Genomic DNA, 114818 nt, shown 5'->3' with positions numbered 1-114818 from the left:
GAAATGTACTGTGCGTCGCGCGATCCGTCCGGCGAGATCATGTTGATGACCATCAGGAAGTCGGGCGAGGCCTTGCGGACCTGGATGCCGAGCGCACGCACGTCTTGCGGCAGGCGCGCCTCGGCCTGCGAGACGCGGTTCTGAACCAGCACCTGCGCCTGGTCGATGTCGGTGCCGCCCTTGAAGACGACGTTGATGGTCACCCGCCCGTCGCCGGTCGACTGCGAGGTGATGTAGAGCATGTCGTCGACGCCGTTCACCTCCTGCTCGATCGGCGTCGCCACGGTGGCGGCGACCGTCTCGGCCGAGGCGCCGGGATAGGTGGCTGTGATCGAGACCGTGGGCGGCGCGATCTCTGGATATTCGGCGATCGGCAGCGAGCGCTGCGCGATGGCGCCGGCGATCGTCAGCAGCACCGAGAGAACGGTGGCGAAGATCGGCCGGTCGATGAAGAAATGGGCGAAGCGGAACATGGGGATGTCCTGGCCGTAATAAGGCGGGCGGGCGCGCGGTGGCGTCCGTGATTCAGTGCGGGGCCTGGCATGGCCCGAAAGGCGAGCGCCGGCTCTTGCGGAAAGCCGGCGCGGCAGGCGCTCAGTTCGTCGCGGCCATCTTGATCTCGCCGGGCTGCGGCGAGACGGCGACGCCCGGGCGGACCATCGGATTGGCGTTGCCGCCGACGATCACCTTGTCCTGCGCCGTGAGGCCGGAGCGGATCACCCGCAGGCCCTCGCTGAGCGGCCCGAGCACGACCGGCTTCGGAACAACCTTGTTCTCGGGGCCGACCGTCAGCACGATCTTGTTGGCCTGGTCCGAGGCGATGACCGTGTCCGGCACCAGCAATGCGTCGGACTCGCCGGCGAAGAAGCGCAGGCGGCCGAACACGCCTGGCGTCAGGAACTGGTCCTTGTTCTCGAACACGGCCCGGCCGCGGATCGTGGCGGAACGGGAGTTCAGCGCGTTGTCGAAGAAGTTGACCTTGCCGCTGCGGCCCCATTTCGGCTCGTCGGAGAGACGCACCTCGACCACCGCGCCGCTGTCCTTGGCGGCTTGCTCGCGCGGATTGCTCATCCGGGTATAGCGCAGGAAGTCGGCCTCAGAGATGTCGAAGGTGAAGTAGATCGGCGCCACCGCGACGATGGTCGTCAGCAGCGAGGCGCCCGACTGGCCGCCGGCGATCAGGTTGCCCGGATCGACGCGGCGGTTCGAGATGCGCCCGGCGAGCGGAGCGCGCACCTCGGTCCATTCGAGATTGAGCTCGGCGTTCTTCAGGTTGGCCTCGGCGCCCTGCAGGGAGCCGATCGCGCTGTTCAGGTTGGCGCGGCGCTGGTCGACGTCGCGGGCCGTGATCGTGCGGTTCTGGGTCAGGCCCTCGGCGCGCTCGACCTCGTTCTGGGCGAGCTCGACCTGGGCCTTGGCGCGGGCGACCTCGGCGCGGGCCACGTCGACGGCCAGTTTGTAAGGCCGCTGATCGATGGTAAAGAGCAGGTCGCCCTTCTGGACGAGGGAGCCGTCACGGAAGTGCACCTTGTCGATGAAGCCGGAGACGCGGGCGCGCACGTCGACCTGTTCGCTGGCCTCGAAGCGGCCGGTGAACTCGTCCCAGTTGGTGATGCGCTTGGCGAGCGGGTTGGCGACCTGCACCGGAGGGGCCGGCGGAGCTCCCTGCGCGGCAGCGTCGAAAGCCGTCAGGGCGGTCGACGAGAAGGCGGCGGTGAGCACCAGACCGATGAAACGGCTGCGTGACATGACGGAACTCCGGGGTAACGAGCCGGCACAACCAATGGGGGTTTCCGGCATTTTGCGCAAGAAGGGTTGGCGAGTGACGAATGTCAAGAACCATCACCCGTCAAATCGTGCAATATTGCGCCACATAAGCCACATTCCCGCCATCTGGTTGCAGGAGCGCAACGCGGCGGGATGTCTCGAGGGCTCGTGAAGGCGGCTGCGGCGCAACGGAAGCTTGCCGCCCGCCCGCCGACATCGTAACGCGTAGGCAAATAGTGAAGCCGGAAGAGTCCAGATGAACGCGCATGCCCGCCCCGCCGACCCGAAGAAGCTGATCAAGGGTGCGACCGGCGATTGGGAAATCGTGATCGGCATGGAGATCCATGCGCAGGTCACTTCCAATGCGAAGCTGTTCTCCGGCGCCTCGACGGGTTTCGGCGCGGAGCCGAACGAGCATGTCAGCCTCGTCGATGCCGCCATGCCGGGCATGTTGCCGGTGATCAACGCCGAATGCGTCAGGCAGGCGGTGCGCACCGGTCTCGGCCTCAACGCGCAGATCAACAACCGCTCGGTCTTCGACCGCAAGAACTATTTCTACCCGGACCTGCCGCAGGGTTACCAGATCAGCCAGTACAAGAGCCCGATCGTGGGCGAGGGCGAGATTACCGTCGATCTCTCGCCGACCGAGCAGATCACGGTCGGCATCGAGCGGCTGCATCTGGAACAGGATGCCGGCAAGTCGATCCATGACCAGCACCCGACGATGAGCTTCGTCGACCTCAATCGCTCGGGCGTCGCGCTGATGGAGATCGTCTCCAAGCCGGACCTGCGCTCGGCGGACGAGGCGAAGGCCTATGTCTCCAAACTGCGCACCATCCTGCGCTATCTCGGCACCTGCGACGGCGACATGGAGAAAGGCAATCTCCGCGCCGACGTGAACGTCTCCGTGCGCAAGCCGGGCGATCCGCTGGGCACGCGTTGCGAAATCAAGAACGTCAACTCGATCCGCTTCATCGGCCAGGCGGTCGAGACCGAGGCGCGCCGCCAGATCGGCATCATCGAGGATGGCGGCACGATCGACCAGGAAACCCGCCTCTACGATCCCGGCAAGGGCGAGACCCGTTCGATGCGCTCGAAGGAAGAAGCGCATGACTACCGCTACTTCCCGGACCCGGACCTGCTGCCGCTCGAATTCGACGATGCCTTCGTCGAGAGCCTGAAGGGCGCTCTGCCGGAATTGCCGGACGCCAAGAAGGCCCGCTTCATCGCGACCTACGGGCTCTCGCCCTATGACGCCTCGGTGCTGGTCGCCGAGCGCGATCAGGCCGACTATTTCGAGGAAGTCGCCAAGGGGCGCGACGGCAAGGCCGCAGCGAACTGGGTCATCAACGAATTGTTCGGCCGCCTCAACAAGGAAGGCAAGGACGTCACCGCCTCGCCGGTCTCGGCCGTGCAGCTGGGCGGTCTCGTCGACCTGATCGGCGAGGGTGTGATCTCCGGCCGCATCGCCAAGGATCTGTTCGAGATCCTCTGGACCGAAGGTGGCGACCCCCGCCAGATCGTCGACGCCCGCGGCATGAAGCAGGTCACCGATACCGGCGCCATCGAGAAGGCGGTCGACGAGCTGATCGCCGCCAATCCCGACAAGGTCGAGCAGGTCAAGGCCAAGCCGACCATGCTCGGCTGGTTCGTCGGCCAGGCGATGAAGGCCTCGGGCGGCAAGGCCAACCCGCAGGCCCTGAACGAGATCCTTAAAGCAAAGCTCGGCATCGAGTGATCATGTGACGCCCGCCGATCTCGTCATCCGCGACGCCCAAGCCGCCGATCTCCCGGCGGTCAGGGCTCTGTTGGTCGAGACCTGGCACGCCACCTATGACGGCATCTATGGCTGGCAGCGCGTCGCCGAGATCACCAATGCCTGGCACTCCCTTGAGAACCTGAAGGCGCAGCTCGGCCGCGACGAGGGCGTCTTCCTCGTCGCGCTGGTCGGCGAGGAGATCGTCGCCACGGCATCGGCCCGGCAAGAGCGCGACGGCGCGGCGCTGCTGACGCGGCTCTACGTCCTGCCGACCCGGCAGGGTGTCGGCATCGGCCGCACCTTGTTGCAGGTTGCGCTCGCCTGCTTTCCCGAGGCGCCGGTGGCGCGGCTCGAAGTCGAGAGCCAGAACGAGCCGGCTATCGCCTTCTACGAGCGCATGGGCTTTTTCCTGCAGAGGCAGGCCCGTTTCGACGGGCGCGACGACACGCCCAACACCCTGCTGATGGCGAAGCGCCTCTTCGTCGCCTGAGCAGGCGCATAACGGACGAGACAGGCCTATGACGAAGACCGACGCTTCCGAAATCCGCATGCGCGAGGCGGTCAAGGCCGATGTGCCGCGCGTCGCGGAGCTGATCATGCATGGCGCCTCGGTCCAGAAGCGCACGCCGGATGAGATCGCCGCCGAGGCGCAGGACCCGGTCTATCTCAAGGCCTTCGAGGCGGTCTCCGCCAATCCCTACAACACGCTCTTCGTCGCCGAATTGGAGGGCAGGGTGGTCGGCACCTACCAGATCACCGTCCTGCCGGGCATGGCCGAGCGCGGGCGCATCCGCGCCAAGATCGAGAGCGTCCATGTCGCGCCGGAGACCCGTGGGCGGGGCATCGGCGCGATCATGATGCGCCACGCGATTGCCTTCGCGGCCGAGAAGGGCGTCGGCCTCGTCGAATTGACCTCGCACAAGGCCAGGCCCGTCGCGCATCGCTTCTACTCTGGCCTCGGTTTCGTGCAGAGCCACGAGGGCTTCAAGATGGCGCTCTCGCCCTGAGCGAGCCCGCCCTCAGGGCATGGCGCGACCGCGCCGGAAGCGGGCCGCAACCCCTTCCGGGGCCTTCGCACGCTTCCTAGGTTTCGGAACGAGGCCTACCGCCTGAAAGGAAGCGACCGATGTCCGAAGCCCCCGCCAAGCCGATCGACCTCTATTACTGGCCGACGCCGAACGGCTTCAAGATCACCATCATGCTCGAAGAAGCCGGGCTGCCCTACACCATCGTCCCGGTGAACATCGGCAAGGGCGACCAGTTCAAGCCGGACTTCCTCGCGATCTCCCCGAACAACCGCATGCCGGCGATCGTCGATCCCGACGGGCCGGACGGCAAGCCGATCTCGGTCTTCGAATCCGGCGCGATCCTGCAATATCTCGGCCGCAAGACGGGCAAGTTCTATCCGCAGGACGAACGCGGCCGTGTCGAGGTCGATGAGTGGCTGTTCTGGCAGATGGGCGGCTTCGGCCCGATGCTCGGCCAGACCCACCATTTCCGCCTCTACGCGCCCGAGCCCGTGCCCTACGCGATCGACCGCTACACCAACGAGGCCAACCGGCTTTACGGCGTGCTGAACAAGCGCCTCGAAGGCCGCGACTATATCTGTGGCGACTATTCCATCGCCGACATGGCCTGCATCGGCTGGGCCCGTGGCTGGGAAAAGCAGGGCCAGGACCTCAAGCAGTTCCCGAATGTTGCGCGCTGGCTGGAGACGATGCTGGCGCGGCCCGCCGTACAGCGCGGCATCAAGGTCGGCGAGGAACTGCGCAACCCGGCGGGCATCAGCACGCCCCAGGAAAAGGCGATCCTCTTCGGCCAGAAGGCGCGTTGAGCCCAAGCCGTCATGCCCGGGCTTGACCCGGGCATCTCTGGACGAGAGATCCTCGGGTCTGCGCTTCGCTTCGCCCGAGGATGACGTTTCCCCGCCTATGGCGTGAAAACGTCAGTTCGAGCGGTTCCACTTCACCGAGCGGCAGATCAGCCCGCCCATGACGCAGCCGGCCGTGGTCAGCGTGCTGCCCGAGAGCGTCATCGTGCCCGAATAGGTCTTGCCGTCTTCGGGGTTGAAGGCGCTGCCGCTCCACTTGTTCGCGCCGTTCGGCTTCATGTCGTAGAAGATGCGCTGGCCGACCTTGGCCGGCCCATTCTCGTCCTTGAGCCAGGAGAGCGAGCCGCAAAGCGCTTCGCCGCATTTGGTGAAGCGCACGCGTGAGGCGCCGGTATCGCGCTCCCAGGTGCCGACGACTTCCTGAGACGCCGCAGCCGTGACGCTCGCCAGCAGGCCGAGCGCGGCGAAGGCCGCGAGCTTCGATCCGGTTCCGTGATGCATCCGATCCTCCCGTGTTCGACCAGCTATGTCTGCATGGTTCAGATGTGAACCATATCGCGGATCCGGCCGGCCTCCAAGCTGCCGCTACGGAAGAGGTTTCCCCGGCTTCCGCTACGCAAGGTGAATCCATCCTCAACGGGCGCGGAAGTGACGTAAGATCACGGTATTGAAATCATTCGACTTCTTGCGATTCCGAAATGAATCCTTCGTTGATTTAACCGCCTGATTACGTCTCGTTGAGACTCGATTCATCGCGAAATTTAGGGCGCATTTTAAAGATCGGACCCACTCTCGCACTCATCAGCCGGGGCCTTTGGACGGGTGGCCGGCGCAAAGACAAGAGGGTGGTTGTCATGGCTCGCATGGAGATGAACGCGGTTCCCGCTTCGCTGGTGATCCCGGCGGAGGTGTCGGCGGAAGCCTATTACGAACTCGGCCTGATGCATGCCTCCGGGCGCGCCGGCGCCATCGACCTGGTCAAGGCGCAGATGTGGTTCAACGTCGCCTTCGCCCGTGGCTGTGACCGAGCGGCGGCGCATCGCCAGGAGCTTGCGCTCGAGATGGATCGCGATCAGATCGCCTCGGCGCTGCGCGAGGCCCGCGCTTTCCTGACGCGGCACTGAGGCCACGTTCGGTATCCGGCAGGATGGCGCCTTGCGGCGCCGTTCAGAACGCCGCGACGCCGCCCGAGGGCGGGGGCTGGTTGCCCCTGCGATCCCTGGTGATGGAATCGGGCGTTACGGACAGGATTTCACAAAGCAGCGCCAGGCAGCTGGCGAAGGCGAGACCAATGAGCAGCATAGGCAGGCTCCTTGTCGTCAACGCCTCAATCTAACACCGAATTGATCTGCCGGCTCATGGATTTCCGGCATGGCGGTCCTGCGCACGAGCCTTGTGGGGTGCGAAGGCGGCAGCTATAAGCGCGCCGCATTTCCTTTTTCCGTACCCGTTCCAAGGATCGATCGATGGCTGTCCAGCGTACCTTCTCCATTCTCAAGCCCGATGCGACGAAGCGCAATCTCACCGGCGCGGTCAACGCGGTCTTCGAGAAGGCTGGCCTGCGCATCGTCGCGCAGAAGCGCATCCAGATGACCAAGGCCCAGGCCGAGACCTTCTACGCCGTCCATGCGGCTCGTCCGTTCTTCGGCGAGCTCGTCGAGTTCATGACCTCCGGTCCGGTCGTCGTGCAGGTCCTGGAAGGCGAGGACGCCATCGCCAAGCACCGTGAAGTGATGGGCGCCACCAATCCGGCGAACGCCGCCGAGGGCACCGTCCGCAAGCTCTTCGCCCTCTCGGTCGGCGAGAACACCGTGCACGGTTCGGACGCGCCGGAGACGGCCGCGATCGAGATCGCCCAGTTCTTCTCGGGCAACGAGATCGTCGGCTGATTTCAGCTACCGCTGAAAAGCAGAAAGGCGGGCCGGTTTCCGGCCCGCCTTTTTTGTTGAGATCGACCTTTGTCATTCCGGGGCTTCGCGTGAGCGAAGAGCCCGGAACCCACGACCGGGCGAGCCGCTTGCAACCGAACACCTGATGTCTCACCCGGTCGTGGGTTCCAGGGCCGCGCCTGCGGCGCGCCCCGGAATGACACAGGTGTGCTTCTAAACCCCTGGCGACCAGATGCGGCGGCTCCTCAGAGCCCGAAGGAGTAGTTCGTTCCGGTGTCGAACGAATAGCTCGCCGACAGGCCGAAGGTGAGCGAATCGCGCGAGCCGAACGGCCTGACGATCGGGGAGCGCGTGGCGTCGCCGACTAGGCGCTTGTACTCGACATAGGCCGTGGTCTTGAGCTGGTCGGACCAGTGATAGGTCACCTGCGCCAGCGCGCCGACCGAATGGACGCCGGCATTGTAGCGTTGCAGCAGGCCGCCGGTGCCGGGCATCGCGCCGCCGGTGCCGAAATAGGTCCGGACATAATCGGCCGAGGCGATCCGCATGCGCGGGCCGACGCCCAGCGTCCAGGTCCCGACGGTGGAGAAGGCGTCGAGCTTGAAGTCGGCGACGACGCCGTCATGCGCGGCGATACCGCGGCGCAGGTCGACGCGGCCGCGCAGCCAGGAGGTCGGGTAGAATTCGGCGAAGCCGCCGAGCTCGGCTCCGAACTTGGTGGCGGGGATGGCGACGAGGGCCGGATTGACCTTGGCCGAGCGCTTCCAGAGCAGGTCGCCCGAGAAGCCGATGCGCCAGCCCTGGCCGGAGAAGACCCCGATGCTCAGCATCGCGTCGTCCTCTGCGCTCCACCAGGTGCTCTTCAGGCCCTTGCCCAGCGAGATGATCGGGCGAGCCCGGAAGACATAATCGTCCGAGCCTGTGTAGTCGGGCTGGTAGCGCACGCCGGCGCCCAGCGTGATGTACCAGTTCTGCGCCGACTGGGGCGAAGTCAGGGTCGAGTAGTCCCTCGACTGGGCCTGGGCCTGGCCCGGCAGCGACAGGGTGAGGCAGGCCGAAAGACCCGCCAGATACGCAACGCAACGCATAATCCAGAACTCCGACGCTATGGCGTCTCCGATAGGCGATGCCGGCAATCTGGCGGACGAGGTTTAATGCGCGGTTAAGGTTCCCGATTCGTTATCTTAAGGGATATCAATGGATTGGGTCTGCGGTTCCGTGGGCAGGGGCTTTCGTACCGCTTCGCTTCGCGGTGTCTCACGGTTTTTGCCGCGGACTGCGGCGGAACGCGGCCGCGCGGAACAACATCGTTCTGCGCATGTTCCAGGGGCGTGAAGCGGGCAGGGGTCGGCGAACGGACATGGGCCCGCCGGCGGCGCGATTACCGCGCGTTAATCGATGATGGAGAGAATGGACCGCGAGGCCGGAGATGTCGGTCGAAAGGCACTCTAGGAGGACCGGCGATGATGGAAGTGGCGATCCTCTGGCTGCTCTGCGCAGCGGTGTTCCTCGAATTGGCCGAGCGTGCGCCCGAGATCGACTAGCCGTCGCCGAGGATCGACCGCGCCGCCCAGCCCAGGAAGATGATCCAGGCCGCCATCGTCACGGTGATGGCGCTCATGAGCAACAGGCTCATGATCTTGCTTCCGGCTTTCGCCTCGTCTCGCGGGAGATCGGAGGCAGACCGCTGCCGCTCGGGATCGTCCATCACATGGCACCACAAATCAGGTGACCGCAGCCTTGCTGGGCGTAGCGGCGGTTTGTCAGGCTGGATTCGACTCAGGGGCGGGCCGTCTCCGCTTTCCTAGCTTCGCATTGGCGATGTCGCTGGTCGGCGCGGCAACCCCCAAATGGGTGCCGAAACTCGCTCCGGCTGGCCGGGTTGCGATCTGCCGGTCGCATGGACGAAAGGCATGGAGGCTTATCCTGCCTGCAGGCGCGTCGAACGGGGCGCACAGCCGATGAAATCGGCATTCCTGTCCCAATCCGCCTCTTGACCTCGGCGCCGCTCTATGACCATGCCGGAGTACGAGCTCGGCATCGTGGTCTTCGCTGCGCTCCGTTCTCGAAGGGCAGGCGGAATCATGAAGATGCGGCGGATGGGTGCGGTCGTTCTGGCCGGTGGATTGTCGATTCTGGCGAGCGTTTCGGCCTATGCCGCAAGCAGCTCGACGACCTTGCCGCCGCCCGATCCGACGGCGAAGAACCTCACCCCCTACATGATCCAGCTGCGCGCCTTCGACGCCTGCCTGGTCACGCAGTCGCAGCTCATGGGCACGACGCGCGAGGCTGTCCACACCCCTTGCAGCTGCTACGCCAAGGGCACGGTCGCGGCGATGACCAAGGACGAGATCCAGGCTTTCCGCGACACCGGCTATTTCAACGACACGGCCCGCCAGAAGGGCCTGCAGTTCATCGACCAGTGCAAGCTGAAGCGGCCGTTCTAAGCTGAACGGTGAGTCGAGGAGGCTGCGCATGCTTCTCGACAAGTGCGCCTTGCTGCTGACAGACTGCTGACAGAAGCTGTCAGCGCGGCTGAGCCATTCTGCCGCAGGTCCACATCGTGATCCGCTCGATCCCAACGATCGAGCGGCATGGCTGTTGGGCCGGGAGACGAGTGGGGAGACGCCGCCGTGCAGCGCGCTGAACGATTGCTCGACATGATTCAGAGCCTGCGTCGTCGCAGGCGCCCCGTGACCGCCGAGACGCTGGCCTCCGAGCTCGATGTCTCCGTGCGCACGGTCTATCGCGATATCGGTGCACTGGTGCGCCAGGGCGTGCCTGTGCGCGGCGAGGCCGGCATCGGCTATGTGCTCGATGCGGGCTTCGACCTGCCGCCCTTGATGCTGTCGCCCGACGAGATCGAGGCCGTTCTGGTCGGCATGCGTTGGCTGAGCGAGCGGGCTGACCCGGTGCTGGCGCGCGCTGCCGAGGATGTCGTCAGCAAGGTCGCGGCAGTGCTGCCGCCGCATCTGCGGCCGATCCTGCTCGATGGTGCCTTGTTCGCGGCGTCCCATCCCGGCGATGTGCCGACCGATCAGGTCGATGTCGCGGCGGTCCGTGCCGCCATCCGCAACGGCCGCAAGCTCTCGATCCACTATAGCGACGAGAGCGGGCATGCGACGCAGCGCATGATCTGGCCGATCGGCATGACCTTCTACGAGCGTGTCCGCATCGTCATCGCCTGGTGCGAACTTCGGCAGGCCTTCCGCCATTTCCGCACCGACCGCCTGACTGGCCTCGTTGCGCTGGAGGAGCGCTATCCCGCCCGACGGGCCGATCTCTTCCGTCGCTGGCAGAAGGAAGAGGAGCGCACGAAGGAGGAATGGGAGCGCTGCAAGCGCGAGGGGAGCGGAATGCAGGCGAACGCCGAGGGCAGCGTCGCGGCCTAAAGCATTTTCGAGCGAAATGGATACCGGTTCGCGTGAAGAACCAAAGGTCCGCGCTAGCGAATGTGCGACAAAGCAAAGGCTTAGAGCAATTCTGTAATTCGGAGAATTGCTGAGTTGCTCTAACCGCGGATGACCGCGCCGCCTTCGAGCTTCGCGCGGCCGGAGGCGACTTCCGCCAGTGCCTCCGGATAGAGCTTGTGCTCTTCGACGAGGACGCGCTTTGCCAGCGTCTCCTCGTCGTCGCCGGGCAGGACCGGCACCTTCGCCTGCAGAATAACCGGCCCGGCATCGAGCTCCGGCACGACGAAATGTGCCGAGCAGCCATGTTCGGTGACGCCGGCTTCCAGCGCCTGCCGATGCGTATGCGTGCCCTTGAACAGCGGCAGCAGCGACGGGTGGATGTTGATCATCCGGCCTTCCCAGCGCGCCACGAACCAGGGCGTCAGGATGCGCATGAAGCCGGCGAGCACGATGAGCTCGATCTGGTTGACCCGCAGCACTTCATCCACCGCGCGCTCGAACGCTTCGCGGTCCTTGCCGAAGGAGCGGTGGTCGACGGTCGCTGTGGCGATGCCGAAATCACGCGCCCGCTCGAGCCCGGCGACGTCGGGGATGTTGGAGATGACGAGCGCGATCTCGGCCGGATAGCCCGGCGCCTGCGCCGCTTCCGCCAGCGAGACCATGTTGGAGCCGCGCCCGGAGATCAGCACCCCGACGCGCTTGCGGGGAAAGGTGGCGCTCACAGCGAGAGCTTGCCGCGATAGCCGACCTGCTCCTCGCCGGCCGCGACCGGCACGATCTCGCCGAGCTTCACCGGCGCCTCGCCGGCCGCCTTCAGGGTGGCGAGAACCTCGTCCGCCTTGCCGGCCTCGGCCGCGACGATCATGCCGATGCCGCAGTTGAAGGTGCGCAGCATTTCGCGCTCGGCGACGCCGCCGACCTTGGCGAGCCAGCCGAACACGGCCGGAACCGGGATCGCGGGCAGGTCGAGCGCGACGCCAAGCCCGTCGGGCAGCACGCGCGGAATATTATCGGGGAAGCCGCCGCCGGTGATATGCGCCAGCGCCTTGATGCCGTCGGTCGCCTTCAGCGCCTGCAACAGTGGTTTCACATAGATCCGGGTCGGCTCCAGCAGCGCCTGTGCAAGGCTCTTTTCGGGCGCGAAGGGAGCGGGCGCGTCCCAGCCGAGGCCGCTGACTTCGACGATACGGCGCACCAGCGAATAGCCGTTGGAGTGCACGCCGGAGGAGGGCAGGCCGAACACCACGTCGCCGGGCTTCAGGTCAGCGCGCGGCAGCAGCGTGCCGCGTTCGGCGGCGCCGACGGCGAAGCCGGCGAGGTCGTAATCCTTCTCTGCGTACATACCCGGCATCTCGGCGGTCTCGCCGCCGATCAGTGCGCAGCCGGCCTGGCGGCAGCCATCGGCGATGCCGCGCACGATCTCGACGCCGACCTTCGGGTCGAGCTTGCCGGTGGCGTAATAGTCGAGGAAGAGCAGGGGCTCGGCGCCCTGCACGATCAGGTCGTTGACGCACATCGCGACGAGGTCGATGCCGATCGTCGAATGCAGCCCGCTTTCGATCGCGATCTTGACCTTGGTGCCGACGCCGTCATTGGCTGCGACCAGGATCGGGTCGTTGAAACCGGCCGCTTTCAGGTCGAAGAGCCCGCCGAAGCCGCCGATCTCCGCGTCGGCGCCCGGCCGGCGCGTCGCACGCACCAGCGGCTTGATCTCGTCGACCATGGCATTGCCGGCGTCGATATCGACACCTGCCTGCGCATAGGTCAGTCCGTTTGCGCCGGGCTTGCTCATTGCGTTTCGCCTTCCTTGCGTGCTCGCGGGAGCGATAGGCAAGCATGCCCGCCATGGCAAGGCATATGCGGGCGCTTTGTTGGTTTCTCACAGACCAACTCGTGTCATCCCGGGCGACCGGAGGGAGACCCGGGATCCATGCCGGAGCATTTCCGATGAAGGGTCAGGCATGGATCCCGGATCGACGCCGCCATAGGCGGCTTGTCCGGGATGACCGCGCGGAAAAGTGACATGACGCGCACGAGCCTCTGGCGTCGTACCCTGCATTGGGCAAAGCTCTCCGCCATGACGATCCCCAACCTGATCACGATCGGTCGCCTGTTCCTGGTGCCGCTGGTCATCGTCATGATCATCAACGCGAACTGGGATGCGGCCTTCATCCTTTTCGTCGTCGCCGGCATCTCGGATGCGGTCGACGGCTTCCTCGCCAAACGCTGCGGCATGGCGAGCGAGCTGGGGGCATGGCTCGATCCGGTCGCCGACAAGGCGCTGATCGTCTCGATCTACATCACGCTCGCCGTCGTCGGCGCGGTCCCGGTCTGGCTCGTCGTGCTCGTCGTCGCGAGGGACCTGATGATCGTGGCGGCGGTGATCCTGTCCTGGCTGCTCGACAAGCCGCTGACGATTGCGCCCATCGTCGTCAGCAAGCTCAACACTGCCGCGCAGATCGGCTTCGCCGCGCTCGCTTTGGGCTCGCGGGCCTTCGGCATCGAGCTCGGCGCGCTGGCGCTGGCCTGTGAACTCCTCGTCGCTCTGTTGACGGTCGCCTCGATGACGGCCTATCTCGCCTTCTGGCTGCGCCACATGGCAGGTTGACGGGGCTTTATCCGCCTGAACGGCTTGGAACCGCAGGCCCCGATGCACATCTGACATGTCCTGCCGGCCGTGAGACGCGAGAGAGGCTGATCGATGACGTTGCAACGCCAGATCGGCTTCTGGGTCGGCTCCCTTGTCGTCTTCGTCCTGTTCCTGGTGGTGCTGCGCGATGTGCTGCTGCCCTTCATCGCGGCGCTGACGCTGGCCTATCTGCTCGATCCGCTCGCCGACCGGTTGGAGCGCATGGGCATGAATCGGCTGGCGGCGACGATCGTCATCCTCGTCGTCTTCCTGCTCATCTTCGTGCTGGCGCTGGTGCTGCTCGCGCCGTTGCTCGGCCAGCAGCTCGCCGGCCTCGTCGCCCGTTTGCCCGGCGATGCCGCCAAGCTCCAGGCTCTGGTGCTGGAGAAGAGCGCGCCCTGGCTCGAGCGTTTCGGGGGCGCGGAACTGACCAAGGAGGCGCAGAGTTCGCTCGGCAATCTCGTCGGCGACGGCATGAAATGGGTCGGCGGCCTGCTCCAATCGCTCTGGAGCGGCGGCACCGCCATCGTTGGCGTGTTCTCGCTCCTGGTGCTGACACCGGTCATCGCCTTCTACCTGCTGGCCGACTGGGACCGCATGGTCGCGACCGTCGACAGCTGGCTGCCGCTCGAGCATCGCGACACCATCCGCGGCCTGCTGCACGAGATGGACATGGCGATCGCGGGATTCCTGCGCGGGCAGGCGCTGGTCTGCGTGCTGCTCGGCGGCTTCTATGCCATTGGCCTCAGCATCATCGGGGTCAATTTCGGCGCGCTGATCGGCATCATCTCGGGTTTCCTCTCCTTCATCCCCTATGTCGGCTCGCTGACCGGACTCGTGCTCTCGGTCGGTGTCGCGACGGTGCAGTTCTGGCCGGACTGGACCTGGCCCTTGGCGACGCTCGGCGTCTTCTTTGCCGGGCAGTTCCTCGAAGGGAACATCCTCCAGCCCAAGTTGGTCGGCAATTCCATCGGCGTTCACCCGGTCTGGCTGATGTTCGCGCTGCTTGCCTTCGGCTCGCTGTTCGGCTTCGTCGGCCTGTTGCTGGCGGTGCCGCTCGCGGCCGTCATCGGCGTGCTCTGCCGCTTCGCCTTGCGGCAATACCTCGCCAGCAACCTTTATCACGGTGGTGATGCCACCCGCGCTGCGGCGGCCAAGGCGCGCATCGACGCCGACGCCTGAGTTGTCCATGTCCGAAATTCCCCCGCGTCCGCGCCAGCTCGCCTTCGACCTGCCGGTCGACAGCCGTCATGGCGTCGAGGATTTTCTGGTCGGCGCCTCCAACGAGGCCGCCTATGGCCTGATCGAGCGCTGGCCGGCCTGGCCGGAAGCCTGGCTGCGCCTGACCGGGCCGGAAGGCGCCGGCAAGACCCATCTCGCCGCGATCTGGGCGCGCGCGGCCCATGCCTGGACGATTTCCGCCAGGGAGCTGGACGAGGCGCAGGTGCCGCATTTCGTCTCCGGCGGCGCGCTGGTGATCGAGGATTGCGATTCAGGCTCCCTCGACGAGCCCGCCCTGTTCCATCTGATGAATGCGATCAAGGCGCGCGGCGGCTCGTTGCTGCTGACGGCGCGGCGCTCGCCCGACCTCTGGGGGCTGACGGTACCGGACCTGCTCTCGCGCCTGAGGCTGGCTCCTGCCGCAACGATCGAGCCACCGGATGACGGGTTGCTGCGGGCATTGCTGGTCAAGCTCTTCATCGACCGCCAGCTCGTCGTCGATATCGCCGTGATCGACGCCCTCGCCATGCGGATGGAGCGTTCCTTCGCCGCCGCGCGGCAGGTTGTCGACCGGCTCGACCGGCTTGCGCTCGAACGCGGCCGCAGGGTGACGCGCCCCTTGGTGCAGGAGGCTTTGGCGGAACTCTTCCCGCAGGATGCGGGTTGAACCGGGCCGCGTCTCCTCGAGCCGGCATTCCTCAAATCATGTCGCTTGTCATCGAACCGTCACGCTAGGATGGCTTCAAGATCGGCGACAGGTGAGGGGCCGATCGGGGCACGGATGAAGCGCATGACGACTGATACTGTGATGATCCAGGCCGAGACTACCGGTGAGGAGGCCGCGCTGTCGCTGCGCCAGCAACCGGAGCGCTTCATGAACCGTGAGCTCTCCTGGCTCCAGTTCAACCGCCGCGTCATGGAGGAAGCCTCGAATCGCAGTCACCCGCTGCTGGAGCAACTGCGCTTCCTCTCGATCTCCGCGAACAATCTCGACGAGTTCTTCATGGTCCGCGTCTCCGGCCTGCGCGAGCAGCTCAAGGCCGGCGTCATCACGCGCAGCCAGGACGGCCTGACGCCGGCCGGCCAGCTCGTCGCCATCGGCGAAGCCGTCGCGGCCTTGACCGCCGACCAGCAGGCGCGCTGGGCCGAGCTGCGCCACGATCTGCACGAGAACCGCATCCACCTGCTCCAGCCCGGCGATATCGGATCGCAGGACCGGATCTGGCTGGAGGATTACTTCCTCAACTACATCTTCCCGGTGCTGACGCCGCTGGCGATCGACCCGGCGCATCCCTTCCCCTTCATCCCCAATCTCGGCTTCACCATCGCGCTGGCGCTGGAGCGCAAGCATGACGGGCGCCAGCTCGACGCGCTGATCCGCGTGCCCACGAAGATCGACCGCTTCATCGAGTTGCCGGACCTGGCGCGCGAAGGGCTGCACCGCTTCATCGCGCTCGACGACGCGGTCTCGCTGTTCATCAGCAAGCTCTTCCCGGGTTACGAGGTGAAGGGTGCCGGCTCGTTCCGCATCATCCGCGATTCCGATCTCGACATCGAGGAGGAGGCGGAGGACCTCGTCCGCGTCTTCGAGACCATGCTGAAGCAGCGCCGCCTCGGCGTCGTCATCCGGCTCGAACTCTCGACCGGCATGCCGGACCATCTGCGCCGGCTGATCGTGCGCGAGCTCAAGGTCGACAACGACGAGGTCGTCGAGGTCAACGGCATGATCGGCCTGACCGAGCTCTCGCAGCTCGTCGGCGTCGACCGGCCGGACCTGAAGTTCAAGCCCTACAACGCTCGCTTCCCGGAGCGCATCCGCGAGCATGGCGGCGATTGCTTCGCGGCGATCCGGCAGAAGGACCTGCTGGTCCATCATCCCTATGAGAGCTTCGACGTCGTCGTGCAGTTCCTGCAGCAGGCGGCGCGCGACCCCAATGTCGTCGCGATCAAGCAGACGCTCTACCGCACCTCCGCGAACTCGCCGATCGTCAAGGCGCTCACCGAAGCGGCCGAGGCCGGCAAGTCGGTGACGGCGCTGGTCGAGCTCAAGGCCCGCTTCGACGAGGAAGCCAATATCCGCTGGGCCAAGGAGATGGAGCGCGCCGGCGTCCAGGTCGTCTACGGCTTCATCGAGCTCAAGACCCACGCCAAGCTGTCATTGGTCGTGCGCCGCGAGGCGGGGCAGCTCGTCAGCTACTGCCACATCGCGACCGGCAACTACCACCCGATCACGGCGCGCATCTATACCGACGTCTCCTTCTTCACCGCCGATCCGGTGATCGCGCAGGACGTCGCCCGCATCTTCAACTTCATCACCGGCTATGCCGAGCCCGCTGGTCTCGAGCGGATGGCCGTCTCGCCGACCAGCCTGAAGCAGCGCCTGCTCGCCGACATCGCCGAGGAGATCGCCCATGTGAAGGCCGGCCGCAAGGGCGCGATCTGGGGCAAGTGCAATTCGCTGGTCGATCCCGAGATTATCGACGCGCTCTATGACGCCAGCCAGGCCGGCGTCGAGATCGACTTCGTCGTGCGCGGCATCTGCTGCCTGAGGCCCGGCGTGCCCGGTCTATCCGAGAATATCCGGGTCAAGTCGATTATCGGCCGCTTCCTGGAGCATACCCGCATCTACGCCTTCGGCGCCGGTCACGGCATGCCGTCGCCCAAGGCCAAGATCTACATTTCCTCGGCCGACCTGATGCCGCGCAATCTCGACCGCCGCGTCGAGGCGCTGACGCCGATCCTCAATCCGACTGTGCATCAGCAGTTGCTGGATCAGATCATGTTGGCCAATCTGCTCGACAACGAGCAGAGCTGGACGATATTGCCCGATGGCGGCTCGCGCCGCATTGTCCCCGCGCCGAACGAAGAGCCGTTCAACGCGCATAAGTACTTCATGACGAACCCGAGTCTGTCCGGACGTGGAAAATCGCTCTCCAATTCAAGTCCCCGCTCCCTCTCGCGCCGAGGGGGACGCAAGGCCTGAGCTCAGGCATGCGCCGGGGCGGCTCGCGTTGTCCCATACGATCGCCATCGTCGATATCGGCTCGAACTCGGTCCGTCTCGTCGTCTACGAGATGCTGGCCCGCGCGCCGTCGCAGGTCTTCAACGAGAAGGAGATGGCCGGTCTCGGCCGGCAGGTCGCCTCGACCGGCCGTCTTGCCGACGATGCCATCGCCAAGGCGATCAATGCGCTGGTGCGCTTCCGCATCCTCTGCGAAGCCATGCATGTCGGCGAGATCCGCGTCATCGCGACGGCTGCGGCGCGCTATGCCAGCAACGGCCCGGAATTCATCGCCCGCGCCGAGGCGGCGATCGGGCAGCCGATCGAGTTGATCTCGGGCGGTCGCGAGGCCGTGCTCTCCGGCCTCGGCGTGATCTCGGGCTTCGACAACCCGGACGGCGTCGTCGGCGACCTCGGCGGCGGCAGCCTGGAGCTGATCTCGGTCAAGGACGGCGCGGTGGGGCAGGGTGCCAGCGTCCCGCTCGGCGGTCTCGCCCTGCTCGACCGATCGAAGGGCTCGCTCAAGGCGGCCGAGAAGATCGTCAAGGACGAGCTCGACAAGCTGCCGCAGCTCGCCGCCATGAAGGGCCGCGACTTCTACGCCGTCGGCGGCACCTGGCGCGCGCTCGCCACCCTCCACCAGCATCGCGCGGCCTATCCGCTGAACGTGATGCACGGCTACTCCGTCCCGACGCGCGACGTCGCCGATTTCGTCAAGCTGGTCGAACGGGCCGATATCTCGGTGCTCGACGCGATCGATTCCGTGTCCTCGGCCCGCCGTCCGCTGCTGGCCTATGGTGCGCTGGTGCTCGACGAGCTGATCAAGCGTGGCAAGCCGCGCGAGATCATCATCTCGGCGCAGGGCGTGCGCGAGGGCCTGCTGCACGAGCAGCTCTCGCCGGAGGAGCAGAGCGCCGATCCGCTCATGCAGGCCGCGCGCGATTACAATCTGCTGCGCGCCCGCGACCCGCGTCATGCGGCCGAGCTGATCAACTGGACCCGCGGCATCCTGGAGACGGCCGGCCTGCCGCAGGACGAGCCCTCCGGCCGGATGGTCGAGACCGTCTGCCTGCTCTCCGATATCGGCTGGCGCGCCCATCCCGACTATCGCGGCGAGCAGAGCATGAACGTGATCGCCCATGCCTATTTCACCGGCCTCGACCATGTCGGCCGGGCCTTCCTGGCGCTGACGATCTTCCATCGCTATGCCGGGATGAAGGCGAGTTCACCGGCTGCAGCAGGGTTGAAGACGCTGTTGCCGCCGGCGATCCTGACACGGGCGATGCTGATCGCGGCGATTTTCCGCGTCGCCTATCTGCTCTCGGCCGGCATGTCCGGCATCCTGCCGCGCATTCCGGCTTCCTGCGTCGACAATCGGCTGCTCCTGCGCTTCCCTGATGACCTCGCGGCGCTGGCGAGCGAGCGCGTCGAGGGGCGGCTCAAGCAGCTCGCGAAGCTGCTCGGCCGCGATTTCGAGATCGGGCGGCTCTGAGGTCTGTCGGCATTCGATCACCCAACCCTTGTCATTCCGGGGCGCGCTGCAGGCGCGAACCCGGAACCCACGACGGGGTGAGACATTCGGTGTGCGGTTGTCAGTGGAGTGCCTGATCGTGGGTTCCGGGTTCTTCGCTACGCGAAGCCCCGGAATGACAAAGGGCTGGCTCACCCCACCGCGCGCAGCCTTGCGAAGCCGGCATCGAGATCGGCCTTGAGGTCCTCGATGTCCTCGAGCCCGATATGGATGCGGACCGTCGGCCCCTTGAAGTCCGGCTTCGTCGCCGTGCGGTAGTCCTTGCAGTCGAAGGGCAGGACGAGGCTCTCATAGCCGCCCCAGGAGGCGCCGATCCCGAACAGGGCGAGCCCGTCCAGCATCGCGCCGACGGCCTTCATCGAAACGGGCTTCAGTTCGAAGGTGAAGAGCGAGGAAGCGCCGGTGAAGTCGCGCTTCCAGATCTCGTGGCCCGGCGCGCCCGGCAGGGCAGGGTGGAGGACACGGGCGACCTCGGGCCGTCCCTGCAGCCATTCGGCTACCGCGATACCGGCCGGCATCTGTTCCTTCAGGCGGATCGCCATCGTGCGCATGCCGCGCAGGGTCAGGAACGCGTCTTCCGGGGCAATGATGAGGCCGAGCTGGTTCCAGGCTGCGCGCAGCTTCTTGAACTGCTCCGGCGTGCGGGCCGAAACGGTGCCGATCAGCACGTCCGAATGGGCGGCGTAGTATTTGGTGCCGGCTTGCACCGAGAGATCGACGCCGAAGGCATGGGCATCGAAGAACAGCGGCGTCGCCCAGGTATTGTCCATCGCGACCGGGATGTCGCGCGCATGCGCTGCCGCCACGATGGCCGGGATGTCCTGCATCTCGAAGGTCTGCGAGCCCGGCGCTTCGGTCCAGACGGCCCTGGTGTTCGGCTTGAACAGCTCCGCGATGTCGGCGCCGACCAGCGGGTCGTAATAGGTCACCTCGACGCCCATCCGCTTGAGGAAGGTGTCGCAGAAGATGCGCGTCGGCCGGTAGACGCTGTCCGTCACCAGAACGTGATCGCCGGACGATAGCAGGGTCAGGAAGGCGAGCGTGCAGGCCATCAGCCCCGATGGCGTCACGACGACGCCGGCGCCGCCCTCGATCGTATTGGCGGCGGCCAACAGCGCGTCGATCGTCGGGTTGCCGTCGGTGCCGTAGGTGTAGCGCGCTTTGCGCACCAGGAAGTCCTCGGTGTTCGGATAGACGACTGTCGAGCCTCGTACGATAGGCGCATTGACAAAGCCGTAGCTGTCGGCCGGGTCGCGCCCTGCCAGCACGAGGCGCGTGCGCTCGCCGAGGCGCGCGAATTCAGGCGAAGTCAGCTTTTTCATGGAAAGGCACGGCCAGAAAAGGGGGAAATCATGGTCAGGCTTGACCACTCCCCACAAACTCGCATGTGATGTATGCAGGGAACAAGGGGCGGTTCATGCGTATGGCGGTTGCTTGACGCTCATGAATCGCTCTGGCAATCGACTCGAGGATATGGGGACGCCGCGCGAAAGCGGGATCAACCGAGCGGCGAAAAAGCCGCCGGCGGCGGGACCAGAAATATCTTCCGGCATCAGCCGGACAAGGGGTTCCAACGGGAGAGTACCGATGAAAAAGTTTGTTGCAGCCGCCCTCGCAGCAGGGATCGGCATGGCGCTGTCCGCGACCGGGGCCTCGGCCCAGGGCACGCTCGCGCAGGTCAAGCAGCGCGGCATCCTGAATTGCGGCTCGAATACCGGCCTTGCCGGCTTCGGCGTGCCGGACGCGCAGGGCAACTGGAAGGGGCTCGACGTCGACCTCTGCCGCGCTATCTCGGCGACGATCTTCAACGATCCCAACAAGGTGAAGTTCATCCCGCTTTCGGCCAAGGACCGCTTCACCGCGCTCCAGTCGGGCGAAGTCGACGTGCTCGTCCGCAACTCGACCTGGACGATGACGCGCGACGCCTCGCTCGGCCTGCTCTTCACCGGCGTGAACTACTATGACGGCCAGGGCTTCCTGGTCCGCAAGAAGCTCGGCGTGAACTCGGCGCTTCAGCTCAACGGCGCCTCGGTCTGCACCCAGCAGGGCACCACGACCGAACTCAACCTCGCCGACTATTTCCGCGCCAACAACCTCAAGTACGAAGTCGTCGCCTTCGCCAGCTCGGACGAGACGATCAAGGCCTATGACGCCGGCCGCTGCGACGCCTTCACCACCGACGCCTCGGGCCTCTATGCCGAGCGTCTGAAGCTGACGAACCCGGACGAGCACCTCGTGCTGCCGGAGATCATCTCCAAGGAGCCGCTCGGCCCCTCCGTCCGTAACAACGACCCGCAGTGGCTCAACCTGGTGAAGTGGACCCATTTCGCCATGCTGAACGCCGAGGAGCTCGGTGTGACCCAGGCGAATGTCGAGCAGCAGCTGAAGTCCGACAACCCGGAGATCAAGCGTCTGCTCGGCACCGAAGGCAAGTTCGGCGAGCAGGTCGGCCTGACGGCGGACTGGGTCGTCCGCATCGTCAAGCATGTCGGCAATTACGGCGAATCCTTCGAGCGTAACGTCGGCCAGGGCTCCCTGCTCAAGATCGCGCGCGGCCAGAACGCGCTCTGGACCAAGGGCGGTCTGCAATACGCTCCGCCGGTTCGCTAACAACCTTCCGGGGCGCCGGCCTGACCGGCGCCCCGTTTTCGTTTCGGGTGCGCGCTCCGAGGCGGCCTTTGCCGACGGTGCGCAAGATTTGAGTATTCGATTACCGCATGGTGCCGTCGCTGCTGTCGTCCAGGGCCCGTACCGCCATGGGAAAAGCAAGGATGCCGCCCATCTTCGCGATGGCATTCGCCGCTATGGCGGCCCTCGCGCCGGCTAGCGGACGGGCTGCTCCCGAGAGCGGCTTGCTGGAGCAGGTCAGGCATCGCGGTGCGGTGATTTGCGGTGCGGCGCCTTCGCTGGCCGGTTTCTCGATCCCCGACAGGCAGGGGCGCTGGACCGGCTTCGACGTCGATCTCTGCCGGGCGGTTGCCGCCGCGATCTTCGACGATCCCGAAAAGGTGCAATTCGTCCCGCTCCTGTCCAAGGACCGTTTCACGGCGCTTCAGGCCGGTGAGGTCGATCTGCTGTCGCGGACCTCGACCTGGTCGATGGCGCGCGATACCGCGCTCGGCCTCAACTTCACCGGCATTAATTTCTACGGCGGCGAAGGCTTTGTGGTTCGCGCCAAGCTGGGCCTCGCTTCGGCGCTTCAACTCAACGGCGCCTCGGTCTGCACCGAGCAGGGCACCACGACGGAGCTCAACGTCGCAGATTTCTTCCGCAGCCACGGCCTGAGATACGAGATCGTCACCTTCCAGGGCAGCGAGGAGACCGTCGACGCCTATGCCAGCGGCCGCTGCGACGCCTATGCTTATGACCGGGCGGGCCTCGCGATCCAGCGGATGAAGCTGGCGGCACCGCAAGAACACGTCATCCTGCCCGAGACGATCGCGAAGGAGCCGCTCGGCCCCGCCGTGCGCCATGGCGACGACCAGTGGTTCGATCTGGTCAAATGGACGCTCTTCGCCATGGTGAATGCCGAGGATCTTGGGGTCGGTCAGGGTAATGCCGCCGCGATGCGGGCTTCCGAGCGACCGGATATCCGGCGTCTGCTCGGAATCGAGGGGGATTTCGGCGAGGCGTTGGGTCTCGATCGCGATTGGGCCTATCGCATTCTTCGCGATGTCGGCAATTATGGTGAATCTTTCGAGAGAAACCTCGGTCGGGACTCGCCTCTGAGGATCGAACGTGGCCAGAATGCGCTTTGGACTCGGGGCGGCCTGCATACGCCCCGCCGATCCGCTGAGCAGGGCCGGGTCAAACCCGGTTCACGACGGAATGAAACGGAGCCGGAAGGCTCTGCGCGAGACGAAGGAAATACGGCGGGGTCCGGGTCGTCTGGCCCGGGACTTGCTGGCTAGCCGAGGGCGGGACCAACCTGCTCCGAACAGGGGACAACATGAGGATGATCGTTGCGTCGGCAGCTGCCGGCGCCGGATACCTGTCGCAGCGCACCGCGCGGGCGGGGACCGGGGGCTGAGACAAGCGCGCGCGGCCTGCCGGCCGGGCGCGATTCCAAAACCAGAAGAGTGGCACGGGCAACAAGACGACCGCGGCGCAACCGCACCGCCGCAGGATCGCCGGCCACGACAAGCGAAACAAAAAAGGGCGTGACAGGTGTCGAGCATTCCCCACGAACAGGTATCCCCAGGCAAGGCGTCGCTATTTTACGACCCGAAGATCCGGGGCTATGTCTATCAGATCGCTTTGGTGGCGATCGTCGTCTTCCTGGTCTGGTCGGCGGCATCGAACGCGATCGAAAACCTGCGCGCGCAGAAGATCGCCTCCGGCTTCGGCTTCTGGCACAACGCCGCCGGCTTCGACGTCAACCAGAAGCTGATCCCGTTCTCGGCTTCCGGCGGCTCGACCTATGGCGATGCGTTCATCGTCGGATTGCTGAACACGCTGCTCGTCGCTGGGTTGGGCATCATCTTCGCGACCTTCCTGGGCTTCTTCGTCGGCGTCGCCCGGTTGTCGAACAACTGGGTGATCTCCAAGCTCGCGATGATCTATGTCGAGGTCATCCGCAACATCCCGCTGCTGCTCCAGCTCTTCTTCTGGTACAATGCGGTGCTGAAGCCGCTGCCGAACCCGCGCCAGTCGATCGAGCTGCCGGCCGGTGCGCTGCTCAACAACCGCGGCCTTTACCTTCCCGATCCGCATCTGGCTCCCGGCGGCAGCCTGATCGTCTGGGCATTCCTGATCGGCCTTGTCGCCACCCTCGTTTTCCGCTCCTGGGCTCACAAGCAGCAGGCGGCGACCGGCCGGCAATATCCGATCGGCCTGGTCGCGCTCGGCCTGATCGTGATCCTGCCCACGCTGGTCTATTTCGTCATGGGTCGGCCGGTCACCTTCGTCTATCCGGAGCTTGCCGGCTTCAACCTGCGCGGCGGCATCCAGATCTTCCCGGAATTCGTCGCGCTTCTGGTCGGCCTGACCACCTATACGGCCGGCTTCATCGCCGAGGTCGTGCGCGCCGGCATCCTCGCGGTGTCGAAGGGGCAGACCGAGGCGGCACACGCACTGGGCTTGCGCAACGGGCCGACGCTGAAGCTCGTCGTCATCCCGCAGGCGATGCGCGTCATCATCCCGCCGCTGACCTCGAACTACCTCAACCTGACCAAGAACTCGTCGCTGGCGGTCGCGATCGGCTATCCCGACCTCGTCCAGGTCTTCACCGGCACGGTGCTGAACCAGACCGGCCAGGCAGTCGAGATGGTCTCGATCACGATGGCGGTCTATCTGACGATCTCGCTGGTGACGTCGCTGTTCATGAACATCTACAACAAGCGCATGGCGCTGGTGGAACGGTGAGGGCTGTGCGATGACCGACGCAACAACCGAAAACGCGCCCTACGCCTTCGTCCGCAAGGAGACCCTCCAGCAGGAGCCGGCGCCGCTCTCCGTCGCCGGGCCTCTGGCCTGGATCAGGACGAACCTGTTCTCCAGCCCGCTCAATGCGATCCTGACGCTGCTCTGCGTCTGGCTCGTTGTCGATACGGTGCCGGGGATGGTCCGCTTCTACTTCCTCGACGCGGTCTGGACCGGTGCGAACCGCGACGCCTGCCTCGCCGACAAAGTCGGGCGCCCGGTCGGCGCCTGCTGGGCCTATGTCGCTGACCGTACCCAGTATTTCATCTACGGCTCCTATCCGGTGGCGGAGCGCTGGCGCGTCAACATCGTCTTCGCGATGTTCGCGCTCGGCGTGGTCTGGCTGCTCTGGAACAAGATGCCGCTGAAGAAGGTCGGGGTCTTCTTCTTCTTCGTCATCATGCCGGCGAGCGCCTTCATCCTGCTGCTCGGCGGCCCGCGCGCCGAGAGCTTCCTGCGCTTCCTGATCATCGTCACCTTCGCGCTGGCGGTGCTCTATCTGGTGCTCTCCTTCGCGCCGGGGCTGATGAAGTTCTGGATCGGCGAGGGGCAGCTCGCGGTCGAGGAGGCGATGCCGGCCTGGCAGCGCTTCTACGGGCCCAAGCGTCTGATCCTGATCTCGCTCGTCATCTTCGGGGTCCTGGCGATCCTGGCCGACAAGATCGGGTTGCCGCGCGTCGATACCGGCCTCTGGGGCGGCATGACCGTGACCTTCCTGATCTCGGCGGTCGGCATCGTCTTTTCGCTGCCGCTTGGCGTGCTGCTGGCGCTCGGCCGCCGCTCGCGGCTGCCGGCGATCCAGCTGCTCTCGGTGATCTTCATCGAGTTCGTGCGTGGCGTGCCGCTGATCACCGTGCTTTTCATGGCCAACACCATGCTGCCGCTCTTCGTGCCGCAGGAATGGTCGCCGGACCGGCTGCTGCGGCCGCTGGTCGGCGTCGCGCTCTTCGCCGCCGCCTATATGGCGGAGGTGGTGCGCGGCGGCCTGCAGGCGATGCCGAAGGGCCAGTACGAGGGCGCGATGTCGCTCGGCCTCGGCTACTGGCAGATGATGCGCCTGATCATCCTGCCGCAGGCGCTGCGCATCGTGATCCCGGGCATCGTCAACACCTTCATCGGGCTGTTCAAGGATACGACGCTGGTCACCATCGTCGGCATCTTCGACTTCCTGCGCACCATCGAGGCGACGCTGATCGATCCGACCTGGGCCACGCCCACGACCCGGTCGACAGGTTACGCTTTCGCCGCCATCTTCTATTTCCTGTGCTGCTGGGGAATGTCGCGCTATTCGATCGCGGTCGAAAAGCGCCTCGCCGCCGGCCAAAAACGTTGAGAGGAACGACAACCATGGCAATGGCAGAAACCAAGACGACCGGCTCCCGCCCCGCGGCGCTGAAGCAGACCTCGCTGAATACCGCGACCGCCGTCGAGATGATCGGGGTGAACAAGTGGTACGGCGAGTTCCACGTGCTGCGCGATATCAACCTGAAGGTCGGCCGCGGCGAGAAGCTGGTGATCTGCGGCCCGTCCGGCTCGGGCAAGTCGACCATGATCCGCTGCATCAACCGCCTGGAGGAGCACCAGAAGGGCCAGATCATCGTCGACGGCACGGAGCTCACCAACGATCTCAAGAAGATCGACGAGATCCGTCGCGACGTCGGCATGGTCTTCCAGCACTTCAACCTGTTCCCGCATCTGACGATTCTCGAGAACCTGACGCTGGCGCCGATCTGGGTGCGCAAGATGCCCAAGAAGGATGCCGAGGAGATCGGCATGCACTATCTCAAGCGCGTCAAGATTCCCGAACAGGCTCATAAATATCCGGGCCAGCTCTCGGGCGGCCAGCAGCAGCGCGTGGCGATCGCCCGCTCGCTCTGCATGAGCCCGAAGATCATGCTGTTCGACGAGCCGACCTCGGCGCTCGATCCGGAAATGGTCAAGGAGGTGCTCGACACCATGGTCTCGCTGGCCGAGGAGGGCATGACCATGCTCTGCGTCACCCACGAGATGGGCTTCGCCCGTCAGGTCGCCGACCGCGTCATCTTCATGGATGCCGGCCAGATCGTCGAGATGAACACCCCCGACGCGTTCTTCAAGAACCCGCAGCACGAGCGCACCAAACTGTTCCTCTCGCAGATCCTGCACTGAGAAAAGAACGGTTCATCGAGTGATCGAAGCGCGCCGGCCTGGCCGGCGCGCTTTTTGTTGGGTGACCGCTTCCGAGAATGTGCTGATTTTACACAGAAGCGCGGGTCATCCCGGCCGGAGCGAAGCGCAGAGCCGGGATCCATGCCTGAACCATGATCGGAAGCGCTCTGGCATGGATCCCGGGTCAAGCCCGGGATGACCCGCGTTTACGTGAAATGCCCTCCGTGCCGTCTATGGCGAGGGCGCTTACTTGCCGTCGCGCGCCTTCACCGCCTGGTCGGGGAAGTCCGAGAACAGGCCGTCGAGTCCGATCGCGAAGAACGCCTTGTACTCGGCGCTCGCCTCGCCCTTGAAGTCGGAAGCCAGCCGCTTCGGCTCGCTGCGGAAGGTCCAGCTATGGACCAGCAGGCCCGCCGCATGGGCGTCCTTCACGACATTGGTCGGGGCGATCAGCGTGCGGTCGCGCTCGTCGATCGCGCCGTCACCGTTGAGGTCCTGCGGCTTGCCGTCGGCACCGATCGTCTGCTTGGCGCCGATCAGATAGGGCTTCCACGGGCCCACGCCGTCGGCATAGGTCGCGATCTCCTTGAGGCCCTCAGTCGAGAGCATGTCCTGGAAGGTCCGCTTGTCGCCGAGCACGGCGAAGTCGTAGGGCCGGTCGAAGGGCGCGGCGAGCGTGACCTTGCCGTCCTTGTCGACGCCGTCGCCATCGACGAGCTGGACGAGGCGCAACTGCGTCTTCGGGCGCAGGTATTTCAGGTTCGCCGTTTCGAAGCTCTGGATGAAGACCGGCGCGGTCTTGTCGGTCCAGCCGGCGGCCTTGAGCATGTCCAAAAGCTTGTCCTCGAAGGCGAGGCCGAGCGCGGCGTGATAGGTCGGGTGCTTGGTCTCGGGATAGATGCCGATGGTGCGGCCGGTGCGGGCGCTCTCCGCCTTGGCGAGGTCGATCACCTCCTGGAAGGTCGGGATCTGGTACTTGCCGTTATGCGATTGGTCGCGATCGGCGAAGGCCTGCTTGGCCTTCAGCGTCTTGATCTCGGCCACGGTGAAATCGTTGGCGAACCAGTCGGTGGTGTCGACGCCATCGACCTTGCGGGTGGTCTTGCGATTGGCGAATTCCGGGCGCTCGGCGACATCGGTCGTGCCTGATAGCATCGGCTCGTGGCGCACGATCAGCACGCCGTCCTTGGTCGAGACGAGGTCGGGCTCGATGAAATCGGCACCCTGCTGGATCGCGAGCTTGTAGCCCTCGATCGTATGCTCCGGCAGGTAGCCGCTGGCGCCGCGATGGGCGACGACGATCGGCTTCTGGCCGGACAGCGTCGGAGCGGCTTGCGCAAAAGCGGCCGGCGCCTGGAAGGCCAGGGCGGCGAGGAGCGATGTCGAGAGAAGGAAGTGCTTTGTCATGGTCTGGCTCAGCCTCGCGAAAATGCGTGGGACCTTAAGGCGGCGGATATGACACGGCCATGAAGGCGAGCGCTTGGATTTGAGCGGAGTGTAGCGGCTTTCACCTGACTTGGGAGTGGTCGGGAATCGGATAGTGTGCGAGCCGCGTTTCGGACGAGCACAGGTATCATGGCTGAACGACGATACGGCGAACCCGTGCCCAAGACGATCGAAACGATTGCCGGCGCGGATTGGTATGGCGACGAACTCAACCGGCAGCGCTACCAGAGCACGCCGTTCGCCGATCTCGATCTGAGCGAGGCCCGGAACACTGGCTGCGTCTTCACCGAATGCACCTTTCGCCGGGCGCGCTTCAACGGATCCACGCATCACAGCGCGGCTTTCGTGAACTGCACCTTCGCGGGGTGCAATTTCTTCGATACGACCTTCACCGAATGCAAGTTCGTGGGCAGCATGTTCGATGGCTGCCAGTTCGACAGCATGCAGGTCGTCGCTGGCGACTGGTCGTTCACCGGCCTTCCCGGAGCGGACCTGCGCAAAGCGAGCTTCCGGGGCACCCGATTGCGCGAGGCGGACCTGACCGGCGCGCGCTGCCAGGAGGGCTCGATCCGAGACGTCGATCTGTCAGGCGCCTGGCTGCACAGCGCCGATTTCTCGAATTGTGACCTGAGAGGCAGCGATCTCAGTGCGCTGGAACCTGCGAACACGCAGATCAAAGGCGCGATCATCACGATCGATCAGACGATCATCGTCGCAAAGGCGCTGGGGCTGGACGTCCGCCGAAAGTGACCTCGCGCGGATGACCACAGCAGCCCTGCCCGGAAACGGGCGCGGTTGCCTGCCCATGAAAAACCCGCTCCGGCAAGCCGGGGCGGGTTTCGTTCGAGCGCTGATGCGAGCGGGAGACTGTTTGGGCGCTACCGTCCCGTCCCGCAAAATCTCAGCGGCGGTTCTCGAGGGTCGTCTTGGCGTCGAGGCGCTTGGAGGCCGGCGGGGTGTAGTCCGGCTGCTGGGTGGCGCAGGCGGCGAGGCCCAGCGCGACGAGGCTCAGGATGACGATGCGGCTGGCGCTTTTCATGTGTGGAGATCCCGTTGGCCGCGACATGCGGTTGCATCGTCTTTCCCCTTGTGAAACGACCGCGTCAAGAGTGTGGCGCCGGGGCCTTCATGTCCCAGCGTCATGTTTGAACCGGTCGAATCTGTTCGGCCTCGCCTTTGCGGCATTCCGGAACGCGTCCGGCCATGCCAGGATTGAAGTGTCATGACCCCAGCCGCCCGGATCAGCGCCGCCATCGAGGTGCTCCAGGATATCGTCGAACGCCGCCGGCCGGCCGCCGATTCGCTCAAGGATTGGGGCCTGTCGCGCCGTTTCGCCGGTTCGAAGGATCGCGCGGCGGTCGCCTCGCTGGTTTATGACGCGCTCCGGCGCAAGGCCTCCTCCGGCTATGCGATGGCGTCCGAGGCGCCGCGCGCGCTCGTCCTCGGCATGCTCGCGGGACTGCGTGGCCTCGGCGTTGCCGAGATCGCACAGCTCTGTTCCGGCGAGAATCACGCTCCGCAGCCCCTGAGCGATGACGAGACCGCGTTGCTCACCGCTTTCTCGGTCGAGGGCGCGCCCGACTGGGTTCAAGCCGATGTGCCGGAATGGCTCTGGCCGTCTTTCCAGGCGGGTTTGGGCGAGGCTGCCATCGCGGAGGGCGAGGCGCTGGCCGCTCGCGCGCCGATCGACCTGCGCGTCAACCGCCTCAAGGCCGGTCGCGACGCCGTGCTGAGCGACCTTTCCCATCTCCAGCCGGAGCCGGGCCCCTGGTCCCCCGACGCCTTGCGCTTCCAACCCGGCCATGACGGCCGCGGCCCCTCGCTCCAGACCGAACCCGGCTTCTTCGCCGGCGCTTTCGAGATCCAGGACGAGGGCTCGCAACTGGTGACGCTGCTCGCCGGCGCGAAGCCCGGCCAGACAGTGATCGATCTCTGCGCGGGGGCAGGGGGCAAGACGCTGGCGCTCGCCGCGCTGATGGCCAATCGCGGCAGCCTCTACGCCACCGATCTCGACAGCCGCCGGCTTGCGCCGCTGCATGACCGGCTGGCGCGCTCGGGTGCCGGCATCGTCGAGGTCCGCATTCCGCGTTCGCGCGGCCATGAGCCCTTCGCCGATATCGCCGGCCAGGTCGATCTCGTGCTGGTCGATGCGCCCTGCACCGGTTCCGGCACCTGGCGACGCAACCCCGATGCGAAATGGCGCGTGCGCCCCGGCGCACTGGCCGAGCGCATCAAGGACCAGGCCGAGGTGCTGGCGCGCGCCGCGAGGCTGGTGAAGCCGGGCGGCCGTATCGCCTATATCACCTGCTCGGTGTTGCCGGAGGAGAACGACGAGGCGATCCGCGCCTTCCTCGGCAAGCATGCGGGCTTCACCGCCATCGCACCGATCGACCTGCTCAAGGGCGCCGAGAGCGACTTCTCGCTGCTCGCTCGCTTTGGCACAGCTTACGGCCTGCAGCTCTCGCCGCGGCGCACCGGGACGGACGGGTTCTATCTGGCCTGTCTCCAGCGCGGGGATTGAGACTGTCGCGGGCGTTGCGCGCGCCCGCGCGATCCATTAACGGAACGCCATGACGAGCGCTCAGCCCCATCACGACTCCATCCTCATCATCGATTTCGGCTCGCAGGTGACGCAGCTCATCGCGCGGCGCATCCGCGAGATCGGCGTCTATTGCGAGATCGCCCCGTTCCAGTCCGCTTCCGAGGCCTTCACCCGGATGAAGCCGAAGGGCGTGATCTTCTCCGGTGGCCCGGCCTCGGTGCCGGACGAGGGCAGCCCGCGCGCCCCCGAAGCGGTCTTCTCTGCCAATATCCCGCTGATGGGCATCTGCTACGGTCAGCAGACCATGGCACACCAGCTCGGCGGCAAGGTCGAGGGCGGCCACGCCGCCGAGTTCGGCCGCGCCGATGTCGAGATCGTCACCCCCTCGGCCCTGTTCGAGGGCGTTTGGGAAGAGGGCGGTCGCTATCCGGTCTGGATGAGCCATGGCGACCGGGTCACGCAGCTCCCGGCCGGCTTCACCGTCAAGGCGACCTCCGAGAACGCCCCCTATGCGGTGGCGAGCGACGAAGAGCGACGCTTCTACACCACGATGTTCCATCCCGAGGTGGTCCACACCCCCGATGGCGGCAAGCTGCTGCGCAATTTCGTCGTCGAGATCTGCGGCTGCAAGCCGGACTGGAGCATGTCGGCCTACCGCTCCGAGATGCAGAAGAAGATCCGCGAGCAGGTCGGCACCGGCCGCGTCATCTGCGGGCTCTCCGGCGGCGTCGACTCGGCGGTGGCGGCGGTGCTGATCCACGAGGCGATCGGCGACCAGCTCACCTGCGTCTTCGTCGATCACGGCCTGATGCGGATGAACGAGGCCGAGGAGGTCGTCCGCCTGTTCCGGGATCACTACAACATCCCGTTGGTCCATGTTGAGGCCGAAGAGCTTTTCCTCTCGGAGCTCGCCAAGTGCGGCGCCGATCCGGAGGCCAAGCGCAAGACCATCGGCCGGCTCTTCATCGACGTCTTCGATGCCGAGGCCGCCAGGCTCGGCGGCGCCGATTTCCTGGCCCAGGGCACGCTCTATCCCGACGTGATCGAGAGCGTCTCCTTCTCCGGCGGCCCTTCGGTGACCATCAAGAGCCACCACAATGTCGGTGGCCTGCCCGAACGCATGAAGATGAAGCTCGTCGAGCCGCTGCGGGAATTGTTCAAGGACGAGGTCCGCGTGCTCGGCCGCGAGCTCGGCCTGCCCGAGGCTTTCGTCGGACGTCATCCCTTCCCGGGTCCGGGCCTCGCCATCCGCTGCCCCGGCGAGATCACCAAGGAGAAGCTCGACATCCTGCGCAAGGCGGATGCGATCTATCTCGACGAGATCCGCAAGGCGGGCCTCTACGACGTGATCTGGCAGGCCTTCGCCGTGCTGCTGCCGGTGCGCACCGTCGGCGTGATGGGTGATTACCGCACCTACGACCATGTCTGCGCGCTGCGTGCCGTGACCTCGGTCGATGGCATGACGGCGGATTTCTATCCCTTCGACATGAATTTCCTCGGCCGCGCCGCGACCCGCATCATCAACGAGGTCAAGGGCATCAACCGCGTCGTCTACGACGTGACGAGCAAGCCCCCCGGCACGATCGAGTGGGAGTGAGGGTTATTTTCCTATTCTTATAAGAATAGATTCAGATTACCCAAAGATGATGTGATCTAAGCCCGCGTAACAGCGGGCTTTTTTCATCTTTCCACAGAATTTCTGGAATCAAGTAAAAGAATATCGATTCCGAGGTCTTATGGCATTGTGCATGGTATGGCGCTCGATGCTTGGCCTGAGCTGCCTTGATGCCATACAGCGTTCATTTGGTGGATCATGGTATTGGCGCGGTGTAACCCGTTGCTGTGCCAGGGAAATCCACCCCGTCGCCGCGCATGGTATCGAATTCCCGCCCGATACCATGATGATCTGGCGTTAGCTCAGCAATTCCAGCATCTTATCCCAGGTCCAGCTCCGTCACGTTGTTGATGATGCAGTCGCGTCGTCAATGAGCAGTGCTTACGCGCTGGTTCGCAAACCCAACCACACAAAGGTCCGCGCTTGTGCTAAAGTAATGCCACGTCATTACTTTGAAATCACGTCAACGTCTGCGCGTATAGTTGTGGCGTCAGCAAAGGAGATGTATGAACGATCGTGAATTGTTGGAGTTGGCAGCCAAGGCAGCGGGTTATGTCGAATGCAAATACTTTGGCTTCGTCGAAGGTGTCGAATGGTGGCAGGTTTTTGATGGACAGCGGTGGCTCAATTGGAACCCTCGCGATAACGACGGCGACGCGCTTCGGCTGGCGGTGACGCTGAAAATCACCCTGGACTTCAGGGGTATCAGCGAGCGCGTGCCAAGCCTCGTGTACGCCAACCTGCCAAAAACAAGACTTTGGTTTAGAAAAGACGGCCCGCATTGGGTGAGTGTTGAATACGTGCCCGAAGAAATGTGGACGAGCGGCGTAAAGGAAGATGTCAAGTTCGCGAATTGGTACATGCAAGATCAACCCGGAATGGTTCGAGGGCTTGAGGCCGCCAGCCGCCGCGCCATCGTCCGCGCTTCCGCTGCCATCCAGCAGGCTAAGGAGGAAGCATGACTGAGAAGGCGAACTTCTACCGCAGCTTTGATGGAATGTGCTGGCCTGCGCCTTGCGAGCGCTTGGGCGAGATCGAGTGGCGCGCCAGATATGCGACGCCAGCGCGCTCCGACTTGCTGATGATGGCTTCTGTGCTTGCCGCCTACCAAGAACTGATCGGCATGCCTTCAAAGAAGCGGGACAGGATCATCAAGGAGCTGCGCAAAGGCCCTGGCATTGATCGCGCAGCGTCGGATCTTCAATCCAGGAGAGCAGCATGACCACCGACGAAGTTCTCCGAGTGAGCTCCGACGACATCCTGTACAGGCTCCGCCAGGAAGAGCAGGAGAGGGCCGAAGCGCTTCGCCGCTGGAGGGCAAACGCCCACGGCGGCAGCGCGCGGGACGACGACCATGTTCACACGCTGGTCCGGGATGCCGCCTTTGAGATCGTGCGGCTCCGAATCGCGCTGAATGAGTCAACTAGGCCCGAGCGTACTCCCTGAACATTTTTCGAAGGGTGCCATATTCCTTGACGCGAGGGCGGAGTTCACATTTTGTGATTTCGCGCTTTGCGAAAGAGGGGCCGTCCCCTTCCCAGGAAACCGGCCCCTCCCCATCCCGCTAAGGGATGTTCACGAAAGGGGTCTGCTTAGCGGTTAGCCCCGCGGCAGACCCCGACAGTGGGAGCGAACATGCTCCCAGCGGTTCAGACGGAATCGCACGTAGTCACGCACGACCACCGGCTGGTTGATCGGACACATCACATAAATCACCTCCTTCCAGGGGAGCACCCCTTGCCACAGGTGCGCCAGAAGGCGGTCGTATGTGCCTGACCGATTCGGTATTTAGCATGGCTTCGCGCTCAATCGCGAGACGCCGACGCTGGCCTCCACAGCTGTCCCCAGTTTTCGCTATTTGTTCCCGGCCTTTTTGCCATTTCTGAACATGGCATTTTTCATGGTATTGAGAAAATCGAACCGGGCTAACATGCTGAAATTGCTGGTAGTTTTTGACTCGTTGACAAGTGAGTGGGAATGATCGGAGATAGCGCGATCCGCTCGGATTGCGCTCGGGACTGATCATGGATCGTTGAGATTGAATCCACCCGCCATGGGCCGACCATCTCGGCCCATGGCGGGTGGATTTTTCGTTTGAGCCCTCAGACGCCTGCCGGCGTTTGCCTCTCCGAAACAACTGCCGGTCAGTATGGCTATCTGCTCTCCGGAGGTGGATGTGGAAACGTCGCTCTATCTGCCCGTCAAGCGCTTCCTCGAAGGGCTGGGCTATACCGTGAAGGGCGAAATCGGGCCCTGCGATCTCGTCGGGCTTCGCGACGGCGACCCCTCCGTCGTCGTGATCGGAGAGCTGAAGCTGAGTTTCAATCTCGAACTTATCCTGCAGGGCGTGGACCGACTGAGCCTCGGCGACGAGATCTGGTTGGCGGCCCAGCTCTCCGCGAGAGGCAAGGGGCGCGAGAGCGATCCGCGCTATCGCAACCTCTGCCGCCGCCTCGGCTTCGGCTTGCTCGGCGTCTCGAAGGCCGGCCATGTCGATATCCTCGTGTCTCCGGCGGCGCCGACGCCGCGCAAGGACCCGCGCCGGCGCTCGCGGCTGGTGGACGAGCACAAGCGTCGCCGGGGCGACCCGGCCATGGGCGGAGGCACGCGCAAGCCGATCATGACGGCCTATCGCCAGCAGGCTCTGGCCTGCGCGGCGGCCATGGCGGCGGAGCCGATGCGCCCGCGCGACCTCAAGCCGTCCTGCCCGGATGCGCAGAAGATCCTGCATCGCAATGTCTATGGCTGGTTCGAGCGTTCCGGGCGCGGCGTCTATGCGCTGACCGAGACCGGTCGCAGCGCGCTGGCGACATGGCAGGCTGAGCTTCCGGTGAGCCCGGAGGCGTCGGGTATCGCGGCCTGAGTGCAGCCATCCCCTTGCCATGGCTGTGTCTCATCGCGATCGTAGAGCCTCCGGCGATCGTTCGGATGGCCTGAAAGGGGTTGTGACGATGACGCAGAGATGTCTGGTGGCCGGAGGAGCCCTGTCGCTCGTGGCGTTGACGCTGGCGGCCTGCCAGAGCGATGCGCAGCAGGCTCCGATGGGAACCGCGCCAGGCTTGGCCAGCGCGTGCATCGAGGATGAGGCCGAGGCACTGGCGGGCAAGGCTCGTATTGGTGACGCTGAAGCCCAGCAAGCCACCGGCGCGACCATCGTGCGGCAGATTCGCCCGGGGCAGGGCGTGACGATGGATTACCGCCCGGAGCGGGTGACCATCGAGACCAATTCGAAGACCGGCAGGATCATCCGCGCCTATTGCGGGTAGCCGTGCAGCGAAGGCGTCTCTGGGCCTTCTGAAGCTGCCGAGACGGTCGTCGCGACGCTAAACCTTCAAACGAAAAAACCGCCCGAAAGGGCGGTTTTTAAAGCGAAATCAGATCGGGAGGCCAAGCCTCACTTGATCTTGGTTTCCTTGAACTCGACGTGCTTGCGCGCGACCGGGTCGTACTTCTTCTTCGACATCTTCTCGGTCATCGTGCGCGAGTTCTTCTTCGTCACGTAGAAAAAGCCGGTGTCGGCGGTCGAAAGCAGTTTGATCTTGATCGTCACGGCCTTGGCCATGGGTCTATCCTCGAGCCATGCGGGCCAAAGGCCCTCGGAAAAGAAAATGGCCGGGCGAACCCGGCAAACCGTCAGCGCGGGAAATGCCGCAAAGGGCCGGCGAAGTCAAGGAAGAATAGCTTCCCGGACCGTGCAGCCGTTTCAGAGCTCCTCGCGCACGAAGCTGCCGCGCTTCTCCCAGTAGAACGGGACGGGCAGATAGGGCGCGAAACCGCCCTCGATGCGGGCCTCGACCTCCTGGATGATCACCTTGGTGATCGTCGGCAGGTCGAGCTCCTTGGCTTCGTCGAAATTGACCCAGACCAGGTCGACCAGTTCCGAATCGGGGCCGATGATCCCGTCGACCCGCTTGGCGACGGCGGAAGCGTCGATCGTGAAGAAACGGGTGTCGAATCGCTTCGGCCGGCGTGGCGGCGTGATCGCGCGGGCGACGAAGGTCACCGCCGAGAGATCGGGATAGATCCCCTGCGCGGCGAAGTCGGTCCAGCTTCCGGGGGGCGGGGCATCCGGTGCACCGAACTCGTCGGAGCCGAAGAGCAGGCCGGTTTCCTCGAAGGTCTCGCGGATGGCGGCCATCGCCAGCGCGCGCGCCTTGCCGGCGCTGGGGCGCAGGCAGCGCTTGCCGAGCCGGTCCTCGCAGATCTGCGGCACCGCGCCGGTCGCGACCATGCGGCGGTCGCCATCATCGACCCGCCCGCCGGGGAAGACGTATTTGCCCGGCATGAATTTGTGGCTCGCATGGCGCTTGCCCATCAGCACCTTGGGCCGTGCGCCGCTGCGATCCAGGATCATCATGGTCGCGGCGTCCTTGGGACGCTGGTTGGCGGTCGTGCGCGCCCGCTCGGCCTGGGTGAGGGTGACGGTGTGGTCGGTCATGGGCGTGAATCCGAAGGGGGCAGGGGCTGGCGCTCGGGGCGTTCGGGCTCGCCGCCGAAGCCATGCATGCGCACGGCCCATTGCAGGCCGACGACGCCGCCCTTCACGGGCTGCATCAGCGCGATGGAGAGGATCAGAGTCAGTGCCGGCCAGACGACCATGTGCAGCCACATCGGCCAGTCGCCGAGTTTCTCCGCCAGGAGCAGGCCGCCGACGATGATATGGCCGACGATGGTGATGACGATATAGGGCGGCAGGTCGTCGGCGCGCTGGTGATGCAGATCCTCGCCGCAGGCCTCGCATCGATCGACGGGCTTCAGGAAGGCACGGAACAGCCGGCCTTTCCCGCAATGCGGGCAGCGGCCTCTCAAACCCCGCGCGACCGCCTGGCGCCAGTCGCGCGCATCGAGATGCGTCTCCGCGCTGTGGATCTGGACAGCCATCACCGCCTCTTGCCGGTCTTGCTCTTGCCCGGCTTGCTTTTGCCGAAGCCGCCCCCGCCTGGCTTGCCCTTCTTGCCGAAGCTTGCCGCCGGCCGGCTCGTCCCGAAGGGCACGGCCCCGCCGCGTCGCTTGCCGGCGCGTCCCGTCGCCACGATACGCCCCTCCGAGAGCAATTCGAAGCGCAGCGCGCCCGCGACCGGCGCGGCCTCGACCAGCTTGACATGGACCCGGTCGCCGAGCCGCCAGCTCTCGCCGGTTCGCTCGCCGATCAGCGCATGCGCGGCCTCGTCGTAGCGATAATAGTCACCGCCGAGCGTGGAGGCCGGAATGAACCCGTCCGCGCCGGTCCCGTCGAGCTTCACGAACAGCCCGGCCTTGTGCACGCCGCCGATGCGCCCGTCGAAGCTCGCGCCGATCTGGCCGGCAAGGAAATGCGCGATCAGGCGGTCGGTGGTCTCGCGCTCGGCCGCCATGGCGCGCCGCTCGGCCGCCGAAATGCGGGTCGCGACCTCGCGCAGCTCCGCAAGCGTCGTGCTCTTCGGCAGGCCGTCATCGCCGAGCTTCAGCGCCGTGATCAGGGCGCGATGCACGATCAGGTCGGCATAGCGCCGGATCGGCGAGGTGAAATGAGCGTAGCGGCGCAGGTTCAGGCCAAAATGCCCGTAATTCTCGGCGACGTACTCGGCCTGCGCCTGCGTGCGCAGTACGACCTCGTTGATCAGCGTCTCGTTCTCAGAGCCCTTGATCATGGCGAGGATGCGGTTGAACAGCACGGGCCTCAACGCCCCGTCCTGCGGCAGCTTGATGCCGATCGAGGCCAGCACTTCGCCGAGCGCCCGCATCTTCTCCAGCGAGGGCTCGTCATGGCAGCGATAGATCAAGAGGCTGCCGGCCTTCTCCAGGGTCTCGGCCGCCGCGACATTGGCGAGGATCATGAACTCCTCGATCAGGCGATGCGCCGCGAGCCGGTCCGGTACGATGACGCGGTCGACCGAGCCATCGGGTTTGAGGATCAGCTTGCGCTCGGGCAGGTCGAGCTCGAGCGGCTGGCGCTGGTCGCGGGCACGGGCCGCGATGCCGTACGCCGCCCAAAGCGGCATCAGCACGCTCTCGCGGATCGCTGCGGTCTTCTCGTCGGTTTGCCCGTCGATGGCGGCTTGCGCCTGCTGGTAGGAGAGCTTCGCCGCCGAGCGCATCAGCACGCGGTGGAAGGAGTGGCTCTTCTTCGATCCGTCGGCCTTGAGCACGAGCCTGACGGCGAGCGCCGGCCGGTCCTCGTGCTCGCGGAGAGAACACAGATCGTTCGAGATACGCTCCGGCAGCATCGGCACGACGCGGTCGGGGAAATAGACCGAGTTGCCGCGCTCCAGCGCCTCGCGGTCGAGCGCCGAATGCGGCGTCACATAGGCCGCGACATCGGCAATGGCGACGGTGACGACGAAGCCGCCGGGATTGTCGGGGTTCTCGTCCGGCGCCGCATGGACCGCGTCGTCATGGTCCTTGGCATCGGCCGGGTCGATGGTGACGAGCGGCAGGTCGCGCCAGTCCTCGCGCCCTTTCAGGCTGGCAAGCGGCGCGTTCGCCGCTTCTTGAAGGGCTGCCGGCGGGAATTCGTGCGGGATGCCGTGGGCATGGATCGCGATCAGGCTGACGGCGCGCTCGGACTTGATCGAGCCCAGCCGCTCGCGCACCTGCGCCTCCGGTGGGCCGAAGCGGCTCTCACGGCGCAAGGAGACCGAGACGAGGTCGCCATCCTGCGCTTCGCCGGTGCGGCCCTTCGGGATGATGGCCTCGCGCCCCTGTGCCTTCTTGTCGATCGGTACCAGCCGGCCGGAACCGTCGGGCAGGGCGCGGAAGATGCCGAGCACGGCGGCCCTGGCCTTGCCCATCACCTTGAGGACGCGGCCGGAATAGCCGAAGCCCTCGACGCCGCGCAGACGCGTCAGCTTCAAAATGACCTGATCGCCGACACCCGGAGCTGGGCCGGCCGTCTTGTCCTTGCGGCGTCCCTCGCGGGTGCGCTCGATCAGGATTTGCGGCGGGGTGCCGTTCTCCGCCTCGTCCCATTCCAGCGGCTGGGCGACGAGATCGCCCTCACGGTCACGGCGCTTGATCTCGGAGAGCAGCACGGGCGGCAGCGCGCCGCGCGGGTGGACCGGGCGCTCCTTGCCGTCGCCGCCGATCTCGCCTTCCTCCGCCATCTCCTTGAGCAGGCGCTTCAGCCAGATATTGCCGCCGCCATCGAGGCCGAAGGCCTTGGCGATCTCGCGCCGGCCGACCTCGCGGCCGGCGGCGCGTTCTTCCTCGATGAAGTCGAGAATGGCCTCGCGGCTCGGATCAGGAACGGACACGGCCGGTACTCGGGGCGTTGGGCAGGGAAAAGCGTGACACGCCGCCTGTCTGCCACGGCTTGCGGCCGGGCGCCAGCATTGCGGCTCCAGAAGCAAGAAGGGCAGCCCTTGCGAGCTGCCCTTCCATTGCCGAACCGCGACCCGGCGAACCGGATCTGAAGGTGCGAAAACTCACGCGGAATAGAAACCCCAGCAAGAAGAGGTCCAGGTCCGCCCGCTCTGCACCAGCGGTTGATGACAATGAGACACTGGATCACCTCCTTTCAGTTGTTACCGACAAGAAGGAGGCTAAGGCGATTCTGTGGGGTTCGTAAATGCCAAAAAATGCGCTGGACGAGTACGAGGAAAGTCACGTTCCCGCCCGTGAATGCGGGAGGTCGGTCTTGCCCTGCCTAAAGAAGGAGCAGTGAAGTCTGCGGGGAAGGCACGGGCCGCGAGGCGTTACCCGTGCAGCTTCAATCCCTTGATGATCTTGTCGATCTCCTTGCGCTCGGCATGGAGTCCGATGCCGACGAGGTCCAGCGCATCCGTTGCCACCGCAACGACAGCGGCGCGGTTGTCCACGTCATTGCCGGTCGCGAACAGTTCTTTGGTATAGAGATGCGGCCTGACGCCGCGCTGCTGCGCCCGCTGGAGCGCGCTGGTGAGTTCCGCGGCGCTTGCCGCGAAGACCAGGACGGGCTGGCGGATCAGCGGCCCGTAGAAGCGGCCGGATGCATCCCGGTAGGCCTCGCCCGCGAGTTCCGGGGAGGTTCCGACGAGCCCGCCGGAGAGGAAGCTGGCGACATTGAGTTTTTGCCAGGTTGCGAGATCATCGCGAACCACGATGGCGATTTTGGTATCGTAACGCATGGGCTCATCGCTACCCGAGGCCGGGAAGGCCCGTCTTGAACGATCGTGCGGGCTGCAGCGGGACTGGGTTCGGCTCGGCACCGGCACTGACGGCATCGAGCGCATGGAGGCGTTCTTCCGCGGCTATGCCTATGACCCGCACCGCCACGACACCTATGCCTTCGGGCTGACGCTCTCCGGCGTGCAGTCCTTCGACTATCGCGGCGCAAGGCGTGACAGCCTCGGTGGCCATGCCATCGTCCTGCATCCCGACGAGGTCCATAACGGCCGCTCCGGCATCGAGAGCGGCTTCCGCTACCGCATGCTCTATGTCGAGCCGCGCCTGATCCGGCGGGCGATGGGCGAGGGCGGCCGCGCCTTGCCCTTCATATCCACAGCCGTTTCGCAGGAGCCGCATCTCGTCGCCGCTATCGCCCGCGCGCTGCGCGACCTCGACCAGCCGCTCGACGCGCTGGCGGCGGACGATCTGGTCGAACGGCTCGCGCAGGCCTTGCTCGCGCTCGATCCCTCAGTGGCGGGTGTTCGCTCCGCCCGGCTCGACGCTCCAGCGTTGGAGCGGGCGCGCGATTATCTCGATGCCCATGCGACGGAGACCGTCGATTCCAGCCGGCTGGAGGCTGTGACCGGGCTCGATCGCTTTGCTCTGGCGCGCCAGTTCCGTGCCGCCTTCGGCACCAGTCCCTATAACTACCTCGTGATGCGCCGCCTCGACCGCGCCCGCCGTTTGCTGGCCGAGGGGGCGCCCTTGGCCGATGCGGCCTTCGCCTGCGGCTTCGCCGACCAGAGCCATCTCACCCGCCAGTTCCGCCGCACCTATGGCGTCACTCCGGGGCGTTGGCGGGCTTTGCAGCCGCAAATCCGGACCTGAGGCCTGCGTCGAGCCCGCTTGCCCCGCCCGCCGCCTCCATGCTTGAAGCAGCGAAAGCCGGCTTTGCGGAGTATCTGACATGCAGCTTGGAGTGATCGGCCTCGGCCGTATGGGAGGCAATATCGTGCGCCGGCTGATGCGCGCCGGCCATGAATGCGTGGTCTATGATCGCGACCCGAAGCCGGGCCAGGCGCTCGCCGCCGATGGCGCGACGTTGGCCGCCGACCTCAAGGATATGGTCGCCAAGCTGAAGGCCCCGCGCGCGATCTGGGTGATGTTGCCGGCCGGCAAGATCACCGAGGCGACGCTGGCCGAGCTCGCCGGCCTCGTCGCATCCGGCGATACGCTGATCGACGGTGGCAATGCCTTCTGGAAGGACGATGTCCGTCGCGGCAAGGAGCTTGGGGCAAAGGGCATCCACTATATGGATATCGGCACCTCCGGCGGCGTCCACGGGCTCGATCGCGGCTATTGCCTGATGATCGGTGGCGACAAGGCGGCTTTCGACCGGCTGGAGCCGATCTTCGCGACGCTGGCGCCCGGCAAGGGCGAGATCGAGCCGACCAAGCATCGCGAGGGCCGCAACCCGACGAGCGAGCAGGGCTATCTGCATTGCGGCCCGACCGGCTCCGGCCATTTCGTCAAGATGATCCATAACGGCATCGAGTACGGCATGATGCAGGCCTTCGCGGAGGGCTTCGACCTGCTGCGCAACGCCTCGGCCAAGGAAGGCCTGCCGGCCGAATACGGCTTCGATTTCGATACCGCCGAGATCGCGGAGGTCTGGCGCCGCGGTTCGGTTGTCACCTCCTGGCTGCTCGATCTCACGGCCGAGGCGCTGGCCGCCGACGAGGAGCTGTCCTGCTATACCGGCAATGTCTCGGATTCCGGCGAAGGCCGCTGGACGGTCGATGCCGCCGTCGAGACCGCGACCCCGGCCGAGGTGCTGACCTCGGCGCTGTTCGCGCGCTTCCGCTCGCGCGTCGACCACACCTTCGGCGAGAAGGTCCTCTCGGCGATGCGCACCGGCTTCGGCGGCCATGTCGAAGCCAAGAAGCAGGGCTGAGACGGTGGCGCAGCCAGCAAGCGGCGGCCGCCCCGCCGTCATCCTCGTCATGGGCGTCGCGAGTTCGGGCAAGACCTCGCTCGGCGAGCGGCTGGCCGAGCGCCTGGGCTGGCCCTTCCGCGATGCCGATTCCTTCCATCCCCCTGAGAACGTCGCCAAGATGGCCGGCGGCACGCCGCTGAACGACGACGACCGCAAACCCTGGCTCGCGGCCATCGCCGCCTGGATCGATGATCTCCGGGCCAGGGGCGAGCACGGCATCGTCACCTGCTCGGCGCTCAAGCGCGCCTATCGGCAGGTGATCGTCGGCGACCGGCCTGATGTCGCGCTGGTCTATCTCAAGGGCTCGCGCGAGCTGATCGGCCGGCGCATGGCCGCCCGCCAGCACCATTTCATGCCGCCGGCCCTGCTCGACAGCCAGTTCGCCGCGCTGGAAGAGCCCGGCGACGACGAGAAGCCGCTGGTCGTCTCGGTCGAGGACAGCAAGGACGCGATCGTGCAGGACGTGGTCGAGCGGTTGGGGCTGTAGGCCTTCTTCTCACCGATCCATCCCATGCGGTCATCCCGGGCGACCGTAGGGAGACCCGGGATCCATTCCGGAACGTTTCCGGTGAAGGCTCAGGCATGGATCCCGGATCGGCGCGGCTTCGCCGCTTGTCCGGGATGACAGGGTGTTTCCACGCCTTTGCCTTCACGTCACCTCGAACCAGCTCCACAGCCCGAGGTCGAAGCGCTCCAGCACCGTCGACGAGATCAGCCAGCGGCCGGGGTTGTCGGCGATGAAGGCGATGTGCAGCTTCTTGCGCTCGGGAATCTGCACGGTGTCCAGGAAATAGTTCTCCCAGCCGTCGTCGAGCGGATGCAGCAGCCGGAAGCTGTGGCCATGGACGTGGAACGGCTGGACGAAGGCGGTGCGGTTGTCGATCGCCATCACGATCGGCGTGCCGCGCTTGACGCTGAACAGCGGCTTGCCCTCGAACGAGCCGGTGCCGCCATTGACCCGCCAGGGGGTGGCGAGGTCGACGCCCGAGAAATCGAGCTTCTGATCCTCGGTCAGCCTCGCTCCGCCCTCGATCACGAGTTCGGGACGAAGCGCATCCTGCATGCGCACGCCGAGGGGCAGGGCAGGGTTGAGCTTGAGGGCCGGCGCGGCCGCAGGCGGCACTTGCGGCTGGCCTGCCGTGACGATCCTGACCAATGGCAGCCCGCCGCCGATCAGCGCGCTGATATTCACGGCGGCGCCGACCTCGATCGGCAGGTCGAGGATGACGTCGTAACGCGTGCCCGGCGCGAAGGGCAGTTGCGAACGCACGGGTTCGAAACTCTCGGTCGGCTGGCTGTCGACCGCGATCACGGTCGCCTTTCCGCCGTCGAAGCGCAAACGCATGATCCGGGCGTTGCAGGCATTCGCGAGCCTGAGGCGGATGCGCGCGCCCGGCCGGGCGGTGATCGGCAGCGGCGGCGAGCGACCGTTGACGGTGACCCAACTGCCGAGGCGTCCGGCCGAGGCCGCGGCGTTGCCCTGCGGCACGAAGGGCTGGATCGCCTGGTCGTCGCCGATGAGCCAGTCCGTGACGAGGACCGGCAGATCGAGATCGACTGCCGGCGGCTCCTTCTCGGAGACGATGAGCAGCCCGCTCAGGCCTCGGCCGGCAGGCTCGGATGAGATGCTGGCCCGGAGCGGGCGATAGAGCAGGGTGCCCGAATCTTGCGGCGTGATCCGGAATGCGCCGGTCTCTCCGGGCGCGATCGGCGGGCGCGTGAAGCTGGCGGCGCCGTCGCGCTCAGCCTCGCCGCGCAGGCCGTACCAATGCAGGTCGAGCGGGGCGGTCGTCTTGTTCTCGAGCTTGAGGGCCAGGGTCTCGCCCTGCCTGATTCGCAGCGGCGGGGCGGGCGTGGCGCCGTCGAAAGCCCAGATTTCGGTCTCGACGGGCGGCGATGGGCGCAGGCGCACCTTCGTCGGCCCGGCAACGAGCGTCTGCCGCTGCGGTTCGGGGATGGGCTTGGCCGTGGGAGCTTGCGCTTGTGCGAAACCCGCCCGTGGCGCGAGCAGGCTGGTGCCGGCGAGCCCCGCCAGCCATTGGCGGCGCGTGAGCGGGGGCAGGACGGCGGCGGGCGGTTTCGTCATGCCATACCGCATAATCCGGTCGAACGGCTCTGGCGAGAGCCGGTTCCTGCCTGGCTTGCAAATGCCCGCCGGAAAGGCCGATTTGCAGAACCGTCATTTTTTTGCTGCATGGCCCGGCCGAAATGCGTATAGGCCTGCGGCTTGACGATGGCCGCGCTGCGTTTGCTCGCGCGCAGCGCTATCGGCCGGCGGGCGTGGCGGAATTGGTAGACGCACTGGTTTTAGGTACCAGCGGCGAAAGTCGTGGGGGTTCGAGTCCCTCCGCCCGCACCATCGGTCTAGTTTTTCGCGAGCGCGGCGGCGGTCGAAACCGGCGTCGCGCTTTGGACATTGAGACGTAAACGAGCTGTTGGCGGTAGAAAAATGAACGTGACCGAAACCCTGTCCCAGGGCCTCAAGCGCGAATTCCAGGTGGTGCTGAACGCCGCCGACCTGAAGACCAGGCTCGATGGCAGCCTCCAGGACCTCCAGGGCAAGGCCAAGATCAACGGCTTCCGCCCGGGCAAGGTGCCGGTCGCGCATCTGCGCCGCCTCTATGGCCGCTCGGTCATGTCCGACGTTCTGCAGAACGCCGTCAACGAGGCGAACCAGAAGATCGTCGCCGACAACAACCTGAAGCTCGCCTTCGAGCCGCAGATCCGCTTCCCCGAGAACAAGGAAGAGATCGAGGCCGCGATGGAGGCCAAGGGCGATCTCGCCTTCACCGTCGCGCTTGAGGTTCTCCCGAAGATCGAGCTCGCCGATCTCTCGGACGTCTCGCTGGTCAAGCCGGTCGCCGAGGTTCCGGACGCCGATGTCGACGCCGCGCTGCTGCGCATGGCCTCCGGCAACCGCAGCTACTCCACCAAGGGCGAGAAGGCCAAGGCCGAGAAGGGCGACCGCCTGATCATCTCCTTCGTCGGCACGCTCGACGGCGAGAAGTTCGACGGCGGTACGGGCGAGGGCATCCCGCTCGATCTCGGCGCCGGCCAGTTCATTCCCGGCTTCGAGGAGCAGCTCGAGGGCGCCAAGACTGGCGAGACCCGCACCGTCAAGGTGACCTTCCCCGAGAACTATGCGGCCGAGAACCTCGCCGGCAAGCCGGCCGAGTTCGAGGTCACCGTCACCGACGTGCAGGGCCCGGACGCCATCGAGATCAATGACGAGCTGGCCAAGGCCTTCGGCATGGAGTCGCTCGACAAGCTCAAGGAAGCCGTGAGCGAGCAGATCGGCCGTGACTTCACCGCTCAGTCGCGCCGCAAGCTCAAGAAGGGCCTGCTCGACGCGCTCGACGGCAAGTACACCTTCGAATTGCCGCCGACCCTGGTCGAGCAGGAGTTCGCCAGCGTGTGGAGCCAGGTCGAGGCCGACATGAAGCAGGCCAACAAGACCTTCGCCGACGAAGACACCACCGAGGACGCCGCCCGCGCCGACTACCGCAAGATCGCCGAGCGCCGCGTGCGCCTGGGCCTCGTGCTGGCCGAGATCGGCGAGCAGGCCAAGGTCCAGATCTCGGATGACGAGGTCACGCAGGCCCTGATCGAGCGCGCCCGTCAGTTCCCGGGCCAGGAGAAGCAGGTCTGGGACTTCTATCGCAAGAACCCGCAGGCTCTGGCTGAAATCCGCGCCCCGATCTTCGAGGAGAAGGTCGTCGACCATCTGCTCGGTCAGGTGAAGGTCGAGGACCAGACGGTTTCGCGCGAGGCGCTCTACGCCGACGACGATGCCGAGGAAGCCACCGAGGCCAAGCCGAAGAAGGCTGCCGCCAAGAAGACGAAGAAGGCCGAAGCCAAGGCCGACGACGCCTCCGCCTGAGCCTCACGGCAACCTTAACGACAGCTATCGCGCCGCCGGCCTTCGCGACCGGCGGCGCTTCCCTTTTCAGCCGCGATTGCCGTGCTTATGTGGGTGGCTTCCTAAACGCCGCCGATTCGATGTTTCGCCGGTTGCCCGGCGCCTTCACCTCAAGGACAGATCCATGCTTCGCGATCCGCTCGAGACCTACAACAATCTCGTCCCGATGGTGGTCGAGCAGTCGAGCCGCGGCGAGCGCGCCTTCGACATCTATTCGCGCCTGCTGCGCGAGCGCATCATCTTCCTGACCGGCCCGGTCGAGGATTACTCGGCGTCGCTGATCGTGGCGCAGCTCCTCTTCCTCGAGGCCGAGAATCCCAAGAAGGAGATCTCCTTCTACATCAATTCGCCGGGCGGCGTGGTGACGTCCGGCCTCTCGATCTACGACACCATGCAGCTGATCCGCTGCCCGGTGACGACGGTCTGCATCGGCCAGGCCGCCTCGATGGGCTCGCTCCTGCTGACGGCCGGCGCCAAGGACATGCGCTTCGCCCTGCCGAACGCGCGCATCATGGTTCACCAGCCCTCCGGCGGTTTCCAGGGCCAGGTCACCGACATCCTGATCCATGCCAGGGAAGTCGAGAGCCTGAAGAAGCGGCTGAACGAGATCTACGTGAAGCATACCGGACGCTCCTACGAAGACATCCACGCCGCGCTGGAGCGCGACAATTTCATGACCGCCGAGCAGGCCAAGGAGTTCGGCCTCATCGACAAGGTCATGGAGCGCCGGCCGGAGGCCGAGGCTTGATCGGGCGCTCGCGATCCTGTGGGTTGGCCCGGCTCATCCGAGCCCCCATATTGAATGAGGGACGGCCCCGTGTTTGCATGGGGTCGGGGGTGAGCGGACTGGCGCTCCATTCTGATCCGGCTTGGGCCGGCCCTGCGTATCCGAATGTACCGGAACGGGCCGTTAACCTAATCATCGTGATCTGAGCGCTTAAGTATGACGGAGAGACGACGGCTGCAGGCGCCACGGGCGATGCGGCTTCCGGCTCCCGAACTGGAGATGGACGGATGGCTAACAAGCCCGGCGGCGACTCGAAGAGCACGCTTTACTGCTCTTTCTGCGGCAAGAGCCAACATGAGGTGCGCAAGCTCATTGCGGGCCCGACCGTGTTCATCTGCGATGAATGCGTCGAGCTCTGCATGGACATCATCCGCGAGGAATCGAAATCCGCGCTGGTGAAGTCGAAGGACGGCGTGCCGACCCCGAAGGAGATCCGCAAGGTCCTCGACGACTACGTCATCGGCCAGGAGCACGCCAAGAAGGTGCTCTCCGTGGCGGTGCACAACCACTACAAGCGCCTCTCGCATGCGACGAAGCAGAACGACGTCGAGCTCGCGAAGTCGAACATCCTGCTGATCGGGCCGACCGGCTCGGGCAAGACGCTGCTCGCGCAGACGCTGGCCCGCATCCTCGACGTGCCGTTCACCATGGCCGATGCGACGACGCTGACCGAGGCCGGCTATGTCGGCGAGGACGTCGAGAACATTATCCTCAAGCTGCTCCAGGCCTCCGACTACAATGTCGAGCGGGCGCAGCGCGGCATCGTCTATATCGACGAGATCGACAAGATCAGCCGTAAGTCGGACAATCCCTCGATCACCCGCGATGTCTCGGGCGAGGGCGTCCAGCAGGCGCTGCTCAAGATCATGGAAGGCACCGTCGCCTCCGTGCCGCCGCAGGGCGGGCGCAAGCATCCGCAGCAGGAGTTCCTGCAGGTCGACACCACGAACATCCTCTTCATCTGCGGCGGCGCCTTCGCTGGTCTCGACAAGATCATTTCGAGCCGCGGCAAGGGCACCTCGATCGGCTTTGGCGCCAAGGTCGAGGCCCCGGATGATCGCCGCATCGGCCAGATCTTCCGTCAGGTCGAGCCCGAGGATCTCCTGAAGTTCGGCCTGATTCCCGAGTTCGTCGGCCGCCTGCCGGTCCTGGCGACGCTGGAGGATCTCGACGAGCCGGCGCTGAAGACCATCCTGACCGAGCCGAAGAACGCGCTGGTCAAGCAGTATCAGCGCCTGTTCGAGATGGAGGATACCCAGCTCACCTTCACCGACGAGGCCGTCAGCCTGATCGCCCGCAAGGCGATCGAGCGGAAGACCGGCGCGCGCGGCCTGCGTTCGATCATGGAAGGCATTCTGCTCGAGACCATGTACGAACTGCCCGGCCTGGAAGGCGTCGAGCAGGTCGTGATCGGCCCCGAGGCTGTCGAGAACAAGGCGCGCCCGCTCTTCATCTATGCGGAGCGCGAGGACGAGACGAAGACGGCCTCGGCCTCCTGATCTCTCCTGCATTGCGACAACAGGACGCGCGCCCTTGGCGCGCGTTTTGCGTTTCAGGCGGCATGGGGCTGAAGGCGGTTTCGCGCCGCGACAGTCCGATCCGAAATCGACACATGAGATGCCCCCGATCCGGCTATGAACGTCATCGCGAGCGCAGCGAAGTGATCCAGGGGAACCGGGTCGAACGCTCCAGCCCAGTCCTTCCGGATTGCTTCGTCGCTCCGCTCCTCGCAATGACGGCCAGATTGCCTGAGCAAAAAGCACTGCGAATTCAAAGCTGAAGGATAGGAATTTCTCCGACCCTCCGGCCATGCAAGGCTGTAGTGCATGAACCGGATACCTCGCTTGAAAGCCGGCGAGGAAGTCTCCACTTTAGGTGCACTTGCGAGAGTCGCATGCCTGATGAGGGTGCGATGCGCGAGGGCGGAGGGGCGAATGGTCGCCTTGGCCGCACACGTCCGATCGCTCCGCCCATCTCGGGGGTCCGCCGGGCGCAACTGCAAAGGAATTGCCATGACTGGCTCGACGCCACGCGCCCCCTTCGTCCCAGGCGAGACCGGCACCTTCCCGGTTCTGCCTTTGCGCGACATCGTCGTTTTCCCCCACATGATCGTCCCGCTCTTCGTCGGCCGCGAGAAGTCCATCCGCGCGCTCGAGGAAGTGGTGAAGACGGACGGGCTCATCCTGCTGGCGACCCAGAAGAACGCCGGCGACGATGACCCGCAGCCCAACGAGATCTACGAGATCGGTACGCTCGCCCGCGTGCTGCAGCTCCTGAAGCTGCCCGACTCCACCGTGAAGGTGCTGGTCGAGGGCGTCGGCCGCGCCAAGGCCTCGTCCTATGCGGCCAGCGAATCCTTCTACGAGGCCGAGGCCACCGGCCTGGCCGAGGAAGAAGGCAAGAAGGTCGAAGTCGAGGCGCTCGCCCGCTCGGTCGTCAGCGAGTTCGAGAGCTATGTGAAGCTCAACAAGAAGATCTCGGGCGAGATCGTCGCCGCGGTCACGCAGATCGACGAGCCGACCAAGCTCGCCGATACCGTCGCCTCGCATCTGGCGGTCAAGATCGCCGATCGCCAGGGCGTGCTGGAGATCACCAACGTCGCCCACCGCCTGGAGAAGGTGCTCTCGCTGATGGAAAGCGAGATGTCCGTGCTTCAGGTCGAGAAGCGCATCCGCTCGCGCGTCAAGCGCCAGATGGAGAAGACCCAGCGCGAGTACTATCTCAACGAGCAGATGAAGGCGATCCAGAAGGAGCTGGGCGACGGCGAGGAAGGCCGTGACGAGCTGGCCGAGCTGGAAGAGCGCATCGCCCAGACCAAGCTGACCAAGGAAGCCCGCGACAAGGCGACGGCGGAGCTGAAGAAGCTGCGCCAGATGTCGCCGATGTCCGCGGAAGCGACCGTGGTGCGCAACTATCTCGACTGGATGCTCGGCATCCCCTGGAACAAGCGCTCGAAGATCAAGAAGGATCTGAACGCCGCCCAGCTGGTGCTCGACGACGATCATTTCGGCCTCGACAAGGTCAAGGACCGCATCGTCGAATATCTCGCCGTGCAGCAGCGCGCCAACAAGCTCGCCGGTCCGATCCTGTGCCTCGTCGGCCCTCCGGGCGTCGGCAAGACCTCGCTAGGCAAGTCGATCGCCAAGGCGACCGGCCGCGAGTTCGTGCGCATGTCGCTCGGCGGCGTGCGTGACGAGGCCGAGATCCGCGGTCACCGCCGCACCTATATCGGCTCGATGCCCGGCAAGATCATCCAGTCGATGAAGAAGGCCAAGACCTCGAACCCGCTCATCCTGCTCGACGAGATCGACAAGATGGGTCAGGACTTCCGTGGCGATCCCTCGGCTGCCCTGCTGGAGGTGCTCGACCCCGAGCAGAACTCGACCTTCAACGACCATTACCTCGAGGTCGATTACGACCTGTCGAACGTGATGTTTGTGACCACGGCGAACACGCTGAACATCCCGCCGGCCCTTCTGGACCGCATGGAGGTGATCCGCATTGCCGGCTACACCGAGGAAGAGAAGACTGAGATCGCGCGCAAGCACCTGATCGCGAATGCGATCAAGAAGCACGGGCTCGACGGCAAGGAATGGTCGATCACCGACGGCGCCCTGCAGACCCTGGTGCGGCGTTACACCCGCGAGGCCGGTGTCCGTAATCTCGAGCGCGAGATCTCCAACACGGTCCGCAAGGGCGTGAAGGACATCGTGCTTGGCAAGAAGGCCAAGGTGGTCGTCGATGAGCCGCTGCTGGAAGAGTATCTCGGCCCGCCGCGCTATCGCTACGGCATGGCGGAGACGGAGAACCAGGTCGGTGTCGTCACCGGTCTGGCCTGGACCGAGGTCGGCGGCGAATTGCTGACGATCGAGGGCGTCATGATGCCCGGCAAGGGCCGCATGACCGTCACCGGCAACCTGCGCGACGTGATGAAGGAATCGATCTCGGCGGCGGCATCCTATGTCCGCTCGCGGGCCGTCGATTTCGGCATCGAGCCGCCGCTCTTCGACCGGCGTGACATCCACGTCCACCTTCCCGAAGGGGCGACCCCGAAGGACGGCCCGTCTGCCGGTATCGCGATGGCGACCACCATCGTCTCGATCCTGACCGGCATCCCGACCAATCGCGACGTCGCCATGACCGGTGAGGTCACGCTGCGGGGCAGGGTGCTGCCGATCGGCGGTCTGAAGGAGAAGCTCCTGGCGGCGCTCCGTGGCGGCATCAAGAAGGTGCTGATCCCTGAGGAAAACGCCAAGGACCTGATCGACCTTCCCAAGTCGGTGAAGGACGGCATGGAGATCATTCCGGTCGCGCGCATGGAGCAGGTGCTCCAGCACGCGCTGACCCGCCAGCCGGTTCCGATCGTCTGGGAGGAGGATCTCAAGGCCCCGCTGCCCAAGGGCACGGACGACGACGCAGCGGGCGTCGTCGCCCACTGACCTCCGGTCTTGAAGGAACGAGCCGCCGGCGCGCAAGCGCCGGCGGTTTTCGTTTGGGCGCAGCGCTGGTCATTGTCGGCGGACCTGACCATGGCCATCTTGAGCCTGTTTCCTCGCAGGCGAAACCGATCGGCAGGTCATGAAGCGGCAACGCTTTCCAAAGCGGCAATTGACGCCGGATCGCTGGGCGGCGTTCGATAGCCTCCCCGCGCCGGTGCGGCGGGCGCTGGCGCAGGCCGTCCATCCACTGGACCCCCTCAAGCTGGTCGGTGCGAGCGGGGTCGACGAAGCGATGCGCCGGATTGCCCGGCTTGATGCCGCTGCCAAGCGGCGCAGGGATCGCTCCTGATCGCCGGATACCCTCGGTGTCGGGGTCATGGTGGGCGGTGACGGGTGGTCACCGGCCAATCAGCTCAAGGTGCTGGTATCACAAGGAAAATCGGAGAATTTCGTCGCAGTCAAACGCCCGAACTCCTACATGGATGTGTACGTTTTCCGCCACGAATGTCAACAATCCGAAGCGAGTTCCCGGTTATCGGACTGGAGCAGGACCGCCGTCGAGAGGAGGGGATATTTCCCCCATTCTGGCCTTCAAACCGCTGAAGCGAGGCCGTAGGAGCCTCGTACAGCGACGAAGTCGCTTTGGGTGGGGTTCTCCATCGTGGGGTTCAGGGGCCGGTCGGCCTGGGGCCGACTCCACCGTCAACGGCATCCTCGGCCGCGTTCGCCGCGCCGATCCTGGCCTTGAGGGCCGCCTTGGCCTCAGCCTCCGCGGCAGCGTGATCGGCCTTAGCCTGGACTCGCCACGCAGCGACCACCTCGGCATCCAGGATCCCGGGACGAGCATGAAGGGCGAGCCGCCATTCCGTGCCAGCGTCTATCAGCCCATTCGCCCACGATAGTGTATCCGTATCACTGCCCACTCTCGCCATGAGCGCCGCTCGCGCGGCATCGTGCGCGACCGGTCGGCGAAGATCGCGAAAGATTCGCTTCAGCGACGGCACAGTGCGATACCGGCCGTGCAGCAGACGCCCATGTGGCCGAGGTCGCAGCGGCCCCGGCACGCCGAGTTCCTGCGGCGTTGGCTCATATGAACTCGGCTCCGGGCCGGGAGCGGGGCGAGTCCGGAAAGGGGCCAGCACGAGATTCGAAAACAGGCTCGCCAGCCAAACCACCGCGAATGCAATTTCCCCGCGCAGCGGCGAGAACGGGGCTGGGCTCGTACGAACCCGCTCCCGGGCGTGGCGCGCACGGGCTGCCGCGATTTCGATGCATGACCGTCTCTTCATCGCCCCATCCTCCTACCCATGCTTGCTTCCGGAACGGCGGGCCGCAGCGCTGCCAGTTCTTGGCGGGCTTGATCGCGTTCCCGCGCGGTCGCCTGCACGGACTCGGCGGCGGACCTCGCGCGCCGCTCCGCCTCACGCCGCCGCTCAGCTTCATGAAGTGCTCGACGTGCAGCCTCATCAGCCCGAGCGCGTTCCCGGTCGAGGTCTGCCGCCATCCCGCGGCGGACGGTCTCAGCGATCGTCGATTTCCGCAGTCCGTCGAAGAACGCCCGTAGTCGCCCGCTCCACGAAGAAATTCGTGATGCCTTTGCCCGCGCAGCGGCGACGATCCGCTCCGCCTCGCCGCCGGCATGAGCCAAGGTTGCAGCGGCCTTCTGTTCTCGAACTTCGGCAGCAGCCCGGAGGGCCTTCGCGGTCAGCTCCTGATGGCCGGCACGGTCCAGAGCTTGGGTCGCCTCCCGCTCGCGGGCGACGGCCACGGCCTGGAGCGCTTTCGCCTCCGTCGCCCGCTTCTCGGCCGCGGCTGTCCTTTCCTGCGCCGTCGCGACCGTCGTGCTTGCCACCGCCTTGGCCTTCGCGACGTGTTCGTGGGCGCGGGTGTCGATCCGGGCCGCGCGATCGATGGCGTTCTTGGTGGCGGCGGCAGCGGACCTCTCCGCTTGCCATTCCTCTCGGGAAAGGCGACGGCGGCCGGGGCCGAGGCGCGCGAGACCGCACGGAACGCCGACATGCTGGTGGTAGCCATCCTGCCACGCTCTCATAGCCGCCTTGTAGGCTTGGTCGCCGCGGCGATTCAAAGCCTTGGCATCTTCGTCGCCCTGCGGGCCGGCGGCGACAATGACCCGCTTGGCTTCGTTCCCGGGATGAAGACGGACGGCGCGGAGGTCAGCGGGCAGAACGTAGACATGGAGGTGCGGGTGGCTCTCGTCGACATGACGAATCACCGAGATCAGGTTGTCGCCGTACTGGGCGCGCAGCCATTCCAACGTCCTCGACTCCCAGGCAGAGACATCGGCAGCCACGGCGGTATCGGCGCGAACGCAATCCATTGACGCGGGGTGCGATGCCACGATCGTCAGGAGGCTCTTCTGGTCCTTGCGGACGGCCCGCTCCTTCCCGTTCGCCAGCACAACCTTCGTGTTTGCACAGGCTTCGTCATGGAGGCGGCGAACCTCTTCGAGCCCAACGCCGTGGACGATTTCCGGCGGCAACGGCTGCGCCACATGCGGGCTCGCGCCGGGTTCGCGCGCGGCTTCGTCCAGGACCCAGCCGACCGAGCGTCCAGCCTTGTCGTTCTTCCTGGCGTAAGCTTCGAGGTGGATGAACTGGTAGCCCATGTCGGGGAGCCTGAGCCCCAAGAGCCACCGGCGCAAAAAGTTGTAGTGACCGACTACAACTTTTCTCTGCGGTCAAAGTCGTCGGCTCTCCGAGGGCCGCGCCGCGGGGGCCCTTCGGGGACGCTCCCGCGGGATTCCAGAACGCGAACGGGGCGACCCGAAGGCCGCCCCGCATTCTCATTCCGCCGCGCCGGTATGGCTACGCTGCCCGGCCCGATATGAACCTCGCCGTATCGTCGAGTACCGCCGCTGCGGCGGCGGTCGCGAGCGCCCGCGCCTCCGCCATGCCATCGGCATGGCCGCTCCGGACGACCACGCAGACATCACCCTCGCCGTCATGATCGGAGACGAGCCAGCACCATCTCCGCGCCGCTGCCCTCCGAACCTCGAGTCCGACGCAGATCATCGGGCTCGTGAACCAAGCCTCCGACAGATAGCTGCCGTCGAGGCCCCGCGTCCACTTCGAGCTCTTCGGCTGCTGCCGTACGTTTACCACCACTCCCATCGCGCTCTCCTGTCGCGGCGACCTGCCGTCGCAACCGTCCTGGCGGGCTCGCGCCGGGAATGGAGCCCCTGTTCGAGGGGCTCGGTTAATGCCGTGACGCCAATTCCCGTAGGATCTCCGCGGCGGTGGGGGACGCGACACCGGGATTGGCGGCAGCGTCCGCGAGGATCGCGCGCCGGATCCGGTCTCGCGTCCCCGCGCCGGTCGAAGACCGAACCGCGGAAGCGACCCGGCGAACCGCCATCAGCCGGTCGGCCTCAGCCGATGCCTGCCGTTCTGCGTCGCGACGGCGCGCCGTCGCGATTTCGATCCGGAGGGAGGCGGTATCGGCCTCGGCCACGGTCGCGGCCAGCGCTGCATCGAAGCCGGTCCCGTCCAAGCTGACGTCGCTTTCGATCCGGGCCAGGAAAGTTCCGGCGAGACCGAGGCGGAGAATTCGGGTCCAGGTCGGCGACGAAACCGTGCCGACGACGCGAACCTCCTCGGTCAGCACCTGCTCACCCGGCTCGTCGTCATCGTCGTGAGGCTCGATCCCGAGGGCAGCCGCCAGCCCCGCCGACACGACGCAGGATCGGGTTCCGGGCATGACTTCGGCATATTCACGCCAAAGCGCGAAGGAGGCCTGATCGCCCGCGATGGCATCTTCCGCGATATCCCATTGCGTCCGCCCCGCCACGCGATCCTTATGGCCGCTTGTCCCGGCAGCGAGTTCCCAGGCGGTTCCTTTCGAGATGTACTCGACGGCCGCTTCCGGAGAAGCCGCCACCGCGACACCTTGGCCATCACGAAGGGCCTTGCCACCGCGTTTCTCGACGGCGCGCATGAAGCGCTGAATCAAAGCCTCGCCCGCGGTGGCGGCAGCGGCCTTGCTCTCGACGAGGCAGGCCATTCCGAAATGGATGTGGAAGTGCCAGCCATGGGTACCATGAGTAACCTCGGGAGCGACGAGCACTCCCCGAATGCCCCCGCGAATCCGAATGCGATCCCAAGGCGAACCATTCCGGGCGGCGGCGAAGGATTCGGTCACCAACGCCTTCACGCTGGCGAGGCTATCAGTCCTGTCGTGGCTCACGGTGACCAGGCCCATGACGAAATGCCCGCCGCGCTCCGCCGTGGATTCGACCACACGCTGAACGCGGGCCGCCCGCGCCGCAGCGACCGCCGGTGCGCAGGTTGGACAGAGCCAACCGGAGCCGCAGCGATACACTCCCGACACCCATGCACGAGGTTTCTCTCCGGAACCGCCGCGATGAACCGTCACTTCCTCGACGGCGTAGCCGACACGGCCGCATCCGCAGACAGCCGGGCCGCGTTCGTCACGTTTCAAGCCATGACGGAGCATCTTCACGACCCCCGCCTTCAGATCCCACCGCCGTTTCGTTGTGGGAGAATTTTGGTGTTCCTCCTGCCTCTCTGGAAGGGGGGTAGGTGTAGCTCCTCCGCTGGCAAGACGGCCCTCGCGGGCCGCTGCGACGTCGCCCCTCGCGCCGGCCGATGGCGCGGAAGCGAGGGGATCGGTCGCGACGCCCGCAGGGACGCGGCTGAACAGGCGAAGGATGGCTGCGTCCGACTTTCCCGGCAGCGGTCCCCGCGCCTGCACGGACGCCTGGATGCGGGCGCCAAGACCGCCCGAGGCCAGGCGGTGGGCTGTGTCGTCAACAAATTTTGCTTTGGGGGTAGAGGGGGGCTCTGAGCGGCTGGCGGGGTATGCCAGCCCCGGGTTCACCCGTCAGAGCGACGGGCAGGATTGCTACGTGCGATGCCGGCGGCCATGATGAACCTCGTTGCACGCCCCCCGCGAGCGCCTGCCAGCGCAATGACCGGGGGGCCATGTGTTCAAGGCTGCCTGCTGGCGATGCATAGGTCAAACGCCGACAGACGAGTTCCCAGGCGAATGTCGCAGATGGGTCGGAAGCTGGCGTTCAAAACCTGAGCGACCGCGCCGATATTGGCAGGTTGCTGATCGACGGAGGATCCGGGCTTGATCCATATCAAGGAATTTATTTATGACCTAAGGTAACTGGCGGTCAGCTTGCCGTGATGAGACCACTTGCATGCACCCGTCAAATGGCCAATCACGGCTACTTTCTCCTCATGAATTGCTGCATAAAATTGATGAAGAGATATCCCAGTCGAGGGGGAGGATTGGTGTCGTCTCGATGCAAATCGTCGATATCGGCTATTTCGCGCGGAAATTCGGGCTCGTCGCTGTCGAAGAACTGACGCGTGAGTTCGCAAAGCGACTTCTCCTATCGATTTCAGAGTTAGGATATTTTTGCCGAAGACCGGACTCAACATTCGTGGTTGCGCTGAACGCTGTCGCGACGACAGCCGCACTCGAAATGAAGATTAATCAGATCGCAAACGAAGTCAGCTTCCTGGTGACGGTGAGCGACCTCGATTTCAGGATCGAATGTGTGACCGGGGCCTGCGACCCAAGTATCGTGGAGGAGGCCCTACCCGCAGTCGAACGTGCAGACTCAGCCCTTAAGCGAGCAATAGCTAGGCAGGTCAGTTACCATATTGATGGCCCCGGTATCGATGGCCAGCCGCTGCGGTATTCCATGGCTCGTCGCCGAAGGCGTCAACATGAACGCCGGGGCGGAGATCGACAGTCAGTTCATACGCGTGCCAAGTGTTTCCTGGACCACCTGAATGCATCCGTCGAGTGCATAGTCCTTGATGTTTCACGCGGCGGGGCACGGCTGCGAATTGCCGAAAGCTTGATGCTCCCGGCTGAATTTGATTTGCTACTGTCCTACGAAGGCGAACGTCAGCGCGTGCGCCTGCGGTGGCGGAGGAACAAGGACATCGGCGTTGAGTTCATAAAGCCAAGTGGGACTGCTACGGCTTAGGCTGTCGCATCGGCGTTGATTTTTCAGCCCTTGGTTCCGAGCTTCGGCGAGCCAGCGTTACTCTGCTCTAAGGCGGCGGTTTGCTCGCTACCCCAACTTCCTTCAAGGGTCGTGAACGGACGTATTCCTCTCTTCCCCGCCGGAGCGGCCTTTCCCATCTGCCGCTCGCCCCCTGTATGCCCTGAATGAACCTCATCGGCCCCGCAAGGGCGAGCGCAAGCGTGCCTTCGGCACCCTTGCGGGGCCGATGAGGTTCATTCTTCCAGGGCATGGGGCGAGCGACCGATGGGAAAGGTCAACAATCGGCGGAGGAATTCCTTGCCCCAAGGGCAAGGATTCAAAACGAAGGGGGGCTCGCTCTCTCCGGGAAAGGTGCTGCCGGCTTCGAGATCCCGGAACGCCGCCTACCATCGAGCCGGCCGGCTCTTGGTCGGTGGGGTCGGTGTCCTGCCTCTACCGCTTCCGGAGATACGGCGAGAAATCGACGCTGCGCGGAGGAGACGCAGCGATCACCTTGGCGATTTCCTCCTCTTGCAGAAGTCGGAAGCCGTAACGTCCGCCGACTGTTCGCGGAGCGTGCCCCTGCATCAGGTCCGCGATACGCTCGCTGGCGGCTATGCGGAGCCAGGATTTCGCGTTGTGCCGCAGGCTATGGAAGGTTCCGACGCTCGGCGTGTGAACACCGAGATTCTGCATCCAGTACCCCATTCGCTTCTGAGCCGCGTCCGCGGGATCGTCAGCTTCATGGAACGCCGGAAACAGCCAGGGCTTGTGCCGGTTGTCCCGGACCCAAGCCATGAAGCCTGTTTCGTGGAGCAGGGAATGCACGGGCACGACTCGGCGGCTCGTCTTGGTCTTGAGAGGGCGTCCACTGGTCACGAAGCGCCGCAGGTCGAAGACCTGATGCCCTTCGAAGTCAACGATGTCGCCGGGCTTGAGATAGACGATCTCGGACAGTCGCATGCCGGTGATCAGCCCGAGCAGCGGGAGCCACCGATAATGAGGTTCCCGACGCTTCACGGCCGCGGCGAACCATGTCGTCAAATCGGCCGCGGGAAGTCCCTCGCGATCGAGGGAGGGGGCAGCGTTCCGAGGCATGGTCACGGATATTGCCCCGATGTCCCGAATATCGGCGACCGATGCGGTGGCTCGCTGCCAGATGTGCCGTACCTCTGTGACGTACTTATCGATCGTTGCGGTCTTCATGCACGGCTTCGGCTGTTTCAGCCGCGCATTGGCTTCTGCGGCCTCCTGGCGCGTCATCCCTCGGAACTCGCGGAGCTTCACGAGGTTGAGCGGCACGTTGGCCATCGCGTTCGCATAGTCCTGGAGATCGGATGGCAGGTACTTCCGGAGGGGCTTGTCGCCCACGATTTCCAGGAAGCTGGCCAGCGAGTGACGGACGTGATCGGCGTACCGGTTCTTGCCTCCGGCACTGAGAGCCACGCACCTGGAGTTCACGATAGGGGTTGCGGCGACGCTCAGCAGCGTATCACGGGTGATATCGGATTCTGGAGAGGCGTCGGGGTCCTCTGACGCAGGAACGGGAGGAGCCGGTACGGTGGCCAGGAGGGCAGCCTTCGCCTCGGCGGCGGCGACCGTGACTGCCGCGACGGTGCGCTCATAGGTCCGACGCTCCGCTTCCCAGGCGATCCCGTCGGAGTCCAACGCCGTCCCGAGGTTCGCCAGCCTCTTCCGGATGTTGTCGATCTCGGAGAGCCGGGCCTCCTGGACCGCCGCGGCATGGTTCCACCGCTCGGCCATCTCGGAGTCGTGTTCCTCGATGGCTTCCGCGGCACTCTCGCGCGCGTTCAGCATCTTCATGCCGGCCGACATCCAATCGCGCCGAAGGACATCGAGCTCGGCCGAAAGGGCCGTCAAGCTTCGCATCAGAACGTCGCGTTGCATTCCCGCATCCATCCCCAGATCCGAATGCGCAGCCATGACACGGGCTCGGCGCCGGGCCTCTATCGCATCCACCTTGCCGATGCGCACGCGGATTGGAGTGACGCCGTAAACAGGAATGAAACGGCGAGGGACCCGCAAGGAGAACCAGAACGTGGACCCTCGCAACCATACATGCCGCACGCGACGCTCCCGATGTGTACATTCGGGTGTACGTTCGCGTCGCTGAAACTCTGATTATCCTTTGATATCAGCGATTTGGCTATGGTGGGCGGTGACGGGCTCGAACCGCCGACCCTCTCCGTGTAAAGGAGACGCTCTACCAACTGAGCTAACCGCCCCACGCGGTCGCGTTTAAGGCCTCGGCAGCCGCATCGCAAGCGTTGTCGGGCAGGCCGCCAGCAAACGCCGCCCAGAGGCCGAATTCCGCCATCTTCATCGTCACCCTGCCGGTGCCATGAAGACGCGCTGCCCGACCCGCCCTCGTCCTGTCCTGAGCTATGCGGGTGTCGTTGCCTGTGTCGGACTCGCCTTGGTCTCGGGGCAGGGCGCGGCACAGACACTGCTGCCCGATTCCTTCTTCACCGGTCGCCCGGCCTTCTCGCACCCCGAGCAACCCGGCAAGCCGGCGAGCTGCGAATCTATCGCGGCACAGCTTCCCGATTCGATTCCTGCCGATTCGAGAGTCGACATGGCGATCGCGGGAACGGTGAGCCTCGTCCGGACGGACGGCGCGCTCTGGTATGTCGCGGTCTGCGCCGAGCCGGGCGTCCGGGTTCTCTGCGTGACCTACGGCGCCAACGATCTCAAACCGGGCGATAAAGCGGTCCTGCGTGGCGGATACAGCCGCCAGGACAGGCGTCACGTCCTGCTCGATCCCTGCCTCGCATCGCCGGAAAACAGGGCGGGCGCAGGCGACCAATAGGGGAGGTCGAGGATATTTTTCCCCAGATGTGATTTTGCCGGCGACACTCGCTTGACACTTCGGGCCGGGGGCAATACTCACCACGTCGCTGACGGCGAATGCCTCAGCCGCCCAGCGCGGGCGTAGCTCAGTTGGTTAGAGTGCCGGCCTGTCACGCCGGAGGTCGCGGGTTCGAGCCCCGTCGCCCGCGCCATTAAAATCAAAGACTTACCCATAGTCTAACCTCTCCCGTTACAAATGCCCGGCCGGCACCGTTATAGATTTCATCGCGTTTTGTTCTCGCGAAGCTTAGACCGGCCCTCTCTCCTGATCGCATCGACTTCCCGCACTCTCGACGGGTTGACCGGGTTATAGGTCTTCTGAGGGCGAGCTGACGCAGCAAGGGTGTTGGCCATTTTGGTCGATACGGCCCGGACGTCAGCGCCGCCAGCTGTCGCCTCGACAGTTCCGGATCTGCGCATGTCGGCGAGTTGCCTCGTTTCGCCCGGACCGAACTCGGCTGCGCGAATGACGCGGAAATCGAAACCGAGCTTGTTCTTCGAGTAGGGGGGCTGGCTGATGTGGTTTGCCGCCCTTGGCAGTCGTACCACTGCCTCGCGTGCGGAGTATCGGCGCGTTAGCCCATGGCGGCCATTCGGGCCCACAGAGCTCACCAGACCATGATGACGCGATTTCGGATAGCCTTCCGGACCGCGCGCTCTTCGAGCGAGTCTCGAGAGCGCGATGGTGGTCGAGCGGAACTATCCAGGCAGGGCGCGGACCGCTGCCCCGATGCAGATGATCAACATCATCGCCGGCACAGCCCAGCGCAGATGCCAGCGCAAATCGGCGGCCTGATCGCGCCAGCGGAAACTGGGGTGAGCAATCGCGACCGACAGCGCGATCTCGAACATCAGCACCGTGACGAGGTAGAGGTATCCGAGCGAAATCATCTCGGCGACGGGGGTATTGAGGGAGATCGAGCCGGGAAACGAGGATTCGAAGGTGAAGCTGATCGCGGCCAGGGCGAGCAGCGACGAGAAGATCAGGCCTCCCTTGTCCTGCTCCTTCAAACCCGGAGACCACAGCACGAACAGCGAGACCGCGAGTACCGCGATGATGGGAACGAAGATGCGCAGGTGATAGCGCTCGGCATAGCGTGCGATCGTCACGGTCGCGTTGAGGCGCGAATAGGAGCGCGCATTCCAACCGATCGCGAGATCGTTGGTGAAGCGCAGGCCGACCGGCCGCCAGTCGACGACCGAGAGCGCATCCTCGACACCGGAGAAGGGGCGGTCGGCTTCCGTCGTCAGGATGATCGCCTCCTGCTGCGCGTAACGCGGAAGCGAGAGCCCGATCGTCAGGTTCTGCCGATCGAAGGGAAAGGCATCCATGTTCATCCGAAAGCGGAAATCGCTTTCGAAGCGCTCGATCAACACCACCTCGCCATCGGCATGCACGGAAAGGGCGACGATGCGGGCGTCCTTGTCACCGATCTGGTTGTCGAGCGCGAGGCCGGGCGACCAGATGGTCTTGAGATGATCGTCGGCCTCATCGCCGACCCGATCCTCACGGGCAAGGCCGCGCGCGACAGCGTCGAAGGCAAGGCGCGGGTCCTGCCAACGCTGCGTCAATTCGAGGTGCAACCGCCCCTGCCCGGAGACTTCCTTGACCTCGAGGATATTCAGCACGCGCAGCGCGACATGCACCCGTACGGGCAGGCCGGAGGCCTCCGGCAGCGTAGTCTTGCCGCTGCCCGTTCTGTCCTCGCCCCATGCGCCTTGAGCCAGGCCGAGGAGGATCGGGAGGACGAAAAGCAGGCGGCCGATCATGCAACGGCCCGCCGCGGGCGCGACAATACGAGAAAGCCGACAAAGGCGAGAATCCCGCCGCAAAGCGCGATGACCCATAGCTCGGTGTTCAGGCGGCCCCAGTCGGACCGGGTCTCTTCCTTGAGCATCAGGACGGTGCCGACCAGCTTGCCCGAGAAGTCGACCAACGGCTGGCTCATGAAGGCGTAGCTGCGTTCGCCGATCTGCCTGCGGCCGAACTCGATGTCCCGTTGCGGTTGGGTTCCCCGGGCACGCAGCAGGTCCAGGAAAAGCTGGTCGTCGGTCGATGCCATGATGCTGAGGCCGCTGGCCGCAGGCAATTTCGGATCGAGCGCGACGCCGGTGAGGGAGGCGGCAGCCACGATCGCGATCTCGCTGTTCGTCGCCGTCTTGACGAGCTCGATCAGCGGCCGAAGGTCGAGCCCGACCTCCATCGTCCCGAAGAATTCAGCACCACGCTGGACCAGCGCGACGCCGCGGATGCCGATGCCGGCGATGCCGATCTCGATTCCGGTCTGGGCGCGCCGCAACCGGTTGGCTGCGACGATCATGGCCCGGAACGCGGATATGTCGTCACCATGCTGATCAGGGCGATGCATGCGCAGCAGGTAGCGCAGCTCCTTGTCGTGAAAGCCGAAAATCTGCACGTTCGCCTGCCGGCTGAGATACTGGTAGGCGTCCCGGGACAGGGCTTGCAGCCGCGTGCGGTCTTCAGCGGCGAGCGCGTCGCGAACCTCGGCATTGCGCGCGAAGGATTCGGCGAGCGAGAGCGAGAACCTGGTGGCCTGATCGAAGCTCGAACCGAGCAAGGTCCCGACCAGCCGCATCTGCTCCTCGCGGCTGCGGGATGCGACCTGCTCGACGCTGCGATGCTGGTGCCACAGCATCGCCCCAAGAATGCAGGCGAGGAGGAGAGCGGGCAGGCCGGCACCCAGCAGGCGTCGTCCGAAGGGGGGAAGCATGGGCATCTCCGGTCGGCCTACCAGCGGGTCATCGCCTGGAAGGAGAAGCGGTGGGTCGTGGCGCCCAGGCGCAGGTCGCCGTCGTAGGAGCCGGCCACCTCGATCTGCGGGGTGACGAAGCCCGACAGGCTTGCACCAATCACCGCTCCGTCCCGCGCCGCGCCCGGGCTTCGCGTCACGACGCTCGCACCCAGCAGGCTCGCCTGCAGAACCGCGACGTTGTCGGCGAACTCGTGGGACCAGTAGGCCTTGAGGTCGAGGCGCAGCTTCGCGTCGCCCGCCAGGGAGGTCGACAGCCGGGCGCCAGCCAGGGACCGCGCGGAAGTCTGGTTCTGACCGTGAAGGGTGAGCGCGAAAGCCCCGGCCTGCGTCTCGGTCAGGCCATCCTGCCGGGAGTGGTGCAGGCTGATCCCGGCTTCGGGCGAGAGATCGAGGCCGGCCAGGGTGGCGAGGCGATATCCGGCGACGGCATTCCCGAAGAAGCCGTAGCTGTCGGCCTCGCCATGCGCGGTCCGCTGAGCATTACCGAGTTGGATCGTCCTGCGAATATCCGTTCTGCCATAGCTGGCGCCGATCGAGCCGCGCAGGGTCAAGGCACCGAAATCGGCGCGGCCATAGGTCGCCAGGCTGTAATGGTCGAGCGCGACGCGGCCAGCGGCATCGGCCTTCGGATCTTCGTTCGAGCGGGTGTATCCCAGGGCGGCGCCGATCCTTCCGGCCCCGAAGGCGGCGGTTTCCGCGCCGATCACGGCACCGGTGAGCCCGAAGCTCGAGCCCGTCCCGTTGGCATCGCCTCCCGTGCGGCCGAAACCGTAGAGAGCCTGTCCCCAGAGCGTGCCTTCCCTGGCAGGCTGCACCCGCCCAGGTTCAGCCGGAGTGCTGCCAAGGCTGGCATAGCTCGTTGCTCCCAGTCCGGTGAGCCGGTCGTAGCGGGAGGACCAGCCGGCCGTCAGGCGCTGGTCGAGGGCTGCGCTGACCGTCCGCTGGGCGTTCATCATCGCCATGCGGGCATCGGCATAGCTCTGCCCCGACAGCGAGCTCAGCGCACCGGGAAGCGCGCCTGACCCAGCTGTGTAGAGTGCATCGAATACCTCCTGCCGAGCGGCATCCGGGCGCGTCCCTGCGGCCGGCCGCACGGAATCGAGTGCCCTTGCGACCGATGAAGCATTGCCGTTCAGGCCCGCGAGGGCGGCATAGGAGCCGGGCGTCACGACCAGCGACAGCCCGGTGGCGCCATAGAGCGCGTCGAAGCGGGTGTTTGCAGGCAAGCCATCGGCCGGCTGATCCAGCCCGCTGAAACTGCCGCTCAGGCCGCCCTCGGCCACCAGCACCCGGAAGGCGTTGCCGGACACAGGGATGAAACTGTTGCTGGCATCGCCGGCAATGCCACGCAGCACGGGAGCGATCCGTCCATCCACGGTGACATGTCCCGACGCGGTCTGTGCGACGAGACGCGAATAGTTGCCCGCACCGTTGCCTGTGCCGGTCCCGTCGATGTCGAGCACGAAGCGGTTCGTGCCGCCGAAATTCACCGGGCCCTTGACGAACAGCGTCCCCGGGGAGTTGCCGGGCATCACCGTGCCGGCGCTGAACAGGCCGGCCTCGATCGAGCCGGTACCGCGCAAGGTGCCCTGCTGGCCGACGGAAACCGCGGAGGTAACGGAGCCGTTGAGAGCCAGCGTTCCACCGATGACGGCGGTGCCGCCGGCATAGGTGTTGCGGCCGCTCAGTTCGAGCCGGCCGAGGCCTCGCTTGACCAGCCCGCCCGCGCCGGTGATGTCGTTGCCGAAGGTCGCCGAATAGCCCTTGGTGTCGACGTCGAAGGTCTGCACGAACTGGCCGGGGCCGCGCACTGCCTTGCCGGCATTGAGCAAGCCCCAGCCATAGATCTCGGGCGAGCCCAGATCGGTCGCCGTGGTGAGGATGGACTGGACCACTTGCGGCGCGGTCATGAAGGGAAATGCTTCGCGGACGAGGGCGGCTGCCCCTGCCACATGCGGAGCGGCCATCGAGGTTCCGCTGGACAGATTATACGGCTCGGTCGGAGAGCTGCCATTGGCGGCGGTCACGGTCGAGAGGATACCGACACCGGGCGCCGCAAGGCACCAGGCGGCCGCGATGCCGCAATAGTTGCTGAACGACGCGATCCTGCGATCGCGATCCACTGCGACGACGGCAATCGTGTAGGGCTGGAGATCCGAATAATCGAGGCCGCTCGCGTTGATCTGGTTGTCATCGCCGTCGAGGAAGACATAGAGGTTCTTGTCGGCGTTCTCCGGCCGGATCGCGGGGTAGAAGGCGGCTCCCGTCGGATTGCGCGCGATCACCGGCTGGTCCTCGCGCTCGTTGCCAGCGGCAAAGACCATGACCATGTCCGAGGCGCCGGCCTGTCGTATCGCCGAGACTTCGGCTGAGGTGCCGTCGATATGGTAGGGCTGGATCGGGACGACGGCGTAGTCGGGGTTGGGGCTGCCGTCCGGCAGGGTAGGCGAGGGATAGGACGGGCCGTAGCTGCCGTTTAGGACCTTCGCGCCATGCTCGCTCGCGTAGCGGATGGCGGCTGCAATGTCTCCGCCGCCCGGGACGATCGCGCGCAAGGCCAGGATCTCGGCATTGTAGGCGACACCGTGCATGCCATTGCCGTCTCTCGCGGCGGCGATCGTCCCGGCCACATGGGTCCCGTGAGACGTCCTGTCCCGGTCGAGGATGTCGGTCGGGTCGGGCAGGTCGAAGCCGAAATTGCGCGATAGCGGCGAGAGCCTGCCGTCAAATTCGGGATGTGTGAGTTCGATGCCGCTGTCGACGACCGCCACCAGCACGCCCTTGCCGCTGAGCCCAAGCGCATAGGCGTCGGCGGCGTTGATCTGAGCGAGACCGTAATTGGCGTTGTATTCGGGCGTCACGAAATACGCGGGCGCCGGTGCCATGGCGGCACGCGGGAGATTGCGGGCGGGACGGCCGAAGAATGCGTCCGGCAGCGAGGGCAGGTCCGAGGCCGAAACGACAACCGGCATGAGAGCGGCAAGAAGCGATGCCGCGGTCGCGCTGAGGAAGGCGGAGCGAAGAAGGGCGCGGCGCGTGGCGATGATCGGCATAGGCAAGGCTCGTCAACGTCGTCCAGCAGGCGTGGACTGGTTGATCGGCGCGTAACATGGAATGAAAACCGGAGAGACGACGGAGAGGCGACGCTGCGTCCCAATCATCCGGGGCGGCGTGTCAGCATTCTGCGATCGGCCTCTTTACGTTATCGCAGCTCTCTCTCGTCTAAAAAGCGTCGCCGATGCCTGGTAACGGGCGGTGCTCGAGAAGGGGGCAGGCTGGGCGATGGGCAGGGATGGCGATCAGGCGCGCCAGCTTTTCGGGAGCTGGCGTGAGACCATTGCGCCGATCTTCGACGTCCGGCCGCTCGCGGGCGACTGGGACGCCGGTTTCCATGCCGAACTCGATCGGCACCACCTGAGCACGGCACTGGTTGGGCAGGTGGCGACGAGCGCCCAGCATTATGAACGCTCGGAAAGCCTCATCGGTGCGGTCGGCGTCGATCACCTGCTGATCCAGAGGTACGAGGCTGGTTATACGACGCTCGATCTGGATGGCGAAGAAGTCCATGCCGGCCCGGGCGACGTCCTGGTTTTCGACCTGTCCCGCCCGGTTCGCTCGCATGCCACCGACATGCGGGCGGTCAACCTGGTGTTGCCGCGCAGCCTGCTTGCGCTCGATGCCGGCAGTCTGGACCGCGTGCATGGCACCGTTCTGTCCGGGGCAAGCCCGCTCGGCTCGCTGGCGGGCGACCATCTGCGCAGCCTGCTGAAGGCAGCACCCACGCTCGAGCCGGCGGCGGCCCCCGATATCGCCAAGGCCAGCGCGCAACTGCTTTCGGCCTGCCTGTCGCCAGCGCTGATGCGCGAAAGCGAGGCCCCGGCAACGCTGACGGCGAGCGTGGCGATGATCTGCCGCTTCATCGATCGGCGGATCGGCGATCCCGCTCTGGATGCCAGAATGCTCTGCAGTGCATTCGGCCTGTCGCGCTCGGCGCTCTACCGCCTCTTCGCTCCGATCGGCGGCGTCTCCGATTATATTCGCCAGCGCCGGCTGGCGCGCGCCCGCCTGGCACTCAATACGTCGACGCGTGGAAGGGGCGGCATCGGCAAGATCGCGCGTCAGTTCGGCTTTTCGAGCGACGATGCCTTCTCGCGCGCCTTCAAGGCTCAGTTCGGCATCGCGCCGCGCGACGTCGCGCATCTGCGCCTGTCACCGTCGCTCGAAGCGGGCGATGGCAGCCTGGCGAACTGGCTCCGGCACCTGACCTGACTGTCGACTTTCGGCTGAAGCCCCAGAGACGGCATTGTCGCAGCCGAGATGTGACTCACGAGAACCATTGGCCAGCTCTCGGCTACTGTCGGATGACCTGCGTCATCGAACACTGAAACGGAATGGCGCTCGGGCCGTTCGCGTGGAAGGCTGCTGCGCCCGAATTGGCGCTATGGTTTGGCGACGGCCCGGAATGCAGCCGCCAACTTCCTGATCGCGATCTCGATCTCCATGGGCGTATAGGCGGCAAAGCCCATCAGGAAACCGGCTGCAGCATCGCTTCGATCATGAAGCGCTGACAATCCCAGGAGCTCGACGCCGGAACGCCGCGCCGCATCGATCGCGGTGCGTTCGGATAGACCATCTCTCAGCAAGCAGGGCATCTGCAGCCCGCCGACGGGAATGCGCGGCTCGATAAAGTCCGACAGGTACGTTTCGACAAGGCCGACAAGCGTATCGAGTCGCTGCGCATAGATACTGCGCATGGTGCGGATATGGGCGCCGAAATGTCCGCCTTCGATGAACCGCGCCAAAGTGAGTTGAGCCATCGGGGCGGAATGCCCATCGAGGAGAGTGCGCGCGACGGTCATCGGCTCCACCAGCTGCGGCGGCAATACGGCATAGCCGATCCGCAAGCCTGGAAAGAGAGATTTGGTGAAGGTGCCGATATAGATCGTCCGGTCATGTCGATCGAGCCCCTGCACGCAGGCCATCGGCTTCCCGGCATAGTGGAATTCGCTGTCGTAATCGTCTTCGATGATCCAGGCCTGATGCCGCCTCGCCCACTCGATCAAGGCCAGGCGCCGATCCAGTGCCAGTGTCGCGCCGGTCGGGAACTGATGGGACGGCGTCAACGAAACGGCTTTCGCCTTGCGTGGTTCGGCCAGAATCTGCTCGACGGCGATTCCCTGCGGGTCCACCGGGATCGGGACGCATTCCAGCCCGGCTGCGTCGAACCCTTTGCGTGCGCCGTAATAGGCTGGGTCCTCGATGAAGATCCGGTCGCCGGGATCGAGTAACAGGCTCGCGCACAACATCATGGCTTGCTGTGAACTGGTGAGGATCAGCACCCGGTCTGCTGTCGCGCGCGCGCCGCGTTCGAGATTCACGTAGTCGGCGATGACGCGGCGCAGCGCTTCGATTCCTTGCGGGTCGCCATGTGCCAGGGCTTGGATGCCGACTTCCCGGCGCACCTGCCGTTCCAGCCTCTCCCAGAGCGGAAGCGGAAAGGCCCGGGTTTCCGGAACCCCGGGCGCAAAGGGCTGAGGCGACAGCATCTCGCGCACCCCGCCGCTGCTGAACATGGCGTTTCCGCGCTTGCTGAGGTTGGGGGCCTGGTGGCGCAGCAACGCTTCCCGTCGAACGGCCCGATGGCCGGTCGTGAATTCCGAGATCTGCGCCACGAAACTGCCGCTGCCGACGCGGCGCTCGATGAAGCCTTCGGCGTGAAGCCGGCCATAGGCCGCTTCGACGGTATCCCGCGACACACCCAGCGACGTGGCAAGGGCACGCGAGGCCGGCAAGGGCTTTCCTGCCCCAAGCGCCCCGTCGACGATCAACTGCCGGATGGCGCGCTGGATTCGTTCGTGAAGGGGCATGGCCGCATGAGCGGGATGAGCGATCCACGCCTTCGCGGATTCCAATTGGGAATGCCTGAACAAATGGTCTGAACCTCTTGAGCGAAATGGCGGGTCATACCGGGCCATTCACTGGCTATGTGTCAACCCGGCTCGCCGTCGCGTGCTCCCCGAGCTCCAGGAGGTCTTTTCAGGATCATGTCGCCTCGCACTGCAACGTCTTCCATTCGCTTGAGTGACCTGCCGCACCCGGTCGTCGCCGGCCTGATCTCCGTCATTGTCAACTATGGCGGCACCTTCATCCTGGTCTTCCAAGCTGCGAAGGTCGCAGGGTTGAGCCCCGAGCTGACGGCGTCCTGGGTCTGGTCGGTCTCGATCGGCGTGGGGCTGACGGGTCTCTTTCTGAGCTGGCGTTACCGTGAGCCGATCATCACCGCCTGGTCGACGCCGGCGGCGGCTTTCCTCGTCGCCGCGCTCGGCACCACGCCTTACGCCGAGGCCGTCGGCGCCTACATGATCTCGGCCGCGGCCTTCGTGGTGCTGGGGCTGTCGGGCTGTTTCGAGAAGGTTATCCGGTTGATCCCGCCGGGCATCGCTTCCGGTCTGCTGGCCGGCATCCTGCTGCAGTTCGGCATCGGCGCGTTCGGCGGCGCGAGCATCGATCCGATGCTCGTCGGCTTGCTGGTCGGCGCCTATGTGGTGCTGAAGCGCTTCTCGGCGCGCTATGCCGTGGTCGGCATCCTGATCATCGGACTGGGCTTCCTGCTCGTGCAGGGACGGGTCGATCTTTCGGGGCTGAAGCCGGCCTTCGCAATGCCTGTCTTCACGATGCCGGCTTTCTCGCTGAATGCGCTCCTGTCGATCGCCCTGCCGCTTTTCCTGATCACGTTGAGCGGCCAGTACATGCCCGGGATGCTCGTGCTGCGAAATGACGGCTTCAAGACCAGCGCCAACCCGATCGTCACCGTGACCGGCCTCGGCTCGCTCATCATGGCGCCTTTCGGGTCGCATGCCTTCAATATCGCGGCGATCACCGCCGCGATCGCCACCGGGCGAGAGGCTCACGCCGACCCGTCGAAGCGCTGGATCGCGGGCATCGCCGCCGGCTGCTTCTATGTGCTCGTCGGGATATTCGGTGTCACGCTGGCTGCCGTCTTCATGGCTTTCCCGGCGACCTTCATCACCACGCTGGCCGGCCTGGCGCTGCTCGGCACGATCGGAGGCAGCCTCGCGGGAGCGATGGCCGATCCGGTGTCCCGCGAAGCCGCGCTCATCACGTTCCTGGCCTCGGCCGCGAACATCAAGCTGCTCGGGATCGGCGGGGCATTCTGGGGGTTGGTCATCGGGCTCGTCGCCCATCTCGTTCTGAATGGGGGCTTGCCGCGCAGCAGGCCGGCCGTCAGCGGGGCCGCTGCAAAGTGACGGCAAAGCTGCGCGCTTCCCGTTTCGTTTTGGAGCCCCTGACGGCCCCGATTTCGAGCGGGGCGCGCGAGCTCTCGCCCATCGAGCGCCGTACGGCGCAGTTTCGAGAGCGCGCGCACCGATCGGATTGCGCTCTCCCAGGCGGGTGGATTGCGCCGGAATCAGGCCAAATCCTTGCGATAGACGATGAAGCCGGACCGCAAGGCGACATCGTCATAGAGCCTGCGCGCGGTCGCGTTGGTTTCATGCGTGTGCCAATAGACGCGCCCGGCCCCGGCGTGGCCCGCATGCTCGTAGACGCCAGCGATCAACATCCGGCCGACGCCCTTGCCCCTTGCGACCTCCCGCGTGAACAGGTCCTGCAGATAGCAGGTCGGCCCGATCATCGTGGTGCTGCGATGGAAGATGTAGTGCGTGAGGCCGACGAGCTCGCCGGCACATTCCGCGACCAAACCGTGGACCGGCTCGTAGGCGTCGAAGAAGCGTGCCCAGGTGGTCTGCGTGACGTCTTCCGGCAGCGCAGTCTGGCCGGCTCGACCATAGAAGCGGTTATAGCCGTCCCACAGCGTCCGCCATTGCGCGAAATCGCGGCGCTCGACGGTTCTGATTGCAATATCCATCACGCAGCCCCCACCTGCCTGTTCCACGGTTCGCCGGCGATGAGCTTCGTGGCCAGCAGCTCCGCCGCAATCGCGAGGATGCGTTCGCCCTTTTCCACCGAAGCGCGACGGGCGTCGCCGCGAACGCCGCTGGGGCAGAAATCCCTGAAGGAGCTCCAGAGCAGCAGGGGATCGCTCAGCGGTGACGCATCGCCCTTGCTGTATCCGGGTTGAAAAGCTTCCCCCAACCGATCGACCCGAACCAGATCGGGGCGCGCGGCCATCATCATGGAGGTTTCGGCCTCACAGGCATGCTGCAGGATCAGCTGGTCTTCGAGGATCGCCTCCAGAGCGCTCTGCTGATTCGGCAACAGTGTGTAGGTCGTGCTCGCCACCGCCAGCCCGGTCTCCTGCGTGAGCGCATCCGTCAGGACGTGGAGTGCCGAGATGTTGCCGCCATGCCCGTTCACGAGCAGGAGCTTGCGGAAACCGGCGACCCTGATCGACGTGACGATGTCGCGGAGCAAGGCGTGATAGGTCGCCATGGAGACGCTGAAGCTGCCGCCGAATGCGATGTGATGCTGGGCGAGCCCGATCCAGACCGTCGGGGCGATGAGGATCGGCCGATGCGGCGAGACGAGACGGGCCATGCGCTCGACGACAGCCTCGGTCAGGATGGTGTCGCAGCCGGTCGGCAAATGCGGGCCGTGCTGCTCGGTGGAGCTCAACGGCAGCACCACGATGGCGTCGCGTCGCGCAAGGTCATTGATATCTTCGGCCGTTCGCGCGGCCCAATGGAGATCGGATAGCATGGCAGCCTTTCGTCGGGATGACAGGCGCTGCGGTTCCGGTATTGCCGCGCGCCAGGGCTATTTCCATAGGGCCGAACTGACCCGGCGAGCTCAGCCAATTCAGGCAGCATGACCAAGCCACTTTCACCATCGCGATCGACGGCCGAGATACTGCTCACGCTGCTGGAAACAGCTGCTCCGGCTGCGACCTTGGCGGCACGGTTGCAGCAGGCCGTGCGGCGCCTCGTGCTGGACGGACATGCCTCGGGTGGCGCGCGCCTGCCGTCGAGCCGGGCACTGGCAAGGCAAGCCCGCATTGCCCGCGAAACCGTCGATACCGCCTATCATCAGCTTGAGCTCGAAGGATTTGTCGTGCGGAGGCACGGCAGCGGCACCTTTGTCGCACCACGCGATGCCGTCCTCGCCGGCTCCGATCGCCGAGCGTGCGCATCGAGCCGCGGGATTGCGGGACTGTCCGAGCGCGGACTATCCCTGACCGCCGGCGGAGGTGTCATTGATCGTGGAAGGCCAGTGCCTTTCACCTTGCTTCCGGATGTCGAAGCCTTTCCGCTGCAAATCTGGCAGCGCATTGCGGCGCGCGCCGCCCGTGGGCGCTCGCGCGCGGAGCTGCTCTATGCCGAGGCGCAAGGGTATCTGCCGCTACGCGAGGAGATCGCGCACTACCTGGCGGCCTCCCGCGGGATCGCCGCTAGCCCCGGGCAGATTCTCGTCCTCAGCAGTTCCCAGCAGGCCCTCGGCCTGATCGCGAAACTCGTCGCCTCGGCCGGCGATCAGATCGCCATCGAAGATCCCGGCTACCACGGTGCACAGATGGCGTTCCGGGGCGCCGGCACCACGCTGCTACCCATATCCGTCGATCAGGATGGGCTTGTGGTCGAACGCCTCGTTAAAGCGGAAGGACAGGTCCGCGCCGTCTACGTCACGCCGTCGAACCAGTATCCGCTTGGCGTCACCATGTCGCTCGACAGGCGGCTGGCGCTACTCGATTGGTCGGAGAGGAGCGGCTCCTGGATCATCGAAGACGATTACGACAGCGAATTCCGTTACGATGGCAGGCCTATCGCCGCGCTGCAGAGCCTGAATGCCGGCGGGAACGTCCTCTATGTCGGCACCATGACCAAGGTGCTGTTTCCGGGGCTGCGCATTGCTTACCTCGTCGTGCCCGAGCCTCTGGTCTCAGCCTTCGTCGCCGGGCGCTCGCTGATCGACGGCTCCGCCGCCAAGTTCAATCAGGTGGTGCTGGCCGAATTCATGCGCGAGGGGCACTTCACTGCCCACACCCGGCGGATGCGGCAGATATACCAAGCGCGCCGCGATCTCTTCATCGCAGCTTTCGAGCGGCATTTGGGCGACTTCGCCACCTGCAATGCGCCACGGGCGGGCCTCCATGTCACTGCGCAGTTGAAGCGCGCATATGACGAGGCAGAAACGCTTGCCGTCGCGGATCATGCGGGCCTCGCCCTGCGCGGCCTTGACCGGCTGACACTCGGTCCCAGCTCGGCGCGAGGCTGGCTGATGGGCTTCGCCTCGCGACCACCACAAGACATGGAGAATGCATTGCGGCATCTCGCGAGCGCTCTGCGGGAGGGATCCGAGGCCCCGCCCATCTGAACGTCCGGAACTGACGCGATCTTCGCCGTTCGAGATCGCCGGTCGCTGTGAGATTCCTGGTCCGCTTTCCGGCGCCCCTTAGCGCGTTTTCCGATCAGGTTGCATCATATCCTGCCGCAGCGAAGTAGTTGCGACATTCTTCTGGCTCGAAGATGCCGATAAGCGTCCCGATGGCGTTCCAGAGGCCATCGACGGTTCGTTCGGCGGCTTTTCGGAGCAGGGCCTTGAGCTTCGAGAAAGCCATCTCGATCGGATTGAAGTCTGGGCTGCAGGGCGGCAGGTGGCGGAGTTCGGCGCCGATGGCCTCGATCAGCTCGCGCACTTTCGGGCCTTTGTGGCCGGAGAGATTGTCCATCACGACAACGTCGCCGGAGCGCAGCTCGGGCACGAGCACTTTGGCGACATAGGTCTCGAAGGCATCGCGATTGATCGGCCCGTCCAGCACCCAGGGCGCGATGAAGCCGCGAAGGGTCAACGCCCCGACAAAGGTCGTCGTTTTCCAGTGACCATGCGGTGTCGCCATCCGCAGGCGCTCGCCACGCGGAGAACGGCCGTAGCGGCGGGCCATGTTGGTCGAGGTCCAGGTCTCGTCGATGAAACCGCTCACCAGCCTGGCGATGCGTCAGACCCTCCGCGACAGCCGCCAGAACTCGAACCCGAAGATCGACCGACAAAGCTTTCGACATGCATGCCAGCCTCCATCCGGCACACAGTCTGAATCAGCTCAAACCTGATTTGGGAATCCCAATCCGATCCAATCAGATCGAAATCGGCTCTAGTCGACACTGGCCGGGATCGACGACACCTGCGACGTCCAAGCGTTCATGGGGCCTGGGACATGCCGCGCCAGGTCCCGCGTGATGGGGAGCTGGCTCGCCGCGCGACAGGCGCACGGCGAGCACCGCCAGACCGACGAGTCGGGAAGCGCGCGAAAAGCGGAGACAAGCTGGTCTCCAAGCAGTTCCTCCCCGAGCAAGGTGTCGAAGGCACGGATGCCGTTGATCTCGCTGTGTTCGATCCACCAGGAGGTCACATCGCGAACGCTTTAGCTGTAGAAGATGCCGCCATCCACATTGAGAGCCTGTCCGGTCACGAAGGCCGCGTCGTCCGAGGCGAAGAAGGCGACCGGCCCGACCACGTCTTCCGGATTGCCGAGCCGGTGCAGGTCGGTGACCTTCTCGAAATAGGCGACGCGCTCGGGATCGCGCAGGTTGTTCATCCCCATCTCGGTCTGGATGATGCCGGGGCAGACCGCGTTCACGGTGACGCCGTGCTGGCCGAGCTCCATCGAGGAGACGCGCGTGAAACCGACCACCGCCGATTTCGATGCGGCGTAATGGGACTGGCCCGGCCCGCCGGTGCGCGCGGCCAGCGAGGCGATGTTGACGATGCGGCCGTAGCGCCGCTCGCGCATATGCGGGATCAGCGCCTGCGTCATCTGGAACACGCCGCGCGCATTGACTGCGAAGGTGGTGTCCCAGATCTCGGGCGTCAGCTCCTCGATCGAGGCGAGCTTCAGGATGCCGGCATTGTTGACGAGGGCATCGACATGGCCGAGCCCGCGCACGGCCTCGTCGGCCGAGCGGCGGCAATCCTCGGGATTGCTGACATCGGCCGTGATGGTGACGCAGCGCCGGCCCCTCTCGGCAATCTCGCCCGCGACCGCTGCGAGAGCGGCCTGCTGCGGGCCGATATCGGTGAGCGCGAGATCATAGCCGCGCTCGGCAAGTCCAAGGGCGATGGCCCGGCCGATGCCGCGGCTGGCGCCCGTGACGATGGCGTGTCTGGTCATGTCGGTTCTCGCTTCGGATGGGAAAGAGGTCACAGGGTCCAGCGCTCTCAGGTGGCCTTGCGGACCGGCAGGCTGTTCATTGCCTTCACGGTCTCGTCGAAGGAAACGAGGTTGGCGCCGGAACCCAGGCCGGTGGCGACGAGCGCGGCCGTCGCGGTCGCGAGCCTGGCGCATTCGGTCAGCTCCCAGCCCCGGACGAGCCCGGCGATGAAGCCGCCGGAATAGGCATCGCCGCAGCCGGTCGTGTCGCGCACCGGGACTTCGAAGGCCGGCATCGTGAAGTGCCGGCCATCCCGCGTCATCACGAAGGAGCCTTCGCCGCCGAGCGAGATCGCGCAGGCGCCCGCGCCGCGCTCGATGAAGAAGCGGGCGCAGGCGGCCGGATCATGCGTCCCGACCATCACGGCCGTCTCGTCGATGCTCGGCATGAAGAAGTCGACCTCGGGCAGGAGCGGCTCCAGCAGCGCCAGGGTCTCCGGGCGGGCCGAGATCAGGTCGAGGGTCGTCGTGCGGCCAGCCTTGCGCGCATCGGCGAGCAGCGCCCGCGAAGGCTCGCCATCCATCGCCAGCAGCGAGCCGACGCCGCCGAGATGGACGATCCGCCCCTCGCAGGCACGGGCCTGCGCGGCGGCCGAGATGCGCCAGCGGGCGGAGGCGCCGCGGGCGTGCAGCGCCGGGCGCGACCCGTCCGGCCGGATCGGCAGGATCGTGGCCGAGGTCGGGTTGCCGGCCATGCGCTCCATCATCGAGACGTCGATGCCGTCGCGCCGCAGCGCGTCGAGCACCCAATCGGCCTTCTCGTCCGCGCCGACCGCGCCGACCGCGAGCGCCTTCAGGCCGAGCCGCGCGCAGGGAACGACGGTTCCGCCCGCCGTGCCCGCGACGGTGAGGCGGATTTCGTCGATCAGGTAGCGCGTCCCGCCGGGCGGAATGTCGCTCACGGGCACGCCGAGGATATCGAGGATGTAGGAGCCGCAGACGCTGACATCATGGGTGGGCGACATGGCAGGTTTCTCGGACGATAGAAGCGGGAGGAGGGTGGTGGCGCAGACCGGCGCGACGACGTCGCGTCAGCCCGCCGCGGCCGGTGAGGGGGCGTGCGGTTGCCGCTCGCGCAGGCCGTACTGGCCCCAGCGCTTGAGGATGCTGTCGATCTCCTCGTCCGGCAGCAGCGGCGGCGTGCCGATCTGGAGGCAGCCGTGATACTGCCGCGCCAGGGTCTCGACCTCGACCGCGAGCCAAAGCGCCTTGCGCAGGCTGACCCCGGTCGCGATCAGGCCGTGATGGGCGAGCAGGCAGGCGCGCCGGTCGGCCAGCGCCTCCAGCGCCAGCCGCGAAAGCTCGGCCGTGCCGTATTGGGCATAGGGCGCACAGGGGATGTCGTTTCCGCCGGCGGCGGCGATCATGTAGTGGATCGCGGGGATGCTGCGATGCATGATCGCCAGGGTCGTACAGTAGGTCGGGTGGGCGTGGACCACCGCGTTTGCCTCCGGCTTCGCCTTGAGGATGTCGAGGTGGAAACGCCACTCCGTGGAGGGGACGTTGCCCTCCCGCGCCGTCCAGCCGCCGTCCCAGTCCATGAAGACGATGTCATCGGGCGTCATCTGGTCATAGGCCAGCCCGGACGGCGTCAGCAGGATCCCGTCATCGACGCGAACGCTGATATTGCCCGACGTGCCCTGGTTGATGCCCGCGGCGGTCATCTCGCGGCAGGCCATGACGATGGATTGCCGCAACTCGCGGTCGTCCCGGCTGGTCATTGCATCGTGTTCCCTATGTCAGAACAGCATTCCATGACTGCGGCGAGACGCGCCTCGTCTGTGCCGAGGCGCGCGCCGGACCTTCCGATCAGCGGCTGACGTCGATGACCACGCGGCCACGGATCCTGCCGGCGACGATCTCTTCCGCCAGCGCCGGCAGGGCCGACATCGGCTCGACGCGGGCGATGCGGCCGAGCTGCGCCTTGTCGAGATGCGCGGCCAGCGTCTTCCAGGCGCGCTCGCGCTTGCCGGCCGGTGCCATCACGCTGTCGATGCCGAGCAGGCTGACGCTCCGCAGGATATGCGGCGCGACGGTCGCCGGAAGATCCATGCCGCCCGCAAGCCCGCAGGCCGCGACCGCCCCGCCATAGGCCGTCTGCGCCAGCACATTGGCCAGGGTGGTCGAGCCGACGGAATCGACCGCGCCGCCCCAGCGCTCCTTCTGCAGCGCGCCGCCCTTCTCCGCGAGAGCGGCCCGGTCGACGAAGCCGGTGGCGCCGAGCTCCGACAGATAGGCATGGGTTTCCGGCCGGCCGGTCGCCGCGGTGACCGTGTAGCCCTTGCGGGCGAGCAGGCTGATCGCGGTCGAGCCGACCCCGCCGGCAGCGCCCGTCACCAGCACCTCGCGCCCGCCGGGTGCGATCGCGCCCCAGTCCTCGAGCGCATCGACGCAGAGCGCCGCCGTATAGCCGGCGGTCCCGATGCCCATGGCCTCCTCGAAGCTGAAGGCGTCGGGCAGCCGCGTCAGCCATTGCGGCTTCAGCTTCTGGAAGCGCGCATAGCCGCCCCATTCCGTCTCGGACAGGCCCCAGCCATTGACCAGGACCTTGTCGCCCGGCTTCCAGTCGGGCGAGCGGCTTTCGACCACCGTTCCGGCGAGGTCGATCCCCGCCACCATCGGCAGCCGTCGCGCGATCCGGCCCTTGCCGCTGATCGCCAGGCCGTCCTTGTAATTCAGCGTCGAGAAGGAGATTTCCACGAGCACGTCGTGGTCGGGCAGGTCCGCCACCGTGAGATCGCGGAACTCCGCGCGCGGGCGCCCGTCGTGATCGACGATCATCATGGCCCGGAAACTATCGTTCATGGTTCGACCCTGTCGCTGTTGCGATGATTTCGTTTCGCCGGATGCGCCGGCTCGCGGCACATCGGCTGTTCTCACTGCCCCGGCAGATGGCCGAGCGCCGCGCTGATCGAGCGCGCCGCCTCTCGGACGTCTTCCGAAAACTGCTTCAACTCCTTGCGCTTCAGCCGCGAGTCCGGGCCCGAGATGCCGATCGCGCCGGCAACCTCGCCGGCCCGGCCGAGGACCGCGCAGGCGCAGGCGGCGATCCCGTCGCGCCACTCTCCTTGCAGGACCATGGCGTAGCCCTGCTGCCGGATTTGCCGGATATCGGCCATCAGCTCCTCGGGCGTCACCCGCGTCGTCGCGGTGAAGCGCTTGAAGAGCGGCCGGAAACGATCGAGCGCCTCATCGGGTTCGTGTGCCAGCATGGCCTTGCCGGTCGCCATCGCGAAGGCCGGCGCGCGCATGCCGACGCTGGTATGGGCCCTGATCTGATGCTTGCTCTCGATCTTGTCGACATAGACCACGTCGGTGTCGTCGAGCACCGAGAGGTGGACCGTCTCCCCGGTGGCCTGGGCCAGGCGTTCCATCGCCGGGCGGGCGATCGAGACCAGGTCCAGGCGCCGGACGACGTTGTTGCCGAGCTCCCATATCTTCAGCGTCAGCTCATAGGTGCTGTTCGGCGGCGTCTGCCGGACGAAGCCCTGGGCCTGCAGGGTCGCCAGCAGGCGGTGTACGTTGCTCTTCGTGAATGCGAGTTCCTTCGCGAGATCGGTGATCCCGCGAGGCTTGTTGCTGCGCGCCAGAACCTCGAGGAGCCGCAGCCCCTTCGTGAACGCCTTGTCCATCGTGTAAACCCGGTCTCCTGAACCTGGTTATCTCTATGCCCGGTCGCGCTCCGCGGGAAGACGGCCGCCTTGCCGGCGGCCGTTTCCGGGGGGGGGCGGCTACTTCGCCAGCAGCGCGTTGAGCTTTTCCTGGCCGTGCTCCTCATTGGTCGAACGGCCGTCCGGCGAGGGCGCGCCCCAGTAGTCCGGGCTCCATTCGATCGCTTGGGCGAGGTTCTTCGGGTTGTTCGCCCAATAGATGCTGACCTTCGGATCGGCCGCGTCGAAGACCACGGAAGAGGGCAGCGCGACCGGGAAGTTGGAGGTGAGCGCGGCCGCTCGCTTGGGGTCGAGCCGCCAGGACAGGACCTTCAGCGCATTCTCGTAGTTCGGCGCGCCCTTCGGGATCGAGAAGAAGTCGTAATAGACGAAGCCCTGGTTCCAGGTGATCGCGACCGGCGCGCCTTCGAGCGCGAATTTGCTCATCGAGCCGGTATAGGCCATGCACATGTCGGCTTCGCCATCGAGCAGGAGCTGCGGCGGCTGCGCGGCGGTGGTCCACCACTTGGTCACATGGGGCTTGATCTCGGCGAGCTTCTTCAACGCCCGGTCCATGTCGATCGGGTAGAGCTTGTCCTTCGCCACGCCGTCGGCCATCAGCGCCGCCTCGAAGGTGAAGCGGGACCAGGCCGGCATGCAGCGCCGCCCCGGGAATTTCTTCACGTCCCAGAAATCGGCCCAGCTCTGAGGTTCGCTGCCGGCCTTGTACTTGTCCTTGTTCCAGGCGAGGCCGACGCCGATGACCTGAAGCGCGACGCCCTTGGGCCGCTTGAGATTGTCCGGCATCACCGCGAGCGTCTTCTGCGCGGGCTCGGACAGCTTCTTGTAGTCGATGTCCGCCAGGCAGCAATCGCCGAGGATCTTGGTCTCCTGGTCGAAGATGAAGGCGAGGTCCCAGGCTGCCTTCCCGGCTTCGGCCTGAGCCTTCAGCCGCGGGCCGCTTCGCGCCTCCTGGACGGTCACCACCTTGATGCCCGTCTCCTTCTCGAACGGTCCGTACATGATCTTGCGCAGGGCTTCGCCATAGGCGCCGCCCGGGTCCTGCACGATCACCTCCTTGCTCTGGGCCGATGCGCCCTGAGCCAGGCCGAGCGGCAGCGCCATCGCCGCCAGGGCGGGGAGCATCCGCCAGAACTTCATACGTTGCACCATGTCTTTCCTCCCTCTTCTTTTGTTGAGTGCGTATCAGGCGCCGGCGCGGGTTCGCGCCAGCACCGGGCCCGCGAGCGCGAGCCCGATCACGACCAGCAGGACCTCGAGCGAGGAGACCACCGCCAGGACCGGGTTGAGCTGGTAGTTGATGTCGGCCCAGAGCATCAGCGGCAGCGTCTTGAGCTGTGCGCTCGACAGGAACAGCGACAGCACCAACTCGTCGAACGAGTGCAGAAAGGCGAAGAAGGTCGCGGCCGCCAGACCGGGCGCGATCGCCGGCAGCGTCACCGTGCGGAAGACGGTGAGCGGGGACGCGCCATGCAGGGCGGCCGCCTGTTCGAGGCGCCTGTCGACGCTCTGGAGCGCGGCCGAGACGATGATCACGACGAGCGGAATGCCGCCGATCGCATGCGCTGAGGCCAGGCCCCAGATCGACCCCACCAGATCGAAGCGCAGGAACAGGCTGTAGAGCGAAAGGCCGAGTACCACCGGCGGCACGATCACCGGGCTGACGAGCAGCAGCATGATGATCGACTTGCCACGGATCTCACTGCGTACGATCCCCATCGCGGCGGAGGCGCCGAGCACCACCGAGATCCCGGCCGACGCGGCGGCGATCACTGCGGAATGCCAGAAGGCGTCCATCCAGTTCGGGTCGGAGAAGAATTTCTCGTACCAGCGCAGCGAGAAGCCCGGCGGCGGGAAGGTGAGGAAGGAGGCGCTGCTGAACGAGATCACCATCACCACGAGAATCGGCAGGATCAGCGTGGCGATCACCGCCCCGGCCAGAATGAAGACGGTCCAGCTTCCCCAGGCGGGGCTGAGCCGGCTCAGCAGCCGCAGGATGGGCCAGCCGATCCGGTCGGCGATGCCGCTGAGGAGGCTCCGCCGCGGGGCGCCCTCGCTCGCGCGAGCGGCCGCTGCATGCGCTGCCCCGCCTTCTGCTTTGCTGCCGCCCCAGATGAACTCGAAGCCGAGGAAATGGCCGGCGACGCCGACGAAGAGCAGGGTGATGACCAGGAGCACGACGGCGAGCGCCTGGAGGAAGCCTTCGCTGTTGATGAAGTCGGCCTGCTGCACGATGTGCATGGCGAACATCTGGTCGCCCGGCCCGCCGAGCAGGGTCGGCGTGATGAAGAAGCCGAGCGCGGCCACGAAGACGAGCAGAAAGCCCGCCCCCATTCCCGGCAGGGTGAGCGGCAGGAGGATGCGCCAGAAGGTGGCGATCGGCCCGGCGCCGGAAGCCTGCGCGGCGCGCGGCAGCGCCGCATCGAGGCGCGACACGCTGGAATAGATGCTGAGCACCATGATCGGCAGCAGTACCGCTGTCATGCCGAGCAGGACCGTGCCGCGGTTGAACAGAAGCTGGGCAGGCTCGCTCAGAACGCCCAGCCCGGTCAGCAGCTTGTTCACCGGGCCGTTGCGGCCGAGCAGGACCATCCAGGCATAGGTGCGGATCAGGATCGCGATAAAATAGGGCAGGATCACCGCCGCCGTGATCAGGATCTGGGTGATGCCGGAGGTGCGCCGGATGAGAAGCGCGGTGGGATAGCCGAGCAGCAGGCACAGGGTCGCGACGGTCAGGGATATCTGCATCGTCCGGACGAGCGAATCCCAGTAGAGCGGCACCGAGAACACGCGTTCGAAGAAGACCGACCATGTCGGCCCGCTGACGCTGAGGCGGAAGAGGTCGATGACCGGCAGCAGATAGATGAAGCCGAGGAAGAGCCCCGCCGGCAGCAGGAGCAGCGCCGGGTTGGAGAGTCTGCCGAGGAGGCTCCTGCGCCTGTCTCCGGCGAAGGTGGTTGCGGCGACGCTCACGCGAGCACCCAGCAATCAGCCGCGCCCCAGCTCACATGGAGCCGTTCTCCGGCCGCGGGCAAGCTCCGCCCGGCCGCATCCATGCAGCGGATCAGCAGCGTCTCTCCACTGTCGGCCCGCGCCTCGATCCGCAGGATCTCGCCGAGGAACAGCGCCGAGGTCACTGTGACCGGCATCGCGTGCGGCCCGGGGCCGTCGGCGATGGCGATCCGTTCCGGCCGCACGAGCACCGTCGCGCGCCCGACCTCGATGCCGTGCCCCGCGTCGGCCTCGAAGACGTAGCCGGCACGGTTGCGCAGCGCCATCGTCGCGCCGCGGCGCTGGACGATCTCGGCCTCGATCAGGTTGCTCTCGCCGACGAAGGAGGCGACGAAGCGGTTCTGCGGATGCCGGTAGATGTCGACCGGCGTGCCGATCTGCACGATCCGCCCGGCATCCATCACGGCGATGCGGTCGCTCATCGTCAGTGCCTCGCCCTGATCATGGGTGACGAACAGGATGGTGCTGCCGATCGCGCGATGCAGCTCGCGGATCTCGATCTGGATGGATTCCCTGAGCCGCCGGTCGAGCGCGCTGAGCGGCTCGTCCATGAGGACGATCCGCGGGCGCCGGACGATGGCGCGGGCGATGGCGACACGCTGCTGCTGGCCGCCGGACATCTGCGAGGGCGTCTTCTGCGCATGCTCGGAAAGCCGCATGATCTCGAGCGTCTCGGCGACGCGGCGTTCCGCGGTGGTGCGGTCGACGCCGGCCATGCGCAGCGGGAACGCCACGTTCTGCGCCACCGTCATGGTCGGAAAGAGCGCATAGCTCTGGAAGACCATGCCGAAGCCGCGCTTATGCGTCGGGACATGATCGATCGGCGCGCCGTCGACATGCATCTCCCCGCTGTCGAGCTTCTGGAAGCCGGCGATGAGGTTGAGCAGCGTCGTCTTCCCGCTCCCCGAGGGGCCGAGCAGGGTGATGAACTCACCCGGCTGGATGTCGAGGGAGATGCAGTCGGCTGCGCGGAAATCGCCGTAGGTCTTGACCACGTCGCGCAGGACGATGCCCGCGCCGATCGAGTTCTGCGCCCGGGCCGCCCCCGACATCCCGGCACCCGCCGACGGCTCGGCGAGAGACGCCAGTTCAGTCGCCATCACGTTTCCTCCGGTGTTCTGAAATATAGAACGTTATTCTGTTTTCTTTCAATAATCAGCTTGATCGCGACGCTGTCAAGCTGTCTCATCACGGTCGGGCGATGCTTGGCGGACGATCGGCGAGGGCAGCGTCCAAGGCCGTATTGACAGCGTGACGAGCAGGTCGCTACGTTATTTTCAGAATAACGTTCTATAATTCAGAACAATGCGACGCCGCATCTTGATGCTGGTGCCGCGGGTGAAACGGAGGGACGCGATGGACCTGCAGGGCATGGCGCGCCGTGTCGAGGCGGGGATGCAGCTGGCTTTGCCGGTCGACTATGCCGGGGTCTCGATGGCGATGACCCGGGCCCTGATCGAGCATGGCGCCGGCGATCTCGATCTCTTCTGCGTTCCCACCGGTGGCCTGCAGGTCGACCAACTGGTCGGCGCCGGGCTCGTCCGCTCGGTCGAGACCAGCGCGGTCTCGCTCGGCGAGGCCGGTGGCGCGCCGCGCTTCAACCAGGCGATTGCGCAAGGCCGGGTCGTTGTCCGGGACGCGACCTGTCCGGCGATCCATGCCGCGCTGATGGCCGCACAGAAGGGCAACCCCTTTCAGCCTCTGCGTGGCATCATCGGCAGCGACATCCTCCGCTTCCGGCTGGATTGGCGGGTGATCGACAATCCCTTCGCCGAAGACGGCGACCCGATCGTCCTGATCCCCGCCGCGCGGCCGGATATCGCGATCTTCCATGCGCCGATGGCGGACCGCCATGGCAATGTCTGGATCGGGCGGCGGCGCGAGCTCGCCGCGATGGCCTATGCTGCGGACCAGACGCTGGTGACGGTCGAGCGCATCGTCGAGGAGAACCTGCTCGGCAGCGAGATGAGCGCCGCCGGAACCTTGCCGGCGCTCTATGTGACGGAGATCGCGGTCGCTCCCCGCGGGGCCTGGCCCTATGGCCTCTGGGGCGAGTACGCGACCGACACGGCCGAAATCCTGCGCTACGCCAAGGCCGCGCGCACGCCGGAGGGTTTCGCCGAATACATGGCCGCGGCGCCGGCCGGGCAGATGCAGGACGCCGCCCGATGACGGATATCCACCCCCGCGAGATTCTGATCACCACGATCGCGCGCCTGCTCGACGGCGTCCGGCATGTCGCGGTCGGTGCCTCCTCGCCGATTCCCGCCGCCGGCGCCATGCTGCTGCGCGCCTTGAAAAAGCGCGCCGGCGCGCCGCCGGTCAGGATCTCGATCCTCGGCTCAGTCGAGCACAATTTCTTCACGAACGGCTCGGCCGAACTGTTCGATTGCGCCGGGCAGGGGCGGATCGACGCCTTCTTCCTCGGCGGCGGCCAGATCGACGGGCACGGCAATATCAACCTCGTCGGCATCGGCGATTATCCGGCCTCGGCGCCGCGCTGGCCCGGCTCCTTCGGCTCGGCCTATCTTTATTTCGTCGTCCCCCGCGTCATCCTCTTCCGCGAGGAGCACAGCCCGCGCGTCTTCGTCGAGAAGGTCGATTTCACCAGCGCGCCCGGCGTCAGCGAACCCGGCATCTACCGGACGGGTGGGCCGATGGCGCTGCTGACCGGCAAGGCCCTGTTCAGCTTCGACAAGGCCCGTCCCGGCTTCACCCTGGAGAGCCTCCATCCCGGCCATGAGCTGGCGGAGGTCCGGGAGGCGACGGGCTTCAGGTTCGAACATGCCGACCGGCCGCCGCAGACCGAACTGCCCGACAGAGCGACGCTCGACCTCCTGCGCGGGCAGGTCATGGACGAGCTCGCCGAAACCTATCCCGAATTCGCCAGCCAGATGCGGCGCGAGATCCAAGCGTGACGCCCGGATCCGCCCGAGACAGCCAGCAGGACAGCACATGAATTCTCGCACCGGCTCCCTCGCCGACATCAAGGTAATCGACGCCAGCCGCGTTCTCGGCGGGCCCTATGCCGGCCAGATCCTCGGCGACCATGGCGCCGACGTCATCAAGATCGAACCGCCCGCGGGCGACGAGACGCGCGGTTGGGGTCCCCCCTTCCTGGATGGTGCGGCGAGCTATTTCCTCGGCCTCAACCGCAACAAGCGCGGCATGGCGCTCGACCTGACGCAGGAGGCGGGGCGCGAACTGCTGCTGCGCCTGCTGGAGACGGCCGACGTTTTCATCGAAAACTTCAAGACCGGCACGCTTGAGCGCTGGGGCCTTGGCCGCGAGGAACTGGAGCGTCGCTTCCCGCGCCTCGTCCATTGCCGCATCTCGGGCTTCGGCGCGGACGGGCCGCTCGGCGGGCTGCCGGGCTACGACGCCGCGATCCAGGCCTCGGCCGGCATCATGAGCGTCAATGGCGAGCTCGGCGGGGAGCCGCTGCGGGTGGGGCTGCCCGTGGTCGACATGGTGACGGGCCTCAATGCCGTGATCGGCATCCTGATGGCGCTGCAGGAGCGCGCATCGAGCGGCAAGGGGCAGTTCGTCGAGGCGACGCTCTATGATTGCGGGGTCTCGCTGCTCCATCCGCATCTGCCGAACTATTACCTGTCGGGAAAGGTCGCGGGGCGTTCCGGCAACGCCCATCCCAACATCACCCCCTACGACGTCTTCGCCACGCGCGATGCGCCGCTCTTCCTCGCCGTCGGCAACAACCGGCAATTCGCCACGCTCTGCAAGATCATCGGCCGGCCGGAGTTGGCGCAGGACGCGCGCTACGCGACCAACAAGGATCGCAACATCAATCGCGACGCGCTCAAGGCCGATCTGGAGGCCGCGATGGCCGGTTTCGACTGCGGCCCGCTGGCCGAGCGCCTGGTCAAGTCCGGCGTGCCTTGCGGCGCCGTCCGCAATATCGACGAGGTGATGGCCGATCCGCATACGCATCACCGCGGGATGGTGGTCGATATCGGGGCCTATCGCGGCACCGGCAGCCCGATCAAGTTGTCGCGGACCCCGGCCACCTACCGCATGGCGCCGCCGCGCTTTGGCGAGCACACCGCGGCGATCCTCGATGAGGCCGGCGTGCAGGGCGAGCTCTTCGCCGATGCCCTGCCGGGCTTCGCCCCGGCGGAGGAGGCGCAAGGCCCCGAAGCGGGAGCGGCGACAACCGGCCGGCAGAAGGTGCACGGATGAGCACGATCCAGCGCTTCCCGCATTGCAGCCACTGGGGCGCCTACACGATCCTCGTAGAGGATGGCCGGATCGTCGGGATCGAGCCCTTCGAGCATGATCCTTCGCCATCGCCGATCAACCAGTCGGTGCGTGACTGGGCGAGCACGGAGCGCCGCGTCCTGACGCCGCTGGTCCGCTCGGGCTGGCTGGAAAACCGCGAGAACAGCGACCGCCGCGGCCGGGGAAGCGACCGTTTCGTGCCGGTGAGCTGGGACGACGCGACCTCGCTCGTCGCCGGCGAGATCCGGCGCGTCTCTGAGCGCTTCGGCAACGCCTCGATCTTCGCCGGCTCCTATGGCTGGACGAGCTGCGGGCGGTTCCACCACGCCCCTTCGCAACTGAAGCGCATGCTGAATCTCGTCGGCGGCTATACCGGCCATGTCGACACCTATTCGATCGCCGCCGGCCCGGTGATCCTGCGTCATACGCTGGGTGACGACGGCGCCTGCGGCGGCCAGGCCAATACCCTCGACACCGTCGCCGAGCATACCGAGACGCTCGTCGTCTTCGGCGCGCTCTCGCCGCGCACCGCGCAGAACGAGGCGGGCGGCATCGCGAGCCACACGCTCGAGACCCATCTGCGCAAAATTGCCGAGCGAGGCGTCAAGGTCATCCTGGTTTCGCCGCTGCGCGACGACATCCCGGACTGGGTCGACGCCGAATGGTGGCCGATCCGGCCGAACACCGACACGGCCCTGATGCTCGGGCTCGCCGGCGAGATCCTGAAGCGGGGCCGGCACGACCGCGCCTTCCTCGAACGCTGCACCAGCGGCGCGGAGCGGCTGATCGCCTATCTCGACGGCAGCCGGGACGGAGCGGTCAAGGATGCGGCCTGGGCGGCGGGTGTCACTGGGCTCGATGCCGGCTGGATCGCCGATCTGGCGCAACGGCTCGTCGAAACCCGCTCCATGCTGACCGTGAGCTGGAGCCTGCAGCGGGCCCATCATGGCGAGCAGCCTTTCTGGGCGGCGCTGGCGCTGGCGGCGATGACCGGCCAGATCGGTCTTCCCGGCGGCGGCGTAGGCTATGGCTATGCCTCGCTTGGCGGTGTCGGGGCGCCGATCAACCTGGCCAAGTCGCCGACGCTCCCACAGTTGCGCAAGCCGCTGGAGAGCTTCATCCCCGTCGCCCGGATCAGCGACATGCTGCTCAATCCCGGTGGCGAATACAGCTACGAGGGCGAAACCCGGACCTATCCGGATGCGCGGCTGGTCTACTGGGCCGGCGGCAACCCCTATCACCACCATCAGGACCTCAATCGCCTCGCCGAGGCCTGGACGCGGCCGGAGACGATCATCGTCCAGGACCCGATGTTCACGGCGACCGCGCAACGCGCCGACATCGTGCTGCCGGCCAACACCTCGATCGAGCGCAATGACATCGCGGGCAACCGGCGCTCGGATTTCGTCATCGCCATGCACAAGGCGATCGCGTCGGTTGGCGATTCCCGCTCCGATTTCGATATCTTCCGCACCATCGCCGAAAAGCTGGGCGTCGGACCGGCCTTCGACGAGGGCCGCGATGAGATGGGCTGGCTGCGCCATCTCTACGATGCGACCCGGACGGACGCCGCCACGCGCCTCAGCTTCGCGATGCCCGATTTCGATGCCTTCTGGGCCCAAGGCTACGCCCGCTGCCCGACGGAGGCCGAGCACTCCTATCTGTCGGAGTTCCGCGAGCGGCCCGAGGACCACGCCCTCGAAACCGAGAGCGGGCGCATCGTCCTGGGCAGCCAGACCCTCGACGCGCTCGGCTATGACGATTGCCCGGCCCACCCGGCCTGGCTCGAGCCGGTCGAATGGCTCGGCGCGGCCGATGCGGCCGAGCAGTTCCACCTGATCTCGCATCAGCCGGAAGGGCGGCTGCACAGCCAGCTCGAAACGAGCCCGGCCAGCATGGCTGCCAAGCGCGGCGGCCGCGAGCAGGCGCGCCTCCACCCTGAGGACGCCGCCGAACTGGGCATCGCGGACGGCCAGGCGATCCGGCTCTGGAACGAGCGCGGCGCCTGCCTCGCAACGGCCCGGCTCACCGACGATGTCCGGCGCAGGGTCGTCGTCCTGCCGACGGGGGCCTGGTTCACGCCGACCGGCAACAGCGGCCTCGACATCGCCGGCAACCCGAACGTCCTGACGGTCGACATCGGCACGTCCCGCTTCGGCCAGGGCTGCTCGGCCCATACCTGCCTGGTCAGGGTCGAACGCTATGAAGGCGAGGCCGGTGACGCGATCGAGCAGTATCGCGAGCAGATGGAGCGGCTGGTCGCCGTCTAGCTCCGCATTTCGCCAGACGGGGAGGAGCCCCTGCTGGCCACTCAAATCCGCGCAAGAAGGAATCGATGACATGACGCAACCCGCCATCAGCCGCTTTCCGGTTCCCGCGATCGACGCGCTACCGGACGACATCCGCGAGCGCATCCTCGCCGTGCAGGAGAAGTCCGGCTTCGTGCCCAACGTCTTCCTGACGCTGGCGCATCGCCCGGAGGAGTTCCGCGCCTTCTTCGCCTATCACGATGCCCTGATGAACAAGGCGGAGGGCCTGACCAAGGCCGAGCGCGAGATGATCGTGGTCGCGACCAGCAACGCCAACCAGTGCCAGTATTGCGTCGTCGCCCATGGCGCGATCCTGCGCGTGCGGGCCAAGAACCCGCTGATCGCCGACCAGGTGGCGGTCAACTACCGCAAGGCCGACATCACGCCCCGGCAGAAGGCGATGCTCGACTTCGCCATGAAGGTCTCGGCGCGTGCCTACGAGGTCGGGGACGACGACGTCGCCGATCTGCAGAAGCACGGCTTCAGTGAGGACGATATCTGGGACATCGCCGCCATCGCGGCCTTCTTCGGGATGTCGAACCGCCTTGCCAACGTGACCAGCATGCGACCGAACGACGAGTTCTACGCGATGGGCCGGTAGAGCGCGGCCGCAACGAAGGTCCGGCAACTGGCGGTCGCTTGATGTCCGCTTATGGCACGCGATGGCCAAAGCGCTTGGCAGGGCGACGATCCGGGCTTCCGGTTTGCCGGGGAGCCTGATCCTCTTCGTCGAAACGGATGTTTGCTACATTCCGCAGCTCGGCTGCGCGCCGGCAGGAGGGAGAGTGTGGTGGTGCTCGATGACCGGCGCCATCGCCTGCAGGAACGCCTCTGTACCGCAGGCGAAGCCGATCTTGTCGGTCAAGGCGATGCGTGACCAGTCGAGCGTGCAGGCATGGCCGAGGCTCTCGAGGATCGGCAGGGCCGCCATCACGTCCCAGCTTGCGATGCCGTCGCAGACATAGCCGTCGAGCTGGCCCGTTGCCATGTCCATCAGCGTGATGGTCGAGGCGCCGCAGGTGCGGAAGTCGAGCCGCATCGTTCCGATGATGTGGCGGATCGTGGCGAGGCGCTTCTCCACCGAAGTCGCCGGGTGCAGGCTGATGCCGATCAGCGCCCGCGACGGGTCGAGCGGCTGGGCGAAGGGCAGGGCGATGCCGTTGAGCGTCGCCGGCTGGCCGGGGCCGCCGCGGAAGAGCTGGCCGCGGACCGGCGCGTGGATCACGCCGAAGCGTGGATGCCCGCCCTCGAACAGGCCGATCGAGACTGCCCATTGATCGTTGCCGCGCACGAAATTGGCGGTGCCATCGATCGGGTCGACGACCCAGAGCCGCCCGCTGCGGCTGTCCTGGCCGCTGCCTTCCTCGCCGAGGACACCGTCCTCCGGGAAGAGCTGGCGCAGGCGCGCAACGATGAAGCGCTCGACCGCCTGGTCGGCCTCGGTGACGAGGTCGAGATGCCCTTTCATCGTCACCGGCAGGCTCGCCACCCGCGCGAAATGGTCGAGCGCGATCGCGCCGGCCTCGCGGGCGAGCGTTTCGACGGCATCCTGGGCGGCGGCAGAGGGCAGGCTCATGCGATCATATCTGGACGTAGCGGGTGTGGATGGCGACATCGCCGCGATCGTCGAAGCGATGGATGAAATAGACATAGGGTTCGCCGACGAGGCCGGGTTCCTCGGCCTGGCCGCTGAGATCGAGCCCGATCTGGAAGGCGGGGCTGCCTCCGATCGCTGCGAAGCGGCCGTTCCAGCTGGCTTGTACCGGGCGGTGGACATGGCCGCAGAGGATGCGGATGTCGGAGGACGCCTCGCGGACCATGCGGCCGAGCGCCTCGGCGCCTTCGACCAGCCTCGCGGTGTCGAGGGCGGTGATCCCGGTCGGGAACGGGGGATGATGCATCGCGACGAGGGTCGGGCCGTCATGCGGCTCGGCCAGACGCGCGGCTGCCCAGGCCTGCCGTTCGGCACAGAGACGGCCTTCGCCGCGGCCTTCGACCAGCGTGTCGAGGGCGATGATCCGGAGATTGCCGAGCCGTGCCTCATAATGCAGGAAACCTTCGGGTGCGAAGGGCAGCCGGTCCCCGAAAGCGGCGCGCAGGGTGACGCGTTTGTCGTGATTGCCGGGCAGGACGAAGACCGGGCAGGAAAGCGGCGCGAGGATGTCCTTCAGCAAGGCATAGTCGGCTTCCGAGCCGCCATCGGTCAGGTCGCCGGTCAGGACGACGCCGTCGAGTGCCGGCCGGAAGCTGGCGAGATCGGCCACGACCTTGCGGGCCGCGGCTTCCGCATCGTCGCGAACCAGACGGGTTTCCTTCCGGTCGGCGAAGACGTGGAAGTCCGAAACATGGGCGATCAGCATGGTCATCCCTCCCGGCTCAGCGGATGCCGGCCCGCATGAAGCTTTGCACGAACTGGCGCTGGAAGATCAGGAAGGCACAGAGCAGCGGCGCGACCGAGAGCAAGGTCGCCGCCGTCACCAAGCTCCAGTCCACGCCCTGTTCGACCGTGGCGAAGACCTGCAGACCGACCGTGATTGGCCGTGTCTCGACCGAGTTCGAAACCACCAGCGGCCAGAGGAAGTTGTTCCAGTGGTAGCTCACCGTCACCAGGCCGAAGGCGATCAGCGTCGGCCGGGCGACGGGGATGAAGACGCGCCAGAGGATCTGGAACGGATTGGCGCCCTCGAGCCGCGCTGCCTCCTCCAGCTCCTTCGGGACGCCCTTGAAGGTCTGGCGGATCAGGAAGATGCCGAAGGCCGAGGCGAGATAGGGCATGCCCATGCCGACCAGCGTGTTGAGCAGGCCGAGCTCGCCAAGCGTGCGATAGTTCTCGATCAGCAGCGCCTCGGGCATGATCATCAACTGGATCAGCACGAGCAGGAACAGCAGGTTCGAGCCGCGGAAGGGAAAGCAGACGAAGGCATAGGCTGCGAGCGTGCAGATGACGAGCTGGCTGACCAGGATGAAGGTCACCAGCAGGAAGGTGTTCAGGAAATAGCGCGCGAAGGGCGCGGCCTGCCAGACGCGCTCGAAATTCTCCAGCGTCCAGGGCGCCGCGAGATCGAAGCGCGCCGCGTAGGCCGGCGGATGGAACGCCGTCCAGAAGGCGTAGAGCAGCGGTGCGACCCAGATCAGGGCGAGCAGCCAGGCGGAGAGATTTGCCAGCGCGAGGCCCGGCCGGATGCGGGAAAAGGCGCTCATCGATAGTGCACCCGCTTGTCGGCATAGCCGAACTGGAACAGAGCGATCGCGGCCAGGAAGGCGAGCAGCACGACCGTGATGGCGGCGGCATAGTTGGTGTCCCAGAAGCTGAAGCCGACCTGATAGAGATAGTAGAGCAGCAGCATCGTCGCGTTGTCCGGGCCGCCCTTGGTCATCGCCACGACATGGTCGACGAGACGGAAGGCGCCGATCACGGCGTTGATGGCGATGAACAGAGTCGTCGGCATCAGCAGCGGGATCACCACCCGGCGCAGGCGCTGCCAATAGCTCGCACCTTCGAGATCGGCGGCTTCGAGCAGGGTCGGCGAGATCTGCTGCAGGCCGGCGAGGTAGAAGATCATGAAGAACCCTGCCTCCTTCCAGACCGTGATGGCGATCAGCGCCCAGAGCGCGGTGTCGCGATTGCCGAGCCAGTTGTTGCCGCCGAGCCCGAACAGGGAGAGGAACTGGTCGATCAGCCCGTAATCCGGCGCGTAGAAGAACAGCCAGATATTGGCGACCGCGACCATCGGCAGCACGGTCGGCGTGAAGAAGGCCATGCGCGTCAGTGTCGTGCCGCGCAGGCTGCCCTGCACCAGCAGGGCCATGGCCAGCGCCAGCACGATCGAGAGCGGGATCGTCACGCCCGCATAGAGCAGGTTGTTGGTCATCGCCTTCCAGAACACCGGGTCGGCGACCATCGTCGTGTAGTTGTCAAGGCCGACGAAGCGGGAGGGGCGCCGGCCGCGCGGCGTCGAGTAGAAGCTGTTGACGATGGTGGCCAGGATCGGCTGGTAGGTGAAGACCCAGAGCAAAACCGTCGCCGGCAGCAGCATCAGGCTTCCGTAGAGGGCGTTGCGCGAGAGCTTCATCGGGCCGGTCCTGTCCATGGCATCGGGCCGAAAAGTGGAAGCCACTTTTCGGAAAAACCCGATGCGGTAGCAATCACTTGCGATACGGCTTGAGGATGCGGTCGATCTCGGCCTGCGCATCGGTCAGCGCCACCTGTGGGGTCTTGGCCCCGGTCAGCGCGGCGCCGAGCGCGTCGTTGAGCACCTTGGTGGTGCGGGCGTTCTCATAGGTCGAGAATTCCGGCACCGACGAGGCGATCTGCTTGCGGGCGACGGTCGCAGCCGGCATCTCCTCGACATATTTCTTCAGCGTCGGGGTCTCCCAGGCGTTGTCGCGTGGCGCGACATAGCCGGTCTGGACGCTCCAGTCGGCGAGCAACTCGTCCGAGGTCATGAACTTCACGAAGCGGAAGGCCGCTTCCTTCTCCGCCGCCGAGGCCTTGGAGAAGATGTAGAAATTGCCGCCGCCGAGCACCGATGCGGGCTTGACCTTGCCCGGATAGGGCGCGACGCCGAAATCGAAGCCGGCGCTGCGCTTGATGTTGGTGAGGTTGCCGGTCGTGGTCCAGATCATCGCGATACGGCCTTCCAGGAAGTCGGCCGGGGTGGTGCCCCATTCCTGGATGCCGCGCGGATGGATACCGTGAACCTTGCTGAGGTCGACCCAGAACTGCAGGGCTTCCACGACCTTGGGATCGGACAGGAAGGTCTGGGTGCCGTCCTCCTTGAACAGCGAGGCGCCGTTCTGGGCCGCGAGCGCGCCGAACAGCCATTGCGACGAGCCGACATTGCCGGGAATGCCGACACCCCAGCGCGTCACCTTGCCGGCGGCGTCCTTGCGCAGCACGGCCTTGCCATAGGCGACCATCTCGTCCCAGGTCGTCGGGTACTTCTCGGGGTCGAGCCCACTCTCGGCGAAGGCCTTCTTGTTCCAGTAGAGCACGGCGGTCGAGCGCTGGAACGGGGCGCTCCAGAGCTTGCCGTCGACCTGTGCGCTCTTCAGGAAGGCCGGCATGAAGCCGGCGACCCATTTGCGGTCCTCATCGGTCTTGATGAAGCTGTCGAACGGCTCGATCACGCCCTCGTCGAGGAAGGTGTAGATATCGGTGGCGAGCAGCACCGCGACCGTCGGCGGCGTACCGCTCTTGGCCGCGGTCAGCGATTTCGTGGTGGTGTCGTTGTAGTTGCCGGAATAGACGGCCTCGACCTCGATGCCGGGATTGGCCGCCTTGAACTTCGCGACATAGCCGTCGACCACCTTGGTCAGCGGGCCGCCGACCTGGACGGGATAGTAGAAGCTGATCTTGGTGTCGGCGGCGCGTGCGATGGCTGGCATCGCGAGCGAGCCGAGCGTCGCGAGCGCGGCCTTGTTGAACGTCCTGCGTGTGCTCTGCATGGTATCCTCCCGTTCCCGCGGCGATGGTGCCGCTCTTGTTATGCGTGATGGGCAGCCGGGACCGGCTGCTAGGCGGCGCTCTCGATCCGCAACCCGGTCTGGCCGTCGAAATGGCTTTCGGCCTTGCTGGGCCAGGAGAGATAGGCTTCCGAGCCCGGCGTCTTCAGCGGCTGGCCTGGCGTGCGCACGAAGAGGGTCTGGTCGTCGATGCGGCAGGCCGTGACGGAATCGGCGCCGAAATACTCGGCGCCCTCGACCGTGACCTTCAGGCCGCTTTCGGCGAAGGCGATGTGCTCCGGGCGGATACCGAGCTTCCGGCCGCTGCCATCGGGCGCGCGCAGGGCCGCGGGCATGTCGATGACGTTCATCGGCGGCGTGCCGATGAAGCCGCCGACGAAGGTCGAGGCCGGCTTTTCGTAGAGGGCCGCGGGCGTGCCGTTCTGCTCGATACCGCCCTTGCGCATCAAGATGACGCGGTCGGCCATGCTCATCGCCTCGGTCTGGTCATGGGTGACGAAGACCATGGTGATGCCGAGCCGGCGCTGCAGGGCGCGGATCTCGGTGCGCATCTCGTGGCGCAGCTTGGCGTCGAGGTTGGAGAGCGGCTCGTCCATCAGGCAGACCTTGGTCTCGGCGATCAGCGCCCGCCCGAGCGCGACGCGTTGCTGCTGGCCACCCGAGAGCTGCGAGGGCTTGCGCTCGAGCAGTTGGGCGAGGCCGAGCATGTCGACGACCCTGGCCAGGCGATCGCGCTGCTCCGCCTTCGAGACGCCGCGCACCGACAGGCCGAAGACGATGTTGTCGGCGACGTTCAGATGCGGGAACAGCGCATAGGACTGGAAGACCATCGAGAGCGCGCGCCTTGCCGGCGGCAATTCGGTGACGTCCCGACCGCCGATGACGATGCTCCCGGATGTCGGCTGGTCGAGGCCGGCGATCAGCCGGAGCGTGGTCGACTTGCCGCAGCCGGAGGGGCCGAGCAGGGCCAGGAACTCGCCTTCCTCGACGCGGAAATCGACGCCGTCCACGGCATGGGTCGTGCCCCAGGCTTTGGTCAGGCCGCGGACTTCGATTGCCGACATGGTGCCCTCCTCAGGCGCGAACGAGCAGGGAACCGTGCGCGACGGTCTTCTGGTCGGCTTCCGCGGGTGCGTCGCTATCCGTCACGATGCAGTCGAGTGCGGAAAAGCGCGTCACGACGGAGAGCGAGGCGCGGCCGAATTTCGAGGCGTCGGCGACGACGATGGTGGCCTTCGCAGCCTCGATCATGGCCTGCTGGACGCAGGCGAATTGCGGGCTCGACAGGCCGATCGTGCCGCGGTCGAGATCGACCGAGGAGACGCTGAGGATGGCCTTGTCGGCGTTGAAGCGCCGCATCGCCTCGGCCGCGAGCGGCCCGGCAAAGGAGTGGTTCACGTCGTGGAACTCACCGCCGATGACGAAGAGCCGGTTGCTGCCGGTGGCGTTGTTCGCGAGCTCGTAGCTGACGTCGAGGCCGTTGGTGATGATGGTCAGGCCGCTGCGGGCGCCCAGCAGCCGCGCCACCTCCAGCGAGGTCGTGCCGGCATCGACGATGACCGTGTCGCCATCCACCACGAGATCGGCCGCTGCCCGGGCGATCCGGCGCTTCGCCTCGACATTGGCGACGGTGCGGTCGCGATTGGCGGGGTCGCGGGTGACCTGATCGACGAAGAGGGCGCCGCCATGGGTCCGGCGCAGAAGCCCTTGCGTCTCAAGCTCGGCGAGGTCGCGGCGAATGGTGGCGACGGAAACGCCGAACAGCTCCGTCAGCGCCTGGACGTCGACGAAATGCTGCGCACGCGCCTGGTCGAGGAGGCGCGCCTGCCGCTGGGGGCCGGAGAGTGGAGCGTTCATCCCTGAATCCGTGATCGATTGTGATCATTTTGATGATCTATAACGATCATAGAGATACGGATGTCAATCGAATCTTTGTTGGTGCTGCATCAAATCTTGGGAGTCTATGAGCGAAATCGATCATTTGGGTTGGACGTTTCAATCATCTGCGGTGACGCTGATCGGTGGCGGCTCAGGTTTCCTTGCGGCCGAGGCGCAGCGCCGGATGGCGGGGCTCGGCATGGCCAGCGTCGCCTATGCCGACCCGACGCTGCGGATGGTTTCGGCGCCGCATCTGACGTCGCGCAACGTCGTTTTCGCGCTCTCCTATTCCGGCCTCACGAGCTATCTGGTCTCGAATATCGAGATCGCGCTCAAGGCGGGCGCGCGGATCGTCTCGCTATCGCCGGCCGGTGCGCTCGTGGCCGAGCTTTCCGACGTCAACATCGCGCTCAATGCCTATCGCAAGTCGAAGAGCGACATCTTCATCCCGACGGGGCGGGTCGCGATGTATGTCCTGCCCGATGCCGTGCTCGTGTTGCTCACCGCGCGCGTGCAGCAAGGCTCTTGAAGGAAGCGGATGAAGCTCGGAATGCGTGTGCAGGGATAGCTTCGCCGGCGTTTCGACAACGCATGCGCCGGCGGTCATGCCGAGGTCCGGATTTCGGGGGAGGTTTCTCAGGATCTACCGCTTGAAGCCGATCAGGACGCCGTCCGCTCCCAGAGAAAGCTGCAGGCCGCGTCTCTGCGTCGCCAGGCGCATCATCACGCCGTTGGCATTGCGCAGCCAGAGCGTGCCCCGCCCTTGCTGACCGATCGCCCAGCCTTCGCGAATTTGACCGTAGGCGCCAGCGAAATTCGCCACGTCCGTCAAGCCGTAGACCTTGCCGGTTGCCGTCAGCTTCGAAGCGCCGATCCCTCCAACGCCGAGGCCGCCGACCGTGATCTCGTAGGTTTTGTTGCGGAAGCGCAGCGTGCCGCCGCCGATCGCACCGGAGCCGATGAACGCGACCTGAAGCTGCTTGATGCGAACGGTGGCGCTCGGTGGGCCGGCAGGGCGGGCCTGCGCGTACGCACTCCCGCTGACGAACATGAGGCCCAAGAGCAGCGCGGCGGCCCGGATAGCCAGACTTCTTCTCGGGATAGGGTTTTGTGCGTCGAACGCGCAGGGAGCACCATGTTCCTGTGCGGGGTTGCGAAACGGCGTTCCTCCCAGAGGACGCTCGGCATCGTTGAAATCGTGACGCAGCTTCCGGAACATCTCCATCTCCTTCCGCAGATCTTGCTTATTGCAACAACGGGGCAGTTCAGCCTGATGTCGGTACGGTGCTCGGCATCCTATCGTGAGGCCGGCTGAGATTATTGCCATTTCGCGCCAAACTCTCGCTCGATCCGGCTGCCGATCGAAAATGTGCCCTGGTGGCCAGAAGGCCGACGTTTTCAGTCTTTGAATAGCGTCGCCGTTCGAACGGGGGCCAAAGCTCCTTGTTGCTGCGGCTTGACGATGAAACCCATCGACATGCCCTCCCGGCAGGCCGTGCAAATAGTGATCGCCGCGTCACGGCAACATCATGGCGCATCTCTTCGGGCTGCCGCAAGGGAGCTTCGCGTGAGCACGCGCGCTGCAGCGTCATCGCGCCGAAATGGGCGCGAGTTGCAGTGAGATGGTTGCGCGGGCGCGCCTCGACATCGGCACCGACCTAGGCTCGCCGGTATCGCTGGATGACTTCGACAAGGCGCCGTTCGCCTTCAACGGCCAGAACTCCGAGGCGAAGGTCAAATATCTTCAGTAGCCCTTCAGTCATCGGGTTCCCGATTACGTTGCGACCGGGGACCGGATGCGAAGGCGGATAGCGAATTCGTCGGCCGCTGTTGCGGCCGCACCATTGTCAGCAGCAGGAGAAGCGCGCATGAAAGCCCTGATCCTGGCTTCCGGTATGCTCGGACTGGCGTTGATCACCGTTCCGGTCGAAGCGAACGCGGTCGTCTGCACGCGCGCCGTCCCGCCCCGCGTGCGGTCGTCGTCAGGCCGGCGCCGGTTCGCTGCGCGATCGTCAATGGTCGCAGAGTCTGCCGCTGACGTTCTCGCGGATATCGAATGGGGGGTGGCTCTTGAGTGTTTCGCAGGTTGCGTCAACGACAGGCAGGTTACGAAAGCCACCCATTCTCGTCAGGTCCTTTCGGCTTGGCATAGCCCTCGCCGCAGCGTTCGTTCTCGCGGCTTGCGGTGCACGGCCCGAGGCGGGCTTCCTTTCGCCCGTCACCGAGACGCAGGTCGGTGCCGCGACCCACACGATTCTCGTCGCCACGACGCGAAAGCGTGATGACCGCTCAGGGACGTTGTTCAACGGTGAGCGGGCCGAGCGGCTTGATTTCGCCCGGATCGCCGTTTCCGTTCCGCCCAATCATGAGGTCGGCCAGATCGAGTGGGCGTCGACGGCACCGGGCGATCCCAAGACCAACTTCGTGACGCGTCAGGCGAGTTACCTCGACGGGGACAAGGCCTTCGTGCAAGCGCTGAACGCGCAACTGGCATCCCTGCCCAAGGGGAAGCGGCGCGTCTTCCTCTTCGTTCACGGCTACAACACCATGTTCGCGGAGGGGCTCTACCGCTTCGCTCAGGTCGTCCACGACTCGAAGATGCCGGCCGTTCCTGTCCTCTTCACCTGGGCATCGCGCGGGCAACTCGCGCAATACGTCTATGACAACAACAGTGCGACGGCCGCGCGCGATGACCTCGAGCGGACGATCCGGCTGGTCTTCGCCAGTAATGCCGACGAAGTGAACCTCATGGCCCATTCGATGGGGAACTGGGTGACCGTCGAGGCTCTGCGTCAGATCAAGATGACCGGCGGCCTGCCTCAGACCTCGAAGTTCGGGCAGTTGATCCTCGCAGCGCCGGACATCGATATCGACGTGTTCAAGGCCCAGATGCGCCGCTTCGGCAAGCCGAAGAAGCCCTTCATCATCGTGCTGTCCAAGGACGACAAGGCGCTCGGTCTGTCGAATTTCCTGGCGGGAGGGCAAGCGCGGCTCGGCGCCGACGCCGATGCCGCGGAGCTGACGGAGCTGGGCGCGCTCGTCATCGATATGACGGAGGTGAAGGCGTTGGATTCCAGCAATCACGGGAAATTCGCTCAGCTTGCCGTTATCGCCCCACAACTGCAGCAGGCGCTGGAACGCGGCGTGACCACCCAGCGATCCTCGGCAGGGGCGGATGAGATCGCCAGGAATTCGCTCGAAGCCATCGTCAAGCTGCCTATCACGGTGATTTCGGCTCCGTTGCGCGCCATCGCCGGTCGTTGATTGGCGCCGAAAGCGGCCGCGGGCAGCCAGCGGCCGGAAGCATGCGGGATGTCGGCCGCTCCAAGGCGCTCGGTCTTTGGCTGGCGGGCCGATGCCTTTTGGGGGGCTTGCCATTGGAGTTTCGCTCCAGGCGCGAGAACGGCGCGTGCTTGGCCGTTGCGATGTCGTCGCGCGCAGCTCAATTTCACGCAGTTGCGTATTCCGGGCGCTGACGGGCCACGGCGATGCGCTGCATCTCCCGGTTTCTCGATTCGGCTTGAGAGAGAGGCTTCTTCGCCGCTGACGGTTTGCGATCAGTGAGAAAGGAAGATTATGTATCTGTCGTTTGCTGATTAGTTCTTTTCGGACTGAGTTTCATGGCGAAATGATACAAATCAAGATTGAAGTCATATTGAGTGTCGTAGATCATTCTCGGGGTCAGGTGAGATTGTGATTGATGTCCTCTTTGGATTCGATAGCTTGCAATCCTTGGGGTGGTGATGCGAGCGGTGCTCGCCTGAGGCTGGGGCAGGTTTGAAAGAGTGCGATCGTTTCTGAGAAGGGTCGTATTCAAGGTGTCCGATGCTGCGAAGCTGCCTCTGGCGGCTGTTGTGGCTGTTGTCGCCATCATCGTGGCGCTGTTCGTGGTGATGAAGATAGAAAGTCGCTCGGGCGTTTCGCTTGAAGCGCTTCTGGATCCTGACAATTTCGCGCGCATTCGGGCTTTCGCCGGGCATGAACCGCCTGGCCGGTTCGCTGTGACGGTCATCGATATCGACGATGCGACCTTCAGACATTGGGGGCAGCCCGTCGCCACGCCCCGGGGCGATCTCTTCAAGCTGATCGATGCGGCTTCCAGGCGGCAGGCGGCGCTTGTTCTCGTGGATGTCGATGTGACGTCGGCCGCGACGGCCCAAGACCTGGACAAGGTGACGGAGTATCTTGAGGCCTATGCCGGCCGCGGCGCGGAGGTTGCGCCGCTTCTGCTGATGCGAAGGCTCTGGTACCAAAGGGAGAACAAGGCTCTCCGGCGGCCGGCAAGCGTCGCGATCCCGACCTATGCCAACGCGGCCAGGGACGGCATGCAGGAAGCCCTCGCCGCGCTGGAGGCCGTGGTCGAGAAGGCGCCGAATCTCATCTGGTCCTCTCCGCTCCACGCCAAGGAAGCAGGTGGCGTGGTGCGCTCCTGGCGGACGGTCGAGGCGGTGTGCAATCCGCAAAATGCCAAGGGGGCGCGTGCTTTCCTCGCCGCTGCCGCGATCGCCGCGGATATCCTCGAGAAGCCGGACGGCAGGGCGGAGCGTCTTGTCGCGCTCAAGGGGGCAGCCAATGCCTATGCGCAGCGCTACTGTGCAGGCGGGCCGCGCTCGGCAGCGGTGTCCGGAGGCGCATCCGCTTTACCCTTCGCCGCGAGTGGCTCGCTGAGCATCCCTTTCACGTTCTGGCGGGATATTCGCGGGGCGCATGCGGCGGGTACGGCGAGCGATGCGTCGGGGCAGGCGGTGCCGGCCGTTCAGCTCCGCTCCGCGCTGGAAGTTCTGGACTCGGATGCCGGCTTGCCGGCCGGGGCGTCGGCGGATTTCTGCACAGGCGGGGCAATGACGGCGGCGGACGGGAAGCAGCGGTTATCCTGCGATCTGGCGCGGGGCCGGGCCGTGCTGATCGGCGCGACCCATGTCGATGCGCAGGACAGTCATGTGACTCCGCTCGGCGCGATGGCCGGTGTCGACATCCTCGCGAACACGCTGCTGGGGGTGCGGTGGATGGCACAGAGCGATCCGCCGCGCGGCCTGCCCGCGTCGGCCCTCTGGGGAGCTATCCTCTTCCTCGCCTGTGTTGCGGCCGGGCGGGCGTTTTCGGCCGAGGCCGCGACGGTCCTGATCGCAGTCGGCCTGCTGATCTTCGCGATTGCGTCCGGCTATGCGGGGCTGGATGCGGCGGCGGCGATCGCGGCGATCAAAACCTCGCTGCTGATGTACGGTTTCTACCTGCTGGCCAGTGCCATCCTGGCAAAGCTGCTGAAGATGCTTCGGGCGCGCCGGCTGGCACGGGCACGCGCACAATCCACAACCCAGGAGTTGCGTCCGTGACGCCCCGTCGGAAGGCTGCGATTGCATTCGTCGGAGCGCTCTTCTCCCTGCCGATGGAAGAGGCGTTGGGGCAGCAGACCCAGAAGCAGATCGTAGGCGTCGTCGAGCGGATCGAGCCATGGTCTCCGGGAGCCCAGCAGGCGATGCTGCAGCGCTCGGACACACCGGAAAGGCCGCTGGTGCTGGGCGAGTACATCCATGACGGCGACCGGATCCGGGCGCCGCATGCCAATACCACGATCGTCATTGCGCGGGAGCGAGGCCCCCTGACGATCTGTTCGAGAGGCGCCCGAAGCGAGGACTGCGTCGCCGTGATCGAGGGCAAGGGCAGCTATCTGCAGGCCGTGGCCCAGTTCGTCGGCTCGCTCGAAAAGATCGTCGGCTGGTATGGCGCGCCACAGACGGCGAATCTGGTGACGCGCTCGGGAAATCCGCCGCGCATTCGGCTGGGCGCGGGCAAGCCGCAGAAGATCGTCGCCGATGAAGCGCCGCTATGGCTCGGCTGGAGCGGGGGCGACGCGCCGTTCAAGGTTCGCATCGAGCAGGCGGGCGTTTCGGTGGAGACGCGCACCGAGAGGCGCGAAGCCACGCTCGCGCGCCATCGGCTGAAGCCGGGCAGCGCCGAGATCGTGATCGTCGACGAGCGCGGCCGCTCGGTGCGCTGGCCGGTTCAGGTCGTCGCCGCGATTCCGCCGCTTCCCGATCTGGCATCCGCGGCGCCGACGATGGCGCACCGCCAGTATCTCTCGGCCGGGTGGCTCGCCATGCAGGATGACGGCGCCTATCTCCTCGAGGCGGCATCCCGCCTCAACGCGATCGCGGCATCGTTCCCGGCCGCCGGAGCCTTGAAGGCCGGCCTCGCCGCAGGCGAGAAGCCCCGATCATGATCCGGCTGCTCGTCGCCCTGCTTTGCGCCGCGCTGGCCGGTTTCGCCGGGGAGGCGACGGCGCAGGGACAAAAGCAGCGCGACTTGCTGAACGACGCCTATGTCGTTCTCGATCAGGCCCATTCGGACGCCCGGCAACGCGCCGTGGATCCCTGGCGCTTCGTCCCGGGCGGGACTGCGGCGCAGGTCGAAGTGCTGCGCCTGGCGTCGGCGCGCGAGCTCGAACGCATCATCAATGACTACGAATATGGCCGCGGCTTCGGCAAGACCGACTGGCGCATCGGCGTGCTGCTCTCGGATCTGGGGGCGGCCTACGGCACGAAGGCAACCGAACGTCAGCACGCAGCCGTGCTGTCGGCCGCGGTGAGGACGCTCGCGCCTTATGTCGGGCAGGATGCGCGGCTGGACATGGTCTATGCGCAGGCGGTCCATCGCCTGGCCCGGCGGTTCGATCGCGACGGCTCCGATCGCGCGCAGGTCGCGCGGCACCTCGCCGATGGCTTGCAACTGCTGCGCCAGCGGCGTTCGGGCGCGGCGGAGGAGGCGCTGGTCGAGGCCTGGCGCTGGTCCTTCCCGCGCGCAAGCGAGTTGCCGGGGTTCGAGCGCGTCCTGGCGATGGTTGCCGATCAGCGGGCCGGCGCCCGCTGCCCGGAGCTGACCGCCCGGGCCGGCCAGATCGATATCCGCTTCAAGGCAGGGCGCGCCGACGAGGCGCGCAAGGCGGCGGCCGATCTCGTCGATGCGACCGTCGCAAGCGGGAACCGGGGCTGCGACATCACGATGGGATATGATCGCCTCGTGCCCATCCTGGCGTCGGCGGGCCGCAACGCCAAGGTGGCGGAGCTTCTGGAAGCGCAGCTGCGCTCTCAGGCGCGGCAGAATCCGAAGGAATGGTCCCGCGCAGTCTACACCGGCGTGCCCTGGACGATCGCCATCATCGCGGAGCACGGCTCGGTCGAGCAATTGAGGCGTACGATGGAGCTAGCCGTTCCCTTCTCCTTTGGAGGGTTCGAGCCCGGTATGCATCCGGCTGCGATGGCGAGGATGGTGGCGGATTCTCTGGCCGGCAGCGGCAGCTATGCCGAAGCCGAGCTGATGTACGACAAGGCGCGCGAGCTGAGGCCGGCTCCGGCGTCCGGGCAAACCGGCGGTTGGGGCGCGGCCGAGGATGCCATCGCCGCGGCGCTTTTCCATGAGGAGTACGGGCGCCGCAGCCTGGCGACGGATTATGCCCGCATCGCGCTCGGAGGCTTCCCGGCCCATGCGTTGAAGCCGGGCGATGTCGCCAGGGCGCGGCTGATCCTGGCGCGCAATGCCCGCGACGAGGGTGATGTCATGCGCGCGGTCGATCTCGTGGCCCAGGCCGCCCGCGATGTCGCGCCATTGGCGGATGTCGCCCTGCTCCAGGAGGTTTTCAGCTTCGCGCAGAAACTGCCGCCGGCGGTCGATTCAGTCCTGCGCGATGATTTCATCGCTCATGCCGGGTCGATGCTGACCCGCTACGGGCATGACCGCTCGACCCCGAAAGTGATCCGCGGGGAGCATGTTCCGAGCATGGTCTTCGCGCTGGATGTCGCGGTTCGCTATCATGAGAAGCCGCTTTTCGAACGCGCCAAGGCGGTCTCGGCATCCACGTTCCAGTATCAGGCCGAGAATCGCTATCCGAAGCTGCGGCTTGCGGGCGACGTGGCGGCGGTCTGGTTTGCCCAATATGACGAGATCGCCCCGGGCGGCGGCACGAAGAAGCGGGTCAATCTGGCGGAATCGCCGGCTTCGCTCATCCTCGATCGCGATTACGGCGCCATCAATCGGCGCGCGAAGACCGATGCGGATGATCATTCCTGTGCTTTCGGCCGCATCGCCGTCATGAAGCTGGTTGGGCGCGAGCGCGCGGCCGGCCGGGCGCCTTCTGTCTCCGACATCGACAAGGCGGTGGACGACAATCTCTGCGCCGGAAATTTCCCCGGCTCGGTCGAGTCCCAGCTCGTCGAATTCATGAACGAGGGCCTGCTCTGGCTCGCTGCGGGAGAGCCGCAGGTGGCCTTGCGCTATCTCCAGACCGCAGTGCCGCAGCTTGTCGACGGCGACCAAGGGAAGCGTGACGCCGGCCTCATCGCCCGGGATCCGGAAGCAGCGCCGCGGCTGGCATCCTTGGCCAGGGCGCGTTTCGAGGTCGGCGACCTTGCGGGCGCCAGCGCAGCGGCGGATCGTGTGCTGGCCCTGATCACGCAGCGGCTCGGCGCCAGCGGCGCCGGTGCGGATCGCCAGCGGGAGGCGAACAGGTTTCGCGAACCGCTCGACCTGCAGGTCGCGATCGCGGCGGAAACGATGAAGCGCAGCCTCGCCGGCAAGGATGGCGACGAGGCGGCCGGCCGGGCCTTGACGGCGATGCAGCTTTCGCGGGCGACGGCGACGGCCGATGCGACGGCGCGCCTTGGTGCCAGGCTCGCCGCATCCGAGCCGGCGGTTGCCGGGTTGCTGCGCGAGCGTCAGGACCTTGCCGATCTCATCGAGCGCGAGGGCGGGCGCATCGAGAGCGCGGACACCGACGAGGCCAAGCTGGCTGCGTCGCGACGGCTGGCCGAGGCGCGCCGCAAGCTGGAGGAGACGGCGAGGCAACTGACCCGGAAGGCGCCGCGCCTCGTCGAGGCCGAAGCCTTCGCGCCCGTGACCCTGAAGGAGCTGCGTGCCGCGCTCGGCCCGGAGGAGGCATTGCTGAGCAGCCACAGCACGGCAGGCTCGGTCTATCTGCTTCTGGTTACGCCCTCCGCGACGAAGCTGATCAAGGCCGATATCGGCCGTGAGGCTCTCGCGGATCTGGTCGCGGGTCTCCGGCTCGGGCTCGACATCGCCGACGGCAAGCTGGAGCGCTTTCGCGACGATGCCGCGATCCTTCTGCGTCAGACGCTGATCCTGCCCTTTGCCGCCGAGCTGGCCGGGAAAACCCATCTCACGCTCGTCGTCGACGGCCCGCTGGAGAGCCTGCCCTTCGCCGTCCTGGCCGAGCCGCCGGCGACGCCCGGTGCCCGCCCGCGCTATTTCATCGAACAGCTCTCCCTGGCGAACCTACCGAATATCCGCTCGCTCGTGACGCTCCGTGCGCTGAATCCCGCCTCGCGGGGTGCGGAACCGTTTCTTGGCATCGGCGATCCGGTACTCGGCCCCGCCGACGGGAAGACACGGGGGAACATGACCCGGATCGCAACGTGATCGGCGAGCGAGCGGCTGAGCCAGCTCAGACAACTGGCCTCGCTGCCGGACACCGCCACAGAATTGCGGGCGCTGGCGGGGGTGCTCAAGGGCAGCGCGGATGCGGTCTGGCTCGGACCGCGGGCGACCGAGGCGCGGGTGAAGACCCAGATGCTCTCGCAATACCGCATCGTGACCTTCGCGACGCATGCGCTCGTTGCGGGCGAGCTCGACGGTATCTCCGAGCCCGGTATCGTCCTGACGCCGCCGGCGCAGGCCATGCCGCAGGAGGACGGGCTGCTATCCGCCAGCGAGATCGCGGCGCTCTCGCTGAATGCCGATCTCGTCGTGCTCTCCGCCTGCAACACGGCCTCGCCGAACGGACGGCCGGGCGCGGACGGCCTGTCCGGGCTGGCGCGCGCCTTCATCGCCGCCGGTGCACGAGGACTGGTCGTATCGCATTGGCGGGTCGCCTCGGCGGCGACGGCGAGCCTGATCGAACGGTTCGGCGTCGGCCTGGCGGCTGGCACGCCGCCGGCCCAGGCCTTGCGGACGGCGATGCTGGGCGAGCTGGTCAAGGGCGGGGACAGCGCGCATCCGGCGCTGTGGGCTCCATTCTTCGTCGTGGGTGCGGGCGGATGAGCGCGATCGGCCACCGCAGCTTTTTGCCTGATGCCGATGCGGTCTCGCGGCCGGGACGGCGCGACATGGAATTGTAGACAAGACGCCATTTTTCGCAGTGGGGGGACACAATGCGCAGATTGCTCGTTGCCGGCCTGCTTCTGATCTGGGGCGTGCTGCCCGCCGCGGCACGTTCGTCGGCCTGCGACGCGATCGGAGCCTTCGAGCCACGCCGGACGCTTTTCGTGAACAGCGATCACCGCGCGGCCATCGCGTTGCTCGCAGGAGAGCGGAAGCCTGATTTCAACGCTCGCCTTCAGGCCAGCGCCAATGCGCTGGACCGGGCGATCGTCCAGCTCGGCGCGCGCGAAGGCGCCGGCAGCTTCAATGTCGGGTTGCTGCGCTTCGATCTCGGCCGAATGCTCCATTCAGGCGCGAAGATCGACGGCAAGGCGTTCCAGAAGGAGCATAGCGCGGGCATCGAGGCGATGACGAGGAGTGCCGGCTCCAGAGAGCAGGTCGAGGCTCTTGCCGAGGCGATGTCTGATCTTGCCGGCGGGCGTTGGGGATCGCCGGAAACGGGTCTGGTGCCGCGTCTCTATTCCAGCGTCGCCGTGATTTTCGAGCGCCATTTCGGCAGCGATCTGCGCCAGGTTCCCCTGATGCGCACGCTGGCATCGGCCGTGCCCGAGGAAAGCCCGTTGCGGGAAGGCGTGATCCGATCGCAGATCGCGCTGGCCCAGCGGTTGAATTCGGCGCGGTTCCGCATCGAGGCCAGCATGGACCTGATCGTGTTCGTGCTGGCCAGGAAGCGGATCGATGCGGAGCTGCGCCAATCCGTCGAGCGCCTGCTGCCCGAGTATCGCACGAGGCTGGAGATCGACGTCGCGCAGGCGCTGGCCTTCGATCCGGGACCGGATGGGGGCGGCTTCGATTGCCTGATGCTGTCGCAGGCCAAACCGTTCTTCGAGGCGATGCGAGCGCTCGGCATGAAAGCCGAGATCGCATCGATGCTGCCGCTGGTGATTGCGCGCCGGGGCCTCGAGGTCGAGACGGGGACCGATACGCTCGGCTTCTTCGGCAATCTCGACACGCTCATGAACGGTCGCCTGGTCGATCGGGAGGCTTATCGGCGCGGGATGGAGGTGCTCGGCAGATCCGCGGGGCTCTGCAAGGAGGGACAGAGTGCCTATGACGCCTGCGCCGCCATCGTCAGTGCCGATGCTGCGCGATCGCTCAACGTGCCGGAGGTTGCGCGAGAACTCTACGGAGACGCTGCCCGCTTCCTTGGTGCCGACGGCCGCGACAAGGAGAGCCTGTACAGGGCTCTCCTCGGCCAGGGCGCGCTCGAATTGCAGAGTGGAGTGGTCTCGCGGGCGACAGATCTGCTCGAGCGTGCGGCCAAGGCGAACCAGAACATTCGAACGCGCGTGGACAATTCCGCCGAAGCCGAGCGCCACCCGATGAGGTTGTTCGAGCTGCGAGCCCTGGCCGCGAACGCTGAGGGCGACCAGCTCAAGACGATCGGTATCGTCGAGGAGATGAATCGGGCCGCGGAAACGTTCAAGCGGGACATCGACCGGAAGATGGGCAGCTCGGCAGCCTCCGCTCCCGGAGACCAGCAGCCCGAGGTCGAACTCTCCTTCATCGATGAAGCCCTGCTCAAGCTGCAGATATCGCATCTGCGCCGGCGCTTCTGTTCCGATTGCGGAGAGGATTTCACGCGAAAGGCCGAAGAGCGGATTCTTCAGGTTCTGGGCGGTCGAAGCTCTCTCGCGGCCAAGGCCAAGGCCTATATCGCCACGAACCTGTTCCGCGTGAATCGTCTGACCGATGCGCAGCGGAAGGAGGCCGCCCAGAGGCTGGTCGGGGATTATCTGGAGGAGAAGAAAGTGAAGGGCGCGGCCGTGCAGATGTACGGGCCAGCCTTCCTGGAATATCTGCAGAAAGTCCCCACGCTCAAGGGCAACAGCGCATCCATCGCCACCGTGATCGCGCTCTACGAAGCGGGACCGGGCGGTTCAGCCTACGCGCCGGAGCCGAATCTGTTCTTCCAGGCGCTTACCGAGCGCGATCCGGTCAAGAAGCGGGCGCTGATCAAGGATCATATTTCGACGCCGCTGGATTCGGGACGTGATTTCGGAGCCGATCAGGACGCCTTCGAAGCCATCGACGACTTCGCCCGCCATCTGCATACGGCCGGGTATTCGATCGCGGCCAGGATGGTGCTGGAGGATTTCGTCCGGCTGTCGCGGCCGGAGAACGAGCCGCGTGCCGACGATGTGCAGTTCGTCAGCGACTATCAGCGCGGTCTCGCCGGGTTGCTCGTCCCCGTCCATGCCCGCCTCGCGCAATTCGCCTACGAGAAGCGGGAATGGGCGGAGGTGCGCTTCCACCTCGCGCGCGTCAGGGCGATCGCCATGGCGCGGCTGTCGCGGGAATGGACGGCGGCGAGCGAGCAGGCCTCTGTTCTGTTTCGCGACTTCAAGCCGGCGCTGCGGCTCTCCGCCCAGCTCGCGACGCGGGTTGCGGCCAATCCGGCGGCAGGCAAGGACGCGGTCGGCTTCGCCGACGCCGCATTCGTCGATCTGCAGCGCGCCATGATGAGCGATACGGCGCTGTCATTCCTGGCCTCGCAGCGGCGCCGGGTCACCGCCGACGTGACCGTCGCGGACGCGATACGTCGTCGCAGTGAAGCGGAGGCCGGGCTGCAGGAAATCAAATCCTTCGGAGAGGGAGGGCGGGCGCTCGACGCTGCCAGGATCGACGCCCTGCAGCGCCGGTTCGAGCAGGCGAGGGAGGTTGCCGCCGGCGCGATCACGCGATTGCTCCCGGTGCCGGAGGAGCTGACCTCGATCGAGTCGATCTCGGTGCCGGCCGCGCAAGCCAAGCTTGCGGCCGGGGCGGGGCTTCTGGTGCTCCACGCGGGCAGCGACGGCGTCTACGGGATGCTCGTCCCCAGAAGCGGCGCCCCCAGAGCGTGGTTCTCGTCGGTCGTGGCGAAGGATCTCGAAGCGCGCATCGCCAGCGTCCGCGCCGGCCTCGACGTTTCGGACGGCACGCTGCCGCGCTTTCCCTTCGGCGATGCCCATGCCTTGTTCGAACTGCTGCTGGGGCCGGTGCGCAGCGAGGTCGGCTCGCTTTCGCGGCTGATCGTGGTAGCGGATGGACCCTTGCAGGCGCTTCCGCTGGGCGTTCTTCCGCTCAGCGTACCGGCAACGGAGCCCGCGTCGCCTGCGGATTACCGCTCGGTCAAGGCGGAGTGGCTCGCGCTCGGCCCGTCGATCCTGTACCTGCCCGGCATCCGCTCGCTGGAGACGCGAGGCCGCGGACAATTGGCCAGCAAGGCGCCGCAGCGCTTCTTCGGGATCGGCGATCCGCAGCTCGCCGGCAGCCCGGGCTCGATCCGGTCCGTCGACGTATCAGCGGCGCTGTCGCGGCGCTCGCTCGCCGATCCCGACGCGCTGCGCCGCCTGCCGGCGCTTCCCGAGACGGCGCAGGAGATCAAGGCGCTGTCGACCGCTTTCGGCGCACGGCCTCAGGATATCCTGCTCGGAGGGCAAGCCACGGAAGCCGCGTTGCGTCAGCAGCCGCTCGATGCGTATCGGATCATCGCTTTCGCCACGCACGGGCTGGTCACGGGCGATCTCGACGGGCTTGCCGAGCCCGGCCTCGTCCTGACGCCTCCGGCGAAAAGCAGTGCGGAGGATGATGGCATCCTGACGATGAGCGAAATCGCGCAGATGCGCCTTGATGCGGAGCTCGTCATCCTATCCGCCTGCAACACGGCCTCGTCGGATGGTCGCGCGGGAGCGACGGGCCTGTCGGGCCTTGCCCGAGCATTTCTCGCCAGTGGCGCCAGGAGCCTGATCGTCACGCATTGGGCCATTCCCTCCGGCCCGACGGTCGCATTGATGACGAAGTCGGCGCGCGACATGGCGGCCGCGCCGCAGCGCGGCTGGGACTATGCTCTGCGCTCGGCGGTCCGCGAGCTGATCGCGGTGGAGGGGCCGGCCGAATACGCCCACCCGGCGAACTGGGGAGCGTTCGTGGTCTTCGGCATGCAGAGCTAGAAGGGACGGCTGCGCGGCTGCCGTCGCAGCCTGTGAGGATGGACTGGCTGCCCCTGATCGCGGGAAGGGGCATAACCATCCGGAATACACCCTGCCTGATTTCGACTTGGACAGCTTGGGATCGCTCCGCCCACACTGTCTCAAAGAACTGAAATCGAGGGGGTGCATGATGAAGAATTCCGTTATCGGGCTTGCTGGTCTGATGCTCGCCGCCTGCCTGCCTGCCGCGGGGCAGGCCCAGGAGACCGTGCTGCGCGTCGCCGCCGACGGCGACGTCTCGACGCTCGATGCGCATCGTGCCAGCGCCACCAGCGACAAGAGCGTGGTCGGCTGGATCTATAACGGGCTCGTCCGCTTCAAGCCGGGTAGCGCTGATCCCAAGGATATCGAGCCGGATCTGGCCGAGCGCTGGGAGCAGTCGCCGGATGGCAAGCTCTGGACCTTCCACTTGCGCAAGGACGTCAGGTTCCAGGGCGACTGGGGCACGCTTTCGGCCGATGACGTCGTCTATTCGCTCCAGCGCTCGGCCGATCCCAAGCGCTCGACCTTTTCCTCGGATTTCGCGGCGGTCGACAAGGTCGAGAAGCTCGACGACCTGACCGTGCGTGTCACCTTGAAGTACCCGGACGTCAATTTCCTCGGGCGGGTGACGAATTATCACGGCGGCAACATCGTCAGCCGCAAGGCCGCGGAGCAGCTCGGCGACAAGTTCGGCGGCCGCCCCGTCGGCACCGGCCCCTTCGCATTCGTCGAGCAGGTGACCCAGCAATACGTCAAGCTCGCCGCCAACCCGACCTATTTCCGCGGCAAGCCGAAGATCGACACGATCATGGTGCGCAACATCCCTTCGGACAGCGCCCGCGAGCTCGCCTTCACCTCGGGCGAGGTCGACCTGATGTATGCCAAGCGTGAGCAGCGCTGGGTCGATTCCGCCCGCAAGCGCCCCGGCTTCAATGTCGAGATTTTCCGGCCGGGCGAGTACCGGCTGCTCCACATCAACCAGAGCGTGCCGCCGCTCGACGACATCCGCGTGCGCCGCGCCATCGCCGCCGCGGTCAATACCGACGACCTCGTGCGCTATGTCGGCAAGGATGTCGGGCCGAAGGGCTGCTCGGTGGTGCCGCCCGGCTATCTCGGCGAGGATTGCTCCGTCCGCTATGCCTTCGACCTCGCCAAGGCCAAGGCCCTGCTGGCCGAGGCCGGCCACAAGGACGGTATCACGGTCAAGGCCATCGTCTCCAACATCTCGGCGCAGCAGCCGATCATGGAGATCATCCAGGCGCAGCTCGCCAAGGCGGGGATCAAGCTCGACATGCAGGTCGTCGACCACGCGACCTATCAGAGCCAGACGCGCAAGGACCTGAGCGGCGTGGTGTTCTACGGCGCGGCGCGCTTTCCGATCGCGGACACCTATCTCAGCGAGTTCTTCCACTCGCGCGCCACGGTGAATACGCCGACAGCGGCGACCAATTTCTCGCATTGCAAGGTTGGCGACAAGGAGATCGAGCAGGCGCGCACGGCCTCCGACGCCGAGGCGCAGAAGGCTTTGTGGAAGGAAGCCCAGCGCAAGATCATGGAGGATGTCTGCGCGATCCCGCTGTTCGAGCTGCGGCAGGTCTGGGCGCGCAGCGACCGGCTCGATTTCGGCTACGAGCTGAAAGGTTCGATGAACCTGGCTCCGGCGATTACCGAAGCCACGACGCTGAAGGCGCGCTGAAGCGGGCGCGAGATGTGAAACGGCGGGGACCGCGTGTCGGATTTGGCCATGTCGCGGCCTTCCGCCGGCCCCCCCTTGACGGTGCAGCTGCGCGCGGGCGACCACGCGCGGCTGCTGCGGATTCTCGCGAATGTCCGGCTCAGTCCGGCATCAGGATCGTCCGCGATATCTCCGCGGCCGCGTGCCGGGCGCCTTCGAGGAAGGCGCCGACCAGCCGGGCGTTGCGGCTCTCGCGGATGTGACACAGCTGGAAGTCGAGTTTGACGGCGGGCTCGAAGCGTCGGATCGCCACCCTGCCGCGTAGGCCCCCGACGGCCGATGGATGAACCAGCGATATGCCGACGCCGGCAGCGACGAACTCGCACAAGGTCGGCGAAACCCCCACCACCATGACGACATTGGGCGCGACGCCATGCGCGTCGAAAACCTGCCCGATGCGCCGGTTCGTGAAGCTCTCCGGATCGAATGAGACGAAGTCGACCCCGTCGATATCGGCCGGCTTGATCACGCTCTTCTCCGCCAGCGGGTGCGCGAGCGGCATGATGCAGACGAGCGGATGGGCCATCAGCGGCTCGGACGCGATGTAGGGATTGTCGATCGGCGCCACGGTGAAGCCGACATCGAGTTTCCGGGTGAGGAGCCCGTCCGCAATCCATTGCGAGCTGCGCGACTGAACCGAGCAGAAGACCTTCGGCTGACTGGCGAGAAAGCGGCAGGTCGCCTGCTGGATGAAAGCGCCTGAGAGGGCCGGCATCACACCGATCAATAGCCGGCTCTGCTCGTCGCGGCGGATGGCGTCGACGGCGTTCTCGACCTGGCGCACGCCGGCGAAGATCCGGTCGATCTCCTCGTAGAGCCGCATGCCGCGCCGCGTCGCCGCCAGGCGCCCCTTCACCCGGTCGAAGAGCTGCAGGCCCGTATCCGCTTCGAGATGCGCGATCAGCTTGCTCATCGCCGGCTGGGAGATGTTGATCATCTCGGCCGCGCGGCTCACCGTCCCGTATTCGATCACCGCCTTGAAGGCCTCGACCTGTCGCAGGTTGAGCCGTCTGACCATGCCATAACCCTGAAGAATAGGAGGGAGAGAAATACGACTTTGACGAAATACAACATGGCTTCCTAACGTCACGGCCGGCAAGGGAAATTCGCATGCGGCCGGACATCATCGTCATCGGAGGGGGAACGGTCGGGGCGGCTATCGCCTATGGCCTCGCGCGGCGGGCCGAGAAGGTCCTGCTGCTCGATGGCGAGGACGGCGACTTTCGGGCGGCGCGTGCCAATTTCGGGCTGGTCTGGCTGCAGGGCAAGGGCCTCGGCATGCCCGCTTATCAGGCGCTGACGCGCCACAGCATCGCCTTGTGGCGCGCTTTTTCCGACGGGCTCGAGGCTGAGACGGGAACCGACCTCTGCTACGAGCAGAACGGCGGCCTGGTCTTCTGCCTGGGGGAGGACGGCTTCGAGAAGCGGCGTCTCGAGATGATGCGCCTGCACAACCAGCGCGGCGCCGGCGAGCCGGACTGGGAGATGCTCGACCGGCAGGCGCTGGAGCGTCTCCTGCCGAAAGCGGGGTTGGGCCCCGACGTGTCGGGCGCGAGCTTCGGCCGCCATGACGGCCACACCAATCCGCTCCGGCTTCTGGCGGCCCTGCATGGCGGGCTGCTGCGCCTCGGCGGCGGCATCCGCCACCGTTCGCGGGTCGAGCGGATCGAGAAGGCCGGTGCCGATTTCAGGCTCGTCCTGGCTGGTGAGACGCTGAGCGCGCCCCGCATCGTCATCGCCGCAGGACTCGGCTCGGCGGAACTTGGTCGGCAGGTTGGGCTCGACGTGCCGGTGCATCCGGAACGCGGCCAGGTTCTCGTCACCGAAAGGCTCGCCCCCTTCCTGCCGCTGCCGGTGAGCGGCCTGCGCCAGACGACCGAGGGCACCGTGATGATCGGCGCGACCAAGGACAGGGTCGGCCTCGACGCCTCGACGACGACGGAGGCGGCGGCCGGGCTGAGCCGCAAGACGGTCAGGCTGATCCCCGCCCTCGCGCATGTCGGGCTCGTCCGGCAATGGGCCGGCCTGCGCATCATGACGCCCGACAGCTACCCGATCTATGCCCAGTCCGAGAGCCATCCCGGCGCCTTCGTCGCGCTTTGCCATTCCGGCGTGACGCTCGCGGCCTTCCACGCCGAGATTCTGGCCGGGGCGATCGCCGCCGGCTCGCTGCCCGAGAACTTTTCTCCCTTCCACCAGAGACGCTTCGATGTTCCGCAAGCTGCATGATCCGGGGCCGGCCACCGTGACGGTCCATATCGACGGGCGCCCGGTCAGGGCCGAAGCCGGTGAAAGCATCGCCGCGCTGCTGCTGCGCCAGCCCGAAGGCTGGAGCCGGACGACGCCGGTCTCCGAAAGCCGCCGCGCGCCCTACTGCATGATGGGCGTTTGCTTCGAATGCCTCGTCGAGGTCGATGGTCAAGGCTCCGTGCAGGGATGCCTGACACCGGTGCAAGACGGCATGTCCGTCACCCGGCAGCAAGGCCGCCGGAGCCTCTCGGCATGAGCAACGCACATCCCGACCTCAGCCATACCGATCTCCTGATCGTCGGCGCCGGACCTGCCGGAATGGCCGCCGCCGTGACGGCGCGCCAACATGGCCTTTCCGTGCGGGTCGTCGACGATCAGCCGGCGCCCGGCGGCCAGATCTGGCGGGCCGTCGAAACCGTCGCCGCGACGCCGCGCCTCGTCCGCCTGGGCGAGGCCTATCGGGCGGGTGTCGACCGGGCCGCCGCCTTCCGCGCCTGCGGCGCGCTCTACGAGCCGCAGGCGCAGCTCTGGCAGATCGAGCCGGGCTTTCGTGCCTTCCTGACCCGCGAGGGCAGGGCCCGCAGCGTCACGGCGGAGGCGATCATCCTCTCCACCGGCGCGCAGGAACGCCCCGTGCCGTTCCCGGGCTGGACGCTGCCCGGCGTGCTGACGGTCGGTGCCGCGCAGATCCTGCTGAAGACCGCCGATTCCGTGCCGGACAAGCCGGTCTGGATCGCCGGCTGCGGGCCGTTGCCGCTGCTCTACATGACGCAGCTCTTGGCGGCGGGCGGGCGGATCGCCGGCTTCCTCGACACCACGCCGCGCGGCCGTCTCGGCCCGGCCTTGCGCCATCTGCCGCAGGGGATCGCGCGGTTCGGCGACCTCCTGAAGGGACTGTCCTGGTCGCTCGCGCTGAAGCGGGCCGGATTCCCGATCATCCGCCACGTCGCGGAGTTGCGGGCCGAGGG

97 protein-coding genes, 3 tRNA genes and 2 pseudogenes (2 of these 102 only partly in view) are annotated in these 114818 nt (G+C 66.0%); 57 read left to right on the top strand and 45 right to left on the bottom strand.

Annotated features, from left to right (window positions below):
* On the bottom strand, positions 1-473 hold the 5' portion of the coding sequence (locus tag AC6RIC_RS16770) for an efflux RND transporter permease subunit (protein WP_499733177.1). Its footprint begins 2719 nt before the window's first position; the window shows 473 of its 3192 coding nt (coding positions 1-473); it begins with the start codon at positions 471-473; its stop codon lies off the left edge, out of view.
* Positions 474-594: 121 nt separating this feature from the next.
* A complete protein-coding gene (locus AC6RIC_RS16765; protein WP_499733176.1) occupies positions 595-1749 on the bottom strand; it encodes an efflux RND transporter periplasmic adaptor subunit in 1155 nt (384 codons plus the stop codon).
* A gap of 274 nt (positions 1750-2023) precedes the next feature.
* Here AC6RIC_RS16765 and gatB point away from each other — a divergent pair, with 274 nt between their 5' ends.
* The 4 genes from gatB to AC6RIC_RS16745 all read left to right on the top strand — a co-directional run bounded on the left by gatB (position 2024) and on the right by AC6RIC_RS16745 (position 5360).
* A complete protein-coding gene (gene gatB, locus AC6RIC_RS16760; RefSeq protein WP_499733175.1) occupies positions 2024-3505 on the top strand; it encodes an Asp-tRNA(Asn)/Glu-tRNA(Gln) amidotransferase subunit GatB in 1482 nt (493 codons plus the stop codon).
* Between the two features lie 4 nt (positions 3506-3509).
* A complete protein-coding gene (locus AC6RIC_RS16755; RefSeq protein WP_454657327.1) occupies positions 3510-4016 on the top strand; it encodes a GNAT family N-acetyltransferase in 507 nt (168 codons plus the stop codon).
* A 28-nt stretch (positions 4017-4044) separates the two neighbouring features.
* The gene (locus AC6RIC_RS16750; protein ID WP_499733174.1) at positions 4045-4533 is read left to right on the top strand and encodes a GNAT family N-acetyltransferase; all 489 of its coding nucleotides are present in this window, start codon (positions 4045-4047) and stop codon (positions 4531-4533) included.
* A gap of 119 nt (positions 4534-4652) precedes the next feature.
* Positions 4653-5360, top strand: coding sequence for a glutathione S-transferase N-terminal domain-containing protein (locus AC6RIC_RS16745; protein ID WP_499733173.1), 708 nt, complete (start codon positions 4653-4655; stop codon positions 5358-5360).
* A gap of 111 nt (positions 5361-5471) precedes the next feature.
* Here AC6RIC_RS16745 and AC6RIC_RS16740 read toward each other — a convergent pair whose 3' ends face one another.
* Positions 5472-5858 (bottom strand): DUF2147 domain-containing protein, encoded by a 387-nt coding sequence (locus tag AC6RIC_RS16740; RefSeq protein WP_499733172.1) that lies wholly within the window; start codon positions 5856-5858, stop codon positions 5472-5474.
* 353 nt (positions 5859-6211) lie between these two features.
* Between AC6RIC_RS16740 and AC6RIC_RS16735 the strand changes: the two genes are divergently transcribed.
* On the top strand, positions 6212-6481 hold the full coding sequence (locus AC6RIC_RS16735; protein ID WP_499733171.1) for a sel1 repeat family protein: 270 nt from the start codon (positions 6212-6214) through the stop codon (positions 6479-6481).
* Between the two features lie 43 nt (positions 6482-6524).
* On the opposite strand, the gene AC6RIC_RS16730 is transcribed toward AC6RIC_RS16735, so the two are convergent.
* On the bottom strand, positions 6525-6659 hold the full coding sequence (locus AC6RIC_RS16730) for a hypothetical protein (RefSeq protein ID WP_280528818.1): 135 nt from the start codon (positions 6657-6659) through the stop codon (positions 6525-6527).
* A 164-nt stretch (positions 6660-6823) separates the two neighbouring features.
* On the opposite strand from AC6RIC_RS16730, the gene ndk reads away from it, so the two are divergent.
* Positions 6824-7246 carry a nucleoside-diphosphate kinase gene (gene ndk / locus AC6RIC_RS16725; RefSeq protein ID WP_293810206.1) on the top strand — a complete coding sequence of 141 codons (423 nt, stop codon included), beginning with the start codon at positions 6824-6826 and terminating at the stop codon, positions 7244-7246.
* A gap of 245 nt (positions 7247-7491) precedes the next feature.
* On the opposite strand, the gene AC6RIC_RS16720 is transcribed toward ndk, so the two are convergent.
* Positions 7492-8334: a MipA/OmpV family protein gene (locus tag AC6RIC_RS16720; RefSeq protein ID WP_499733170.1), complete on the bottom strand. Its 843-nt coding sequence runs from the start codon at positions 8332-8334 to the stop codon at positions 7492-7494.
* A gap of 924 nt (positions 8335-9258) precedes the next feature.
* On the opposite strand from AC6RIC_RS16720, the gene AC6RIC_RS16715 reads away from it, so the two are divergent.
* Together AC6RIC_RS16715 and AC6RIC_RS16710 are read left to right on the top strand one after the other, a co-directional pair.
* Positions 9259-9693, top strand: coding sequence for a hypothetical protein (locus tag AC6RIC_RS16715; protein WP_454657320.1), 435 nt, complete (start codon positions 9259-9261; stop codon positions 9691-9693).
* Positions 9694-9879: 186 nt separating this feature from the next.
* Entirely contained in the window at positions 9880-10638 is a 759-nt protein-coding gene (locus AC6RIC_RS16710; RefSeq protein ID WP_454657319.1) for a helix-turn-helix transcriptional regulator, read from the top strand.
* 119 nt (positions 10639-10757) lie between these two features.
* On the opposite strand, the gene purN is transcribed toward AC6RIC_RS16710, so the two are convergent.
* Positions 10758-11321, bottom strand: coding sequence for a phosphoribosylglycinamide formyltransferase (gene purN, locus AC6RIC_RS16705; protein WP_499736619.1), 564 nt, complete (start codon positions 11319-11321; stop codon positions 10758-10760).
* 56 nt (positions 11322-11377) lie between these two features.
* Complete coding sequence (gene purM / locus AC6RIC_RS16700) at positions 11378-12451, bottom strand: phosphoribosylformylglycinamidine cyclo-ligase (protein ID WP_499733169.1); 1074 nt, start codon at positions 12449-12451, stop codon at positions 11378-11380.
* Between the two features lie 285 nt (positions 12452-12736).
* On the opposite strand from purM, the gene AC6RIC_RS16695 reads away from it, so the two are divergent.
* From AC6RIC_RS16695 to ppx, 5 genes are all read left to right on the top strand, one after another.
* Complete coding sequence (locus tag AC6RIC_RS16695; protein ID WP_499736618.1) at positions 12737-13267, top strand: CDP-alcohol phosphatidyltransferase family protein; 531 nt, start codon at positions 12737-12739, stop codon at positions 13265-13267.
* Between the two features lie 93 nt (positions 13268-13360).
* Positions 13361-14470: an AI-2E family transporter gene (locus tag AC6RIC_RS16690; protein WP_499733168.1), complete on the top strand. Its 1110-nt coding sequence runs from the start codon at positions 13361-13363 to the stop codon at positions 14468-14470.
* 7 nt (positions 14471-14477) lie between these two features.
* Positions 14478-15176 carry a P-loop NTPase family protein gene (locus AC6RIC_RS16685; RefSeq protein ID WP_499733167.1) on the top strand — a complete coding sequence of 233 codons (699 nt, stop codon included), beginning with the start codon at positions 14478-14480 and terminating at the stop codon, positions 15174-15176.
* A gap of 123 nt (positions 15177-15299) precedes the next feature.
* Positions 15300-17492, top strand: a complete 2193-nt coding sequence (locus tag AC6RIC_RS16680; RefSeq protein ID WP_454657313.1) for an RNA degradosome polyphosphate kinase — start codon at positions 15300-15302, stop codon at positions 17490-17492.
* A 28-nt stretch (positions 17493-17520) separates the two neighbouring features.
* The gene (ppx, locus tag AC6RIC_RS16675) at positions 17521-19002 is read left to right on the top strand and encodes an exopolyphosphatase (RefSeq protein ID WP_499733166.1); all 1482 of its coding nucleotides are present in this window, start codon (positions 17521-17523) and stop codon (positions 19000-19002) included.
* A gap of 170 nt (positions 19003-19172) precedes the next feature.
* On the opposite strand, the gene metC is transcribed toward ppx, so the two are convergent.
* The gene (gene metC, locus AC6RIC_RS16670; RefSeq protein WP_499733165.1) at positions 19173-20363 is read right to left on the bottom strand and encodes a cystathionine beta-lyase; all 1191 of its coding nucleotides are present in this window, start codon (positions 20361-20363) and stop codon (positions 19173-19175) included.
* A 265-nt stretch (positions 20364-20628) separates the two neighbouring features.
* Between metC and AC6RIC_RS16665 the strand changes: the two genes are divergently transcribed.
* The 5 genes from AC6RIC_RS16665 (at position 20629) to AC6RIC_RS16645 (ending at position 26610) form a co-directional block, all read left to right on the top strand.
* Positions 20629-21651, top strand: a complete 1023-nt coding sequence (locus tag AC6RIC_RS16665; protein WP_499733164.1) for an amino acid ABC transporter substrate-binding protein — start codon at positions 20629-20631, stop codon at positions 21649-21651.
* A 161-nt stretch (positions 21652-21812) separates the two neighbouring features.
* Positions 21813-22952 carry an amino acid ABC transporter substrate-binding protein gene (locus AC6RIC_RS16660; protein ID WP_499733163.1) on the top strand — a complete coding sequence of 380 codons (1140 nt, stop codon included), beginning with the start codon at positions 21813-21815 and terminating at the stop codon, positions 22950-22952.
* A gap of 256 nt (positions 22953-23208) precedes the next feature.
* Complete coding sequence (locus AC6RIC_RS16655; protein ID WP_499733162.1) at positions 23209-24405, top strand: amino acid ABC transporter permease; 1197 nt, start codon at positions 23209-23211, stop codon at positions 24403-24405.
* A 10-nt stretch (positions 24406-24415) separates the two neighbouring features.
* Positions 24416-25795, top strand: coding sequence for an amino acid ABC transporter permease (locus tag AC6RIC_RS16650; protein WP_454657308.1), 1380 nt, complete (start codon positions 24416-24418; stop codon positions 25793-25795).
* Between the two features lie 20 nt (positions 25796-25815).
* Positions 25816-26610: an amino acid ABC transporter ATP-binding protein gene (locus AC6RIC_RS16645; protein WP_454659006.1), complete on the top strand. Its 795-nt coding sequence runs from the start codon at positions 25816-25818 to the stop codon at positions 26608-26610.
* A 246-nt stretch (positions 26611-26856) separates the two neighbouring features.
* Here AC6RIC_RS16645 and AC6RIC_RS16640 read toward each other — a convergent pair whose 3' ends face one another.
* Entirely contained in the window at positions 26857-28017 is a 1161-nt protein-coding gene (locus AC6RIC_RS16640; RefSeq protein ID WP_499733161.1) for a glycerophosphodiester phosphodiesterase, read from the bottom strand.
* A gap of 168 nt (positions 28018-28185) precedes the next feature.
* Here AC6RIC_RS16640 and AC6RIC_RS16635 point away from each other — a divergent pair, with 168 nt between their 5' ends.
* Entirely contained in the window at positions 28186-28806 is a 621-nt protein-coding gene (locus tag AC6RIC_RS16635) for a pentapeptide repeat-containing protein (protein ID WP_499733160.1), read from the top strand.
* Between the two features lie 151 nt (positions 28807-28957).
* Here the strand turns inward: AC6RIC_RS16635 and AC6RIC_RS16630 are convergent, their stop codons facing one another.
* Entirely contained in the window at positions 28958-29095 is a 138-nt protein-coding gene (locus AC6RIC_RS16630; RefSeq protein ID WP_170843263.1) for a lipoprotein, read from the bottom strand.
* Positions 29096-29278: 183 nt separating this feature from the next.
* On the opposite strand from AC6RIC_RS16630, the gene AC6RIC_RS16625 reads away from it, so the two are divergent.
* The 7 genes from AC6RIC_RS16625 to AC6RIC_RS16595 all read left to right on the top strand — a co-directional run bounded on the left by AC6RIC_RS16625 (position 29279) and on the right by AC6RIC_RS16595 (position 35479).
* Entirely contained in the window at positions 29279-30577 is a 1299-nt protein-coding gene (locus AC6RIC_RS16625) for an RsmB/NOP family class I SAM-dependent RNA methyltransferase (protein WP_499733159.1), read from the top strand.
* Between the two features lie 49 nt (positions 30578-30626).
* A complete protein-coding gene (gene guaA / locus AC6RIC_RS16620) occupies positions 30627-32195 on the top strand; it encodes a glutamine-hydrolyzing GMP synthase (protein WP_499733158.1) in 1569 nt (522 codons plus the stop codon).
* A gap of 524 nt (positions 32196-32719) precedes the next feature.
* Positions 32720-33175, top strand: coding sequence for a hypothetical protein (locus AC6RIC_RS16615; RefSeq protein WP_499733157.1), 456 nt, complete (start codon positions 32720-32722; stop codon positions 33173-33175).
* Positions 33172-33435, top strand: coding sequence for a hypothetical protein (locus tag AC6RIC_RS16610; protein ID WP_499733156.1), 264 nt, complete (start codon positions 33172-33174; stop codon positions 33433-33435). Before AC6RIC_RS16615 ends, AC6RIC_RS16610 begins: the two co-directional genes overlap by 4 nt.
* The gene (locus AC6RIC_RS16605; RefSeq protein ID WP_499733155.1) at positions 33432-33659 is read left to right on the top strand and encodes a hypothetical protein; all 228 of its coding nucleotides are present in this window, start codon (positions 33432-33434) and stop codon (positions 33657-33659) included. Before AC6RIC_RS16610 ends, AC6RIC_RS16605 begins: the two co-directional genes overlap by 4 nt.
* Before the next feature lie 730 nt (positions 33660-34389).
* Positions 34390-35076: a DUF2161 domain-containing phosphodiesterase gene (locus tag AC6RIC_RS16600; protein ID WP_499733154.1), complete on the top strand. Its 687-nt coding sequence runs from the start codon at positions 34390-34392 to the stop codon at positions 35074-35076.
* Positions 35077-35206: 130 nt separating this feature from the next.
* Positions 35207-35479, top strand: a complete 273-nt coding sequence (locus AC6RIC_RS16595) for an I78 family peptidase inhibitor (protein ID WP_499733153.1) — start codon at positions 35207-35209, stop codon at positions 35477-35479.
* Between the two features lie 128 nt (positions 35480-35607).
* On the opposite strand, the gene rpmG is transcribed toward AC6RIC_RS16595, so the two are convergent.
* From rpmG to AC6RIC_RS16570, 5 genes are all read right to left on the bottom strand, one after another.
* Complete coding sequence (gene rpmG / locus AC6RIC_RS16590; RefSeq protein ID WP_038367996.1) at positions 35608-35775, bottom strand: 50S ribosomal protein L33; 168 nt, start codon at positions 35773-35775, stop codon at positions 35608-35610.
* 141 nt (positions 35776-35916) lie between these two features.
* Positions 35917-36651 carry an NUDIX hydrolase gene (locus AC6RIC_RS16585; RefSeq protein WP_499733152.1) on the bottom strand — a complete coding sequence of 245 codons (735 nt, stop codon included), beginning with the start codon at positions 36649-36651 and terminating at the stop codon, positions 35917-35919.
* Positions 36648-37094 carry a DUF983 domain-containing protein gene (locus tag AC6RIC_RS16580; protein ID WP_454657298.1) on the bottom strand — a complete coding sequence of 149 codons (447 nt, stop codon included), beginning with the start codon at positions 37092-37094 and terminating at the stop codon, positions 36648-36650. The genes AC6RIC_RS16585 and AC6RIC_RS16580 overlap by 4 nt, the downstream gene beginning before the upstream one ends.
* Positions 37094-39445 (bottom strand): ribonuclease R, encoded by a 2352-nt coding sequence (gene rnr, locus AC6RIC_RS16575; protein WP_499733151.1) that lies wholly within the window; start codon positions 39443-39445, stop codon positions 37094-37096. The genes AC6RIC_RS16580 and rnr overlap by 1 nt, the downstream gene beginning before the upstream one ends.
* 441 nt (positions 39446-39886) lie before the next feature.
* Complete coding sequence (locus AC6RIC_RS16570) at positions 39887-40297, bottom strand: DUF2000 family protein (protein WP_499736617.1); 411 nt, start codon at positions 40295-40297, stop codon at positions 39887-39889.
* 103 nt (positions 40298-40400) lie between these two features.
* On the opposite strand from AC6RIC_RS16570, the gene AC6RIC_RS16565 reads away from it, so the two are divergent.
* From AC6RIC_RS16565 to AC6RIC_RS16555, 3 genes are all read left to right on the top strand, one after another.
* On the top strand, positions 40401-41165 hold the full coding sequence (locus AC6RIC_RS16565; RefSeq protein WP_499733150.1) for an AraC family transcriptional regulator: 765 nt from the start codon (positions 40401-40403) through the stop codon (positions 41163-41165).
* 79 nt (positions 41166-41244) lie between these two features.
* Positions 41245-42231: a phosphogluconate dehydrogenase (NAD(+)-dependent, decarboxylating) gene (gnd, locus tag AC6RIC_RS16560; RefSeq protein WP_499733149.1), complete on the top strand. Its 987-nt coding sequence runs from the start codon at positions 41245-41247 to the stop codon at positions 42229-42231.
* Between the two features lie 4 nt (positions 42232-42235).
* Complete coding sequence (locus AC6RIC_RS16555; RefSeq protein WP_499733148.1) at positions 42236-42760, top strand: gluconokinase; 525 nt, start codon at positions 42236-42238, stop codon at positions 42758-42760.
* 162 nt (positions 42761-42922) lie between these two features.
* Here AC6RIC_RS16555 and AC6RIC_RS16550 read toward each other — a convergent pair whose 3' ends face one another.
* Complete coding sequence (locus tag AC6RIC_RS16550; RefSeq protein WP_499733147.1) at positions 42923-44359, bottom strand: multicopper oxidase family protein; 1437 nt, start codon at positions 44357-44359, stop codon at positions 42923-42925.
* 188 nt (positions 44360-44547) lie between these two features.
* Between AC6RIC_RS16550 and AC6RIC_RS16545 the strand changes: the two genes are divergently transcribed.
* The 6 genes from AC6RIC_RS16545 (at position 44548) to AC6RIC_RS16520 (ending at position 51767) form a co-directional block, all read left to right on the top strand.
* Positions 44548-44632 (top strand) — tRNA-Leu (locus AC6RIC_RS16545).
* Between the two features lie 90 nt (positions 44633-44722).
* Positions 44723-46153, top strand: coding sequence for a trigger factor (gene tig, locus AC6RIC_RS16540; RefSeq protein WP_499733146.1), 1431 nt, complete (start codon positions 44723-44725; stop codon positions 46151-46153).
* Positions 46154-46316: 163 nt separating this feature from the next.
* Positions 46317-46940 (top strand): ATP-dependent Clp protease proteolytic subunit, encoded by a 624-nt coding sequence (locus tag AC6RIC_RS16535; protein WP_454657291.1) that lies wholly within the window; start codon positions 46317-46319, stop codon positions 46938-46940.
* Between the two features lie 266 nt (positions 46941-47206).
* A complete protein-coding gene (gene clpX, locus AC6RIC_RS16530) occupies positions 47207-48478 on the top strand; it encodes an ATP-dependent Clp protease ATP-binding subunit ClpX (protein ID WP_199092832.1) in 1272 nt (423 codons plus the stop codon).
* Positions 48479-48991: 513 nt separating this feature from the next.
* Positions 48992-51418, top strand: a complete 2427-nt coding sequence (lon, locus tag AC6RIC_RS16525; protein WP_454657290.1) for an endopeptidase La — start codon at positions 48992-48994, stop codon at positions 51416-51418.
* 139 nt (positions 51419-51557) lie between these two features.
* Positions 51558-51767, top strand: a complete 210-nt coding sequence (locus AC6RIC_RS16520; RefSeq protein ID WP_499733145.1) for a hypothetical protein — start codon at positions 51558-51560, stop codon at positions 51765-51767.
* Positions 51768-52703: 936 nt separating this feature from the next.
* Here AC6RIC_RS16520 and AC6RIC_RS16515 read toward each other — a convergent pair.
* The 3 genes from AC6RIC_RS16515 to AC6RIC_RS16505 all read right to left on the bottom strand — a co-directional run bounded on the left by AC6RIC_RS16515 (position 52704) and on the right by AC6RIC_RS16505 (position 56149).
* Positions 52704-54044 (bottom strand): hypothetical protein, encoded by a 1341-nt coding sequence (locus AC6RIC_RS16515; protein WP_499733144.1) that lies wholly within the window; start codon positions 54042-54044, stop codon positions 52704-52706.
* Between the two features lie 199 nt (positions 54045-54243).
* Positions 54244-54549 (bottom strand): hypothetical protein, encoded by a 306-nt coding sequence (locus AC6RIC_RS16510; RefSeq protein WP_499733143.1) that lies wholly within the window; start codon positions 54547-54549, stop codon positions 54244-54246.
* A gap of 85 nt (positions 54550-54634) precedes the next feature.
* Positions 54635-56149 (bottom strand): hypothetical protein, encoded by a 1515-nt coding sequence (locus AC6RIC_RS16505; RefSeq protein WP_499733142.1) that lies wholly within the window; start codon positions 56147-56149, stop codon positions 54635-54637.
* Positions 56150-56708: 559 nt separating this feature from the next.
* Between AC6RIC_RS16505 and AC6RIC_RS16500 the strand changes: the two genes are divergently transcribed.
* Complete coding sequence (locus AC6RIC_RS16500; protein WP_499733141.1) at positions 56709-57404, top strand: PilZ domain-containing protein; 696 nt, start codon at positions 56709-56711, stop codon at positions 57402-57404.
* 453 nt (positions 57405-57857) lie between these two features.
* Here the strand turns inward: AC6RIC_RS16500 and AC6RIC_RS16495 are convergent, their stop codons facing one another.
* Both AC6RIC_RS16495 and AC6RIC_RS16490 read right to left on the bottom strand, forming a co-directional pair.
* Positions 57858-59348, bottom strand: coding sequence for a site-specific integrase (locus AC6RIC_RS16495; protein ID WP_499733140.1), 1491 nt, complete (start codon positions 59346-59348; stop codon positions 57858-57860).
* A gap of 226 nt (positions 59349-59574) precedes the next feature.
* Positions 59575-59650: transfer RNA gene (locus AC6RIC_RS16490), tRNA-Val, on the bottom strand.
* A 116-nt stretch (positions 59651-59766) separates the two neighbouring features.
* Between AC6RIC_RS16490 and AC6RIC_RS16485 the strand changes: the two genes are divergently transcribed.
* A complete protein-coding gene (locus tag AC6RIC_RS16485) occupies positions 59767-60234 on the top strand; it encodes a hypothetical protein (RefSeq protein ID WP_499733139.1) in 468 nt (155 codons plus the stop codon).
* A gap of 116 nt (positions 60235-60350) precedes the next feature.
* Positions 60351-60427: transfer RNA gene (locus tag AC6RIC_RS16480), tRNA-Asp, on the top strand.
* A gap of 547 nt (positions 60428-60974) precedes the next feature.
* Here AC6RIC_RS16480 and AC6RIC_RS16475 read toward each other — a convergent pair.
* From AC6RIC_RS16475 to AC6RIC_RS16465, 3 genes are read right to left on the bottom strand one after another with little or no spacing between them, the layout of a single operon-like run.
* Positions 60975-62045 (bottom strand): neurotransmitter-gated ion-channel ligand-binding protein, encoded by a 1071-nt coding sequence (locus tag AC6RIC_RS16475; RefSeq protein ID WP_499733138.1) that lies wholly within the window; start codon positions 62043-62045, stop codon positions 60975-60977.
* The gene (locus AC6RIC_RS16470) at positions 62042-63007 is read right to left on the bottom strand and encodes a cache domain-containing protein (protein WP_499733137.1); all 966 of its coding nucleotides are present in this window, start codon (positions 63005-63007) and stop codon (positions 62042-62044) included. Before AC6RIC_RS16470 ends, AC6RIC_RS16475 begins: the two co-directional genes overlap by 4 nt.
* A gap of 17 nt (positions 63008-63024) precedes the next feature.
* Positions 63025-66102, bottom strand: a complete 3078-nt coding sequence (locus AC6RIC_RS16465) for a S8 family serine peptidase (RefSeq protein ID WP_499733136.1) — start codon at positions 66100-66102, stop codon at positions 63025-63027.
* Between the two features lie 202 nt (positions 66103-66304).
* On the opposite strand from AC6RIC_RS16465, the gene AC6RIC_RS16460 reads away from it, so the two are divergent.
* On the top strand, positions 66305-67318 hold the full coding sequence (locus AC6RIC_RS16460; protein WP_454657276.1) for an AraC-like ligand-binding domain-containing protein: 1014 nt from the start codon (positions 66305-66307) through the stop codon (positions 67316-67318).
* Positions 67319-67488: 170 nt separating this feature from the next.
* Here AC6RIC_RS16460 and pdxR (AC6RIC_RS16455) read toward each other — a convergent pair whose 3' ends face one another.
* Entirely contained in the window at positions 67489-68979 is a 1491-nt protein-coding gene (pdxR, locus tag AC6RIC_RS16455; protein WP_499733135.1) for a MocR-like pyridoxine biosynthesis transcription factor PdxR, read from the bottom strand.
* Between the two features lie 114 nt (positions 68980-69093).
* Between pdxR (AC6RIC_RS16455) and AC6RIC_RS16450 the strand changes: the two genes are divergently transcribed.
* Positions 69094-70317, top strand: coding sequence for a benzoate/H(+) symporter BenE family transporter (locus AC6RIC_RS16450; protein ID WP_454657274.1), 1224 nt, complete (start codon positions 69094-69096; stop codon positions 70315-70317).
* A 161-nt stretch (positions 70318-70478) separates the two neighbouring features.
* Here AC6RIC_RS16450 and AC6RIC_RS16445 read toward each other — a convergent pair whose 3' ends face one another.
* The gene (locus AC6RIC_RS16445; protein ID WP_499733134.1) at positions 70479-70937 is read right to left on the bottom strand and encodes a GNAT family N-acetyltransferase; all 459 of its coding nucleotides are present in this window, start codon (positions 70935-70937) and stop codon (positions 70479-70481) included.
* Complete coding sequence (locus AC6RIC_RS16440; RefSeq protein WP_499733133.1) at positions 70937-71728, bottom strand: creatininase family protein; 792 nt, start codon at positions 71726-71728, stop codon at positions 70937-70939. Before AC6RIC_RS16440 ends, AC6RIC_RS16445 begins: the two co-directional genes overlap by 1 nt.
* Before the next feature lie 108 nt (positions 71729-71836).
* On the opposite strand from AC6RIC_RS16440, the gene pdxR (AC6RIC_RS16435) reads away from it, so the two are divergent.
* The gene (pdxR, locus tag AC6RIC_RS16435; protein ID WP_499733132.1) at positions 71837-73339 is read left to right on the top strand and encodes a MocR-like pyridoxine biosynthesis transcription factor PdxR; all 1503 of its coding nucleotides are present in this window, start codon (positions 71837-71839) and stop codon (positions 73337-73339) included.
* A gap of 94 nt (positions 73340-73433) precedes the next feature.
* Here the strand turns inward: pdxR (AC6RIC_RS16435) and AC6RIC_RS16430 are convergent.
* From AC6RIC_RS16430 to AC6RIC_RS16390, 9 genes and pseudogenes are all read right to left on the bottom strand, one after another.
* Positions 73434-73937: pseudogene (locus tag AC6RIC_RS16430) on the bottom strand (IS630 family transposase); the annotation flags it as partial.
* 447 nt (positions 73938-74384) lie between these two features.
* A complete protein-coding gene (locus AC6RIC_RS16425; protein ID WP_499733131.1) occupies positions 74385-75131 on the bottom strand; it encodes an SDR family NAD(P)-dependent oxidoreductase in 747 nt (248 codons plus the stop codon).
* 47 nt (positions 75132-75178) lie between these two features.
* Positions 75179-76135, bottom strand: coding sequence for a carbohydrate kinase family protein (locus AC6RIC_RS16420; protein WP_499733130.1), 957 nt, complete (start codon positions 76133-76135; stop codon positions 75179-75181).
* Between the two features lie 66 nt (positions 76136-76201).
* Positions 76202-76891 carry an L-fuculose-phosphate aldolase gene (locus tag AC6RIC_RS16415; RefSeq protein ID WP_499733129.1) on the bottom strand — a complete coding sequence of 230 codons (690 nt, stop codon included), beginning with the start codon at positions 76889-76891 and terminating at the stop codon, positions 76202-76204.
* Between the two features lie 88 nt (positions 76892-76979).
* Positions 76980-77975 (bottom strand): MDR family oxidoreductase, encoded by a 996-nt coding sequence (locus tag AC6RIC_RS16410; RefSeq protein WP_454657267.1) that lies wholly within the window; start codon positions 77973-77975, stop codon positions 76980-76982.
* A gap of 71 nt (positions 77976-78046) precedes the next feature.
* A complete protein-coding gene (locus AC6RIC_RS16405; RefSeq protein WP_454657266.1) occupies positions 78047-78802 on the bottom strand; it encodes an IclR family transcriptional regulator in 756 nt (251 codons plus the stop codon).
* Between the two features lie 99 nt (positions 78803-78901).
* Positions 78902-79993, bottom strand: coding sequence for an extracellular solute-binding protein (locus tag AC6RIC_RS16400; RefSeq protein WP_454657265.1), 1092 nt, complete (start codon positions 79991-79993; stop codon positions 78902-78904).
* Positions 79994-80026: 33 nt separating this feature from the next.
* The gene (locus AC6RIC_RS16395; protein ID WP_454657264.1) at positions 80027-81814 is read right to left on the bottom strand and encodes an ABC transporter permease subunit; all 1788 of its coding nucleotides are present in this window, start codon (positions 81812-81814) and stop codon (positions 80027-80029) included.
* Complete coding sequence (locus AC6RIC_RS16390; protein WP_499736616.1) at positions 81811-82905, bottom strand: ABC transporter ATP-binding protein; 1095 nt, start codon at positions 82903-82905, stop codon at positions 81811-81813. Before AC6RIC_RS16390 ends, AC6RIC_RS16395 begins: the two co-directional genes overlap by 4 nt.
* 304 nt (positions 82906-83209) lie before the next feature.
* Between AC6RIC_RS16390 and AC6RIC_RS16385 the strand changes: the two genes are divergently transcribed.
* The 5 genes from AC6RIC_RS16385 (at position 83210) to AC6RIC_RS16365 (ending at position 88999) form a co-directional block, all read left to right on the top strand.
* Entirely contained in the window at positions 83210-84025 is an 816-nt protein-coding gene (locus AC6RIC_RS16385; RefSeq protein ID WP_499733128.1) for a CoA transferase subunit A, read from the top strand.
* On the top strand, positions 84022-84771 hold the full coding sequence (locus tag AC6RIC_RS16380) for a CoA-transferase (RefSeq protein WP_499733127.1): 750 nt from the start codon (positions 84022-84024) through the stop codon (positions 84769-84771). Before AC6RIC_RS16385 ends, AC6RIC_RS16380 begins: the two co-directional genes overlap by 4 nt.
* A 37-nt stretch (positions 84772-84808) precedes the next feature.
* The gene (locus AC6RIC_RS16375; RefSeq protein ID WP_499733126.1) at positions 84809-86050 is read left to right on the top strand and encodes a CaiB/BaiF CoA transferase family protein; all 1242 of its coding nucleotides are present in this window, start codon (positions 84809-84811) and stop codon (positions 86048-86050) included.
* Positions 86047-88359 carry a molybdopterin-dependent oxidoreductase gene (locus AC6RIC_RS16370; protein WP_499733125.1) on the top strand — a complete coding sequence of 771 codons (2313 nt, stop codon included), beginning with the start codon at positions 86047-86049 and terminating at the stop codon, positions 88357-88359. Before AC6RIC_RS16375 ends, AC6RIC_RS16370 begins: the two co-directional genes overlap by 4 nt.
* Positions 88360-88429: 70 nt before the next feature.
* Positions 88430-88999: a peroxidase-related enzyme gene (locus AC6RIC_RS16365; RefSeq protein ID WP_499733124.1), complete on the top strand. Its 570-nt coding sequence runs from the start codon at positions 88430-88432 to the stop codon at positions 88997-88999.
* 144 nt (positions 89000-89143) lie between these two features.
* On the opposite strand, the gene AC6RIC_RS16360 is transcribed toward AC6RIC_RS16365, so the two are convergent.
* The 7 genes from AC6RIC_RS16360 to AC6RIC_RS16330 all read right to left on the bottom strand — a co-directional run bounded on the left by AC6RIC_RS16360 (position 89144) and on the right by AC6RIC_RS16330 (position 95721).
* Positions 89144-89974, bottom strand: coding sequence for an inositol monophosphatase family protein (locus tag AC6RIC_RS16360; protein WP_499733123.1), 831 nt, complete (start codon positions 89972-89974; stop codon positions 89144-89146).
* A gap of 4 nt (positions 89975-89978) precedes the next feature.
* On the bottom strand, positions 89979-90758 hold the full coding sequence (locus AC6RIC_RS16355; protein ID WP_499733122.1) for a phosphodiesterase: 780 nt from the start codon (positions 90756-90758) through the stop codon (positions 89979-89981).
* A gap of 16 nt (positions 90759-90774) precedes the next feature.
* Positions 90775-91599, bottom strand: a complete 825-nt coding sequence (locus tag AC6RIC_RS16350) for a carbohydrate ABC transporter permease (RefSeq protein ID WP_499733121.1) — start codon at positions 91597-91599, stop codon at positions 90775-90777.
* Positions 91596-92471: a carbohydrate ABC transporter permease gene (locus AC6RIC_RS16345; RefSeq protein ID WP_499733120.1), complete on the bottom strand. Its 876-nt coding sequence runs from the start codon at positions 92469-92471 to the stop codon at positions 91596-91598. Before AC6RIC_RS16345 ends, AC6RIC_RS16350 begins: the two co-directional genes overlap by 4 nt.
* Positions 92472-92544: 73 nt before the next feature.
* The gene (locus tag AC6RIC_RS16340; RefSeq protein ID WP_499733119.1) at positions 92545-93846 is read right to left on the bottom strand and encodes an ABC transporter substrate-binding protein; all 1302 of its coding nucleotides are present in this window, start codon (positions 93844-93846) and stop codon (positions 92545-92547) included.
* Between the two features lie 68 nt (positions 93847-93914).
* The gene (locus tag AC6RIC_RS16335) at positions 93915-94928 is read right to left on the bottom strand and encodes an ABC transporter ATP-binding protein (protein WP_499733118.1); all 1014 of its coding nucleotides are present in this window, start codon (positions 94926-94928) and stop codon (positions 93915-93917) included.
* A gap of 10 nt (positions 94929-94938) precedes the next feature.
* Complete coding sequence (locus AC6RIC_RS16330) at positions 94939-95721, bottom strand: DeoR/GlpR family DNA-binding transcription regulator (protein WP_499733117.1); 783 nt, start codon at positions 95719-95721, stop codon at positions 94939-94941.
* Positions 95722-95827: 106 nt separating this feature from the next.
* Between AC6RIC_RS16330 and AC6RIC_RS16325 the strand changes: the two genes are divergently transcribed.
* Positions 95828-96271 (top strand): SIS domain-containing protein, encoded by a 444-nt coding sequence (locus tag AC6RIC_RS16325; protein ID WP_499733116.1) that lies wholly within the window; start codon positions 95828-95830, stop codon positions 96269-96271.
* Positions 96272-96385: 114 nt separating this feature from the next.
* Here the strand turns inward: AC6RIC_RS16325 and AC6RIC_RS16320 are convergent, their stop codons facing one another.
* Positions 96386-96961, bottom strand: a complete 576-nt coding sequence (locus AC6RIC_RS16320; RefSeq protein ID WP_499733115.1) for a hypothetical protein — start codon at positions 96959-96961, stop codon at positions 96386-96388.
* Positions 96962-97364: 403 nt separating this feature from the next.
* Between AC6RIC_RS16320 and AC6RIC_RS16315 the strand changes: the two genes are divergently transcribed.
* From AC6RIC_RS16315 to AC6RIC_RS16285, 7 genes and pseudogenes are all read left to right on the top strand, one after another.
* Positions 97365-97493, top strand: a complete 129-nt coding sequence (locus AC6RIC_RS16315) for a hypothetical protein (RefSeq protein ID WP_499733114.1) — start codon at positions 97365-97367, stop codon at positions 97491-97493.
* A gap of 547 nt (positions 97494-98040) precedes the next feature.
* Positions 98041-99006 carry an alpha/beta hydrolase gene (locus tag AC6RIC_RS16310; RefSeq protein WP_499733113.1) on the top strand — a complete coding sequence of 322 codons (966 nt, stop codon included), beginning with the start codon at positions 98041-98043 and terminating at the stop codon, positions 99004-99006.
* 554 nt (positions 99007-99560) lie between these two features.
* Positions 99561-101075 carry a CHASE2 domain-containing protein gene (locus AC6RIC_RS16305; protein ID WP_499733112.1) on the top strand — a complete coding sequence of 505 codons (1515 nt, stop codon included), beginning with the start codon at positions 99561-99563 and terminating at the stop codon, positions 101073-101075.
* Positions 101072-101962 (top strand): hypothetical protein, encoded by an 891-nt coding sequence (locus AC6RIC_RS16300; protein ID WP_499733111.1) that lies wholly within the window; start codon positions 101072-101074, stop codon positions 101960-101962. Before AC6RIC_RS16305 ends, AC6RIC_RS16300 begins: the two co-directional genes overlap by 4 nt.
* Positions 101959-105792: pseudogene (locus AC6RIC_RS16295) on the top strand (CHAT domain-containing protein). Before AC6RIC_RS16300 ends, AC6RIC_RS16295 begins: the two are co-directional and overlap by 4 nt.
* 110 nt (positions 105793-105902) lie before the next feature.
* Positions 105903-109844, top strand: a complete 3942-nt coding sequence (locus AC6RIC_RS16290; protein WP_499733110.1) for a CHAT domain-containing protein — start codon at positions 105903-105905, stop codon at positions 109842-109844.
* Positions 109845-110010: 166 nt separating this feature from the next.
* Positions 110011-111561, top strand: a complete 1551-nt coding sequence (locus tag AC6RIC_RS16285) for an ABC transporter substrate-binding protein (protein WP_454657243.1) — start codon at positions 110011-110013, stop codon at positions 111559-111561.
* Positions 111562-111700: 139 nt separating this feature from the next.
* Here the strand turns inward: AC6RIC_RS16285 and AC6RIC_RS16280 are convergent, their stop codons facing one another.
* The gene (locus AC6RIC_RS16280) at positions 111701-112618 is read right to left on the bottom strand and encodes a LysR substrate-binding domain-containing protein (protein WP_454657242.1); all 918 of its coding nucleotides are present in this window, start codon (positions 112616-112618) and stop codon (positions 111701-111703) included.
* A 92-nt stretch (positions 112619-112710) separates the two neighbouring features.
* Here AC6RIC_RS16280 and AC6RIC_RS16275 point away from each other — a divergent pair, with 92 nt between their 5' ends.
* The 3 genes in view from AC6RIC_RS16275 to AC6RIC_RS16265 are tightly spaced (each overlapping or abutting the next) and all read left to right on the top strand, a layout consistent with a single transcriptional unit that may run on beyond the window.
* A complete protein-coding gene (locus tag AC6RIC_RS16275; protein WP_499733109.1) occupies positions 112711-113829 on the top strand; it encodes an NAD(P)/FAD-dependent oxidoreductase in 1119 nt (372 codons plus the stop codon).
* Positions 113810-114106, top strand: coding sequence for a (2Fe-2S)-binding protein (locus AC6RIC_RS16270; protein ID WP_499733108.1), 297 nt, complete (start codon positions 113810-113812; stop codon positions 114104-114106). Before AC6RIC_RS16275 ends, AC6RIC_RS16270 begins: the two co-directional genes overlap by 20 nt.
* Positions 114103-114818, top strand: the 5' portion of a protein-coding gene (locus AC6RIC_RS16265) for an FAD/NAD(P)-dependent oxidoreductase (RefSeq protein WP_499733107.1). 703 nt of this gene lie beyond the right edge of the window; the window shows 716 of its 1419 coding nt (coding positions 1-716); the start codon lies at positions 114103-114105; the stop codon falls past the right edge of the window. The genes AC6RIC_RS16270 and AC6RIC_RS16265 overlap by 4 nt, the downstream gene beginning before the upstream one ends.

The organism is Allobosea sp. TBD101 (assembly GCF_059817965.1).
Note: the sequence above shows the minus strand (reverse complement) of the source record. Positions and strands in the feature narration are given on the sequence as shown.

Coding starts and splice junctions, on each gene's coding strand:
- AC6RIC_RS16520 (WP_499733145.1), top strand. CDS start 51,558: ATGAAGCGGCAACGCTTTCCAAAGCGGCAATTGACGCCGGATCGCTGG.
- AC6RIC_RS16500 (WP_499733141.1), top strand. CDS start 56,709: ATGCAAATCGTCGATATCGGCTATTTCGCGCGGAAATTCGGGCTCGTC.
- AC6RIC_RS16740 (WP_499733172.1), bottom strand. CDS start 5,858: ATGCATCACGGAACCGGATCGAAGCTCGCGGCCTTCGCCGCGCTCGGC.
- AC6RIC_RS16665 (WP_499733164.1), top strand. CDS start 20,629: ATGAAAAAGTTTGTTGCAGCCGCCCTCGCAGCAGGGATCGGCATGGCG.
- purN (WP_499736619.1), bottom strand. CDS start 11,321: ATGGTCTCGCTGGCGGAAGCGGCGCAGGCGCCGGGCTATCCGGCCGAG.
- rpmG (WP_038367996.1), bottom strand. CDS start 35,775: ATGGCCAAGGCCGTGACGATCAAGATCAAACTGCTTTCGACCGCCGAC.
- AC6RIC_RS16660 (WP_499733163.1), top strand. CDS start 21,813: ATGCCGCCCATCTTCGCGATGGCATTCGCCGCTATGGCGGCCCTCGCG.
- AC6RIC_RS16340 (WP_499733119.1), bottom strand. CDS start 93,846: ATGCAGAGCACACGCAGGACGTTCAACAAGGCCGCGCTCGCGACGCTC.
- AC6RIC_RS16405 (WP_454657266.1), bottom strand. CDS start 78,802: ATGGACAAGGCGTTCACGAAGGGGCTGCGGCTCCTCGAGGTTCTGGCG.
- AC6RIC_RS16270 (WP_499733108.1), top strand. CDS start 113,810: ATGTTCCGCAAGCTGCATGATCCGGGGCCGGCCACCGTGACGGTCCAT.
- AC6RIC_RS16420 (WP_499733130.1), bottom strand. CDS start 76,135: ATGTCGCCCACCCATGATGTCAGCGTCTGCGGCTCCTACATCCTCGAT.
- AC6RIC_RS16695 (WP_499736618.1), top strand. CDS start 12,737: ATGACGATCCCCAACCTGATCACGATCGGTCGCCTGTTCCTGGTGCCG.
- AC6RIC_RS16410 (WP_454657267.1), bottom strand. CDS start 77,975: ATGAACGATAGTTTCCGGGCCATGATGATCGTCGATCACGACGGGCGC.
- AC6RIC_RS16330 (WP_499733117.1), bottom strand. CDS start 95,721: ATGAACGCTCCACTCTCCGGCCCCCAGCGGCAGGCGCGCCTCCTCGAC.
- AC6RIC_RS16380 (WP_499733127.1), top strand. CDS start 84,022: ATGACGGATATCCACCCCCGCGAGATTCTGATCACCACGATCGCGCGC.
- AC6RIC_RS16285 (WP_454657243.1), top strand. CDS start 110,011: ATGATGAAGAATTCCGTTATCGGGCTTGCTGGTCTGATGCTCGCCGCC.
- AC6RIC_RS16745 (WP_499733173.1), top strand. CDS start 4,653: ATGTCCGAAGCCCCCGCCAAGCCGATCGACCTCTATTACTGGCCGACG.
- AC6RIC_RS16605 (WP_499733155.1), top strand. CDS start 33,432: ATGACCACCGACGAAGTTCTCCGAGTGAGCTCCGACGACATCCTGTAC.
- AC6RIC_RS16535 (WP_454657291.1), top strand. CDS start 46,317: ATGCTTCGCGATCCGCTCGAGACCTACAACAATCTCGTCCCGATGGTG.
- AC6RIC_RS16715 (WP_454657320.1), top strand. CDS start 9,259: ATGACCATGCCGGAGTACGAGCTCGGCATCGTGGTCTTCGCTGCGCTC.
- AC6RIC_RS16385 (WP_499733128.1), top strand. CDS start 83,210: ATGGACCTGCAGGGCATGGCGCGCCGTGTCGAGGCGGGGATGCAGCTG.
- AC6RIC_RS16550 (WP_499733147.1), bottom strand. CDS start 44,359: ATGACGAAACCGCCCGCCGCCGTCCTGCCCCCGCTCACGCGCCGCCAA.
- AC6RIC_RS16565 (WP_499733150.1), top strand. CDS start 40,401: ATGGAGGCGTTCTTCCGCGGCTATGCCTATGACCCGCACCGCCACGAC.
- purM (WP_499733169.1), bottom strand. CDS start 12,451: ATGAGCAAGCCCGGCGCAAACGGACTGACCTATGCGCAGGCAGGTGTC.
- gnd (WP_499733149.1), top strand. CDS start 41,245: ATGCAGCTTGGAGTGATCGGCCTCGGCCGTATGGGAGGCAATATCGTG.
- AC6RIC_RS16375 (WP_499733126.1), top strand. CDS start 84,809: ATGAATTCTCGCACCGGCTCCCTCGCCGACATCAAGGTAATCGACGCC.
- metC (WP_499733165.1), bottom strand. CDS start 20,363: ATGAAAAAGCTGACTTCGCCTGAATTCGCGCGCCTCGGCGAGCGCACG.
- AC6RIC_RS16370 (WP_499733125.1), top strand. CDS start 86,047: ATGAGCACGATCCAGCGCTTCCCGCATTGCAGCCACTGGGGCGCCTAC.
- AC6RIC_RS16570 (WP_499736617.1), bottom strand. CDS start 40,297: ATGCGTTACGATACCAAAATCGCCATCGTGGTTCGCGATGATCTCGCA.
- guaA (WP_499733158.1), top strand. CDS start 30,627: ATGACGAGCGCTCAGCCCCATCACGACTCCATCCTCATCATCGATTTC.
- AC6RIC_RS16445 (WP_499733134.1), bottom strand. CDS start 70,937: ATGGATATTGCAATCAGAACCGTCGAGCGCCGCGATTTCGCGCAATGG.
- AC6RIC_RS16645 (WP_454659006.1), top strand. CDS start 25,816: ATGGCAGAAACCAAGACGACCGGCTCCCGCCCCGCGGCGCTGAAGCAG.
- pdxR (WP_499733132.1), top strand. CDS start 71,837: ATGACCAAGCCACTTTCACCATCGCGATCGACGGCCGAGATACTGCTC.
- AC6RIC_RS16515 (WP_499733144.1), bottom strand. CDS start 54,044: ATGGGCTACCAGTTCATCCACCTCGAAGCTTACGCCAGGAAGAACGAC.
- AC6RIC_RS16585 (WP_499733152.1), bottom strand. CDS start 36,651: ATGACCGACCACACCGTCACCCTCACCCAGGCCGAGCGGGCGCGCACG.
- ndk (WP_293810206.1), top strand. CDS start 6,824: ATGGCTGTCCAGCGTACCTTCTCCATTCTCAAGCCCGATGCGACGAAG.
- AC6RIC_RS16315 (WP_499733114.1), top strand. CDS start 97,365: ATGGTTGCGCGGGCGCGCCTCGACATCGGCACCGACCTAGGCTCGCCG.
- AC6RIC_RS16635 (WP_499733160.1), top strand. CDS start 28,186: ATGGCTGAACGACGATACGGCGAACCCGTGCCCAAGACGATCGAAACG.
- AC6RIC_RS16360 (WP_499733123.1), bottom strand. CDS start 89,974: ATGAGCCTGCCCTCTGCCGCCGCCCAGGATGCCGTCGAAACGCTCGCC.
- AC6RIC_RS16680 (WP_454657313.1), top strand. CDS start 15,300: ATGACGACTGATACTGTGATGATCCAGGCCGAGACTACCGGTGAGGAG.
- AC6RIC_RS16720 (WP_499733170.1), bottom strand. CDS start 8,334: ATGCGTTGCGTTGCGTATCTGGCGGGTCTTTCGGCCTGCCTCACCCTG.
- AC6RIC_RS16450 (WP_454657274.1), top strand. CDS start 69,094: ATGTCGCCTCGCACTGCAACGTCTTCCATTCGCTTGAGTGACCTGCCG.
- AC6RIC_RS16495 (WP_499733140.1), bottom strand. CDS start 59,348: ATGGCTGCGCATTCGGATCTGGGGATGGATGCGGGAATGCAACGCGAC.
- AC6RIC_RS16625 (WP_499733159.1), top strand. CDS start 29,279: ATGACCCCAGCCGCCCGGATCAGCGCCGCCATCGAGGTGCTCCAGGAT.
- AC6RIC_RS16335 (WP_499733118.1), bottom strand. CDS start 94,928: ATGTCGGCAATCGAAGTCCGCGGCCTGACCAAAGCCTGGGGCACGACC.
- AC6RIC_RS16610 (WP_499733156.1), top strand. CDS start 33,172: ATGACTGAGAAGGCGAACTTCTACCGCAGCTTTGATGGAATGTGCTGG.
- AC6RIC_RS16510 (WP_499733143.1), bottom strand. CDS start 54,549: ATGGGAGTGGTGGTAAACGTACGGCAGCAGCCGAAGAGCTCGAAGTGG.
- AC6RIC_RS16415 (WP_499733129.1), bottom strand. CDS start 76,891: ATGACCAGCCGGGACGACCGCGAGTTGCGGCAATCCATCGTCATGGCC.
- AC6RIC_RS16640 (WP_499733161.1), bottom strand. CDS start 28,017: ATGACAAAGCACTTCCTTCTCTCGACATCGCTCCTCGCCGCCCTGGCC.
- AC6RIC_RS16325 (WP_499733116.1), top strand. CDS start 95,828: ATGAGCGAAATCGATCATTTGGGTTGGACGTTTCAATCATCTGCGGTG.
- AC6RIC_RS16580 (WP_454657298.1), bottom strand. CDS start 37,094: ATGGCTGTCCAGATCCACAGCGCGGAGACGCATCTCGATGCGCGCGAC.
- AC6RIC_RS16350 (WP_499733121.1), bottom strand. CDS start 91,599: ATGAGCGCCTTTTCCCGCATCCGGCCGGGCCTCGCGCTGGCAAATCTC.
- AC6RIC_RS16355 (WP_499733122.1), bottom strand. CDS start 90,758: ATGCTGATCGCCCATGTTTCGGACTTCCACGTCTTCGCCGACCGGAAG.
- AC6RIC_RS16765 (WP_499733176.1), bottom strand. CDS start 1,749: ATGTCACGCAGCCGTTTCATCGGTCTGGTGCTCACCGCCGCCTTCTCG.
- AC6RIC_RS16390 (WP_499736616.1), bottom strand. CDS start 82,905: ATGTCGGGGGCGGCCCGGGCGCAGAACTCGATCGGCGCGGGCATCGTC.
- AC6RIC_RS16650 (WP_454657308.1), top strand. CDS start 24,416: ATGACCGACGCAACAACCGAAAACGCGCCCTACGCCTTCGTCCGCAAG.
- AC6RIC_RS16425 (WP_499733131.1), bottom strand. CDS start 75,131: ATGACCAGACACGCCATCGTCACGGGCGCCAGCCGCGGCATCGGCCGG.
- AC6RIC_RS16365 (WP_499733124.1), top strand. CDS start 88,430: ATGACGCAACCCGCCATCAGCCGCTTTCCGGTTCCCGCGATCGACGCG.
- AC6RIC_RS16465 (WP_499733136.1), bottom strand. CDS start 66,102: ATGCCGATCATCGCCACGCGCCGCGCCCTTCTTCGCTCCGCCTTCCTC.
- AC6RIC_RS16735 (WP_499733171.1), top strand. CDS start 6,212: ATGGCTCGCATGGAGATGAACGCGGTTCCCGCTTCGCTGGTGATCCCG.
- AC6RIC_RS16475 (WP_499733138.1), bottom strand. CDS start 62,045: ATGATCGGCCGCCTGCTTTTCGTCCTCCCGATCCTCCTCGGCCTGGCT.
- AC6RIC_RS16345 (WP_499733120.1), bottom strand. CDS start 92,471: ATGAAGCTCTCGCGCAACGCCCTCTACGGAAGCCTGATGCTGCTGCCG.
- clpX (WP_199092832.1), top strand. CDS start 47,207: ATGGCTAACAAGCCCGGCGGCGACTCGAAGAGCACGCTTTACTGCTCT.
- AC6RIC_RS16280 (WP_454657242.1), bottom strand. CDS start 112,618: ATGGTCAGACGGCTCAACCTGCGACAGGTCGAGGCCTTCAAGGCGGTG.
- AC6RIC_RS16400 (WP_454657265.1), bottom strand. CDS start 79,993: ATGGTGCAACGTATGAAGTTCTGGCGGATGCTCCCCGCCCTGGCGGCG.
- AC6RIC_RS16320 (WP_499733115.1), bottom strand. CDS start 96,961: ATGTTCCGGAAGCTGCGTCACGATTTCAACGATGCCGAGCGTCCTCTG.
- AC6RIC_RS16615 (WP_499733157.1), top strand. CDS start 32,720: ATGAACGATCGTGAATTGTTGGAGTTGGCAGCCAAGGCAGCGGGTTAT.
- AC6RIC_RS16440 (WP_499733133.1), bottom strand. CDS start 71,728: ATGCTATCCGATCTCCATTGGGCCGCGCGAACGGCCGAAGATATCAAT.
- AC6RIC_RS16470 (WP_499733137.1), bottom strand. CDS start 63,007: ATGCTTCCCCCCTTCGGACGACGCCTGCTGGGTGCCGGCCTGCCCGCT.
- tig (WP_499733146.1), top strand. CDS start 44,723: ATGAACGTGACCGAAACCCTGTCCCAGGGCCTCAAGCGCGAATTCCAG.
- AC6RIC_RS16750 (WP_499733174.1), top strand. CDS start 4,045: ATGACGAAGACCGACGCTTCCGAAATCCGCATGCGCGAGGCGGTCAAG.
- AC6RIC_RS16290 (WP_499733110.1), top strand. CDS start 105,903: ATGCGCAGATTGCTCGTTGCCGGCCTGCTTCTGATCTGGGGCGTGCTG.
- AC6RIC_RS16630 (WP_170843263.1), bottom strand. CDS start 29,095: ATGAAAAGCGCCAGCCGCATCGTCATCCTGAGCCTCGTCGCGCTGGGC.
- AC6RIC_RS16275 (WP_499733109.1), top strand. CDS start 112,711: ATGCGGCCGGACATCATCGTCATCGGAGGGGGAACGGTCGGGGCGGCT.
- lon (WP_454657290.1), top strand. CDS start 48,992: ATGACTGGCTCGACGCCACGCGCCCCCTTCGTCCCAGGCGAGACCGGC.
- gatB (WP_499733175.1), top strand. CDS start 2,024: ATGAACGCGCATGCCCGCCCCGCCGACCCGAAGAAGCTGATCAAGGGT.
- AC6RIC_RS16485 (WP_499733139.1), top strand. CDS start 59,767: ATGAAGACGCGCTGCCCGACCCGCCCTCGTCCTGTCCTGAGCTATGCG.
- AC6RIC_RS16730 (WP_280528818.1), bottom strand. CDS start 6,659: ATGCTGCTCATTGGTCTCGCCTTCGCCAGCTGCCTGGCGCTGCTTTGT.
- AC6RIC_RS16685 (WP_499733167.1), top strand. CDS start 14,478: ATGTCCGAAATTCCCCCGCGTCCGCGCCAGCTCGCCTTCGACCTGCCG.
- AC6RIC_RS16690 (WP_499733168.1), top strand. CDS start 13,361: ATGACGTTGCAACGCCAGATCGGCTTCTGGGTCGGCTCCCTTGTCGTC.